General features: G+C 71.2%; 94 protein-coding genes and 2 pseudogenes (2 of these 96 running past the window's edge). 47 read left to right on the top strand and 49 right to left on the bottom strand.

Annotated features, from left to right (window positions below):
• The 5 genes in view from murJ to ACIOHP_RS24195 are tightly spaced (at most 1 nt apart) and all read left to right on the top strand, a layout consistent with a single transcriptional unit that may run on beyond the window.
• A protein-coding gene (murJ, locus tag ACIOHP_RS24215) for a murein biosynthesis integral membrane protein MurJ (protein WP_401890664.1) crosses the window boundary here: on the top strand, positions 1-435 show its 3' portion. Its footprint begins 1,536 nt before the window's first position; 435 of the gene's 1,971 nt are visible here — the last part of the coding sequence; its start codon lies off the left edge, out of view; the stop codon is at positions 433-435.
• Positions 419-1,141 carry a polysaccharide deacetylase family protein gene (locus ACIOHP_RS24210; protein WP_361539051.1) on the top strand — a complete coding sequence of 241 codons (723 nt, stop codon included), beginning with the start codon at positions 419-421 and terminating at the stop codon, positions 1,139-1,141. The genes murJ and ACIOHP_RS24210 overlap by 17 nt, the downstream gene beginning before the upstream one ends.
• Position 1,142: 1 nt before the next feature.
• Positions 1,143-2,288: a glycosyltransferase gene (locus tag ACIOHP_RS24205; protein WP_361539054.1), complete on the top strand. Its 1,146-nt coding sequence runs from the start codon at positions 1,143-1,145 to the stop codon at positions 2,286-2,288.
• Positions 2,285-2,941, top strand: coding sequence for a lipopolysaccharide biosynthesis protein (locus tag ACIOHP_RS24200; RefSeq protein ID WP_401890661.1), 657 nt, complete (start codon positions 2,285-2,287; stop codon positions 2,939-2,941). Before ACIOHP_RS24205 ends, ACIOHP_RS24200 begins: the two co-directional genes overlap by 4 nt.
• Complete coding sequence (locus tag ACIOHP_RS24195) at positions 2,938-4,026, top strand: GNAT family N-acetyltransferase (protein ID WP_401890659.1); 1,089 nt, start codon at positions 2,938-2,940, stop codon at positions 4,024-4,026. The genes ACIOHP_RS24200 and ACIOHP_RS24195 overlap by 4 nt, the downstream gene beginning before the upstream one ends.
• Positions 4,027-4,048: 22 nt before the next feature.
• On the opposite strand, the gene ACIOHP_RS24190 is transcribed toward ACIOHP_RS24195, so the two are convergent.
• The gene (locus ACIOHP_RS24190; protein ID WP_401890656.1) at positions 4,049-5,347 is read right to left on the bottom strand and encodes a glycoside hydrolase family 26 protein; all 1,299 of its coding nucleotides are present in this window, start codon (positions 5,345-5,347) and stop codon (positions 4,049-4,051) included.
• Positions 5,348-5,483: 136 nt separating this feature from the next.
• Here ACIOHP_RS24190 and ACIOHP_RS24185 point away from each other — a divergent pair, with 136 nt between their 5' ends.
• Together ACIOHP_RS24185 and ACIOHP_RS24180 are read left to right on the top strand one after the other, a co-directional pair.
• Complete coding sequence (locus ACIOHP_RS24185) at positions 5,484-6,761, top strand: ATP-grasp domain-containing protein (RefSeq protein ID WP_401890653.1); 1,278 nt, start codon at positions 5,484-5,486, stop codon at positions 6,759-6,761.
• The gene (locus ACIOHP_RS24180; RefSeq protein ID WP_401890650.1) at positions 6,761-8,032 is read left to right on the top strand and encodes an NAD(P)-binding domain-containing protein; all 1,272 of its coding nucleotides are present in this window, start codon (positions 6,761-6,763) and stop codon (positions 8,030-8,032) included. Before ACIOHP_RS24185 ends, ACIOHP_RS24180 begins: the two co-directional genes overlap by 1 nt.
• 42 nt (positions 8,033-8,074) lie before the next feature.
• On the opposite strand, the gene ACIOHP_RS24175 is transcribed toward ACIOHP_RS24180, so the two are convergent.
• The 3 genes from ACIOHP_RS24175 to ACIOHP_RS24165 form a co-directional block, all read right to left on the bottom strand.
• Positions 8,075-8,902, bottom strand: a complete 828-nt coding sequence (locus ACIOHP_RS24175) for a chaplin (RefSeq protein WP_401890647.1) — start codon at positions 8,900-8,902, stop codon at positions 8,075-8,077.
• Between the two features lie 133 nt (positions 8,903-9,035).
• The gene (gene chpD, locus ACIOHP_RS24170; RefSeq protein WP_361479138.1) at positions 9,036-9,263 is read right to left on the bottom strand and encodes a chaplin ChpD; all 228 of its coding nucleotides are present in this window, start codon (positions 9,261-9,263) and stop codon (positions 9,036-9,038) included.
• Between the two features lie 235 nt (positions 9,264-9,498).
• Complete coding sequence (locus tag ACIOHP_RS24165) at positions 9,499-9,903, bottom strand: rodlin (RefSeq protein WP_361539075.1); 405 nt, start codon at positions 9,901-9,903, stop codon at positions 9,499-9,501.
• 256 nt (positions 9,904-10,159) lie between these two features.
• On the opposite strand from ACIOHP_RS24165, the gene ACIOHP_RS24160 reads away from it, so the two are divergent.
• The 3 genes from ACIOHP_RS24160 to ACIOHP_RS24150 all read left to right on the top strand — a co-directional run bounded on the left by ACIOHP_RS24160 (position 10,160) and on the right by ACIOHP_RS24150 (position 12,239).
• The gene (locus ACIOHP_RS24160; RefSeq protein ID WP_361539078.1) at positions 10,160-10,561 is read left to right on the top strand and encodes a rodlin; all 402 of its coding nucleotides are present in this window, start codon (positions 10,160-10,162) and stop codon (positions 10,559-10,561) included.
• 109 nt (positions 10,562-10,670) lie between these two features.
• Positions 10,671-11,690, top strand: coding sequence for an LCP family protein (locus ACIOHP_RS24155; protein WP_401890838.1), 1,020 nt, complete (start codon positions 10,671-10,673; stop codon positions 11,688-11,690).
• A 138-nt stretch (positions 11,691-11,828) separates the two neighbouring features.
• Entirely contained in the window at positions 11,829-12,239 is a 411-nt protein-coding gene (locus ACIOHP_RS24150; protein WP_361539081.1) for a rodlin, read from the top strand.
• A gap of 59 nt (positions 12,240-12,298) precedes the next feature.
• Here ACIOHP_RS24150 and ACIOHP_RS24145 read toward each other — a convergent pair whose 3' ends face one another.
• The 5 genes from ACIOHP_RS24145 to ACIOHP_RS24125 form a co-directional block, all read right to left on the bottom strand.
• Positions 12,299-14,218, bottom strand: a complete 1,920-nt coding sequence (locus ACIOHP_RS24145) for an AMP-dependent synthetase/ligase (RefSeq protein ID WP_401890642.1) — start codon at positions 14,216-14,218, stop codon at positions 12,299-12,301.
• Positions 14,219-14,273: 55 nt separating this feature from the next.
• Positions 14,274-15,815: a von Willebrand factor type A domain-containing protein gene (locus ACIOHP_RS24140; RefSeq protein WP_401890639.1), complete on the bottom strand. Its 1,542-nt coding sequence runs from the start codon at positions 15,813-15,815 to the stop codon at positions 14,274-14,276.
• A gap of 147 nt (positions 15,816-15,962) precedes the next feature.
• On the bottom strand, positions 15,963-16,817 hold the full coding sequence (locus ACIOHP_RS24135) for an ABC transporter permease (protein WP_361539090.1): 855 nt from the start codon (positions 16,815-16,817) through the stop codon (positions 15,963-15,965).
• The gene (locus tag ACIOHP_RS24130; RefSeq protein ID WP_401890636.1) at positions 16,814-19,456 is read right to left on the bottom strand and encodes an alpha/beta fold hydrolase; all 2,643 of its coding nucleotides are present in this window, start codon (positions 19,454-19,456) and stop codon (positions 16,814-16,816) included. Before ACIOHP_RS24130 ends, ACIOHP_RS24135 begins: the two co-directional genes overlap by 4 nt.
• A gap of 211 nt (positions 19,457-19,667) precedes the next feature.
• Positions 19,668-21,059: an APC family permease gene (locus ACIOHP_RS24125; RefSeq protein ID WP_401890632.1), complete on the bottom strand. Its 1,392-nt coding sequence runs from the start codon at positions 21,057-21,059 to the stop codon at positions 19,668-19,670.
• Between the two features lie 272 nt (positions 21,060-21,331).
• Between ACIOHP_RS24125 and ACIOHP_RS24120 the strand changes: the two genes are divergently transcribed.
• Positions 21,332-22,165: a hypothetical protein gene (locus ACIOHP_RS24120; RefSeq protein ID WP_361539099.1), complete on the top strand. Its 834-nt coding sequence runs from the start codon at positions 21,332-21,334 to the stop codon at positions 22,163-22,165.
• 59 nt (positions 22,166-22,224) lie between these two features.
• On the opposite strand, the gene mmsA is transcribed toward ACIOHP_RS24120, so the two are convergent.
• The 5 genes from mmsA to iolC are packed head-to-tail and all read right to left on the bottom strand — an operon-like array spanning position 22,225 to position 28,270.
• Positions 22,225-23,727 (bottom strand): CoA-acylating methylmalonate-semialdehyde dehydrogenase, encoded by a 1,503-nt coding sequence (gene mmsA, locus ACIOHP_RS24115; RefSeq protein WP_361539102.1) that lies wholly within the window; start codon positions 23,725-23,727, stop codon positions 22,225-22,227.
• A gap of 14 nt (positions 23,728-23,741) precedes the next feature.
• The gene (iolD, locus tag ACIOHP_RS24110; protein WP_361539105.1) at positions 23,742-25,625 is read right to left on the bottom strand and encodes a 3D-(3,5/4)-trihydroxycyclohexane-1,2-dione acylhydrolase (decyclizing); all 1,884 of its coding nucleotides are present in this window, start codon (positions 25,623-25,625) and stop codon (positions 23,742-23,744) included.
• Positions 25,622-26,434: a 5-deoxy-glucuronate isomerase gene (gene iolB / locus ACIOHP_RS24105; protein WP_361478718.1), complete on the bottom strand. Its 813-nt coding sequence runs from the start codon at positions 26,432-26,434 to the stop codon at positions 25,622-25,624. Before iolB ends, iolD begins: the two co-directional genes overlap by 4 nt.
• A 7-nt stretch (positions 26,435-26,441) precedes the next feature.
• Positions 26,442-27,323: a deoxyribose-phosphate aldolase gene (locus ACIOHP_RS24100; protein ID WP_307030418.1), complete on the bottom strand. Its 882-nt coding sequence runs from the start codon at positions 27,321-27,323 to the stop codon at positions 26,442-26,444.
• Positions 27,320-28,270, bottom strand: a complete 951-nt coding sequence (iolC, locus tag ACIOHP_RS24095; protein WP_401890627.1) for a 5-dehydro-2-deoxygluconokinase — start codon at positions 28,268-28,270, stop codon at positions 27,320-27,322. The genes ACIOHP_RS24100 and iolC overlap by 4 nt, the downstream gene beginning before the upstream one ends.
• Before the next feature lie 126 nt (positions 28,271-28,396).
• Here iolC and ACIOHP_RS24090 point away from each other — a divergent pair, with 126 nt between their 5' ends.
• From ACIOHP_RS24090 to ACIOHP_RS24075, 4 genes are all read left to right on the top strand, one after another.
• Positions 28,397-29,314 carry a sugar phosphate isomerase/epimerase gene (locus tag ACIOHP_RS24090; protein WP_307030414.1) on the top strand — a complete coding sequence of 306 codons (918 nt, stop codon included), beginning with the start codon at positions 28,397-28,399 and terminating at the stop codon, positions 29,312-29,314.
• Positions 29,315-29,418: 104 nt separating this feature from the next.
• On the top strand, positions 29,419-30,354 hold the full coding sequence (locus tag ACIOHP_RS24085) for a helix-turn-helix domain-containing protein (protein ID WP_401890624.1): 936 nt from the start codon (positions 29,419-29,421) through the stop codon (positions 30,352-30,354).
• A 386-nt stretch (positions 30,355-30,740) separates the two neighbouring features.
• Positions 30,741-30,941 carry an AlpA family transcriptional regulator gene (locus tag ACIOHP_RS24080; RefSeq protein WP_046262470.1) on the top strand — a complete coding sequence of 67 codons (201 nt, stop codon included), beginning with the start codon at positions 30,741-30,743 and terminating at the stop codon, positions 30,939-30,941.
• A 117-nt stretch (positions 30,942-31,058) separates the two neighbouring features.
• On the top strand, positions 31,059-31,625 hold the full coding sequence (locus tag ACIOHP_RS24075) for a GNAT family N-acetyltransferase (RefSeq protein ID WP_401890620.1): 567 nt from the start codon (positions 31,059-31,061) through the stop codon (positions 31,623-31,625).
• Here ACIOHP_RS24075 and ACIOHP_RS24070 read toward each other — a convergent pair.
• Both ACIOHP_RS24070 and ACIOHP_RS24065 read right to left on the bottom strand, forming a co-directional pair.
• The gene (locus tag ACIOHP_RS24070; protein ID WP_401890617.1) at positions 31,606-32,649 is read right to left on the bottom strand and encodes a zinc-dependent alcohol dehydrogenase family protein; all 1,044 of its coding nucleotides are present in this window, start codon (positions 32,647-32,649) and stop codon (positions 31,606-31,608) included. The two genes, ACIOHP_RS24075 and ACIOHP_RS24070, sit on opposite strands and share 20 nt — an antisense overlap.
• Entirely contained in the window at positions 32,618-34,867 is a 2,250-nt protein-coding gene (locus tag ACIOHP_RS24065; protein WP_401890614.1) for an MMPL family transporter, read from the bottom strand. Before ACIOHP_RS24065 ends, ACIOHP_RS24070 begins: the two co-directional genes overlap by 32 nt.
• A gap of 143 nt (positions 34,868-35,010) precedes the next feature.
• On the opposite strand from ACIOHP_RS24065, the gene ACIOHP_RS24060 reads away from it, so the two are divergent.
• Positions 35,011-35,676 carry a TetR/AcrR family transcriptional regulator gene (locus tag ACIOHP_RS24060; RefSeq protein ID WP_401890612.1) on the top strand — a complete coding sequence of 222 codons (666 nt, stop codon included), beginning with the start codon at positions 35,011-35,013 and terminating at the stop codon, positions 35,674-35,676.
• A 75-nt stretch (positions 35,677-35,751) separates the two neighbouring features.
• Here ACIOHP_RS24060 and ACIOHP_RS24055 read toward each other — a convergent pair.
• Positions 35,752-36,243, bottom strand: a pseudogene (locus ACIOHP_RS24055) (cation:proton antiporter); the annotation flags it as partial.
• Between the two features lie 255 nt (positions 36,244-36,498).
• Between ACIOHP_RS24055 and ACIOHP_RS24050 the strand changes: the two are divergent.
• Positions 36,499-36,738 (top strand): heavy-metal-associated domain-containing protein, encoded by a 240-nt coding sequence (locus ACIOHP_RS24050; RefSeq protein WP_361539131.1) that lies wholly within the window; start codon positions 36,499-36,501, stop codon positions 36,736-36,738.
• Positions 36,739-36,818: 80 nt separating this feature from the next.
• Positions 36,819-39,041: a heavy metal translocating P-type ATPase gene (locus tag ACIOHP_RS24045; protein ID WP_401890608.1), complete on the top strand. Its 2,223-nt coding sequence runs from the start codon at positions 36,819-36,821 to the stop codon at positions 39,039-39,041.
• Positions 39,042-39,914: 873 nt separating this feature from the next.
• Here ACIOHP_RS24045 and ACIOHP_RS24040 read toward each other — a convergent pair.
• The 3 genes from ACIOHP_RS24040 to ACIOHP_RS24030 form a co-directional block, all read right to left on the bottom strand.
• The gene (locus ACIOHP_RS24040; protein WP_266826777.1) at positions 39,915-41,204 is read right to left on the bottom strand and encodes a citrate synthase; all 1,290 of its coding nucleotides are present in this window, start codon (positions 41,202-41,204) and stop codon (positions 39,915-39,917) included.
• 233 nt (positions 41,205-41,437) lie between these two features.
• Complete coding sequence (locus tag ACIOHP_RS24035; RefSeq protein ID WP_401890605.1) at positions 41,438-43,672, bottom strand: ATP-dependent RecD-like DNA helicase; 2,235 nt, start codon at positions 43,670-43,672, stop codon at positions 41,438-41,440.
• A gap of 44 nt (positions 43,673-43,716) precedes the next feature.
• The gene (locus tag ACIOHP_RS24030) at positions 43,717-44,082 is read right to left on the bottom strand and encodes a hypothetical protein (RefSeq protein WP_361539141.1); all 366 of its coding nucleotides are present in this window, start codon (positions 44,080-44,082) and stop codon (positions 43,717-43,719) included.
• A 210-nt stretch (positions 44,083-44,292) separates the two neighbouring features.
• On the opposite strand from ACIOHP_RS24030, the gene ACIOHP_RS24025 reads away from it, so the two are divergent.
• The 5 genes from ACIOHP_RS24025 (at position 44,293) to rbsD (ending at position 50,158) form a co-directional block, all read left to right on the top strand.
• The gene (locus ACIOHP_RS24025) at positions 44,293-45,330 is read left to right on the top strand and encodes a LacI family DNA-binding transcriptional regulator (protein WP_361539144.1); all 1,038 of its coding nucleotides are present in this window, start codon (positions 44,293-44,295) and stop codon (positions 45,328-45,330) included.
• Positions 45,327-46,856 carry a sugar ABC transporter ATP-binding protein gene (locus ACIOHP_RS24020; RefSeq protein ID WP_361478759.1) on the top strand — a complete coding sequence of 510 codons (1,530 nt, stop codon included), beginning with the start codon at positions 45,327-45,329 and terminating at the stop codon, positions 46,854-46,856. The genes ACIOHP_RS24025 and ACIOHP_RS24020 overlap by 4 nt, the downstream gene beginning before the upstream one ends.
• Entirely contained in the window at positions 46,846-48,795 is a 1,950-nt protein-coding gene (locus ACIOHP_RS24015) for a substrate-binding domain-containing protein (RefSeq protein ID WP_401890600.1), read from the top strand. The genes ACIOHP_RS24020 and ACIOHP_RS24015 overlap by 11 nt, the downstream gene beginning before the upstream one ends.
• Positions 48,796-48,863: 68 nt before the next feature.
• Positions 48,864-49,766, top strand: coding sequence for a ribokinase (locus tag ACIOHP_RS24010; RefSeq protein WP_361539153.1), 903 nt, complete (start codon positions 48,864-48,866; stop codon positions 49,764-49,766).
• Positions 49,763-50,158: a D-ribose pyranase gene (gene rbsD / locus ACIOHP_RS24005; RefSeq protein ID WP_361539156.1), complete on the top strand. Its 396-nt coding sequence runs from the start codon at positions 49,763-49,765 to the stop codon at positions 50,156-50,158. The genes ACIOHP_RS24010 and rbsD overlap by 4 nt, the downstream gene beginning before the upstream one ends.
• Positions 50,159-50,334: 176 nt before the next feature.
• Here the strand turns inward: rbsD and ACIOHP_RS24000 are convergent, their stop codons facing one another.
• From ACIOHP_RS24000 to ACIOHP_RS23975, 6 genes and pseudogenes are all read right to left on the bottom strand, one after another.
• The gene (locus ACIOHP_RS24000) at positions 50,335-50,784 is read right to left on the bottom strand and encodes a hypothetical protein (protein WP_401890596.1); all 450 of its coding nucleotides are present in this window, start codon (positions 50,782-50,784) and stop codon (positions 50,335-50,337) included.
• 2 nt (positions 50,785-50,786) lie between these two features.
• On the bottom strand, positions 50,787-52,703 hold the full coding sequence (locus tag ACIOHP_RS23995) for an amidase domain-containing protein (RefSeq protein WP_401890836.1): 1,917 nt from the start codon (positions 52,701-52,703) through the stop codon (positions 50,787-50,789).
• A 258-nt stretch (positions 52,704-52,961) separates the two neighbouring features.
• Positions 52,962-54,740: pseudogene (locus ACIOHP_RS23990) on the bottom strand (DNRLRE domain-containing protein); the annotation flags it as partial.
• Between the two features lie 186 nt (positions 54,741-54,926).
• Positions 54,927-55,724: a sugar phosphate isomerase/epimerase family protein gene (locus ACIOHP_RS23985; RefSeq protein ID WP_401890834.1), complete on the bottom strand. Its 798-nt coding sequence runs from the start codon at positions 55,722-55,724 to the stop codon at positions 54,927-54,929.
• A 32-nt stretch (positions 55,725-55,756) separates the two neighbouring features.
• On the bottom strand, positions 55,757-56,908 hold the full coding sequence (locus tag ACIOHP_RS23980; protein ID WP_361539162.1) for a dihydrodipicolinate synthase family protein: 1,152 nt from the start codon (positions 56,906-56,908) through the stop codon (positions 55,757-55,759).
• Positions 56,905-58,056, bottom strand: coding sequence for a Gfo/Idh/MocA family protein (locus ACIOHP_RS23975; protein ID WP_401890593.1), 1,152 nt, complete (start codon positions 58,054-58,056; stop codon positions 56,905-56,907). Before ACIOHP_RS23975 ends, ACIOHP_RS23980 begins: the two co-directional genes overlap by 4 nt.
• Positions 58,057-58,391: 335 nt before the next feature.
• On the opposite strand from ACIOHP_RS23975, the gene ACIOHP_RS23970 reads away from it, so the two are divergent.
• The 3 genes from ACIOHP_RS23970 (at position 58,392) to ACIOHP_RS23960 (ending at position 60,697) form a co-directional block, all read left to right on the top strand.
• Complete coding sequence (locus tag ACIOHP_RS23970) at positions 58,392-59,438, top strand: LacI family DNA-binding transcriptional regulator (RefSeq protein ID WP_401890590.1); 1,047 nt, start codon at positions 58,392-58,394, stop codon at positions 59,436-59,438.
• 329 nt (positions 59,439-59,767) lie between these two features.
• Entirely contained in the window at positions 59,768-60,268 is a 501-nt protein-coding gene (locus tag ACIOHP_RS23965) for a hypothetical protein (RefSeq protein ID WP_401890587.1), read from the top strand.
• 15 nt (positions 60,269-60,283) lie between these two features.
• On the top strand, positions 60,284-60,697 hold the full coding sequence (locus tag ACIOHP_RS23960) for a hypothetical protein (protein WP_401890585.1): 414 nt from the start codon (positions 60,284-60,286) through the stop codon (positions 60,695-60,697).
• Between the two features lie 12 nt (positions 60,698-60,709).
• Here ACIOHP_RS23960 and ACIOHP_RS23955 read toward each other — a convergent pair whose 3' ends face one another.
• The 3 genes from ACIOHP_RS23955 to ACIOHP_RS23945 all read right to left on the bottom strand — a co-directional run bounded on the left by ACIOHP_RS23955 (position 60,710) and on the right by ACIOHP_RS23945 (position 63,514).
• The gene (locus tag ACIOHP_RS23955) at positions 60,710-61,297 is read right to left on the bottom strand and encodes a hypothetical protein (protein ID WP_401890582.1); all 588 of its coding nucleotides are present in this window, start codon (positions 61,295-61,297) and stop codon (positions 60,710-60,712) included.
• A gap of 31 nt (positions 61,298-61,328) precedes the next feature.
• Positions 61,329-62,726 (bottom strand): hypothetical protein, encoded by a 1,398-nt coding sequence (locus ACIOHP_RS23950; protein ID WP_401890580.1) that lies wholly within the window; start codon positions 62,724-62,726, stop codon positions 61,329-61,331.
• Positions 62,727-62,845: 119 nt separating this feature from the next.
• Positions 62,846-63,514, bottom strand: coding sequence for a methyltransferase domain-containing protein (locus ACIOHP_RS23945; RefSeq protein ID WP_361539183.1), 669 nt, complete (start codon positions 63,512-63,514; stop codon positions 62,846-62,848).
• A gap of 180 nt (positions 63,515-63,694) precedes the next feature.
• Here ACIOHP_RS23945 and ACIOHP_RS23940 point away from each other — a divergent pair, with 180 nt between their 5' ends.
• The 5 genes from ACIOHP_RS23940 to ACIOHP_RS23920 all read left to right on the top strand — a co-directional run bounded on the left by ACIOHP_RS23940 (position 63,695) and on the right by ACIOHP_RS23920 (position 68,666).
• Positions 63,695-64,291, top strand: a complete 597-nt coding sequence (locus ACIOHP_RS23940) for a dihydrofolate reductase family protein (RefSeq protein ID WP_361539186.1) — start codon at positions 63,695-63,697, stop codon at positions 64,289-64,291.
• A gap of 85 nt (positions 64,292-64,376) precedes the next feature.
• Entirely contained in the window at positions 64,377-65,474 is a 1,098-nt protein-coding gene (locus ACIOHP_RS23935) for an AAA family ATPase (protein WP_401890577.1), read from the top strand.
• A 108-nt stretch (positions 65,475-65,582) separates the two neighbouring features.
• On the top strand, positions 65,583-66,515 hold the full coding sequence (locus ACIOHP_RS23930) for a GNAT family N-acetyltransferase (protein ID WP_401890574.1): 933 nt from the start codon (positions 65,583-65,585) through the stop codon (positions 66,513-66,515).
• A gap of 17 nt (positions 66,516-66,532) precedes the next feature.
• Complete coding sequence (locus ACIOHP_RS23925; RefSeq protein WP_401890572.1) at positions 66,533-67,333, top strand: sugar phosphate isomerase/epimerase family protein; 801 nt, start codon at positions 66,533-66,535, stop codon at positions 67,331-67,333.
• 79 nt (positions 67,334-67,412) lie between these two features.
• Positions 67,413-68,666 carry an MFS transporter gene (locus ACIOHP_RS23920; protein ID WP_361539198.1) on the top strand — a complete coding sequence of 418 codons (1,254 nt, stop codon included), beginning with the start codon at positions 67,413-67,415 and terminating at the stop codon, positions 68,664-68,666.
• Here the strand turns inward: ACIOHP_RS23920 and ACIOHP_RS23915 are convergent.
• The gene (locus ACIOHP_RS23915) at positions 68,644-69,219 is read right to left on the bottom strand and encodes an alpha/beta hydrolase (protein WP_401890569.1); all 576 of its coding nucleotides are present in this window, start codon (positions 69,217-69,219) and stop codon (positions 68,644-68,646) included. The two genes, ACIOHP_RS23920 and ACIOHP_RS23915, sit on opposite strands and share 23 nt — an antisense overlap.
• A 50-nt stretch (positions 69,220-69,269) precedes the next feature.
• On the opposite strand from ACIOHP_RS23915, the gene ACIOHP_RS23910 reads away from it, so the two are divergent.
• Positions 69,270-70,217: a LysR family transcriptional regulator gene (locus ACIOHP_RS23910; protein ID WP_361539204.1), complete on the top strand. Its 948-nt coding sequence runs from the start codon at positions 69,270-69,272 to the stop codon at positions 70,215-70,217.
• A gap of 48 nt (positions 70,218-70,265) precedes the next feature.
• Here the strand turns inward: ACIOHP_RS23910 and ACIOHP_RS23905 are convergent, their stop codons facing one another.
• From ACIOHP_RS23905 to ACIOHP_RS23895, 3 genes are all read right to left on the bottom strand, one after another.
• Entirely contained in the window at positions 70,266-70,898 is a 633-nt protein-coding gene (locus ACIOHP_RS23905; protein WP_401890565.1) for a GNAT family N-acetyltransferase, read from the bottom strand.
• On the bottom strand, positions 70,882-72,135 hold the full coding sequence (aroA, locus tag ACIOHP_RS23900) for a 3-phosphoshikimate 1-carboxyvinyltransferase (RefSeq protein ID WP_401890563.1): 1,254 nt from the start codon (positions 72,133-72,135) through the stop codon (positions 70,882-70,884). Before aroA ends, ACIOHP_RS23905 begins: the two co-directional genes overlap by 17 nt.
• Positions 72,136-72,745: 610 nt before the next feature.
• The gene (locus tag ACIOHP_RS23895) at positions 72,746-73,684 is read right to left on the bottom strand and encodes an EamA family transporter (RefSeq protein ID WP_401890560.1); all 939 of its coding nucleotides are present in this window, start codon (positions 73,682-73,684) and stop codon (positions 72,746-72,748) included.
• Between the two features lie 152 nt (positions 73,685-73,836).
• On the opposite strand from ACIOHP_RS23895, the gene ACIOHP_RS23890 reads away from it, so the two are divergent.
• The 3 genes from ACIOHP_RS23890 (at position 73,837) to ACIOHP_RS23880 (ending at position 77,621) form a co-directional block, all read left to right on the top strand.
• A complete protein-coding gene (locus ACIOHP_RS23890) occupies positions 73,837-74,886 on the top strand; it encodes a LysR family transcriptional regulator (RefSeq protein WP_401890557.1) in 1,050 nt (349 codons plus the stop codon).
• Positions 74,887-75,087: 201 nt separating this feature from the next.
• Entirely contained in the window at positions 75,088-76,872 is a 1,785-nt protein-coding gene (locus tag ACIOHP_RS23885) for a glycoside hydrolase family 3 protein (protein ID WP_401890555.1), read from the top strand.
• Positions 76,873-76,985: 113 nt separating this feature from the next.
• Entirely contained in the window at positions 76,986-77,621 is a 636-nt protein-coding gene (locus tag ACIOHP_RS23880) for a hypothetical protein (protein WP_361539219.1), read from the top strand.
• Positions 77,622-77,647: 26 nt separating this feature from the next.
• Here the strand turns inward: ACIOHP_RS23880 and ACIOHP_RS23875 are convergent, their stop codons facing one another.
• From ACIOHP_RS23875 to ACIOHP_RS23865, 3 genes are all read right to left on the bottom strand, one after another.
• Positions 77,648-79,075, bottom strand: a complete 1,428-nt coding sequence (locus ACIOHP_RS23875) for a S28 family serine protease (RefSeq protein WP_401890553.1) — start codon at positions 79,073-79,075, stop codon at positions 77,648-77,650.
• A gap of 121 nt (positions 79,076-79,196) precedes the next feature.
• The gene (locus ACIOHP_RS23870; RefSeq protein ID WP_401890551.1) at positions 79,197-79,580 is read right to left on the bottom strand and encodes a hypothetical protein; all 384 of its coding nucleotides are present in this window, start codon (positions 79,578-79,580) and stop codon (positions 79,197-79,199) included.
• Between the two features lie 362 nt (positions 79,581-79,942).
• On the bottom strand, positions 79,943-83,656 hold the full coding sequence (locus ACIOHP_RS23865; RefSeq protein ID WP_401890549.1) for an ABC transporter ATP-binding protein: 3,714 nt from the start codon (positions 83,654-83,656) through the stop codon (positions 79,943-79,945).
• Between the two features lie 176 nt (positions 83,657-83,832).
• On the opposite strand from ACIOHP_RS23865, the gene ACIOHP_RS23860 reads away from it, so the two are divergent.
• Positions 83,833-84,402, top strand: a complete 570-nt coding sequence (locus tag ACIOHP_RS23860; RefSeq protein ID WP_401890546.1) for a hypothetical protein — start codon at positions 83,833-83,835, stop codon at positions 84,400-84,402.
• A gap of 7 nt (positions 84,403-84,409) precedes the next feature.
• Here the strand turns inward: ACIOHP_RS23860 and ACIOHP_RS23855 are convergent, their stop codons facing one another.
• Together ACIOHP_RS23855 and ACIOHP_RS23850 are read right to left on the bottom strand one after the other, a co-directional pair.
• Entirely contained in the window at positions 84,410-85,060 is a 651-nt protein-coding gene (locus tag ACIOHP_RS23855) for a response regulator (RefSeq protein WP_401890544.1), read from the bottom strand.
• Positions 85,057-86,271 carry a sensor histidine kinase gene (locus tag ACIOHP_RS23850; RefSeq protein WP_401890542.1) on the bottom strand — a complete coding sequence of 405 codons (1,215 nt, stop codon included), beginning with the start codon at positions 86,269-86,271 and terminating at the stop codon, positions 85,057-85,059. Before ACIOHP_RS23850 ends, ACIOHP_RS23855 begins: the two co-directional genes overlap by 4 nt.
• Before the next feature lie 247 nt (positions 86,272-86,518).
• Between ACIOHP_RS23850 and ACIOHP_RS23845 the strand changes: the two genes are divergently transcribed.
• The gene (locus ACIOHP_RS23845; RefSeq protein ID WP_401890540.1) at positions 86,519-87,073 is read left to right on the top strand and encodes a heme-binding protein; all 555 of its coding nucleotides are present in this window, start codon (positions 86,519-86,521) and stop codon (positions 87,071-87,073) included.
• On the opposite strand, the gene ACIOHP_RS23840 is transcribed toward ACIOHP_RS23845, so the two are convergent.
• Positions 87,070-88,092, bottom strand: a complete 1,023-nt coding sequence (locus tag ACIOHP_RS23840) for an esterase-like activity of phytase family protein (RefSeq protein WP_401890538.1) — start codon at positions 88,090-88,092, stop codon at positions 87,070-87,072. The two genes, ACIOHP_RS23845 and ACIOHP_RS23840, sit on opposite strands and share 4 nt — an antisense overlap.
• Positions 88,093-88,140: 48 nt before the next feature.
• Positions 88,141-88,980: a serine hydrolase gene (locus ACIOHP_RS23835; RefSeq protein WP_361539244.1), complete on the bottom strand. Its 840-nt coding sequence runs from the start codon at positions 88,978-88,980 to the stop codon at positions 88,141-88,143.
• Positions 88,981-89,124: 144 nt separating this feature from the next.
• On the opposite strand from ACIOHP_RS23835, the gene ACIOHP_RS23830 reads away from it, so the two are divergent.
• Positions 89,125-91,338, top strand: coding sequence for an ArnT family glycosyltransferase (locus ACIOHP_RS23830; protein ID WP_401890534.1), 2,214 nt, complete (start codon positions 89,125-89,127; stop codon positions 91,336-91,338).
• A gap of 192 nt (positions 91,339-91,530) precedes the next feature.
• Positions 91,531-92,340 carry an endonuclease gene (locus ACIOHP_RS23825; RefSeq protein ID WP_361539250.1) on the top strand — a complete coding sequence of 270 codons (810 nt, stop codon included), beginning with the start codon at positions 91,531-91,533 and terminating at the stop codon, positions 92,338-92,340.
• A gap of 147 nt (positions 92,341-92,487) precedes the next feature.
• Here the strand turns inward: ACIOHP_RS23825 and ACIOHP_RS23820 are convergent, their stop codons facing one another.
• The 3 genes from ACIOHP_RS23820 to ACIOHP_RS23810 form a co-directional block, all read right to left on the bottom strand.
• On the bottom strand, positions 92,488-94,176 hold the full coding sequence (locus ACIOHP_RS23820; RefSeq protein WP_401890531.1) for a thiamine pyrophosphate-binding protein: 1,689 nt from the start codon (positions 94,174-94,176) through the stop codon (positions 92,488-92,490).
• A complete protein-coding gene (gene speB, locus ACIOHP_RS23815; RefSeq protein WP_266826705.1) occupies positions 94,173-95,153 on the bottom strand; it encodes an agmatinase in 981 nt (326 codons plus the stop codon). Before speB ends, ACIOHP_RS23820 begins: the two co-directional genes overlap by 4 nt.
• Positions 95,154-95,219: 66 nt before the next feature.
• Positions 95,220-96,683, bottom strand: a complete 1,464-nt coding sequence (locus tag ACIOHP_RS23810; RefSeq protein ID WP_401890527.1) for a sodium:solute symporter — start codon at positions 96,681-96,683, stop codon at positions 95,220-95,222.
• Between the two features lie 124 nt (positions 96,684-96,807).
• On the opposite strand from ACIOHP_RS23810, the gene ACIOHP_RS23805 reads away from it, so the two are divergent.
• The gene (locus tag ACIOHP_RS23805; RefSeq protein WP_401890525.1) at positions 96,808-98,499 is read left to right on the top strand and encodes a PucR family transcriptional regulator ligand-binding domain-containing protein; all 1,692 of its coding nucleotides are present in this window, start codon (positions 96,808-96,810) and stop codon (positions 98,497-98,499) included.
• A 62-nt stretch (positions 98,500-98,561) separates the two neighbouring features.
• Positions 98,562-99,350: a phosphatase gene (locus ACIOHP_RS23800; RefSeq protein WP_361539265.1), complete on the top strand. Its 789-nt coding sequence runs from the start codon at positions 98,562-98,564 to the stop codon at positions 99,348-99,350.
• Here ACIOHP_RS23800 and ACIOHP_RS23795 read toward each other — a convergent pair.
• The 5 genes from ACIOHP_RS23795 to ACIOHP_RS23775 form a co-directional block, all read right to left on the bottom strand.
• Positions 99,313-100,293 carry a cation diffusion facilitator family transporter gene (locus ACIOHP_RS23795; RefSeq protein WP_401890522.1) on the bottom strand — a complete coding sequence of 327 codons (981 nt, stop codon included), beginning with the start codon at positions 100,291-100,293 and terminating at the stop codon, positions 99,313-99,315. The two genes, ACIOHP_RS23800 and ACIOHP_RS23795, sit on opposite strands and share 38 nt — an antisense overlap.
• A gap of 31 nt (positions 100,294-100,324) precedes the next feature.
• Positions 100,325-101,197, bottom strand: coding sequence for an acyl-CoA thioesterase II (locus tag ACIOHP_RS23790; RefSeq protein WP_351680673.1), 873 nt, complete (start codon positions 101,195-101,197; stop codon positions 100,325-100,327).
• A gap of 35 nt (positions 101,198-101,232) precedes the next feature.
• Complete coding sequence (locus ACIOHP_RS23785) at positions 101,233-102,390, bottom strand: acyl-CoA dehydrogenase family protein (protein WP_327717254.1); 1,158 nt, start codon at positions 102,388-102,390, stop codon at positions 101,233-101,235.
• Positions 102,391-102,570: 180 nt separating this feature from the next.
• On the bottom strand, positions 102,571-104,028 hold the full coding sequence (locus ACIOHP_RS23780; protein ID WP_401890519.1) for a helix-turn-helix domain-containing protein: 1,458 nt from the start codon (positions 104,026-104,028) through the stop codon (positions 102,571-102,573).
• A gap of 270 nt (positions 104,029-104,298) precedes the next feature.
• Positions 104,299-104,895 carry a TetR/AcrR family transcriptional regulator gene (locus tag ACIOHP_RS23775; protein WP_401890517.1) on the bottom strand — a complete coding sequence of 199 codons (597 nt, stop codon included), beginning with the start codon at positions 104,893-104,895 and terminating at the stop codon, positions 104,299-104,301.
• Between the two features lie 86 nt (positions 104,896-104,981).
• On the opposite strand from ACIOHP_RS23775, the gene ACIOHP_RS23770 reads away from it, so the two are divergent.
• Genes ACIOHP_RS23770 through ACIOHP_RS23755 form a run of 4 tightly spaced genes read left to right on the top strand, consistent with a single transcriptional unit; the run spans position 104,982 to position 110,636 of the window.
• Positions 104,982-106,598, top strand: coding sequence for a carboxyl transferase domain-containing protein (locus tag ACIOHP_RS23770; protein ID WP_401890515.1), 1,617 nt, complete (start codon positions 104,982-104,984; stop codon positions 106,596-106,598).
• Positions 106,599-106,612: 14 nt separating this feature from the next.
• Entirely contained in the window at positions 106,613-108,529 is a 1,917-nt protein-coding gene (locus ACIOHP_RS23765) for an acetyl/propionyl/methylcrotonyl-CoA carboxylase subunit alpha (protein ID WP_401890512.1), read from the top strand.
• Positions 108,526-109,470 (top strand): hydroxymethylglutaryl-CoA lyase, encoded by a 945-nt coding sequence (locus ACIOHP_RS23760; protein ID WP_401890510.1) that lies wholly within the window; start codon positions 108,526-108,528, stop codon positions 109,468-109,470. Before ACIOHP_RS23765 ends, ACIOHP_RS23760 begins: the two co-directional genes overlap by 4 nt.
• 5 nt (positions 109,471-109,475) lie before the next feature.
• A complete protein-coding gene (locus ACIOHP_RS23755) occupies positions 109,476-110,636 on the top strand; it encodes an acyl-CoA dehydrogenase family protein (RefSeq protein ID WP_351680690.1) in 1,161 nt (386 codons plus the stop codon).
• A 38-nt stretch (positions 110,637-110,674) separates the two neighbouring features.
• Here the strand turns inward: ACIOHP_RS23755 and ACIOHP_RS23750 are convergent, their stop codons facing one another.
• Positions 110,675-112,603 (bottom strand): glycosyltransferase family 2 protein, encoded by a 1,929-nt coding sequence (locus ACIOHP_RS23750; RefSeq protein WP_401890507.1) that lies wholly within the window; start codon positions 112,601-112,603, stop codon positions 110,675-110,677.
• 276 nt (positions 112,604-112,879) lie between these two features.
• On the opposite strand from ACIOHP_RS23750, the gene ACIOHP_RS23745 reads away from it, so the two are divergent.
• Together ACIOHP_RS23745 and ACIOHP_RS23740 are read left to right on the top strand one after the other, a co-directional pair.
• Positions 112,880-113,929 carry an ABC transporter substrate-binding protein gene (locus tag ACIOHP_RS23745; protein ID WP_401890505.1) on the top strand — a complete coding sequence of 350 codons (1,050 nt, stop codon included), beginning with the start codon at positions 112,880-112,882 and terminating at the stop codon, positions 113,927-113,929.
• A 111-nt stretch (positions 113,930-114,040) separates the two neighbouring features.
• Positions 114,041-114,114 carry the start of a siderophore-interacting protein gene (locus tag ACIOHP_RS23740; protein ID WP_401890502.1) on the top strand. The gene runs 799 nt beyond the window's last position, so only the first 74 of its 873 coding nucleotides appear in the window; the start codon lies at positions 114,041-114,043; its stop codon lies beyond the right edge, outside the window.

The raw sequence follows: 114,114 nt of genomic DNA, 5'->3' as shown, positions 1-114,114 counted from the left end.
TACTTCTCCGCCGCCCGCCCCAGCTGGTACCCGGTCGCCGCGATGGCTGCGGGCATCGTCGCCACCTCCTGGATCGGCGCCTGGACGGTCGGCCCCTGGGGCGTCTGCGGCATCGCCGCCGCCAACGCCGTCGGCATCACGGTGACCGCCGTACTGCTGCTGGCCGGCATGGGTCCCAGAAGCGTCCCGATCCGCAAGCGGGGCGCGCTGCGCGAGCTGAGCAGGCCCGTCCGTGCCGCGGTGGTCGCGACGATCGCCGGGACCTTCGTCGCCGGGCAGGTGCCGTCCGCCGTGCCGGGGCTCGCCGCGGGCGGGGCGACCGTCGCCGCCGTCTTCGTCCTGCTCGCCTGGGCGCTGGACGCCCAGGGCGTCGTACCCGCACTGAGATCCCTACGCTCCGTCACACGAAGGCTGACGCATGGCCGCTGCCGTTGAATCCGCCCCCGTCCCGTGGATCGCGATGTACCACTCGGTCGGCGACTGCTCCGAGGACCCGTACCGCATCACGGTCACACCCGAACGACTCGACCGCCAGCTGACCTGGCTCCGCCGCCGTGGTCTGCGGGGCGTGTCCATGGCCGCGCTGCTGGCCGCCCCCACCCGCAGGGACCTCGTCGGCCTCACCTTCGACGACGGGTACGCCGACTTCCTCGACCACGCCCTGCCCGTGCTGCGCGAGCACGACTTCGGGGCCACCCTCTTCGTCCTGCCCGGCCGTCTCGGCGGCGACAACGCCTGGGACCCGCTCGGCCCGCGCAAGCCGCTGCTCAGCGCCGACGGCCTGCGCCGGGCCTGCGAGGCGGGCGTGGAGATCGGCTCGCACGGTCTCACCCACGTCGACCTGACCAAGGCCGACGACCCGCGGCTCAAGTCCGAGGTCGTCGAGAGCCGGACCGCGCTGGAGGAGCTGACCGGCGCGCCCGTGAAGGGCTTCTGCTACCCGTACGGAACGCTCGACCAGCGCGCCGTCGACGCCGTACGAGAAGCCGGATACACGTACGCCTGCGCCATCGACCCCGGCCCGCTCACCGGCCCGTACGCCCTGCCCCGTCTGCACATCGGCCAGAACGACACCGCCGTACGCCTCTTCCTCAAGCACCGGCTGCACCGGCTGCGCCGCCGTCCCGTCGAGGGGATCTGAGATGAAGGCCCTCCACGTCATCACCGGCCTCGGGGTCGGCGGCGCCGAGCAGCAACTGCGGCTGCTGTTGCGGCATCTGCCCGTCGACTGCGACGTCGTGACGCTCACCAACCCGGGCGCGGTCGCCGACGGGCTGATCGCCGACGGGGTCCGCGTCACCCATCTCGGGATGGCCGGCAACCGCGACCTGGCCGCCCTGCCCCGCCTGGTCCGCCACATCCGGGCCGGCGGCTACGACCTCGTGCACACACACCTGTACCGCGCCTGTGTCTACGGCCGGCTCGCCGCGCGGCTCGCGGGCGTCCGCGCGGTCGTCGCCACCGAACACTCCCTCGGCGACTCGCAGATGGAGGGCCGCAGGCTCACCGCCGGGGTCCGCGGCCTCTACCTGGCCAGCGAACGCCTGGGCCGCGCGACGGTCGCCGTCTCCCCCACCGTCGCCGCCCGCCTCAAGCGCTGGGGCGTGCCCGCCCCCCGTATCGAGGTCGTCCCGAACGGCATCGACCTGCCCCGCTTCCGCTTCGACGCCCTCCAGCGTCTGCACACCCGCCGCCGCCTCGGCCTGCCCGAGGAGGCGTACGTCATCGGCGCCATCGGCCGGCTCACGGCGGGCAAACGCTTCGGCACCGTCATCCGGGCGCTGGCCCAGCTGCCGGACAACTGCTGGCTGCTGCTGGTCGGCGGCGGCCCGGACGAGCACCAGCTGCGCCAGGTCGCCCGTGCGGCCGGGGTCGCCGACCGGGTGCTGTTCACCGGCGAACGCCCCTGCGTCCCCGACGGCTCCCCCGGTCCCGATCTGCCGTCCCTCGCCTCCGCGATGGACCTGCTCGTCTCCCCGTCGCCCGAGGAGGCCTTCGGGCTGGCGGTCGTCGAGGCGCTGGCGTCCGGGCTGCCCGTGCTCTACAGCTCCTGCCCGGCCATCGAGGACCTGCCCTCGCAGGCGGCCCCCGGCAGCCGACAGGTCCTGGGCGGCCCCGACGAGTTCGCCCGCGCGATCGCGGCGGCCCGCGCCGAGGGCCCGCGCCCGCGCACCGCGCCGGACGCCGCCCACCACTACTGCATCACCCGCAGCGCCGCACAGCTGATGGATGTCTACGCGGCCGCGGCCTCGTCGCCCACGTCACCTCAGGGAGTCAGTTCCTCATGACCGAGAACCCCACCGGACCGCGCCGCCCCGCCACGGTCCTCACCCGCGCCAGGACGCTCCCGGCCTGGTCCCTGCTCGCGGCCGGTGCCGTCGCCGGGGGAATGCTGGGCGGGGCGTACAGCCTGGCCCAGACGCCGACGTACACGGCGACCAGCTATGTCGTCGCCGTCCCCACCGAGAAGTCCGACCCCGCCTCCGCACTCGGCTTCGCGCAGGCCTACGGCCGGGTCGCGACGCAGCTGGCGGTGCTCGGGGACGCGCAGGTGTGGGCGGGCGTCCCGGTCAGGACGCTGAAGTCGAGCGTGCAGACCGCGACCTCGCCGGACGCCCCGATGGTCGCGATCACGGCGACCTCCTCGCGCCCCGACCTCGCCGCCGACATGGCCAACGCGGTCGCCCGCGCCCTGACCCGGCACGCGGACACCGCCCAGAGCGCCACCAACGTGGAGCTCCAGCAGTTCGCCCGCGCCACCAAGCCCACCGAGCCGTCCTCGGCCCCGCCCGCGGTGACCGGGCTGGTCGGGGCGAGCGCGGGCGGCCTGCTCGGTGGCCTGGTGCTGCTGGTGCGGCCGCGACGGACCGCCGGCGAGCCGGGGCGCCCGGCCCAGGTGCCCGGCCCGGCCGTCGCCGCCGACGCCCACGGCCAGCTGTGACGTACACGACGGAACTCGTCACCGACGACACCGTCTTCGCCGCACTCGCCCCCGACTGGGCACGCCTGTACGGCCGTTCCCCCACCGCGACCCCGTTCCAGAGCCACGCCTGGCTGCACTCGTGGTGGCTGTCGTACGGCCATAGCGGGCGGCTCCGAGTCCTGGTGGTCCGGGACGGGGACGACCTGGTCGCCGCCGCGCCCCTGATGCGCGTACCGCGTCCCGTGCCCTCGCTCGTGCCGCTCGGCGGGGCGATCTCCGACTACGGGGACGTCCTCCTCGACGAGGAACGGGGCGAGGAGCCGGTCGCCGCGCTCACGGAGGCGCTGGCCGCGGCGGCCCGCACCGCGCTGGTCGACCTGCGTGAGGTGCGGCCGGGCGGCGCGGCGCAGCGGATCTACGACCACTGGCCCGGGCCGCGGCGCCGGGTCGGCGATTCGCTGTGCCTGGAGCTGCCCGCCGTGCCGATGGACGAGCTGGTGGCCCGGCTGCCGTCGGCCAAGGCCCAGCAGCGGGTGCGCGCCAAGCTGCGCAAGCTGTCCTCGCTCGGCGTCGAACGGCATGTCGTGGAGCCCGGCGAGGTCGACAAGGCGCTGCGGCGGCTGCTGGAGCTGCACCAGCTCCAGTGGCAGGGGCGGAAGGTGACGAGCGAGCATCTGCGGCCGCGGTTCCGCGACCACCTGGTGCGCTCGGTCGCTCCGATGGTGCGGTCCGGGGACGCGGTCGTCACCGAGTTCCGGCTGGACGACGACGTAGTGGCCGTCGATCTGACGCTGCTGTCGCGGCGGCTCGCGGGCGGCTATCTGTACGGCGCCCACCCGTGTCTGCGTGAGCGCAAGGCGGATGTGGCGGTGATGCTGCTCGACGCGGCCGGCGACCACGCGCGGGGCACGCTGAGTCTGCTGCGCGGCAACGAGCCGTACAAGCACCACTGGAAGCCCGAACCGGTCGTCAACCAGCGGCTGCTGCTGGCCCGGCGACGCACCGCCCCGCTGCTGGCGGCGGCGCTGTGCGACGTCGCCGCCCGCAGCCGGGGCAAGGAGCTGGTGCGCACGTGGAGGGAGCGCGGTGGCGGCGGGCCCTGACCGGCCCGCCGCCACCCGGTCCTCACCTGCTGCGCGACCACCAGTCGAAGCGCATGCACAGCTTCCCGCCGATCCAGTACTCCACCCACTCGCCCAGGTCCATCGGCGAACAGTTGGGCGGGTTCGTCGGAGTGGGCTCGGGCGTCGGGTCGGGCGTCGGCTCGGGCGTGGGGTCGGGCGTGGGCTCGGTCGGTGCCGGTGTCGGTTCGTCGGTGCGTCCGAAGAGCACGGACCGGTAGATCTCCGACGCCTTGGGGTTGTCGTCGCACTGCCAGACGCCGTGCGGACAGTAGTCCGTGAGCGTGTTGTACAGCGGCTTGTGCTCGTCCATCCACGCGAGCATGCGCCGCATGTACTCGGCGTTGTCTCCGTTGCGGAAGAGTCCCCATTCAGGATAGGAAATTGCCTTGCCGTGGGATTTGGCGAATTCCACGTGCTCCTGAAGTCCGTACGGCTCTTTCACCTGCTGGTCGAATGACATGCCTTCCGGCTGGTCGTACGAGTCCATGCCGATGATGTCGACGGTGTCGTCACCGGGATAGCACTTCGTCCAGCCGATGGCGTCCTGACCGCGGCTCGGCGTGAAATCGAAGCGGAATTTCTGGCCCGGCACCGAACGCATGGTGGTGACGATCCTGTTCCAGTACGTCTTCCAGGCCTCCGGGTCCGGCCCGCAGCGATGGGTGTACGTGATGCCGTTCATCTCCCAGCCGAGCACGATCACCGTGTCCGGCACCTTCAGCTCGACCAGCCGTTCGGCGAGGCGGAGGAAGTGGTGATCGAAGTCGCCCCGCGCGCCCTGCCGGAGCAGCCGCCGGACCTGGTAGTCGGGGACCCGGCCCTCGTTGCGCTCCTGCATGGGGACGTTGAGGACGAACATCCGGTCGTCGCGCTCGTTGCGCCAGTCGGCCCAGGAGTCGAGGAAGTCGGGGGCGCCCTCGATGTTGCTCCAGCGGTCGCCGGGCAGATAGGTGTGGCCGACGCGCAGTTCGGCGCCGCCCAGCCAGCGGCTGAGCTCGGAGATACGGTTCACTCCGCTCGGGCCGTAGTCGAGGTAGGCGCCGAAGGCGGGCAGCTCCGGTACGGGCTTCGGCTCGGGCACGATCACCGGGTCGACGGACGGGGTGGCCGCCGGCGGCTGAGCGGACGCGGACGGAACGGCCGGTACCGCGGGCACCGCCGGCGTGGGAGCGGGAGGATCGCCGGCCTGTACCACCCCCGCTGCGAATCCGGGCCCCGAGGCCAGGGCGGCGGACGCGGCGACCGATGCCGCAATGAACGCCAGCCGTCTGGTCCGGGTCCGTCGCTGCTGTGAGTCCATGCCTGCTCCTTTCTCACTCTCGCGCTAATCCGATAACTGACACTGAGTCATGCGAAGACGAACTCCGCCACCGTGCTTGCGGCTTTCGAGTGGCCCTGTCGCCCGCACGGGTGAAACGACCGAAGGAATTGAGTACGTGTCGCTGTTCGACACCCGCGTCCCCGCCGTACTGCTGCGGATCGACCGAAATCCCTTTCACCACGGAACGCTGGGCGCCGTGCGCTCGCTCGGCAGGGCCGGGGTGGAGGTGCATGTGATCGCGGATTCCGCCGGAAGTCCGGTGGCCCGGTCGCGTTTTGTACGCCGGATCCACCCCCCGCCGCCACCGCAGGCCTCCGCCCCCGACATCGCCGTGGCCCTGCGCCGTATCGCCGCCGGTGTCGCGCGCCCGGCGGTGCTGATCCCGATGGACGACGCGAGCGCGGTCGCCGTGGACCGGCTGCGCGAGGAGCTGGCGCCCTCCTATCTGCTGCCCGCGGCGACGGGCCCGCTGGCCGAACGCGTCGCCGACAAGGCGGAACTGGCCGCCCTGTGCGCCGCCGTGGACGTACCGCATCCGCTCACGCTGATCCCGCGGAGCGCGGCCGAGGCCGCGGGTGCCGCCTGGCGGCTGGGCCTGCCGGTGATCGCGAAGTGGAGCCGGCCCTGGCTGCTGCCGACGGAGAGCGGGCTGCGCAGCACGGTGGTGGTGCGGTCCCCGCAGGAGGCGCGGGAGCTGTATCTGCGCTCGGAGGAGGCGGGCAGCCGGCTGCTGCTCCAGGCGTGGCTGCCGCCCGGCCCCGACCGTGACTGGTTCTTCCACGGGTACGTCGACCGCTCGGGTGCCGTGCGCGGCGGAGGCGTCGGGGTCAAGCTGCGGGCCTGGCCGCGCGGGGCGGGCCTGACGGCGGTGGGCCGCTGGACACCGGATCCGCGGGTGCAGGCGCTGGCCGAGCGGATCATCGGCGAGCTGGGCTACCGCGGCATCTTCGACCTCGACTTCCGCTGCGACGCCGAGGGCCGCCACCACCTCCTCGACTTCAACCCGCGCCCCGGCGCCCAGTTCCGGCTCTTCAGCGACAGCGCGGACCTGGACGTCGTACGCGCGCTGCACCTGGACCTGACGCACCGCCCGCTGCCGGACGGGGTGCCGCGGGCCGGGCGGGCGTTCGTGGTGGAGAACTACGCCCCGCTGACCGCACTGCGGCCGACGCGCGCCGGGCGCGAACGGGCCTGGGGTGCCCGGGACGACCGGGCGCCCGGCTGGGCGATGTGGTGGCTGTGGAGCCGGCATGTGTCCCGCCGCCTGCTGGAGCGGTTGCGCAGGCTGTGCACCCCGGCCGGCGACGGGACCCGCGTGCGCCTGGTGCGCCAGGCGACCGCCTCTCCGCTGACGACCGGCCTGACCGACGACGAGAAGGCGAGCAGCCGCTGATGTACGACCTGCTGGTGGTGGGCGCGGGCCCGTACGGCCTGTCCATCACGTCCCACGCCGCGGCCGCCGGGCTGAACGTGCGCGTCTTCGGCCGGCCCATGGCGTCCTGGCGCGATCACATGCCGCGCGGGATGTTCCTCAAGTCGGAGCCGCGGGCCTCCAGCCTCTCCGACCCGGAGCGCCGCTGGCGCCTCGACGTCTACTGCGAGGGGCAGGGTGTGACGGCCCGTCATGGAGAGCCGGTCCCGGTGGAGATGTTCGCCGAGTACGGTCTGTGGTTCGCCCGCAACGCCGTGCCGAAGGTCGACGAGCGCACGGTGTCCCGGGTGGTGGCCCTGCGCCCCGGCGGCTTCGAGACGGTCACCGAGGACGGCGAGGTGCTGCCCTCCCGTACGGTCGCGCTGGCCGTGGGCGTGATGCCGTTCGTGGAGATCCCGTCGGCCTTCGACGGCCTCTCCCCCTCCCTCGTCTCGCACAGCAGCCACCACGGCGAACTCGACCGCTTCCGCGGCAAGGACGTCACGGTGATCGGCGGCGGCCAGGCGGCCCTGGAGACGGCGGCCCTCCTCGCGGAACAGGGCACCCGGGTCCGGGTCCTGGCGCGCGCCGGCGAGCTGCGCTGGAACGATGTGCCGCCGCCGTGGCAGCGCCCCTGGTGGCAGTCGGCCCGCTCCCCGCACAGCGGCCTGGGCTGCGGCTGGCGCAACTGGTTCTACGCCGAGCGCGCCGGTCTCTTCCGCCGGCTCCCGGAGCCGACGCGGACCCGGATCGCGGCGACGGCACTGGGTCCGGCGGGCGCCTGGTGGGTGCGCGACCGGGTGGAGCCGGCCGTGGAGGTGCTCCTCGCCCACGAGGTGGCGGCGGCCCGGGCGGTGCCGGGCGGGGTGCGGCTCGACGTGCTGGACCGGACGGACGGGGCAGGGGTCCTGCGCACCCTGGAGACCGAACATGTCATCGCGGCCACGGGGTTCAGGGCGGCCGGCGACCGTCTCGGCCTGCTCTCCGAGGACCTGCGCTCGGCCCTGGCCACGGGCGCGGACGGCGCCCCGGCGGCCGGCCGGGACTTCGAGTCACCGTCGCATCCCGGCCTGTTCCTGGCGGGCCTGGTGACGGCCTCCGCCTTCGGCCCGGCGATGCGCTTCGTGCACGGCGCGACCTACACGGCGGGCGCGCTGGTACGAGGGGTGCGGCGCCGTCTGCGCACCGGTCCGCGCGAGGGGGTCGTCCCGGCTCCGGGGCGGCACGGCGCGCCGGAGCGGGTCGGGCGTTGAGGGGCGCGGGTGCCGGACGGAGGTGTCCGGCACCCGGCGCGCCTACTGGTGGGCCCCGGCCTGCCTACGGCCGCGCCGGTACAGCACGGCACCGGCCGTGATCATCGCCGCACTGCCGACGGAAGCGGCCAGCATGGCCTCGTTGCTTCCGGTGTCGGGCAGTTGGGGCGGTGGACCGTGGGGGCCGGGGGGCGTGCTGTCCGTGTTGGTCGGCGGGGTGGGGGTGGGGGTTTCGTCACCGTGGCCGGGCGGCGTCGGCGTCGGGGTGGGCGTCTCGTCACCGTGACCGGGTGGCGACGGGGTCGGAGTGGGCGTCTCGTCACCGTGACCGGGCGGCGTCGGCGTCGGGGTGGGCGTCTCGTCACCGTGGCCCGGTGGCGTCGGCGTCGGCGTGTCGCCGTACCCCGGGGTGTCCCCGGGGCCGCCGGAGCCGCAGTCGTCGCCGTAAGCGGGGTTGAGTCCGCTGATGACGTCCGCCGTGTTCCCGCACGCGTTCACCGGCACCTCGACCGGCGCCTGCGTGTTGTTGCCGGACAGCACCCCGGGCGAGCCCTCGGTGCGGCCGTGCGTCGCGTGCCCGGAGGGGCCGTGGCTGCCCCCGCCGTAGCCGGACTCGCCGCCGTACGAGGCGCCGCCCCCGGGCGAACCGGGTTCGTTCGCACAGGAGTTGCCGAACGCCGGGTTCAACAGGGCGATGACATCGACGGAGTTGCCGCAGGCGTTGACCGGTACGTCGACCGGGGCCTGGAGGTCGTTGCCGGACAGGACGCCGGGCGAACCCTTGGCGGCGCCGTTCGCGTCCGAGTCGGCGAGGGCTGGGCTGCTGCCGCACAGGGACAGGATGCTCGTCGCGGCGGCGGCCGCGACCATTCCCCTACTCAGGGTCTGTCGCAATCTCGTTGTCTTCCTGCTTGAAGAAGTGGGAAAAGCCGGCCTTGGAAGGCAACAGAAGCTGTCTCCAAGGCCGGCTCACACAGCCGGAGTGGCTGGGGACGTTACGGCGTCAGTCGTTGACGCAGGTGTTGCCGAACGCCGGGTTCAGCAGGGCGATGACGTTGACGGTGTTGCCGCACACGTTGACCGGGATGTGGACGGGAACCTGGACCACGTTGCCGGAGAGGACGCCCGGCGAGTGGACAGCGGCAGCCTCGGCGCCCGCGTCGGCAAAAGCGGGGGCGGCCATGCCCAGGGCCATGATCGCGCCCGCGACGACAGCAGCGGTCTTCTTCATGAGCTTTCCCTTCTCTGCGGTCATGCCCCTATGACGTGACCTGCAGGCTGTAAACGAGGGATAGACAGACGAAGAAACTACGGAACGTGAGTCGCCGGGTAATTCACTCGAACGCCTTCACAGAATTGACACGAGAAGCCCAACCGAGGAGAAACGCTTCTCCTGAGTGGCACAAAACGCTCGGACGGCCCGCGCACATTTCGCGAGCCGCCCGAGCGGATTCACAGCCTGCGGATCAGCGGTTGCCCGCGCCGTTGCCCGCGAGGGCGGAGACGTCGCTGAGGATGTGCGACAGCGGCTCGTCACCCTTGGCCTGCGTCGAGTTCTCGGCGCACTGCTGGTTCTGCGGGGCCGACAGGACCGGGACGTCCTGGGCCACGCCGACGGCGGCGAGGATACCGACGATACCCTGGGCGTTGCCCTTCACCGGCAGGCCGATGCACAGCTTGTTGGCCGTGCTCTGCACCAGGGTCGCCTGCGGGCTCAAGTCGCCCTTGGTGATCGAGTTGCCGAACCCCGAGTGGGCACCATTGCCGCTGGCGGACTTGGTGCCGTCCTCGTTCCCGATGGCCATGGCCGGCGACGCCGCACCAACGACGGAAGCGGCTACCGCCGCGGCAGCCATTGCCTTCTTCAGCATTTCTGTTCCTTTCCTGGGTGCATCACCAAGACGCACGCTCCTGCCCTCGCATCAACCAGCTCCACGGGGTTTGGTTTCGGCACTTCACCCGATCGGGCCGCGACTCCCCCGGAATTCACGGAATCACCGGACTCCGGTATGCACGGCGGCCGCCCCATTCAATGGGCCATCGGAGTGAAGAGGAGCAACCAAGCGGCCGCCGGGCAGTTGACCAGAACGCTCCGGTGGACGGGGTTTCTCCAGAAGGGACTAGCAAGTGATCAAGAAGGTTCTGGCTTCCGCCGCGGTCGCCGCCTCCATCGTGGGTGCCGCCTCCCCCGCCATGGCGATCGGCAACGACGACGGCACCAAGTCCGCCAGCGGCAACGGTGCGCACCAGTCGTTCGGCAACTCGGCCACCTACGGCAACATGAGCCCGCAGATGGCGCTCATCCAGGGCTCGCTCAACAAGCCCTGCATCGGCCTGCCCGCGAAGGCGAACCTGCAGGGCATCCTCGGCGTCGCCGCCGTCGGCGTCCTCCAGGACGTCCCGGTCCTGTCGGCCCCGCAGAACCAGCAGTGTGTCGAGAACTCCACCCAGGCCAAGGGCGACGAGCCCCTGTCGCACATCCTGGACGACATCTCGGTCCTGGCCGGCAACGGCACGGGCAACCGCTGAACCACCCTCGGGGACTGACGTTCCTGAGCCTTGGGGCTGCAATCTGAAACCCCGTCAGCGGGCCGCCGGTTTCTCGGCGGCCCGCTGTTTTAGCGTTCGGCCCGTGACGATGAAGAGAACTCTTTCTTCCCTCGCAGTCCCCGGACTCGTCCTCGCGACGACCGCGACACTCCTCGCCAGTGCCGCACCCCCCGAACGCCAGGCGCCCAAAGCCCTGAACATCCTGCTCATGGGTACGGACGGCCGGGACACCATCACCGCCGCCGAGAAGCGCACGTTCCACGCCGGCGGCCACGCCTGCAACTGCACCGACGTCCTGATGCTCGTCCACGTCTCCGCGCGCCGGGACCGCGTCAGCGTGGTGAGCATGCCCCGGGACTCCTACGCGGACATCCCCCCGTACCGCGACGCGGCGAGCGGCGAGGAACGCGCACCGCATCCCCTGAAGATCAACGGCGCCTACAACGAAGGCGGCCCCGAGCTCACCATCAGCACGGTCGAGTCGATGAGCGGAGTGCGGATCGACCGGTATCTCCAGGTGGACTTCCGGCGCTTCATCGACGCCGTGAACGACGTCGGCGGCGTCGAGGTGTGCACCTCGCGGACCCTGAAGGACTCGGCCACCAAGCTGCAGCTCAAGCCCGGCAGGCACCGGCTGGAGGGCGGTCCGTCGCTGCAGTACGTCCGCTCCCGGCATGTCGACACCAGCGCCGATCTCGGGCGGATCCAGCGCCAGCACCGGTTCCTGGTGAACGCGCTGCGCGGGCTGCGGGCGGAGAAGGCGCTCACCGATCCGGTGGGCATGGCGCGCGTGGTGGACACGCTGCTCGGCAAGGGGCAGGTCGAGCAGGGCTTCGACGCCAAGGAAATGGTGCAGCTGGCGGCGGCGCTGCAGAACGTGCCGGCCAAGGCGATCGAGTTCACGACGGTGCCGATCGCCGGCTTCAACGAGACCCGGCCCGACATCGGTTCGACACTGGCCTGGGACATGAAGCGGGCGGACGCGATGTTCGCCAAGCTGCGCGCGGACCGGCCGCTGCTCAAGGCCGACGCGAATCCCAGGCCAAAGGACCCGCCGGGCCTGAAGGGCTACGGCCCGGTGCGGGGCAGCTCGCTGACCTGCAAATGAGCTCGTACGACCGGGGCGCCCGCACGGTTCGCGAGTGCGCTGCGCCAATCGGGGCAAAGAACGCAACCCCGGACGGGGTGCGGCCGTTGACGATCATGCAGCTCCTCACCGGAGTCCGCATTTCGAAAGGGAATGAACATGAAGAAGCTGTGGGCTACCGCGGCTATCGCCGCTTCCGTCGCCGGTGTCTCGGCTGCGGCCGCCCCCCAGGCTCTTGCCATCGGTGACGGCGACGGCACCCACTCCGCCAGCGGCAACCACGCCTCGCAGGAGTTCGGCAACTCTGCCACGTTCGGCGACATGAGCCCGCAGCTCTCGCTGGTCCAGGGCTCGCTGAACAAGCCCTGTGTCGGCCTGCCGGCGAAGCTGAACCTCCAGGGCCTTGTCGGCGTCGCCGCCGTCGGTGTCCTGCAGGACGTGCCGATCCTGTCGGCCCCGCAGAACCAGCAGTGTGTCGAGAACTCCACCCAGGCCAAGGGCGACGAGCCGCTGTCGCACATCCTGGACGACATCTCCGCCCTCTCCGGCAACGGCCAGGGCAACGGCTGATCCTCGGATCTCCGCCACGGCGGGTCACCGGTTCCCCCGGTGGCCCGCCGTTCGGCGTTTCATTTGCGGTAGATCGCCTCGATGTCCTGCGCGTACGCCGACAGCACGGCGTGCCGTTTGACCTTCAGGGACGGCGTGAGCATGCCGTTGTCCTCGGTGAACTCGCCCTCGACCAGGGTGAAGGCACGGATCGACTCGGCGCGGGAGACGGCCTCGTTGGCGTAGTCCACGGCCTTCTGGACGTCGGCGCGCAGCCTCGGGTCCCGGACGAGCTCGGACAGCGGGGTGTCGGCCGGCATCTTGCGGACCGAGAGCCAGTGGGTGATCGCCTCGGGTTCGAGGGTGATGAGGGCGGCGACGAAGGGGCGGTTGTCGCCCACCACGAGGCACTGGCCGACCGGGGGGCGGCTGCGCAGCCGGTCCTCCAGGACGGCCGGGGAGACGTTCTTGCCGCCTGAGGTGACGATGATGTCCTTCTTGCGGCCGGTGATGGTGAGATAGCCGTCCTCGTCCAGGGAGCCGAGGTCGCCGGTGGCGAACCAGTCGTCGGTGAGTACGGCGTCGGTGGCGGCCGGGTTGTTCCAGTAGGCGCCGAAGACGATGCCGCCCTTGATGAGGACCTCCCCGTCGTCGGCGATGCGGACGGCGGTGCCGGGGACGGGCGGGCCGACCGTGCCGGGGCGGGGTTTCAGGGGCGGGACGATGGTGGCGGCGGCCGTGGTCTCGGTCAGTCCGTAGCCCTCGTAGACGATGATCCCGGCCGCATAGAAGAACAGGTTGAGGTTGCGGTCGAGCGGGGAGCCGCCGCTGATGGCGTAGCGCATCCGGCCGCCGAGCTCCTTGCGGACCCGGCGGTAGACCAGCAGGTCGTACAGGGCCCAGGCGGCGTAGAGGCCGAGGCCCGGGCCCTTGCCGCGGTCGAGGAACTTGTCCAGGTACTGCTCGCCGAAGCGGACGGCGATGCGGTCGGCGCGGTCGAAGGAGGCGCCGCGGCCGATCTTCTCGGCGGTGGCACGGCCGGTGTCGTGGATCTTCTCGAAGAGGTACGGCACCCCGACGAGGAAGGTCGGGCGGAACTCCTTGAGCGCCGGGCGGAGTTCGTCGGGCTTGATGCTCGGGCAGTGGCCGATCTCGATGCGGGCCATCAGACAGGCGATCTGGAGGGTGCGGCCGAGGATGTGGGCGAGGGGGAGGAAGAGGAGGGTGGAGGCGACCTGGCGGGTGACCTCCTTGAAGATCGGGTGGAGCAGCTCGACCGTGTTGGCGGCCTCGGCGTGGAGGTTGGCGTGGGTGAGGACGCAGCCCTTGGGTTGCCCGGTGGTGCCGGAGGTGTAGCAGATCGTCGCGACGGTGTCGGGAGTCAGGCTCGCGCGCCGCTTGGTGACTTCCTCGTCGGCGATGTCGGCGCCCAGGGTCTTGAGTTCGGCCAGTGCCTCAGCGTCCAACTGCCAGACGCGCGGCTGCTCTTGGTGGCGGGCCGTGCCCGTCGTCACCGTGGCGGCGTTCTCCGCGGTCTCGGTGACGACGAAGCGGACGCCGGAGTCCCGGACGATCCACTCCACCTGCTCGGCGGAGGAGGTGGCGTAGATCGGGACGGTCTGGCCGCCCGCCGCCCAGATGGCGAAGTCCAGGACCGTCCACTCGTAGCGGGTGCGGGACATCACCGCGACGCGGCCGCCCGGTTCGAGACCGGCGGCGATCAACCCCTTGGCGACGGCGGTGACTTCGCGGGCGAAGGCGGCCGCGGTGACCGGGTGCCAGGTGTCCCCTTGTTTTCGGCGCAGGACCACCGCGTCCGGGGCCTCGGTGGCGTTGGTGAACGGCAGGTCGGCGGTGCTGCCGGTCGGTGCGGGCGGGGCGAGGGGCGAGGTGCGGGCCTCTCGCACCACGCCCCGCTCGTCCCGGGTGATCTCGACCTTGGTGCGGATTGCCAGGTCGGTGCGTTGTTTCGCCCTCTTCAGATCCTTGCGTACGCCCATGACGGCCCCCAGTCGGCTCTGACTGGGGGGTAACTTACTCGTGCGTAAGGAAAGGTCAATCCCCGTGGCGTTTCGCCTGGTCGATGGCCTCGGCGAGCCGCGTCACGTCCTTGTCCTCGGTGCTCCTCGCCAAGTCGTGGGCGTGTTCGCTCAGTTCGCCGAGGGACGGGGTGCCGGGCAGGGGGCTGAACTCGGCGCCGTAGGAGCGCAGGGTGTCGGCGAAGTAGGCGGCGACGGCGGTGACTTGGAGGCGGGGTCCCGAATCCCAGAGGTCGCCTTCGAGGTCCTCGCTCTCCAGCCGGCCGGACTCCTCGTGCGGGGTGCGGGAGTCGGGGTCGAGCCAGCGGACACTCGCGGTGGCGAGGTGGCCGTCGGTGCCGGGCTTGTGGCGGACGGCGTAGAGGGCGGTGACGGTGTGGCCGGGGCCGATCTCGCCGCCGTCGACGCTGTCGTCGCGGAAGTCCTCGTCGTCGACGCGGCGGTTGTCGTAACCGACGAGGCGGAACTCCAGGACCGTCTCGGGGTCGAAGGCGACCTGCGCCTTGGCGTCGCGGGCGGTCAGGTCGATGTTCCGCGGAAGTTGGTCGACGAAGACCTTGCGGGCGTCGTCCTCGTCGGAGACGTAGGCGGTGTGGCCGTCGCCCTTGTCGGCGAGCTGCTCCATGAGCTGGTCGCCGTAGTCGCTGCCGACTCCGACGCCGAAGAGGGTGATGCCGTGCTCGCGGCGCTCGCTCGCGATGCGTTCGAGGATGGTGTCCGCGTCGGTGTCGCCGGTGTTGGCGAGGGCATCCGAGATGAGGACGACACGGTTGGTGGCGCCCTCGCGCAGGCCGTCCTCGGCGGTCTCGTAGCCGGTGTCGACGCCGGCGCCGAGGTTGGTGGAGTCGGTGGGTTCCAGGCCGTCGATCGCGTCGTGGACCTCGTCGCGGTTGCCGTCCAGGCGGGTCATCGGCAGGACCCGCTCGGCCTCGTCGCTGAAGGTGACGATGGCGACCGAGTCGTCGTCGCGGAGCTGGTCCGTCATCGTGCCCAGGGAGTCCTTGGCGAGGTCGAGGCGGCCCGGCTCGGCCATGGAGCCGGAGATGTCGATGACGAAGGTCAGGGCGGCCGGCGGGCGTGCCTCGCCGTCCTCGGCGGCGCGGGTGGCGAGGCCGACGCGGACCAGGGACCAGTCGTCCTTGTCGGTGCGGGCGCCGTCGACGGTGACCGAGAAGCCGTTGCCGTCGGGACGGTCGTAGTCCTGGCGGAAGCTGTTGACGAACTCCTCCGGGCGGACCGTCGCGGGGTCGGGCATGCTGCCCTCGGCGAGGGTGCGGCGGGCGTAGCCGTAGGAGGCGGTGTCGACGTCGAGGGCGAAGGTGGAGAGGTAGTCGGGCTCGGGGGTGACGTCCCGGGAGTCGCTGTCCGAGCTGTCCGGGCTGCTTCCCTGTTGCTCCCCCTCCGGCGCGGGTGCGTAGCCGCCTCCCTTGTTGCCGCCGTCGTACGACGATCCGTTCGCGCCGTCGCCGCTCGCGCTGCACCCTGTCAGCAGCAGGCCGCCCGCCGCGGTGAGCGCGAGCAGCGCGGCGCGCACGCGTCGTATTCGATACTGCTCCATCTTCCGTGCCCCCTTGGTCCGTTGACGTCGACCTTTGTGACTGTGACGGGCCAGGGGGCCGGAACGTGCGCTACGGAGCGTTGCGGAAGTGTCTCGAAGAGGCCACGGAGCAGGGCCGTTGAGACCGGTAGGTGATCCTCCGGTGACCTAGGACACCACGTCCTTGCGGGCGAAACCGCGGAAGGCCAGCGCGAACAGCACGAGGGCGTACGTTATCGAGACCGCGGTGCCCTGGATCATGCCGGACCACTCGGGAGTGGGCTGGACGGCGTCCGCCCAGGCGAACTGCCAGTGCGCGGGCAGGAAGTGGCGCCAGTCGCCGAGGGCGGTCACCGCGTCCAGGACGTTGCCGACGATGGTCAGGCCGACGGCGCCGCCGACCGCGCCGAGGGGGGCGTCGGTCTTGGTCGAGAGCCAGAACGCGAGCCCCGCGGTGACCAGTTGGGAGACGAAGATGAATCCCACGACGACGACGAGCCGCTGTGCCGCCGTTCCCGGGTCGAGTGAACCTCCCGTGGGCAGTTCCAGCGAGCCCCAGCCGTAGGCCGCCGTGCCGACGGCCAGGGCGACGACGGGCAGCAGGATCATCGCGGCCAGGCTGAGGCCGAGGCCGACGACGAGCTTGGACCACAGGAGGCGGGCCCGGGGCACGGGGGCCGCGAGGAGGTAGCGCAGGGAGGACCAGCCGGCCTCCGAGGCGACCGTGTCCCCGCAGAACAGGGCGACCGGGATGACCAGCAGGAAGCCCGCCGAGACGAACAGGTTGACCGCGGCGAAGTTGGCGCCGGACGCGGTCGCCGTGTCCATCAGGGAGACCGTGTTGTTGCGGCCGCCCGGCTCGCCGCCGATGGCGAAGGCGATGAGCAGGACGAAGGGCAGGGCGGCGAGGATGCCGCCCATGACGATCGTGCGGCGGCGCTTGAGCTGGCGGATCAGCTCCACGCGCAGGGGGAGCGTACGGCCCGCTTGGTAGCCGGGGGCCGTCTCGGTCAGCGTGCTCACGCGGCACCTCCGATCAGAGTGAGGAAGGCGTCCTCCAGGCGGCGGTGCGGGCCCACCGACCGGACGGGTACCTCGAGCCGGACGAGTTCGGCGACCAGCCGCTCGGCGCTGCCGTCGGTGTCGAGGCGGATCAGGATGCCCTCGTCGGTGCGGAGCGCCGAGACGATGCCGGGCAGGGCCGCCACCTTCTCGACGATCGGCTCCTCGACGGGCGAGGCCGTGCCGACCAGCAGGGTGTCGCCGGAGCCGATGATCTCGGCGACCGGGCCTGCCTGGACGAGGCGGCCGCGGTCCATGACCACGAGGTGGGTGCAGGTCTGCTCGACCTCCGCCAGCAGATGGCTGGAGACGATGACCGTGCGGCCGGCCGCCGCGTAGCGGATCATCACCTCGCGCATCTCGCGGATCTGCGGCGGGTCGAGGCCGTTGGTCGGCTCGTCGAGGATGAGCAGGTCCGGCAGGCCCAGCATGGCCTGGGCGATGGCCAGGCGCTGGCGCATGCCCTGGGAGTACGTGCGGACGGCGCGGGCCAGTGCGTCGCCGAGGCCGGCGATCTCCAACGCCTCGTCCAGGTGGGAGTCCTCGGCCGGGCGACCCGTCGCCTGCCAGTACAGCTCCAGGTTCTCGCGGCCCGAGAGGTGCGGCAGGAAGCCCGCGCCCTCGACGAACGAGCCGACCCGGGACAGGACCGGGGCGCCGGGGCGGATCGCGTGGCCGAAGACCCGGATCTCGCCGCCGTCCGGCTTGATCAGGCCCATCAGCATGCGCAGGCTGGTCGTCTTGCCGGCTCCGTTGGGGCCGAGGAGGCCCAGCACTTGGCCCTTCTCGACGCGGAAGGAGAGGTCGCGGACGCTGTAACGGTCGCCGCCCGCGTACTTCTTGCTCAAGTCGGTGATCTGGAGCGGGACTTCGGCCAGCTCCGGGTCCGGGGCGGGCATGGCGGTGCGGCGGCGGCCCGTCAGGAGCAGGAGCAGCGCGAGCACGGCGCCCGCGAGGGGCAGCCACCAGACCCAGGAGGGCAGCGGGGCGGCCGCGGTGGAGACACCGGGGGCCGTCGGGACCTCGAGGTCGCCCTTCAGGGAGACGGTGTATGTCGCCGGGGCGGCCGGGGAGGCGTAGCCGAGGTCCGTGGAGGCGAGGACCAGACGGAGGCGGTGGCCCGTGTCGATCTTGTGGTCGATCGCCGGGAGGGTGAGCGTCACGTCCTTGCCGGACTTGGCGCCCTCGACGCGGACGGGTGAGACCAGCTGGGACGGCAGTACCTGCCGGGTGCCGTTCGGGCTCACGTCGTAGACCTTGGCGAACAGGACGGCGTCGTCGGTCGTGGACTTCACGTGGACGGTGGCCGTCGGGGCGCCGGTGATGCGGAGGTCGTCGGTGACCGGCTTCGAGTCGAACCGGGCGAACTGGCCCGGGAAGTCCAGGGAGACGCCGACGCCCAGCGAGGAGAGCTGGGAGAGGCCGGAGCCGCCGAGGCCCGGGAGGGCGGAGACGGCGGGCGGGTTGGCGCCGGCCGGGTTGGCGAAGTCCTGCTCGCGGCCGGTCAGGGCGATGGACTTCCGGCCGCTCTCCAGGCCGGGGTAGGTGTCGTCGCTCGCGCCCCTCAGCTGCGCCGCGCCGTCGGTGGAGTCGACGCCGCCGGTGCGGGTGACGCGGAAGGCCGGGCCGGTGTCGGTGGTCTTCTCGTCCTTGAGATAGCGGTCGAACCAGGACCGCACACGGGACTGGACGCGGCTCGTCTCCATGTCGCCGCCGTCATGGCCGCCCGCGATCCAGTCGACGTCCACGGGGGCGCCGTTGGCCTTGATCGCCTTCTCGGCGGCGTCGGCCTGGTCCAGCGGGAAGAGGGAGTCGCTCTGGCCCTGGATGAGCAGGGTCGGGACCTTGATCCGGTCGCCGACCGCGGAGGGCGAGCGTTCCTCCAGCATCTTCTCGGCCGCGGCGTCCGGGGTGCCGGACTCGGCGACGCGCTGGTACATCTCGCAGATCTGCGGTTCGAACTTGTCGCAGCCGCCCCCGGTGTTGACGAAGATGCCGGCCCAGAGCTTCTTGAAGACGCCGTTCGGGAAGAGGGCGTCCGAGAGGTTCCAGTAGGTGATCGCCGGGGCGATGGCGTCGACGCGGGCGTCGTGCCCTGCGGTGAGGAGGGCGATCGCGCCGCCGTACGAGCCGCCCGCCATGCCCACGCGGGGGTCGCCCTTCTTGTCGAGCTGGACCGTCGGCTGCTCGGCGAGCCAGTCGATCAGCTTCTCGACGTCGGCGACCTCGGCCTTCGGGCCGTTGAGGCCGACCTTGCCGGTCGATCTGCCGAAGCCGCGGGCGGACCAGGTGAGGACCGCGTAGCCGTCCCGGGCGAGGGCTTCGGCCTGTTCGCGTACGTCGTTCTTGCTGCCGCCGAAGCCGTGGCCGAGGAGGACGGCGGGGTGCCTGCCGGCGGTGTCGGGAGTGAAGTACGAGGTGTCTATGCGGACGCCGTTGAGCGCCATGACCCGGTCGGTCTGGTGCACCGGGGGCGCGTCGTCGTCCGCGACGGCGGTCCACGTACCGGCGCCGGCGAGTACTACGACGGAGGCCGCGGCGGCGATCCACCGTCGCGGCCTCCGGAGGCGTCCTCGCAGTCCGGGGGGTCGAAGATCCATGGTTCAACGGTACGGGGTGAAACTGTCGGGGAGTTATCGACCGAGGGCTGAACCTTCGACATCCCGTGGGGGTACGGGAGCGTTGCCGTGTACCGCGTTCGCTGTACGGCTGAGAGCTCGGTCCAGTCTCGAATGTGCCGGGTGCGGGTTGTTTGTGGCTGGTCGCGCGGTTCCCCGCGCCCCTGTTCGCCCCTGCGGGGCGATCGGGGCGTCAGTCCTCCGTCGGGATCGAGACCAGCCACCTCGTGTCCCTGCGCGGGCGGAGGTACAGGGCCCAGTAGAGGGTTGCCGCCGCCGTGATGCCGCCCGTCCAGAGCAGGTACGCCGTCTCCTGTTGGCTCAGGATGTACGTCAGTACGGCTATGAGCAGCACCGGCACCGCCGGCCACAGGGGCATGCGCCAGGCCGGGGTGTGCTGGTGGGGGCCCTTGCGGGACAGGAGTGCCGCCACCGCCACCAGCAGGTACATGGCGGTCACCGAGACGCCGGTGATGCCGTAGAGGGTGTCCAGGTTCACGAAGCAGAGGATCGCGCCGGGGACGCCGACCGCGAGGGTGGCGACCCACGGGGAGCCGAAGCGGCCCAGTCTGGCGAAGACGTTGTTGACGGGGGCGGGCCAGGCCTTGTCGCGGGCCGAGGCGAACAGGACGCGGGAGTTCTGGATGACCATGACGATGCCCGCGTTGATGATCGCGAGGGCCACGCAGAGGCTGACGAAGGTGCCGACGGCGGAGTTGGACCAGTCGGTGACCATCGTGCCGATGTCGCCGCCCGTGAGTGCGGAGAGGTCCTTGGCGCCCATCGTGATCGCGATCACCGGGACCAGGATGATCACGGAGGAGATCGCGAGGGTGGCGAGGACCGTGCGGGCCACGTTGCGGCGCGGGTTCTCCATCTCCTCGGAGAGGTAGACGGCGGTGGAGAAGCCCTGGGTGATGAAGAGGGCGATGGCCAGGCCGGACACGATCAGCATCGCCGTCACCGTGTCCGCGTGGCCGTCCGCGCCTGCCACCTGGAGCGACACCAGGCTGTCCGCGCCCCGCTCGCTGTGCGCGAAGCCCAGGACCGCGACCACGGCCGCCGCGATCACCTCGAGGACCAGGAAGACACCGGTGATCCACGCGTTGGCGCGCAGGTCGAGCAGACCGGCGAGGGTCGCCAGGAGCATGACGCCGGCGCCCGCCGTCGACGGGTCGAGGTGGACGATCGGGGCCAGGTAGTCCGCGGTGCCCATCGCGATCACCGGCGGGACGATCATCACGACCAGGAGGGACAGCACGAAGACGAGCCAGCCCGCCAGACGGCCCGCCATCGTCGAGACCATCGCGTACTCGCCGCCCGCGCTGGGGATGAGGGTGCCCAGCTCGGAGTAGCAGAACGCCACGGCGATACAGAGGAGGGAGCCGATGGCGATCGTCAGGGCGGTCGCGGTGCCGAGCGAGCCGAACAGGTCCGGGACCACCACGAAGAGCGTGGACGCGGGGGTCACACAGGAGAGGGTCAGAAGGGTGCCGCCGACGACTCCGATGGAGCGCTTGAGCTTCTGGGGACTGTCGGGCGCCTCGGGGAGAGCGGCCTCGGCAGGGCGGAGCGTGTCGGTCATACGGCGGTTCCGATCGACTCGTGCAGCAGATGGCGCTGATGGAACCCCGACGAAAACCATTGCGTCAATGGCTTGCCTGCTACGGAATCAGTAGGTCAACTGCCCTTTCGAATTCATATACGGCAGTCAATTGCTGTCTCCTCCCCGCCCTTGAGATGTACGGGAACCGCAGCGTCCGCGGTGAAAAAATCCCGTCGCGGGGGTGTCGGTGTGGCCCGCTACAGTCATTTCTCACAGAACTCACATACGAATCACAGCAACGGGTGGGGAACATGAAGCTGAGGCACACCGCTGCCTGGGTGGGGTTCACGGCGGCAGCGCTCTTCGCGACGTCGGCGTGCGGCGCGGAGTCCGTCAAGCAGACGGCCGACGCGGTCGACAAGACCGACGCGATCATGGCGGCGCTCACGCGGGCCACCGACCGCACCGAACAGACCGGCTCGGCCGAGATCAGGATGACGACCGACCTGGGCACCGGCACGCCGATAGCCATGGACGGCACGTACTCGTGGGGCGACGGCATCGCCTACGACGTCCAGATGGACACCGCGGCCGCGCAGATGCAGACCGTGCAGGACGACCCGACGATCCACTGTCTGCTCGTCGACGGCGTGTACTACTACGACGTCGACCCGCAGGCCTCCGGCCCGCTCAAGGGCAAGGAGTGGATGAAGGTCGACGCCTCCGCCGTGTTCGGCGAGAACGGCGCCTCGGCGATGAACGGGGGCGGCGGTGGCAACCCGACGGCCTCGATGAAGGGCCTCAAGTACGCCGATGACGTCAAGGACCTCGGCTCGGAGACCGTCGACGGCCAGAAGACGACCCACTACCGGGCCGTCATCGACCAGTCGAAGATGGGCAAGTTCAAGGACGCCTACACCGACAAGGACAGCCTGCTGGGCTCGATGACCGGCGGCGCGGACTCCATCACCATGGAGATCTGGGTGAACGACAAGGACCTGCCCGTCCGTCTGAAGCAGGTGATGGGCAAGATCACGGCCACCATGGACTTCTCCGAGTTCGGTGCCACGGCCGAGGTCAAGGCTCCGCCGGCCGCGGAGACCGCCGACATGACCCAGGCGCTGAAGGACGCGCAGGGGCAGTAGGCCTCCCGTGGACACGACCGAGCCCGGGCACCTGGCAGGTGCCCGGGCTCAGTGGTCGCTCAGTGGTTGCGCGGGAAGCCCAGGTCCACGCCCGAAGGGCCGTCGGCCGGGTCGGGCCAGCGGGTGGTGACGACCTTGCCGCGGGTGTAGAAGTGCGTGCCGTCGTTGCCGTAGATGTGGTGGTCGCCGAAGAGCGAGTCCTTCCAGCCACCGAAGCTGTGGTAGCCGACGGGGACCGGGATCGGGACGTTCACGCCGACCATGCCGGCCTCGACCTCCAGCTGGAAGCGGCGGGCGGCGCCGCCGTCCCGGGTGAAGATCGCGGTGCCGTTGCCGAACGGCGAGGCGTTGATGAGGGCGATGCCCTCGTCGTAGGTGTCGACGCGCAGCACGGTCAGCACCGGGCCGAAGATCTCGTCCTGGTACGCCTTCGCCGTGGTGGGCACCTTGTCGAGGAGCGAGATGCCGATCCAGTGACCGTCCTCGAAGCCCTCGACCGTGTAACCGGTGCCGTCCAGGATCACCTCGGCGCCCTCGGCCGCGGCGCCGGTGACGTAGGACGCCACCTTGTCGCGGTGGACCTTGGTGATGAGCGGGCCCATCTCGGAGGCCGGGTCGTTGCCGGGCCCGATCTTGATCTTCTCGGCGCGCTCGCGGATCTTCTCCACCAGCTCGTCGCCGATCGCGCCGACCGCGACCACGGCCGAGATGGCCATGCAGCGCTCGCCCGCCGAACCGTAGGCCGCGCTCACCGCGGCGTCCGCCGCCGCGTCGAGGTCGGCGTCCGGGAGGACCAGCATGTGGTTCTTGGCGCCGCCCAGGGCCTGGACGCGCTTGCCGTTCGCGGAGGCCGTGGTGTGGATGTAGCGGGCGATCGGGGTCGAGCCGACGAAGGAGACGGCCTTGACGTCCGGGTGCTCCAGGAGACGGTCCACGGCCACCTTGTCGCCGTGCACGACGTTGAAGACACCGTCGGGCAGACCGGCCTCGGCCAGCAGCTCGGCGATCTTCAGGGAGGCCGACGGGTCCTTCTCCGACGGCTTCAGCACGAAGGTGTTGCCGGTCGCGATGGCGATCGGGAACATCCACATCGGGACCATCGCCGGGAAGTTGAACGGCGTGATGCCGGCCACGACACCGAGCGGCTGGCGGATCGAGGCCACGTCCACGCGGCTGGCGACCTCGGTCGACAGCTCGCCCTTCAGCTGCACGGTGATCCCGCACGCCAGGTCCACGATCTCCAGGCCGCGCGCGACCTCGCCCAGCGCGTCGCTGTGCACCTTGCCGTGCTCGGCGGTGATCAGCTCCGCGATCGCGTCCCGGTTCGCCTCGAGGAGCGCCCGGAACCTGAACAGGATGGTCGTCCGCTTGGCCAGCGAGGAGGTGCCCCAGGTCTGGAACGCGTCCTTGGCGGCGGCGACGGCGGAGTCCACCTCCTCCACGGAGGCGAACGCGACCTTGGTGGTGACCGCGCCGGTCGCCGGGTCGGTGACCGGCCCGTAGTTGCCCGACGCGCCTTCGACGGTCTTGCCGCCGATCCAGTGGTTGACGATCTTCGTCATGCCCAGTTGCTCCTTCACAGATGGCGGCGTCGGGTAGAGACGTGCCGGTCGTACAGCTCTCGTGCCTTGACCGCCGACGGTCGGGTCGCGGTCTCGGCCACAGGTACATCCCACCAGGCTTGCGCCGGAGGCGCGCCCGACACTGTGTCTGCCGTTTCGGTCTCGACGTAGACACATGTGGGTGTGTCCGCCGCACGTGCCTGAGCGAGGGCCTCGCGCAGGTCACTCACGGTCTTCGCGCGCAGCACGCGCATGCCCAGGCTGGCCGCGTTGGCGGCCAGATCCACCGGGAGCGGCGCCCCGGTGTAGGTACCGTCCTCGGAGCGGTACCGGTACGCGGTGCCGAACCGCTCGCCGCCCACCGACTCGGAGAGCCCGCCGATCGAGGCGTACCCGTGGTTCTGGATGAGCAGCATCTTGATCGCGACGCCCTCCTGGACGGCGGTCACGATCTCGGTCGGCATCATCAGGTACGTGCCGTCGCCGACCAGCGCCCAGACGTTGCGCTCGGGGGCGGCCATCTTCACGCCGATCGCGGCCGGGATCTCGTAGCCCATGCAGGAGTAGCCGTACTCCAGGTGGTACTGGTCCCGGGAGCGTGCCCGCCACAGCTTGTGGAGGTCGCCGGGGAGCGAGCCGGCCGCGTTGATGATCACGTCGGACTCGTCGACCAGGGCGTCCAGGGCGCCGAGGACCTGCGGCTGGGTCGGGCGTACATCGGGTTCGTCGGCCTCGTAGGCGGCGTCGACGCGGTACTCCCAGCGGTCCTTGTCGAGCCTGTACTCATCGACGTACGACTCCGTGACCCGGTGGTCGTGCATGCGCAGGGCCGCGGTCAGCTCGGCCAGGCCGCTGCTCGCGTCCGCGACGAGCGGCTGCCCGGCGAGCTTGTGGCCGTCGAACGGGGCGATGTTGAGGTTGAGGAAGCGCACGCCGTCACCCGAGAACAGGGTGTGGGAGGCCGTGGTGAAGTCGGTGTAGCGGGTGCCGACGCCTATCACCAGGTCGGCCTGGCGGGCGAGTTCGTTGGCGGTCGCGGTGCCGGTGTGGCCGATGCCGCCGACGTCCTGGGGGTGGTCCCAGCGCAGGGAGCCCTTGCCGGCCTGGGTGGAGGCGACGGGGATGCCCGTGGTCTCCGCGAACTCGGCGAGGGCCTCCTCCGCACGGCTGTGGTGGACGCCGCCGCCCGCGACGATCAGCGGCCGCCGGGCCGCGCGGATCGCCCGTACCGCCTCGGCGAGTTCGGTCGGGTCCGCGCCCGGGCGGCGTACGACCCAGGTGCGCTCGGCGAAGAACTCGTCGGGCCAGTCGTAGGCCTCGGCCTGGACGTCCTGCGGGAGCGCGAGGGTCACCGCGCCCGTCTCCACCGGGTCGGTGAGGACGCGCATCGCCTGGAGGGCCGCCGGGATCAGGGCCTCCGGGCGTGTGACGCGGTCGAAGTACCTCGACACCGGGCGCAGGCTGTCGTTGACGCTGATGTCTCCCGCGTACGGGACCTCGAGCTGCTGGAGGACCGGGTCGGCGACGCGGGTGGCGAAGGTGTCGCCGGGCAGGAGCAGGACCGGGAGGTGGTTGATCGTGGCGAGCGCGGCGCCGGTGACCAGGTTGGTGGCGCCGGGGCCGATGGAGGTGGTGACGGCGTGGGTGGACAGACGGTTCGACTGCCTGGCGTACCCGATGGCCGCGTGGACCATCGACTGCTCGTTGCGGCCCTGGTGGTACGGCATGTCGTCGCCGTACTCGATGAGCGCCTGACCGAGTCCGGCCACGTTGCCGTGGCCGAAGATGCCCCAGGTGGCGCCGATCAGCCGCTGCCGTACGCCGTCGCGCTCCGAGTACTGGGCGGCGAGGAAGCGTACGAGTGCCTGCGCGACCGTGAGCCTCGTCGTTGAGGTCATCGGTAACCCTCCGTGTGGTCCGGGTGGAAGCAGATCCGCCACTCCCGCGTCTGACCCGGTCCCGCCATGACGTTCAGGTAGTACATGTCGTGGTCGGGCTGGGCGATGGACGGGCCGTGCCATCCGTCGGGGACGAGGACGGCGTCGCCGGAGCGGACCTCCGTGAGGACGTCCGATCCGCCCTCACGGGAGGGAGATACGCGCTGATAGCCGAAACCGTTCGGGCCGTCGATCTCGAAGTAGTAGATCTCCTCCAGCTCCGCTTCCTCGCCGGGCCGGTTCTCGTCGTGCTTGTGGGGCGGGTACGAGGACCAGTTGCCGCCGGGGGTGATGACCTCGACGGCGATGAGCTTGTCGCAGTCGAAGGCGTCGGCGGAGGCGAAGTTGCGGACGTGGCGCAGCCGGTTGCCGCTGCCGCGCTCTTCGGTGGGGACCTCCGGCGCGGGGCCGTAGCGGGCGGGGAGTCGTCGCTCGCACTTCGCTCCTGCCAGGGCGAAGCGGCCTCCCGCGCCGGAGGCGATCGTTGCCCGGGCGTCGCGGGGAACGTACGCGAAGTCGGAGACCGACGCGAACACGCTTTCCCTGCCCAGGAGTTGGAACTCGTTTTCTTCTGTTTGTACGGTACATCCGCCTTCCAGCGGAAGAACGATCCACTCGCTGTCGCCGGTGGTGAAGGTATGCGTGCCACCCGGCTCCAGCGTGACGATCCGCAGACTGCAGTAGGTCCAGCCGGCCCGCTTGGGGTCGATGTCCACGGTGTACAGGGCGTTGGTCGAGGATCCCTCGGGAACGTACAACTCGATGCTCATGCGGCCCTCACAGCAGTCCTACGGCGGTGTCCACGGCGGCGGCCACGTCCCCGTCCGCCGGGTAGAGCAGCGAACGGCCGACCACCAGACCCCTGACGGTGGGGAGTTGCAGCGCCCCGCGCCACTTCTCGTACGCGCCGTCCTGGTCGTCTCCCACCTCGCCGCCCAGGAGGACGGCGGGCAGCGTGGAGGTGGCCATGACCTCGGCCATGTCGTCGGGGTTGTCGGTGACGGGGACCTTCAGCCAGGTGTAGGCCGAACTGCCGCCCAGGCCCGAGGCGATGGCGATGGACTTGGTGACGGCTTCGGCGGAGAGGTCGTTGCGCACCTTGCCCTCGTCCGTGCGGCTGCTGATGAACGGCTCGACGAAGACCGGGAGTCGCCGTGCGGCCATGTCGTCGATCGCGCGGGCGGTGGACTCCATGGTGGTGAGGGAGCCCGCGTCGGCGTAGTCGATCCGCAGCAGCAGCTTGCCGGCGTCGAAGCCGAGCCGCTGTATGTCCTCGGCGCGATGGCCGGTGAAGCGGTCGTCGAGTTCGAAGCTGGCGCCCTGGAGGCCGCCGCGGTTCATCGAGCCCATGACGACCTTGCCGTCGAGGGCGCCGAGCAGCAGCAGGTCGTCGAGGATGTCGGCGGTGGCGAGGACGCCGTCGACGCCGGGCCGGGACAGCGCCAGGACCAGGCGTTCGAGCAGGTCGGCGCGGTTGGCCATGGCGAACTTGCGGTCGCCGACGCCGAGGGCGCCGCGGGCCGGGTGGTCGGCGGCGACGATCATCAGGCGGTCGTTCGCGCCGAGCAGCGGCCGGCGGACCCGGCGGGCGGCGGCCTCCGCGATCGCCTCGGGGTGGCGGGTGCGCAGACGGACGAGTTCGGAGACGTCGACGGTCACTTGACGGCCCCCGCGCTGATCGCGGCCTCGACCTCGTCGGGTGTGGGCATCGCCGAACTGCACTCCAGGCGGGAGGCGACAATGGCCCCGGCCGCGTTGGCGTGCCGCATGATCTTCTCCAGGTCCCAGCCTTCGAGGAGGCCGTGGCAGAGCGAGCCGCCGAAGGCGTCGCCGGCGCCGAGACCGTTGAGGACGGTGACGGGCAGGGGCGGGACCTCGGCTTCCTCGCCCTTGCTGTTGACGGCGAGGACACCCTTGGGGCCCTGCTTGACCACGGCGAGCTCGACACCGGCGTCCAGCAGCTCCTGGGCCGCCGCGCGGGGTTCGCGGACGCCTGTCGCGACCTCCACCTCGTCGAGGTTGCCGACCGCGACGGTGGTGTGGCGCAGGGCCTCCTCGTAGAAGGGGCGGGCCTGCGCGGGGTCCTTCCAGAACATGGGGCGCCAGTCGAGGTCGAAGACCGTGAGGCCCGTCCTGGCACGGTGGGCGAGGGCCGCCAGCGTCGCCGTACGGCTGGGCTCCTCGCTCAGGCCGGTGCCGGTGACCCAGAAGACACGGGCGTCCCGGATGGCGTCGAGGTCGAGCTCGTGGGCGTCGATCTCCAGGTCCGGGGCCTTGGGCTCCCGGTAGAAGTACAGCGGGAAGTCGTCCGGCGGGAAGATCTCGCAGAAGACGACCGGGGTGGGCAGGCCCGGGACCGGGGTGACCCAACGGTCGTCGACGCCGAAGTCCTTCAGCGCCTGGTGGAGATAGGTACCGAAGGGGTCGTCGCCGGTGCGTGTGATCACCGCGGTGCGGCGTCCCAGGCGGGCGGCGGCGACCGCGACATTCGTGGCCGAGCCGCCGAGGAACTTGCCGAAGGACTCCACCTCCGGCAGCGGGACGCCCGTCTGCAGCGGATAGATGTCTACTCCGATCCGCCCCATGGTGATCAGGTCGTACGCCATCGAGTTCCCTTCGTATCGGCTCTCCCCCGGATTTCTAGCCCCGGATCCCGCGCCCTGTCAATGTTTTGTCCAGACATTCGGACGAGACCTTGACAGCGCTTACTGCTCGAACCGAAGCTGACCGGCATGACGTCGTTGTCACCTCAGCCCTCACTGTCGCGCATCCGGATCGGGTCGGCTCCCGACTCCTGGGGTGTGTGGTTCCCCGACGACCCCCAGCAGGTCCCCTGGCAGCGCTTCCTCGACGAGGTCGCCGGCTCCGGTTACGAGTGGATCGAGCTGGGCCCGTACGGGTATCTGCCGACCGATCCCGCGGTCCTCACCGAGGAGGTGAACCGTCGGGGCCTGAAAGTGTCCGCCGGCACCGTCTTCACCGGCCTGCATCACGGCGAGGCCGTGTGGGAGAAGACCTGGGCGCATGTCGCGGACAACGCGGTGCTGGCGCAGGCGATGGGAGCGAAGCACCTCGTGGTCATTCCGTCCTTCTGGCGGGACGACAAGACCGGTGAGGTGCTGGAGTCCGACACCCTGACGCCGGAGCAGTGGCGCAATCTCACCTCGTTGACCGAGCGTCTTGGGCAGCGGGTGCGGGAGGAGTACGGGCTCCGGATCGTCGTCCATCCGCACGCCGACACACACATCGACAGTGAGTCGAATGTCGTCCGCTTCCTGGACGGGACCGACTCCTCGCTCGTGTCGCTGTGCCTGGACACGGGGCACTACGCGTACTGCGGCGGGGACAGTGTCAAGCTGATCGAGACGTACGGGTCACGGATCGGGTATCTGCATCTCAAGCAGGTGGATCCGGAGATCCTCGCGGACGTGCGGGCCAAGGGGACGCCGTTCGGGCCCGCGGTGGCGCAGGGTGTGATGTGCGAGCCGCCGACCGGTGTGCCTGCGCTGGGGCCGGTCCTGGAGGCTGCGGGAAAGCTGGATGTGGATCTGTTCGCGATCGTCGAGCAGGACATGTACCCCTGCGAGCCGGACAAGCCGTTGCCCATCGCTCAGCGGACTCGTGCGTTTCTTCGGAGTTGCGGGGCGTGACGGGCGCCTGAGGGGGTGCCGGGTGCCGTGCGTGGGCGAGTGCGGGTGATTCGCGGCCTGTCGCGCAGTTCCCCGCGCCCCCGGGAGTGTTGCAGCATGGGGCGATGAGTCGTGCCGCGCGTGTCCTGAACGGATATGGACCCTCTGGGACCTGGGAGTTCGCCGTTGCCGCGCCTCATCCTCGGGTGCGGCCCGCGATCATCAGCTATCGCGGGGTCCGGGTCGCCATGAAGGGGCCCCGGCGGCGGCTGGAGGCGCCCATCGGGGCGGCCACGCTGCTGCTCGGGTTCGAGGAGCCCGTACGGATCTCCCGGGCGGGACGTGCCCCTGACACCCTCGTGTCCGTGTTCTGCGGGCCCACGACGACCCCTGCCGTCGGAGAGCACGACGGACGGCTCTCCGGCATCGAGGTGCTGTTGGCGCCCTGGGCGGCCTTCACTCTCTTCGGGACGCCGCAGCACGAACTCGCCAATCGGACCGTCGATCCGGACGAGTTGCCGCATGCCTTGCCCGACCGGGTCGGTGAACTCGCTTCCGCGTTGGCCGCGTTGCCGACGTGGGAGTCGCGGTTCGGGCTGCTGGACGAGGTGTTCGCGCGGTGGTTCGCGGCAGGTACGCCCTGCTCGGACCGAGTCGTGCGGGCGTGGGCGGAGTTGGTGCGGAGCGGGGGTGCGATGCCGGTGCCGCGGCTTGCCGAGGAGGTCGGGTGGAGCGTGCGGCAGCTGGAGAGCCGGTTCCGGGAGCAGATCGGGCTCGGGCCCAAGGCGGCGGCCCGGGTGCTGCGGTTGCAGCGGGCTCGGCGGCTGCTGGCGGCGGGGCGGGGGCAGGCGGAGACCGCGGCGGTGTGCGGGTACTACGACCAGGCCCATCTCAGCGGTGAGTTCAAGGCGATGACCGGGTGCACACCGCGGGAGTTCACGCTGGCGCGACGCGGGCCGGGCGGGGTGCCCGACGGTGACCGGATGACGGGCGAGGCGACGAGTCTGGTGCTCACGCCGGGTGGCGGTGCGGATTTTTCCAAGACCGGCGGTGTTGGCTGAATGCAGTCTGTGACCTCCGGTGCTGAGCCGCTCCGGCCACGGGGGGACGGGGGAGCCGGCGGGCCGGGCCCGGCGCAGCGGGTCCGGCCCGTCCTGGGCATCCGCCTCCGACCGCACGCCGTGAGGAGCGGTCCGCGTGCCGATGTCAACGCGCCCCGCCCATAGGCCCGCGTACGCCTTTGCTGCACTCACGTCACAAACGCCCCCTTCGTGTCACACATGTCGCGTGTACGCGGGTCTTGCGTCACACGCGGTACACAGGCCCTGACTTGCGGTCACTCAACGTCGTTCACCGGGCACAGGCTTTGTGATCGCCAGCGCAGCGCCCGGTACCCCCGACGGCCGTTCCCGGCCGGCGCCGCGGTGCGCGCGAGGAGGTGCCACTCATGACCGACCGAAGGCTCTGGTCGTACAAGGAGATCGCGGCGCACATCCGGGTGCAGCCGGACACCGTGCGGTCGTACCGCAAGCACGGGCTGCTCCCGCCGCCCGACCATGTCGAGGGCGGCAAGCCGTTCTGGTACGCGGACACCGTCCGGAAATGGGTCGCCGCGCGCCCGGGCAACCGTGGGCGCAGAGAGGACTGAGACACCTCCCGTCGTGTCGAAGGGTGCCTGCGTACGGCTCGCGGGCACCCCTTTTCGTGTGCCGGTGGCCACGAAAACCGCGGGCCTCGAGAAGGTCGTCTCTGACACAGTCGCCCCATGAGCGACTTCTCTGTCAAACCTGTCCTCACCGGCGGGAAGACCGTGCTGCGTCCGTTCACGGAGGCGGACGCGGAGGGCATGTGGGAGATCATCGGCGACGCGGAGGTCACCCACTTCACGGGCGACCCGCCCGCCGAGATCACCCCGGAGCGGCTGCGGGACTGGTACGGCTCCCGCAGCGCTCAGCCGGACCGCCTCGACCTCGCCGTCACCGACCACGCCACCGGTGAACTCGTCGGCGAGGTCGTGCTCTACGAGTGGGACCCCGAGGCCCGCAGCTGCACCTTCCGCACGCTCATCGGCCCGCGGGGACGCGGCCGGGGCATCGGCACGGAGGCGACGCGGCTCATCGTCGGGTACGGCTTCGAGCGACTCGGCCTGCACCGGATCCAATTGGAGGCATACGCCTTCAACCACCGGGCCCTGCGCGTGTACGAGAAGGCCGGGTTCGTACGGGAGGGCCTCCGGCGGGAGACCGAGTTCAAGCACGGCGCATGGGTCGACGAAGTCGTCATGGGCATCCTCGACCGCGACTGGGTCGCCCTCACCGCCACGGCTCGATGACCGTCACCCCCGCCCCCGGTGCCGTGCCCATCGCGGCCAGCGCGGCGGGGGTCGCGTCCAGGTCGATCGAGGACGTCACCAGCAGATCGGGCCGCAGCACGCCCGCCCGGACGAGCTCCAGCATCGGCGGGTAGGTGTGCGCGGCCATGCCGTGGCTGCCCAGGAGTTCGAGCTCCAGGGCGATCACGCGGGCCATCGGAACCGGGGTCGTGCCGGTGGGTGAGGGGAGCAGGCCGACCTGGACGTGCCGGCCCCGGCGGCGCAGCGAGTCGACCGAGGCCGCGCAGGTGACGGGCGAGCCCAGGGCGTCCAGCGACAGATGGGCGCCGCCGCCGGTCAGCTCGCGGACCGCCGCCCCCGTGTCCCCGGCCTTCGACGCGTCCACGCACTCCGCCGCGCCGAACTTCCGTGCCAGGTCGAGCGCCTGCGGGGACACGTCCACCGCCACCACCCTCGCCCCCGACGCCGCCGCGATCATCACCGCCGACAGGCCCACCCCGCCACAGCCGTGCACCGCGACCCACTCCCCCGCGGCGACCCGTCCCTGTTGCACGACCGCGCGGAACGCCGTGGCGAAACGGCAGCCGAGCCCTGCGGCGGTGGCGTAGGAGAGGTCGTCGGGGACCGCCACGAGGTTCACGTCGGCGTGGTCCAGGGCCACGTACTGGGCGAACGAACCCCAGTGGGTGAAGCCCGGCTGGGTCTGGTGCGGGCAGATCTGGTGGTCGCCGGCGGCGCAGGTCGCGCAGGTGCCGCAGGCGCAGACGAAGGGGACGGTCACTCTCTCGCCGGGGCGCCAGGCGGTGACGGCGGTGCCGACTGCTTCCACGACACCGGCGAGTTCGTGGCCGGGTACGTGGGGGAGGGTGATGTCCGGGTCGTGGCCCTGCCAGCCGTGCCAGTCGCTTCGGCAGAGGCCGGTGGCTTCTACGCGTACGACGACTCCGTGCGTGGGAGGTGCGGGGTCGGGGACCTCGCGTACCTCTGCCGGGTCACCGTATTGCTCGAATACCACCGCTCGCATCTGCCATCCCCTCGCCGTTTTCGTCTGCGGGTACATCGTGGCTGGTCGCGCCGTTCCCCGCGCCCCTGGGTGGGTTCTCGCCCCCTTCGCTCAAGCCGAACCGTTCGTGGAACCTCCGCAGCGGTCCCGGCGCCCACCATGTCGCCCGTCCCGTCAGTCTCATCACCGCCGGGACCAGCAGGCTCCGTACGATCATCGCGTCCATCACGACCGCCAGGGCGATGCCCAGGCCCAGCATCTTGGTGTTCGTCACCCGCGACGTGCCGATCGCGACCATGACCACCGCCAGGATCACCGCCGCCGCCGTGATCAGGCCGCCCGTGCGCTGGAGGCCGTGGCGGACCGCCTCGGTGTGGTCGCCTGTCGTGTCGTACTCCTCCTTGATGCGGGACAGGAGGAAGACGCCGTAGTCCATGGAGAGGCCGAAGGCCACGCAGAACATCAGGACCGGGAGGGTCGTCTCGATCGAGCCGGGGCTGGTGAAGCCCAGCGGGCCGGAGAGGTGACCGTCCTGGAAGACCCAGACCACCGCGCCGAACATGGCCGTCAGACTGAGCGCGTTGAGCACCACCGCCTGGATCGGTATCAGCACGCTGCCGGTGAGGAGGAAGACCAGGAGCAGGGTGACGATCACTATGAAGGCGAGCGCCCAGGGCAGTTGCTCGGCGATCGCGTCCTTGGAGTCGACCAGGACGGCCGCGGTCCCGGTCACGCTGGTGTCGAAGGGGGCGTCCGTGGAGCGCAGTTCGCCCACGAGACGCTGAGCCGCGTCGTCGACCGCCTCACCCTTCGGCTGGACCGTGAAGTACGCCGACTCGCCGTGCACCAGGGGGCCGTCGACCCTCAGCACCTCGGGGAGTTCGGCGATCCGCTCCTTGTACGCGGCGTACTGGGCTTCGCTCGCCCGGCCCTCCGCCAGGACTTCCAGACCGCCGCCGGGGCTGCCCGGGAAGCCGTCCCTGATGTGCTGCTGCACGACATGGGACTCGGCGGTCGAGGGCAGCTGGCGGTCGTCGGCAGTGCCGAACCGCACCCCCAGGAAGGGGAGTCCGAGCAGGACGAGGACCGCGGTGGTGCCGAGCGCGAAGAAGGGGGCCCGGCGCATCACGAGCGTCGCCGTGCGCGCCCAGGCCGCGCCTTCCCGGGCGGGCCGCTCGCGGCGGAACAGGCGCCGCAGGTCCCAGGAGTCGACCCGCTCTCCCAGCAGGACCAGCGCCGCCGGAAGCAGGATCAGTGCGGCCGCCGCGGCCAGCAGGACGACCGCGATGCCGGCATAGGCGAAGGAGCGCAGGAAGTACTGCGGGAAGAGCAGCATCGCCGCCAGGGAGACCGCGACCGTGAGGGCCGAGAAGAGGACCGTGCGGCCGGCCGTGCGCAGGGTGGTGCCGACCGCGGTCGACGGGTCGGCGCCGGCGGACAGTTCCTCGCGGAAGCGGCGGACGATGAACAGGGCGTAGTCGATGGCCAGGCCGAGGCCGAGGGCCGTGGTGAGGTTCATCGCGAAGACCGAGACGTCGGTGAACTCGGTCAGGCCGCGCAGCACGGCGTTGGTGCCCAGGATCGCCACGATGCCGATGCCGAGGGGCAGCAGGGCGGCGACCGCGCTGCCGAAGACCATCACCAGCAGGACGAGCGTCACCGGCAGGGCGATCAGCTCGGCCCGGGTGAGGTCCTCCTGGATGATCGTCTGCATCTCGTGCCGCACGGCGACCGGGCCGCCGATCGTCACCTCCACGGGGCCGTGCGCACCGCGGAAGGAGGGCGCGAGGCGGTCCAGGGTCTTGCCCATCTCCTTCTCGTCGCCCGTGATGCGGGCGGCGATCAGTGCCTCGTGTCCGTCCTCCGCGCGCAGGGCCGGGGCGCCGGTGGCCCAGTAGGAGCCGACGCCTGTCACGCCCTGCTCGCCCGACAGGCGCTCCGTCAGGCGCTCGGCCTCGGCCGTGACCGCCGGGTCGTCCACCGAGGCGCTCCCCGCGTCGACCAGGAGCAGGAGATTGGGCTGGGAGTCCGGGAACTCGCGCTCGAGCGCCTTGGTCGCGTACGTGGACTCGGCGTCCGGGTCCTCCCAGCCGCCCGCGCCCATACGGTCGGCGACCCCGCTTCCGGCCAGCACGGCGAGCACGGTGAGCACCAGGGCCGCGAGCAGCGACAACCGCGGTCGGGCGGTCACGAGTTTGGTCCAGCCCCCGGTGCGCGGCGGCTTGTCGGCTTCGGTCATCGTGCGGTGTCCCCTTCACCAGGCAGCATGGATCTGCCGTTGCCTTGCCATAGACTGGCAAACACGAGAGCTCGCTCGCGTTTCTCCAGAATGCGAGCGACCGCTCGTGTTGTCAATCCTGTTCGGAGAGTTGGGGATAACGCGTGCCCGCGAACGAGGAGAAGGACCAGCCGCGCCGCCGCCAGGCCCGCGGCGAACGCCGTATCGCACAGCTGCTCGAAGCCGCGGCCTCCGTCTTCTGCACGACCGGCTACACGGCCGCGAGCACCAACGCCATCGCCCGGGAGGCGGGCGTCTCACCGGGGACGCTCTACCAGTTCTTCCCGAACAAGGAAGCGATCGCCGTCGAGCTCGGCGGCCGGCTCATGCACGAGATGCGGGAGACCTACGGCGAGGCGCTCGCGCCCGTCGACCCGACGACCCCGCTGGAGCAGGCGGTGGGCACCATCGTCGACCGGTTCATCGACTTCAACTGCCAGCACCCGGTGTTCTTCGCGCTGATGCACGGCCCCGACATCCCCGGCCGAATCGCCGAGCAGCACGACGCCCTGCACACGACCCTCGTCGCCCGCATCGAGAACCTGCTCCGCTCGTTCATGCCCGAGGCGCCCCAGGCCGCGATCGCCCGTGTCGCGCACATGGGGCTGGGGATGTACATGGCCGGCCTGGAGCTCGTCCTGGCCCACGAGGGCGCCGAACGCGACGCGTACGTCCAGGAGTTGAAGAACGCCCTGGTCCGCTATCTCGACCCGCTCGTGGGAGCCGGGCTCGGCCTGCCGGACGGACTCACCACGACTCCGACCCCCTGACCGCCTCCTTCGACCCCACCCGCTCCCCCCGCAGCCGCAGCCCCATCAGCGCGGTGGAGGCGAAAAGGGTCAGGCGCGTCGGCCGCGTTGCGGAAGATCGCGTGGCGCCAGGACGTACACCGGAAGACCGCGGACGGCGACGAACAGCAGCAGGAAGACCGGCAGGAGCAGCAGCCCGCGGCCGCCGGACAGCAGGGCGGCCAGGTCGAACTCGATGCCGGTGACCACGAAGAACACCGGCGCCAGGAAGCCGAACCCCATCGCCTCGACCTTCTCGAGCACGGGCCCGGCACTCTCGGCGCCGCCCCGTGCAGCACCAGGCATACGGCGAACCGGGCCGCTGCTGTGCAGGGTTTTGGCGACGACCCGGGAGAACCAGGGCGGACGCGGCCGCAGCGCCCACCACACCGCGCCGGCCGTCAGCGGCGCGAACACCGCGAGCACTGCCGCCGACTGCCCCGGCGACCGCCCGCTCAGCAGCAGCGCCATGGCGATGACCGGCCCGCACTCCCCCACAGCGCCGACCGCCAGCATCACCGAACCGAACCGCGAGTGCAGATCGCCGGCGGCGTGTTGCTGTCGTACCGCCGGCCGGACGGGCGTTCCCCCTTCACCGGGCCCGTGATCGGCACGTTCGTCGGCGTCTCGCTGCTGCACGCCCTGTGGGACTCGACACACGGCGTCGCACTGTGGTTGGTGACGCGGCCGACGAGCACCCGTCCGGACAGGGAGGTGTTCGCCCAGGTGCCGTGCTTCTTTGAGAAATACCCCCTAGGGGTATAGTGTGGGTATCGGCCCACATCCCTCGACGAGGAGAACGACATGAGCGCCCAGACCGACACCCAGGGTTCCGTCACCACCGTCTACAAGGTGAGCGGGATGAGCTGTGGACACTGCGAGGGTTCCGTGTCCGGCGAGCTCTCCGAGATCGCGGGGGTGACCTCGGTGAAGGCCGTCGCGTCGACCGGCGAGGTCACGGTCGTGTCGCAGGCCCCGCTCGACGAGGAGGCGGTGCGCGCGGCTGTGGACGAGGCAGGGTTCGAGCTCGTCGGCAAGGTCTGACCCCACCCCCCCTCACCACGGGCCGTGCCGACCGGTTGAGACTGGTCCCGCACGGCCCGGCCCGTTTCCTGGAGTACGCCATGACCGCCACCGAGACCCCGATAACGCCGACCACCTCCGAAGTCGAGCTCCTCATCGGCGGGATGACCTGTGCCTCCTGCGCGGCTCGTGTGGAGAAGAAGCTCAACCGGATGGACGGGGTCACCGCCACGGTGAACTACGCCACCGAGAAGGCGAAGGTCACCTTCGCCCAGGGCGTCGGAGTCGCCGATCTGATCGCCACGGTGGTGAAGACCGGGTACACGGCACAGGAGCCGACGCCGCCCCGGGAGGAAACGGCGGCGGACGAGGACCCGGAATTGACGTCGCTACGACAGCGTCTCGCCGTCGCCGCCGTGCTCGCCGTCCCCGTGGTGCTGCTCTCGATGGTCCCGGCTCTCCAGTTCGACAATTGGCAGTGGCTCGCGCTCACCCTCGCCTCCCCCGTCGTCGTCTGGGGCGGGCTGCCCTTCCACAAGGCCGCCTGGACGAACGCGCGGCACGCCGCGGCCACCATGGACACGCTGGTCTCACTGGGCACGCTGGCCGCGTTCGGCTGGTCGCTGTGGGCGCTGTTCCTCGGGGACGCGGGCATGGCGGGCATGAAGGACGAGTTCGCGTTCACCGTCTCCCGCGCGCAGGGCGCCTCGACCATCTATCTCGAAGTGGCCGCCGGGGTCACCGTGTTCATTCTGCTCGGGCGCTATCTGGAGGCCCGTTCCAAGCGGCGCGCGGGGGCGGCGCTGCGGGCGCTGATGGAGCTGGGCGCCAAGGACGTGGCCGTGCTGCGGGACGGGCGCGAGGTGCGGATCCCGGTGGGCCGGCTGGCGGTCGGGGACCGGTTCGTCGTACGGCCCGGGGAGAAGGTCGCCACCGACGGCACCGTCGTCGAGGGCGCCTCCGCGGTGGACGCGTCGATGCTGACCGGGGAGTCGGTGCCGGTGGACGTGGCGGTGGGGTCCGCCGTCGCGGGCGCGACCGTGAACGTCGGCGGGCGGCTCGTCGTGGCCGCCACGCGCGTGGGCGCCGACACCCGGCTCGCGCGGATGGCGAAGCTCGTCGAGGAGGCGCAGAACGGCAAGGCCGAGGTGCAGCGGCTCGCCGACCGGATCTCCGCCGTGTTCGTGCCGGCCGTCATCCTGATCGCCGTCGCCACCTTCGGGGTCTGGCTGGGCCTCACCGGGGACACGGTCGCCGCGTTCACCGCGGCCGTCGCCGTGCTGATCATCGCCTGTCCGTGCGCGCTGGGACTGGCCACGCCGACCGCGCTGATGGTCGGGACGGGGCGCGGGGCGCAGCTGGGCATCCTCATCAAGGGGCCCGAGGTGCTGGAGTCCACGCGCCGGGTCGACACCGTCGTACTCGACAAGACCGGCACGGTGACCACCGGACGCATGACCCTCCAGGAGGTCCACGCCGTCGAGGGCACCGACGAGAAGCAGGTGCTGCGGCTCGCGGGCGCCCTGGAGCACGCCTCCGAGCACCCCGTCGCCCGGGCGGTCGCGGCCGGTGCCGAGGAGCGGGTCGGGCCGCTTCCGGAGGTCGAGGGGTTCGAGAACGTGCTCGGGCGGGGCGTGCGTGGGCGCGTGGAGGGCCGTGACGTGGCCGTGGGGCGCCTCTACGACGTCCTGCCGCAGGAGTTGGCCCGGATCAAGAAAGAGGCCGAGAGCGGCGGACGTACGGCCGTGGTGGTCGGCTGGGACGGGGTGGCACGGGGTGTCGTGGCCGTCGCGGACGCGGTGAAGGAGACCAGTGCCGAGGCGGTGCGGGAGCTGCGGGCGCTGGGGCTGACGCCGGTGCTGCTGACCGGGGACAACCGGGCGGTGGCGGAGGCGGTGGCCGCGCAGGTCGGGATCGAGCGGGTCGTCGCCGAGGTGCTGCCCGAGGACAAGGTCGACGTCGTACGGCGGTTGCGGGCCGAGGGGCGGGTCGTGGCCATGGTCGGGGACGGGGTCAACGACGCGGCCGCGCTCGCCACCGCGGACCTGGGGCTCGCCATGGGGACGGGGACGGACGCGGCGATCGAGGCGAGTGATCTGACGCTGGTGCGCGGGGATCTTCGGGTGGCCGTCGACGCGATCAGGCTGTCGCGGCGGACGCTGGCCACGATCAAGGGCAATCTCGTGTGGGCGTTCGGTTACAACGTGGCGGCGCTGCCGCTGGCCGCCGCGGGGCTTCTGAACCCGATGATCGCGGGGGCCGCCATGGCCTTCTCCTCGGTCTTCGTGGTGACGAACAGCCTGCGTCTGCGCGCATTCCGTTGAGGGGTCCCTCTGGAGTCCGGCGCGACACTCACATAAGCTCTTCACAAGGCTCGCGCATCATCCTTACGCTGGGGCCTCGATCGACGTATCGGCCCTCTTGCGCACCTAACGGACAAATGCAAGAGACGCAGATCACAGTGATGTGAAGGTAACCATCGAAGGGGTTCGAAGGTCTAAGTTGACGATGTCAGGCCGCGTCTTGGGGGGCGCGTTCTGGCATCTGGGGATGTCTTGGGGGACTTCCTCAGAGATGCGTTGCCGGGGCACGCACTTCGGGAAGCTTTGAGCGGCCCTCCCGACCGTGCGCTGTCCCGGCAGATCGCACACAGGAGTAGTACGGCGAGTTTTGCTCGTTCTGCTCAACGGCAGTACCAGGCAATACCGAAAGACAGCGAATTCAGGCGCTGGTCTCTCAGACGCCCGGCCGGATCCCGTGGGGGGAATCCGCACCGGGACATGGGAAGGCGCCCTGGTCGTCGGCCCGTGGGGGGACTGGCGCTGGGGCGCCTTCTCCTATGTGCGCCCACCCCCGGCCACCGGACACACGAAGGCCCCGCACACCCTCAGGTGTACGGGGCCCTGCGACATCACGCCTCAACACAGCGGGGCACCACCCCTATCGGGGATGCGCCTCCACCGACGGGGGCGCTCACCGAAGCGGCGCCCCCACCGGCAGGTGTCAGCGCTCCTCGACAGGGACGAAGCCACGCCCGACGACGCCCGCGGCAGCGTCTACCCGGGGGCACCCCCCGGACCCCCGGCCGCAGCCATCCGGCCCTGCATGCCAACGGGCCCAGGACCGCGACTGCAAGCCGACGGATACGCCTCCAGCGACGGGGCGCCCACCGAAGCAGCGCCCCCCACCGGCAGGTGTCAGCGCTCCTCGACCGGGACGAAGTCGCGCTCGACGACGCCGGTGTAGATCTGGCGGGGGCGGCCGATGCGGGAGCCGGGCTCCTTGATCATTTCGTGCCACTGGGCGATCCAGCCCGGGAGGCGGCCGAGGGCGAAGAGGACCGTGAACATCTCGGTCGGGAAGCCCATGGCGCGGTAGATGAGGCCGGTGTAGAAGTCGACGTTCGGGTAGAGGCTGCGCGAGACGAAGTAGTCGTCGGAGAGCGCGTGCTCCTCCAGCTTCAGGGCGATGTCCAGCAGCTCGTCGGACTTGCCCAGCGCCGAGAGAACGTCGTGGGCCGCGGCCTTGATGATCTTGGCGCGCGGGTCGAAGTTCTTGTACACCCGGTGGCCGAAGCCCATCAGGCGGACGCCGTCCTCCTTGTTCTTCACCTTGCGGATGAAGGAGTCGACATCGCCGCCGGACGCCTGGATGCCCTCGAGCATCTCCAGGACGGACTGGTTGGCGCCACCGTGCAGCGGGCCCCACAGGGCGGAGATGCCGGCGGAGATCGACGCGAACATGTTCGCCTGCGAGGAACCGACCAGGCGGACCGTCGACGTCGAACAGTTCTGCTCGTGGTCGGCGTGCAGGATGAGGAGCTTGTCCAGGGCCGAGACGACGACCGGGTCGAGCTCGTACTCCTGCGCCGGGACCGAGAAGGTCATCCGCAGGAAGTTCTCGACGTAACCGAGGTCGTTGCGCGGGTAGACGAACGGGTGACCGATCGACTTCTTGTACGCGTACGCCGCGATCGTCGGAAGCTTGGCGAGAAGGCGGATCGTCGAGAGGTTGCGCTGGTTCTCGTCGAAGGGGTTGTGGCTGTCCTGGTAAAAGGTGGACAGCGCGGAGACGACCGAGGACAGCATCGCCATCGGGTGGGCGTCGCGCGGGAAGCCACGGTAGAAGTTCTTGACGTCCTCGTGCAGCAGGGTGTGCTGCGTGATCTCGTTCTTGAACGAGGTGAGCTCGTCGACGGTCGGCAGCTCGCCGTTGATCAGCAGGTAGGCGACCTCCAGGAAGGTGGAGCGCTCGGCCAGCTGCTCGATCGGGTAGCCGCGGTAGCGGAGGATGCCCGCCTCGCCGTCGAGGTAGGTGACGGCGGATTTATAGGCCGCGGTGTTCCCGTAGCCACTGTCCAGTGTCACCAGACCGGTCTGGGCGCGGAGCTTGCCGATGTCGAAGCCCTTGTCGCCGACGGTGCTGTCGATCACCGGGTAGGTGTACTCGCCGTCGCCGTACCGCAGTACTACAGAGTTGTCGCTCACGTCTTCCCTCACCCGACGTTGTGCCTCATCTTCGAGGTTGCCCTGACTGTCTCTACCATCCCCCATTTGGCGCAGGAGAGTGCACTCGGGGTCGGCCATTGGGCTAATTGGCGGCACTCAGTGCCGCCAGCTTGCCCATCCTGCCCCTCCTCGCCCGGTTCCGGAAGAGCTCTGTGACCTTCATGACTCATTTGATCGATCATTTTTCGCGATGCATGACCCGGCGTCCCACCTCACTCCCGGAGGGGGCCCGGTGAGAGGCGGAAGTCGAGGGCCGTACAGCGCCGTCCCGCCGACACCGTGCGTACCGCCTGACCGATCGCCTTGCGCGAACCGACGAGGACGACCAGCTTCTTGGCCCGGGTGACCGCCGTGTAGAGCAGATTCCGTTGAAGCATCATCCATGCTCCCGTGGTGACGGGGATCACCACGGCGGGATATTCACTGCCCTGGGAACGGTGAATGGTCACCGCGTACGCATGGGCCAGTTCGTCCAGTTCATCGAACTCGTACGGAACCTCCTCGTCCTCGTCCGTCAGCACCGTGAGGCGCTGGTCGACCGGGTCGAGTGAGGTGACGACGCCCACGGTGCCGTTGAAGACACCGTTCTTGCCCTTCTCGTAATTGTTGCGAATCTGGGTGACCTTGTCGCCGACGCGGAACACCCTTCCGCCGAACCGCTTCTCCGGGACGTCGGGGCGTCCGGGCGTGATGGCCTGCTGCAACAGGCCGTTGAGGTTTCCGGCGCCGGCGGGGCCCCGGTGCATGGGGGCGAGGACCTGGACGTCGCGGCGCGGGTCGAGTCCGAACTTGGCCGGAATTCGCCGGGCCGCCACGTCGACCGTGAGCCGGCCCGCCTCCTCCGTGTCGTCCTCGACGAAGAGGAAGAAGTCCTTCATGCCGTCGGTGACGGGGTGCTGCCCGGAGTTGATCCGGTGGGCGTTGGTGACCACACCGGACTGCTGGGCCTGACGGAACACGCGCGTGAGACGGACGGCGGGGATGGGGCTGCCGTCGGCGAGCAGGTCGCGCAGGACCTCCCCCGCTCCGACGCTGGGGAGTTGGTCGACGTCCCCGACGAAGAGAAGGTGCGCGCCCGGGGGCACCGCCTTCACGAGCTTGTTGGCGAGCAGCAGGTCCAGCATCGAGGCCTCGTCCACCACCACCAGGTCCGCCGGGAGGGGACGGTCCTTGTCGAACGCCGCGTCCCCGCCCGGCTTCAGCTCCAGGAGGCGGTGGACGGTGGAGGCCTCGGCGCCGGTGAGTTCGGCGAGGCGCTTGGCGGCACGCCCCGTGGGGGCGGCGAGGACGACCCTGGCCTTCCTGGCGCGGGCCAGCTCCACGATCGAGCGGACCGTGAAGGACTTGCCGCAGCCGGGGCCGCCGGTGAGGACGGCGACCTTCTTGGTGAGCGCGAGCTTGACGGCGGCCTCCTGCTCGGCGGCGAGATCGGCGCCCGTACGGCCCTTCAGCCAGCCGAGCGCCTTGTCCCAGGCCACGTCGTGGAAGCCCGGCATGCGGTCCTCGTCGGTGCGCAGGAGGCGCAGCAGCTGGGCGGAGAGGGAGAGTTCGGCCCGGTGGAAGGGGACAAGGTAGATCGCGGTGACGGGTTCCCCGTGCTCGCCGGGCACCTTCTCCCGTACGACACCGGGTTCGCCGGAGTCCTCGTCCGGCTGGGCCAGTTCGGCGAGGCACTCGATGACGAGACCGGTGTCGACCTGGAGGAGCTTGACCGCGTCGGCGATCAGCCTCTCCTCGGGGAGGTAGCAGTTGCCCTGGTCGGTGGCTTGCGAAAGGGCGTACTGCAGGCCCGCCTTGACGCGCTCCGGGCTGTCGTGCGGGATGCCGACGGACTGGGCGATCTTGTCGGCGGTGAGGAAGCCGATGCCCCAGACGTCGGAGGCGAGGCGGTAGGGCTGGTTCTTGACGACGGAGATGGAGGCGTCGCCGTACTTCTTGTAGATCCGCACGGCGATGGACGTGGAGACCTCCACGGTCTGGAGGAAGAGCATCACTTCCTTGATCGCCTTCTGTTCCTCCCAGGCGTCGGCGATCTTCTTGGTCCGCTTCGGGCCGAGCCCGGGGACCTCGATGAGCCGCTTGGGCTCCTCCTCGATGATCTGGAGGGTGTCCAGGCCGAAGTGCTGGGTGATGCGGTCGGCGAAGACGGGCCCGATGCCCTTGACGAGACCCGAGCCGAGGTAGCGCCGGATGCCCTGGACGGTGGCCGGCAGGACGGTCGTGTAGTTTTCCACGGTGAACTGCTTGCCGTACTGCGGATGCGAGCCCCAACGCCCCTCCATCCGCAGGGACTCACCGACCTGGGCGCCGAGCAGCGCGCCGACGACGGTGAGGAGGTCGCCGCCGCCCCTGCCCGTGTCGACACGGGCGACCGTGTAGCCGTTCTCCTCGTTGGCGTACGTGATCCGTTCCAGTACGCCTTCGAGTACGGCGAGCCCCTGAGCCATGATCCGACGGTACCGGGGGCCTGTGACAGTGGGGGCGTCAGCGGTCAGGCCGACTGGGACTGCACGTGGGTGATCACCGGTTCGAAGTCCTCCGTCGGGGAGAACTCCACGAAGTCGCAGTCCTCCAGCGCCTCCGGGACGTGGCCGGGGGCCCAGTAGTACGCCTGGCCCGCCTCGTAGGTCTCCGAGCCCGTGGCCGTGCGCATCCGGAGCTTTCCCTTGAGGAGGTAGCCCCAGTGGGGGCACTGGCAGGCGTCGTCGGTCAGGCCCTTGAAGGCGGGGCCCATGTCCGCGCCCTGGGGGAGGTGGATGTAGCCGACGGACATGCCGCCGCCGATGGGCATCGTGCGCAGTTCGACCCCGTTGCCTTCGATGGCCACGGGGACGTCGTTCCGTGTCGCCGACGTCATGACTCCTCCGTCTCCGGCCCTCGCGAGGGCCTCGGTGAGATCAGTCCGTACCTCCAGGGTGGGGCACCCCCGCGGCCGCCGCACATCTGAGCGCCGTTCATCACGATCGGATCTCGGGATGCCGGTAGGGGCTTGATTAACCCGTGTGTAATCGATTCCAATCCTCTGCGTACGTCGATGTAATCGATTCCACGAGGAGGTGGAGCGGCGATGGCGAGCATCAAGGACGTCGCTGCCGAGGCGGGGGTCTCCGTCGCCACGGTGTCACGCGTCCTGAACGACCATCCGTCGGTCAGCGAGGACGCACGCACCCGTGTGCTGGCCGCCGTCGAGGCGCTGGGCTACCGCCCGAACGCCGTCGCCCGTTCGCTGCGCACCGACCAGACCCGCACCCTCGGCCTGGTCATCAGCGACGTGATGAACCCGTACTTCACCGAGCTGGCCCGCTCCGTCGAGGAGGAGGCCCGCGCGCTGGGGTACAGCGTCATCATCGGCAACGCCGACGAGCGGCCCGACCTCCAGGACCACCACGTACGGACCCTGCTGGACCGCCGTATCGACGGCCTCCTCGTCTCCCCCACCGACGGCGGCTCCCCGCTGATGCTGGACGCCGCGCGCGGGGGGACACCGATGGTCTTCGTGGACCGGTGGATCCCCGGCGTCGAGGTGCCCGTCGTACGGTCCGACGGGCGGGACGCCGTGCGTGATCTCGTCGCGCATCTGCACGCGCTCGGACACCGGCGGCTCGCCATCATCGCGGGGCCCGCCGCCACCACCACCGGTCGCGAGCGGGTGCAGGCCTTCCGGGAGGCACTCCAGGCCCACGGTCTCGAACTCCCCGACGCCTACATAGGGCAGGGCGACTTCCAGGCCGAGAGCGGGCGCCGGGTCACCGAGGGCTTCCTCGATCTGCCCGAGCCGCCCGAGGTCGTGTTCGCGGCCGACAACCTGATGGCGCTCGGCGCCCTGGACGCCGTACGCGCGCGTGGGCTGCGGGTTCCGCAGGACATCGCGCTCGCCGCGTTCGACGACATCCCGTGGTTCGTACACACCGATCCCCCGATCACCGCGGTCGCCCAGCCCACGGGCGAGCTGGGCCGCGCCGCCGTGCGCGCGCTCGTCGACCGCATCGAGGGACGGCCCCCGCAGTCCGTCACCCTCCCCGCCCGTCTCGTCGTACGCCGCTCGTGCGGCGAGCAGCCGGCTTCCCCCGAGTCGGCACCCGCACAGAACAGGAGCCAGTCGTGAGCAACCAGGACGAGTTGCTGCGCATCGAGGGCATCAGGAAGACCTTCCCCGGCGTGGTCGCGCTGGACGGCGTCGACTTCGATCTGCGCCGCGGCGAGGTGCACGTGCTCCTCGGTGAGAACGGCGCGGGCAAGAGCACCCTCATCAAGATGCTCTCCGGCGCCTACACCCCGGACGGCGGGCGGATCCTGGCCGGTGGCAAGGAGGTGCGCATCCATGGCGCGCAGGACTCCGAGCGCCTCGGGATCGCCACCATCTACCAGGAGTTCAACCTCGTGCCCGACCTCACGGTCGCCGAGAACATCTTCCTGGGCCGCCAGCCGCGCCGCTTCGGCATGATCGACCGGAAGAGGATGGAGGCCGACGCCGAGGTCCTCCTCGCGCGCGTGGGCGTCAACGTCTCGCCCCGCGCACGCGTGCGTGAACTCGGCATCGCCCGCCTCCAGATGGTCGAGATCGCCAAGGCGCTGAGTCTGGACACGCGCGTGCTGATCATGGACGAGCCGACCGCCGTGCTCACCTCCGAGGAGGTCGAGAAGCTCTTCGCCATCGTGCGGAAGCTGCGCGAGGACGGCGTGGGCATCGTGTTCATCACCCACCACCTCGACGAGATCGCCGCCCTCGGCGACCGTGTCACCGTCATCCGCGACGGCAGGTCCGTCGGGCAGGTCCCCGCCGCCACCCCCGAGGACGAGCTCGTACGCCTCATGGTGGGCCGCTCGATCGAGCAGCAGTACCCGCGCGAACAGCCCGAGAAGGGCGCCGCGTTGCTCACCGTCGAGGGGCTCACCCGCGACGGGGTCTTCCGCGACGTCACCTTCGAGGTGCACGCCGGTGAGGTCGTCGGCATCGCCGGGCTCGTCGGGGCCGGCCGTACCGAGGTCGCGCGGGCCGTGTTCGGCGCGGACCCGTACGACAAGGGCACCGTGAAGGTCTCCGGAGCGCCCCTGAAGGGGCACGACGTCAACTCCGCCATGGCGGCCGGCATCGGGCTGATCCCCGAGGACCGCAAGGGCCAGGGGCTCGTCCTGGACGCGTCCGTGGAGGAGAACCTCGGACTGGTGACGCTGCGTTCGGCCACGCGCGCGGGGCTCGTCGATCTCAGGGGCCAGCGGGAGGCCGCCGCCCGGATCGCCGAGCAGCTGGGCGTCCGGATGGCCGGGCTCCAGCAGCATGTGCGCACGCTCTCCGGCGGCAACCAGCAGAAGGTCGTCATCGGCAAGTGGCTGCTCGCCGACACCAAGGTGCTGATCCTCGACGAGCCGACGCGCGGGATCGACGTCGGCGCCAAGGTCGAGATCTACCAGCTCATCAACGAACTGACGGCCGCGGGTGCCGCCGTCCTCATGATCTCCAGCGATCTGCCCGAGGTGCTCGGCATGAGCGACCGGGTCCTGGTCATGGCCCAGGGCCGGATCGCGGGCGAACTCTCCGCCGCCGAGGCCTCGCAGGACGCCGTGATGGCCCTCGCCGTCAGCAACCCCACGAACGAGAAGACCGAAACGGAGGCCACCCGTGGCCACTGACACGCTCAAGAGCACGACGGGCGCGAGTGGCGCCTCGGGGCTTCGCCGCCTGCTCCTCGACAACGGCGCGCTCACCGCGCTGATCGTCCTCGTCATCGCGATGTCGGCACTGTCCGGCGACTTCCTGACGACGGACAACCTGCTCAACGTCGGCGTCCAGGCGGCCGTGACCGCCATCCTCGCCTTCGGTGTGACCTTCGTGATCGTCTCGGCGGGCATCGACCTGTCCGTCGGCTCGGTCGCCGCCCTCTCCGCCACCGTCCTCGCCTGGAGCGCGACGTCGGAGGGCGTGCCGGTGTTCCTGGCGGTGCTGCTCGCCGTGGCGACCGGCATAGCCTGCGGCCTGGTCAACGGCTTCCTCATCTCGTACGGGAAGCTGCCGCCGTTCATCGCGACGCTCGCCATGCTGTCGGTGGCCCGCGGTCTGTCCCTGGTGATCTCGCAGGGCTCCCCCATCGCCTTCCCCGACTCGGTCTCGCACCTCGGTGACACGCTCGGCGGCTGGCTGCCGGTGCCGGTGCTCGTGATGGTCCTGATGGGGCTCATCACCGCGTTCGTTCTCGGCCGGACCTACATCGGCCGCTCGATGTACGCGATCGGCGGCAACGAGGAGGCGGCCCGGCTCTCCGGTCTGCGGGTGAAGAGGCAGAAGCTCGCGATCTACGCCTTCTCCGGACTGTTCGCCGCCGCCGCGGGCATCGTGCTCGCCTCCCGGCTCTCCTCCGCGCAGCCGCAGGCCGCGCAGGGCTACGAGCTCGACGCGATCGCCGCGGTCGTCATCGGCGGTGCCTCGCTGGCCGGTGGCACGGGCAAGGCGTCCGGCACGCTGATCGGCGCGCTGATCCTGGCGGTGCTGCGCAACGGGCTCAACCTGCTGTCCGTCTCGGCGTTCTGGCAGCAGGTCGTCATCGGTGTCGTGATCGCGCTCGCCGTGCTCCTCGACACCGTGCGCCGCAAGGCCGGGGCGACCCCGGTGACGGCGAGCGGGACCGGCAACAAGGGCAAGCAGGCGGCGACCTATCTCCTCGCGGCCGTGGTCGCGGCGGCGATCGTCGGTGCCACGTCCTTCCTGCACAGCGGTTCCTCGGACGCGGGGAAGTCGCAGCGGATCGGGCTCTCCCTCTCGACGCTCAACAACCCGTTCTTCGTGTCGATCCGCTCCGGCGCGCAGGCCGAGGCGAAGAAGCTGGGCGTGGACCTGACCGTCACGGACGCGCAGAACGACGCCTCGCAGCAGGCCAACCAGCTGGAGAACTTCACCAGTTCGGGGCTCGGCACGATCATCGTCAACCCGGTGGACTCCGACGCGGTGACCCCGGCGGCGAAGGCCGTGAACAAGGCGGACATCCCGCTGGTCGCCGTCGACCGCGCCGTCAACAACGCGGCCACCGCCGCGCTCGTCGCCTCCGACAACACCACCGGCGGCAAGCTCGCCGCCAAGTCGCTCGCCGAGAAGCTGGGCGGCAAGGGAAAGATCGTGATCCTCCAGGGCCAGGCCGGCACCTCCGCCAGCCGGGAGCGCGGCGCCGGTTTCGCCGAGGGGCTGAAGGCCTACCCGGGTATCGAGGTCGTCGCCAAGCAGCCGGCCGACTGGGACCGCACCAAGGGCCTGGACGTCATGACCAACCTGCTGCAGGCCAACCCGGACGTCTCCGGTGTCTTCGCGGAGAACGACGAGATGGCGCTCGGCGCGATCAAGGCGCTCGGTTCCAAGGCAGGAAAGTCCGTCCAGGTCATCGGCTTCGACGGAACCGACGACGGTCTCAAGGCCGTCAAGGCAGGCACGCTGTACGCATCCGTGGCACAGCAGCCGTCCGAACTCGGCAGGATCGCCGTGCAGAACGCGGTGAAGACCGCCGAGGGTGAGAAGGTCGCGAAGTCGGTGATGGTGCCGGTGAAGGTGGTCACGAAGCAGAACGTGGCCGGGTTCACGGGCTGAGACCACGAGGCGGGCGGTTCTCCCAGGGGGACCGCCCGCCTGAAATCACTTACCAGGGGAGCAATTTCATGTACGACTACGACCTCCTGGTCGTAGGGTCGGCCAACGCCGACCTGGTGATCGGGGTCGAGCGCCGGCCGGGCGCCGGTGAGACCGTGCTCGGCTCCGACCTGGCCGTCCACCCGGGCGGCAAGGGAGCGAACCAGGCGGTCGCGGCCGCCCGACTCGGCGCCCGTACGGCCCTGCTGGCCCGGGTCGGCGACGACGCGTACGGCCGGCTGCTGCTGGACTCGCAGCGCTCGTCCGGGGTCGACACGGTGGGCGTTCTCGTCGGCGGCGCGCCGACGGGGATCGCGCTGATCACGGTGGACCCGTCGGGGGACAACAGCATCGTGGTCTCGCCGGGTGCCAACGGGCGGCTGACACCTCAGGACGTACGGTCCGCGGTCAGCCTCTTCCACGCCTCGCGGGTGGTCTCCGTGCAACTGGAGATCCCGCTGGAGACGGTCGTGGAGGTCGTACGGAACCTGGCGCCGGGCAGCCGTTTCGTGCTGAACCCGTCGCCGCCGCGGCCCCTGCCGACGGAGGTGCTGGCCGCCTGCGATCCGCTGATCGTCAACGAGCACGAGGCGAAGGTCATCCTCGGTGACTCCCGGGTCGGGGACGAGCCGGAGGACTGGGCGCGGATCCTGCTGGCGAAGGGGCCGCGGTCGGTGGTGGTGACGCTGGGATCGCAAGGTGCGCTGGTGGCCTCCAGGGAGGGCGTGGCCCGGGTGGCGCCGGTCAAGGTGGACGCGGTGGACACGACCGGCGCGGGCGACGCGTTCACGGCGGCGCTGGCGTACCGGCTCGGTGCCGGTGCCTCCCTGGCCGAGGCCGCGGCGTACGCGGCGCGGGTGGGAGCGGCCGCCGTCACGAAGGAGGGCGCCCAGGCGTCCTTCCCGACCGCCGCGGAGGTCGAAGCGCTGTGAAGAAGGCGGGAATCCTGAACCGTCATCTCTCCGGCGCGCTCGCCGAGCTGGGGCACGGTGACGGGGTGCTGGTCTGCGATGCCGGCATGCCGATACCGGACGGCCCCCGGGTCGTCGACCTCGCCTTCCGGGCCGGGGTGCCGTCCTTCGCCGAGGTGGTGGACGGGCTGCTGGCCGAGCTGGTCGTGGAGGGGGCCACGGCGGCGACGGAGGTACGGGACGCGAATCCGGCGGCGGCGAAGCTGTTGCGCGAGTACTTCGGCGAGGGCGGCCTGGACTTCGTCTCGCACGAGCGGCTCAAGGAGCTGTCGGCGGGTGCCCGGCTGGTCGTGAGGACGGGCGAGGCACGGCCGTACGCGAACGTACTCCTGCGCTGCGGGGTGTTCTTCTAGCCGGACAAACTTCGAGGGGGCCTGGTCCGTCGACCAGGCCCCCTCGGGTTTTCCCCTCCGTATCAGAACCCCCGCGATCCCCCCAGATCCCCTCCCCAGAAGTCCTGATGCCAAGTACGACCCGCGAGGTGCGGGGAGGGTTGCACGGTTTCTCGAGAAATTTTTACCGGGCCGCTCTACCGAGCCTCAGGCTCCGGTTCCGGCCGGTCCAGGACCACTCCCCATGTGTCGTCGTCCCCGATGCGGACGGTGAGTTCCTGGGTGCGGCGGGACTTGGTGAAGTGCAGGACCACGTCCTGGCGTACGGACCCCTCGTCGAGGAAGTCCGCGGTCACCTCGCCCTGTGCGTCGGCGCCGTAGGCCTTGATCCAGGCACGTGCCTCGGAGCCGGCGTCACCGCCCTCCGTGTTCAGGGCGGCCAAGGCGTCGGCGTCCTTGTCCGCGAGGTGCCAGACGATCCGCTGGACCGTGCCGAGGCTGCCCGTGGAGGGGTGCCCGGTGACGGCGAGGGGCTGGTGGTTGGTGTACGCGGTCTGGTACTCGGCCGGCCCCTCGTCGTCGCCGCACGCCGTCAGCAGGGCGCCGAGGGCGAGCGCCAGGGCGGGTACACGCAGATTCCGGATCATCGTCAGCTCCTCGACTTGGGGCGCAGGATGATCACGCGCTCGATGTAGTTGGACTTGTTCTTGTAGCGGGCGATGGCCGCGCTCAGGGTGGTCTTGCTGACGCCTCCGTGCTGTCTGAGCCGGAGGTCCCGGCCGGTGTTCCCCACCACCACCGCGGCGTGGTTGTACACCTTCTCCTTCTTCCACTTGAACATGACGATGTCGCCGGGCCGGGCGTTCTTCTTCGACACCGAAGGTGCCTTGCGGTACTTGGTCATGTGGCGGCGGAAGTTCTCCGCGCCCGACCAGGTGTAGCTCTTGTTCTTGATCGTTCCGAACAGGTAGTACTGCTGCCACCAGGCGCGGTCGTGCTTGCGCCCGCCGGCGCGGGTCTTCATCTTTCCGCCGTAGTAGAGGGCCTTGGACACGAAGTTGGTGCAGTCCTGGCCGTACTCCCACTCGGTGCCGATGTTCTTCGACGCCCACTTGGCGGTGCCTGATCCGGAGACCGCCGCGGCGCGCAGGGCGACCGGGGTCGTCCCGGCGGGCTCGTCGACCGGGAAGCCGTCGGCGCCGAGGTCGATCGGCTCGTCCGGCACCTCGTCGGCGTCCTGGCCCTCGGGCGGGGCCACGTCGAGGCCGGTCCACGCGGACGGCGCCTCGGTCAGGACCGTCTCGGCGGCGGGTGCGTCGGCCTCCAGGTGGAGGATCGGGGCACCGTCGTTGGTGCTGAAGGTGAACCGCTGCTCCTGCTCCCCCTCGTCCGGCTCGCTCGTGCCCTCCAGGGTCAGCAGGGCCGACTCGGCGACCGAGGCGCGCAGGAAGACGGTTCCGCCGGCGTCGACGCCGACCAGGACGTCGGAGAGCTTCGCGGTCGCCTCGCTGTAGGTGCGGCCGTGGTCGGCGAGCAGGGCGCGGGACTCCAGCAGACCCGGGGCCTGCGCGTTCAGCAGGTCCGCGAAGGACGCGCCCCGGGAGCTCGCGGCCAGCGCGGCGGCGGCCGTGGTGTGGCGGCCGGTCAGCAGGCCCGCCCTCGCGTCCAGGTACTGCTGGACGATCTCCCGGTACGCGGCGGCCCCGCCGGGGACGCTCGCGGTGGTCACCGGCCCGGAGACGGCGGCCGGGCTCGTGCCCTGAACGGTCCTGGCCTGGACGGAGACCCGGTAGGCGGTCCTGTCGGCGAGGCCGGGGACGACGGCGCGCGGGGCGGTGGTGGTCAGCCGGGCCGCCTCACCGCCGCTCTCCTTCTGTACGACGACGGTGTACTCCAGGCCGTCGCCGGCCGTCCCGTCGTCCTGCGGCGGGTTCCAGGTGGCCAGCAACCCGCCGTCGCCGGAGGTGGCGCGGACGTCCTGGGGACGGCCCGGGGCGGCCGCGGCCACGTAGTCGATCACCAGGCGCGGTCGCTGGGCGGCGTCCTTGGCGCGAGCGGAGTGGTAGGCCACGGTCTCCCGGACCCCTTCCGGCAGCCGCAGCGCCAGACCTTCGCCGCTCTCCTGCTCCAGCCAGGACTGCACGATCGGCGCGAGGTCCTGGTCGGCCGGGCGGGCGGCGTCGGCGAAGGGTGCCTCGTCGAGGAGACCCGGGAGGTCGGCGCCGTTCTGCGGGGCGGCCCAGGGCTCCAGCAACTCGACGATCTCCACGGGCCGTTCGCTGCCCTGGGCGGGCGTGAGCTCCAGCCGGGCCTTCACGATCCGGGCCCCCGAGGGCACCTTGGTGAGGTCGGGCTTGAGCCATACGGCGTGGTCGGCGTCGAGGGTGAGCCGGGCGTCCCGTACGGCGGGGGTGGCCTGGCGGATCGCCGCGGTGGCGTCGGCGAGGGTGTCACCGGTGAGGGTGAGGGTCTTGGTCTCCGGGGCCTTCTGGCCGGGTCCGTCGTGCGCGGTCAGCTCCTGCTCGTACGACCAGGCCGAGCAGCCGGCGTCGGTGCAGGCGCGCATCGCCCACAGGTAGGTCGTACCGGAGCGCAGGGCACCCGCGGGCACCTGGGCCGCGGCACGCAGACCGCTGTCCACCCACGCGTCGGGGACCCGTACGCCGGTGAGGTCCTTGCCGTGCTCGTCGCGCAGGACGAACTCGGCCCGTACGCGGCCCTGTTCGGGGCTGGTGACGACACCGGAGAGCAGCGGGGTCAGGGTGTCCGTGGCGCCCTGCTCCAGGGCCTGGGGCATGTCCGGCAGTCCGCCGGGCCTGCGGCCGGTGGTGACGGTGAAGGTGCTCCACTCCGACCAGGCGAGGTTGAAGTGGGTGCCGTCGTAGGGGCTGGTGCGGAAGCGGTAGGTCGTGCCGTCCTTCAGCAGGCCGTCGGGAAGCGTGACGGCCGCGGCGCGGCCCGACTCGACGTACGGGGAGACGAGATAGTCGCCGACGCGCTTGCCGGTGGTCGCGTCGACCACTTCGAAGGTGCCGTTGATCCTGTCGCCGTCCTTGTCGGAGAACGTGTCCCGCAGGGTCGGCGTCGTGGTGTTGACCTGCCAGGTGCCCGAGGCGTCCTTGGCGTACGGCGGTCCGGCCTGCCGGTTGTTCCCGGAGCGCGGACGGAAGTTGTACGTCACGGTGAGCTTGGGCGGGTTGGCGGTCGCGTTGGCCGAGTTGACCCGCTTCCACTGGGCGACGGCCGCGTCGTCGGCGGCGCGCAGGGCCATGGTGGACTGCGGCGCCTTGGCCGAGGCCCAGCTCTGCACGAGCGAGGTGACGTCGGCATTGATCCAGCCGTCGTCACCGCAGGCGGGGTTGCCCTTGGTCTCGGTGGAGGTGGCGTACCTGGTGTGCGTCTTCGGCCGGCTGGTCCATCGGCTGGCGGTGGTGGCCGGGTCCGCCGACCACACCTCCCAGGGCTGCGGCTTGCAGTCGGTGTTGGCCGAGTGGAAGTTCCACAGGCTCAGCTCGGCGCTGCTGACCAGGGCGTCCGCGACCGGGGCGGTGCCCCAGGTGAGGTAGGACTGCGCGGTGCGCGGGGTGCCGTCGGCGTTCTTGGTGCCGGGGTTGCCGAGGTCCAGTTCGGTGTCGGTGGACCAGTCGCGGGTCTCGCCCTGCTGGACGTAGGTGTCGAAGACGTTGCTCAGCGCCGAGGTGGACGGGTCGACCGTCACCGGATACCTGGTCAGCGGGTCGGCGAGGAAGGCGGCGTCCGGCGTCACGACGAGGTCGAAGGAGTCGTCGCCCCTCGCCACGACGTCCATGTCCACCGGGACCCGCCGGGTGTGCTCGCCGGACCGCTCGTCGACGGTGGCGTCCCACATCACGGGCGCCGGCATCACGGCACGCTCCTGGCCGGTGCGTGTGTCGGTGAACAGCACGCTGCCGTCGGCCTGTTGCTTCGCCTCGAGTCCCTCGGCGCGCAGCGGGAGGGTGTACCGGTAGTCGCCCTTCCCCGGGCGCCTCTTGATCTCGACGTACTGCTCGAAGCCGGTACGGGTCGCCTCCACGATCACGTCGGCGCCGGGTACGGCCTCGGCGTACTCGGCGCGGTTGCCGTCGAGCCGGGGCCGGGGCAGGCCGCCCTTCCACCGGAGGGTGACCTGTCGGTCGCCCTCGCCGAGGGTGGCCAGGTCGCGGGGCTCCGCGGTACGGGCCTCGGCGAGCGAGTCGGCGATGTCGCCGCCCTCGCCTGCCAGGGTGAGGCTGGCGGGGTGGGCCTTGGGTGCGACGGTGCCGTCCGCGCGGGTGGCGAGGTCGGTGTCGACGGGGACCCAGCGGCCGTCCCGCTCGAAGCGGATCGGGCCCGCGGTCAGCTCGGTCGTCAGGGAGCCGTCCCCGTGCACCCAGGTGGTCGAGGTCTCGGTGCGCTCGGACAGCGCCTCCACGCGGGCACCGGTACGCCGGGCCGCGGAGAGGGCGGACGGTACGTCAGGAGCCGTCTGCACCTTGGGGGTTGTGGTGTCCCGCACTGCGGGCGGCTCGGCGTGCACCGGGCCCGCCGGCAGGAGGACGGAGAGAAGAACCAGGCCGGTGATACCGGCCCCAGGTATGCGCATGTCTGCTTGTGGCCTTTGGTCAATTGGCGGTAATGCGACCGCAAAGACTATGAGGACCTTGTGAAGCACACATGCCGACGATGACCGTATTGCACTGATACATACGGATATTGCGCGAGTGACAATGACCATCGACGGTTTCGGAACGCCGACGGCGGTAATCCCGTCGGCGTTCCGGTCCGCAGGTCAGTCCGTGTGCTCCACGAACCGTGCCGCCGTCTCCGCCAGCACCTCGCGCCCGTCCCGGGCCCACAGCTCGTCGTTGAAGAGCTCCACCTCGATGGCGCCGGTGTAGCCGGCCGCCTCGACGTAGCCCTGCCACTCGCGCATGTCGATCGCGCCGTCGCCGATCTGGCCGCGGCCGTTGAGGACGCCCTCGGGCAGCGGAGTGGTCCAGTCGGCGAGCTGGAAGGTGTGGATACGGCCGGTGGCGCCCGCGCGGGCGATCTGCGCGGGAGCGTTGTCGTCCCACCAGATGTGGTACGTGTCGACCGTGACGCCGACCTGGTGCGCGGGGAAGCGTTCCGCGAGGTCCAGCGCCTGTGTGAGCGTGGAGACCACGCAGCGGTCGGAGGCGTACATCGGGTGGAGCGGCTCGATGGCCAGCTTCACGCCGCGTTCCTCCGCGTACGGGCCGAGAATCGACAGCGCGTCCGCGATGCGTTCCCGGGCGCCGTGCAGGTCCTTCGAGCCGGCGGGCAGACCGCCGGAGACCAGGACCAGCGTGTCCGTGCCCAGCGTCGCCGCCTCGTCGACGGCACGGCGGTTGTCGTCCAGGGCCGCGGCGCGCTCCCCCGCGTCGATGGCCGTGAAGAAGCCGCCGCGGCACAGCGTGGTGACGGTCAGACCCGCGTCGCGGACCAGCTTGGCCGTCGCCTCCAGGCCGTACGTCTGGACGGGCTCCCGCCACAGACCGACGTTGACGATGCCCAACCGGCCGCAGGCGTCGGCCAGTTCCGGCATCGACAGCTGCTTGACCGTCATCTGGTTGATGGAGAAGCGGGAGAGGTCGCCGGTCACTGGTTCACTCCGTACAGGGACAGCAGGTTCTTCATCCGTTCCTCCGCCAGCTTCGGGTCCGGGAACAGGCCCAGTCCGTCGGCGAGTTCGTAGGCGCGGGCGAAGTGCGGCAGCGAGCGGGCCGACTGGAGGCCGCCGACCATGGTGAAGTGGCTCTGGTGGCCCGCGAGCCAGGCCAGGAACACCACGCCCGTCTTGTAGAAGCGGGTCGGCGTCTGGAAGAGGTGGCGGGACAACTCGACGGTGGGGTCGAGCAGTTCACGGAAGCCCGCCGTGTCGCCGGTGTCCAGGACGCGCACCGCCTCGGCCGCCAGCGGGCCCAGCGGGTCGAAGATGCCGAGCAGGGCGTGGCTGAAGCCCTGCTCGTCGCCCGCGATCAGCTCGGGGTAGTTGAAGTCGTCGCCGGTGTAGCAGCGGACGCCCTGCGGCAGGCGCCGGCGGATGTCGATCTCGCGCTGGGCGTCCAGCAGCGAGACCTTGATGCCGTCGACCTTGTCCGGGTGGGCCGCGATGACCTCCAGGAAGGTGTCGGTGGCCGCGTCCAGGTCGGACGAGCCCCAGTAGCCCTCCAGCGCCGGGTCGAACATCGGGCCCAGCCAGTGCAGGACGACCGGCTCGGAGGCCTGGCGGAGCAGATGGCCGTAGACCTCGAGGTAGTCCTCGGGACTCCGGGCCGCGGCGGCGAGGGCGCGGGAGGCCATCAGGATCGACTGCGCGCCGGACTCCTCGACGAGGGCGAGCTGCTCCTCGTAGGCCGCGCGGACCTCGGCCAGGGAACCGGCCGCGATCTGGTCGGTGCCGACTCCGCACGCGATCCGGCCGCCGACCGCCTTGGCCTCGGCGGCACTGCGGCGGATCAGCTCCGCCGCGCCCGCCCAGTCCAGGCCCATTCCGCGCTGGGCGGTGTCCATCGCCTCGGCGACGCCGAGCCCGTGGGACCACAGATGGCGGCGGAAGGCGAGGGTGGCGTCCCAGTCGACCGCGGCGGGCGAGTCGGGGGTGGTGTCGGCGAAGGGGTCGGCGACGACATGGGCCGCCGAGAACACCGTACGAGAGGTGAGGGGGGAACCGGTGGTGAGGGCGAGCGGCTCCTGGCGGGGCTCGTACGCCCTCAGGTTCCCACTGGTGTCGGGGAGTTGGATGGTCACAGCGCGATCTCCGGGACATCGAGACGACGGCCCTCGGCCGAGGACTTCAGACCCAGCTCGGCGAGCTGGACGCCGCGGGCACCGGCGAGGAGGTCCCAGTGGTAGGGGGCGTCGGCGTAGACGTGCCGGAGGAACAGCTCCCACTGGGCCTTGAAGCCGTTGTCGAACTCGGCGTTGTCCGGGACCTCCTGCCACTGGTCGCGGAAGACCTCGGTGGCGGGGATGTCCGGGTTCCAGACCGGCTTCGGGGTGGCCGAGCGGTGCTGGGCGCGGCAGTTGCGCAGACCGGCGACGGCCGAGCCCTCGGTGCCGTCCACCTGGAACTCGACGAGCTCGTCGCGGTTGACGCGGACGGTCCAGGAGGAGTTGATCTGGGCGATCGCGCCGCCGTCGAGCTCGAAGATGCCGTAGGCGGCGTCGTCGGCCGTCGCGTCGTACGGCTTGTCGTTCTCGTCCCAGCGCTGCGGGATGTGGGTGGCGGTGAGGGCCTGGACGGACTTCACCCGGCCGAACAGCTCGTGCAGGACGTACTCCCAGTGCGGGAACATGTCGACAACGATGCCACCGCCGTCCTCGGCCCGGTAGTTCCACGAGGGGCGCTGGGCGGTCTGCCAGTCGCCCTCGAAGACCCAGTAGCCGAACTCGCCGCGGATCGAGAGGATCCGGCCGAAGAAGCCGCCGTCGATGAGGCGCTTCAGCTTCAGCAGGCCCGGGAGGAAGAGCTTGTCCTGGACGACGCCGTGCTTGATGCCGGCGGCGTTGGCGAGCCTGGCCAGCTCCAGGGCGCCGTCCAGGCCGGTGGCGGTCGGCTTCTCGGTGTAGATGTGCTTGCCCGCCGCGATCGCCTTCTTGAGCGCCTCCTCGCGGGCCGAGGTCACCTGGGCGTCGAAGTAGATGTCCACGCTCTCGTCGGCGAGGACCTCGTCCACGTCCGTGGCCCAGTGCTCCAGGCCGTGCCGTTCGGCCATCGCCTTCAGCGCGTGCTCGCGGCGGCCGACCAGGATCGGCTCCGGCCACAGCACGGTGCCGTCGCCGAGGTCGAGGCCGCCCTGCTCGCGGAGCGCGAGGATGGAGCGGACCAGGTGCTGGCGGTAGCCCATGCGCCCGGTCACACCGTTCATGGCGATACGCACCGTCTTGCGTGTCACGTCGATCCTTTCGTAGGCGTCGTGCGCAGCATTCCCTGCGCATTCCGTACGCGGTTGTGCGCGCCGCGTACGCCTCCACTGATGAGCGTCACAGCAAGCGCTTTCTATCTGATGAGAAGCTAGCCTCTGAGCAGCGGTTCGGACAAGACCGTGACCGCTTCGAGTTGTTCGAGGGGACGAACAACGGGGTGTCGGGGCCTTAGGGTCTGCTCGGAACCATGACTGACTGTGCGGCGTCTGTGCAGCCGCACAGTCCTGCGTGGCTGACTGTGCGGGGACGGGCGCGGAGCCCGAGTACGACGAGGTACGACGATGCGCGACCGGAGGACGACGAGATGACGGTGACCCTGGCGGACGTGGCGGCGCGCGCGCAGGTCTCGCCCGCGACGGTGTCGCGCGTGCTGAACGGGAACTATCCCGTGGCCGCAACCACCCGTGAGCGGGTGCTGCGGGCCGTGGACGAACTGGACTACGTACTGAACGGACCGGCGAGTGCGCTGGCCGCGGCGACGTCCGACCTGGTCGGGATCCTCGTCAACGACATCGCGGACCCCTTCTTCGGGATCATGGCGAGCGCGATCCAGTCCGAGATCGGCGGTCCGGGCGGACGCGCGGGCGGCGAACGGCTGGCGGTGACCTGCAACACCGGGGGTTCTCCCGAGCGTGAACTGACCTACCTGACCCTGCTGCAGAGACAGCGGGCGGCGGCCGTGGTGCTGACGGGCGGTGCGGTGGAGGACGCGCCGCACGCGGCGGCGGTCGCGGCGAAGCTGCGCAGGCTGGAGGATGCCGGGACGCGGGTGGTGCTGTGCGGGCGGCCGCCGGCGCCGGAGACCGGGGCGATCGCGCTGACCTTCGACAACCGTGGGGGCGGGCGGGAGCTGACGGAGCATCTGCTCGGGCTCGGGCATCGGCGGCTCGGGTACATCGCGGGGCCGGAGGAGCGGACGACCACCCGGGACCGGCTGGAGGGGCATCGGGTCGCGCTCGCGGACGCGGGGATCGCGGAGGATCCGCGGTGGACCGTGCACGGGCGGTACGACCGGCGGTCGGGGTACGAGGCGACGCTGGAGCTGTTGCGGCGGGATCCGTCTCTTACGGCGGTGGTGGCGGCGAACGACTCCGTCGCGCTGGGGGCGTGTGCTGCGCTGCGGGACTCCGGGCTGCGGATTCCGGATGACGTGTCCGTCGCCGGGTTCGATGATCTGCCGTTCAGTATTGATGCGGTGCCTGCGTTGACGACGGTGCGGTTGCCGTTGGCGGAGGCGGGGGCTCGGGCGGGGCGGATCGCCATGGGGCGGGAGGAGGGGCCGCCCGGGGGGATCGCTGTGATCCGGGGGGAGTTGATGGTGCGGGGGTCTACCGGAGGGCCGCGGGGCTGAGGTCCTTTGGGGGTACGACGTTGGAGGCTACGGCGTTGGGGGTGTCCTCGGCTGTTTTTCGCCCCCGCTGCCCCTACCCGTCCCATCCTCCAGGGGCTGCCGCCCCTTCGACCCCGCCCCCAGGGGGCTCCGCCCCCTGGACCCCCATCGGCCCTGAAGGGGCCTCGTCCTCAAACGCCGGACGGGCTGAGATATCTGGACCGGCGTCGAGAGGCGCAGCCACCTGCCTGCGGGCGGGTTGACATATCTGGACCGGGACGGTGCGTCCTTGTCCGCCGGCTCCCGGCCTACCCTCAACCCGTTTCGGCGCCCTGCGGTATGACTTGGGGGTGGACGACGATCAGCGGGTTCTCGACTTGTTGGATGCTCTGGACCGTTTGCCGGGACCGGCGCACCTCGAGTTTCCCGAGGGGTACGACCATGAGCGGGCCGAGTTCATGAGGAGCGTGCTGCTTGAGCGGCTGAGCCGGGAGTTCGGTCAGCCGTGCAGTGGGGTGTCGCGGCAGGATGCCAGTGCGTACTTCGGCGTCCACGTTCCCTCCGCTGCGACCGAGGCCGGTGTGGCCCTCAATATCGATCTCAGCAACTTCGGGGACCTGGCCCTCGTCACCGCCGCCGACGGCGTGACGGAGTGTGCGCTCACCGAGGCCGAGCGGCGGATCATCGAGTCGGCGCTGTCCGACCTGGGGTATGTGCGGGTTCCCCATCGGCTGTTGCTGCGGCCGTACGACGGGGTGAGTGACCTGGCCGACTGGTATCCCGAGGTCGACTGGGACGGAAGCCCGAACGATCCGGTCACATGGGAGACCCGGTTCTTCTCCTACCTGTGAGGGGTGAGGCATCCCGTGTCCGTGTACGCGTCCCTCCGCCGCACCACACCCTGCCCCGAATGCCGCGCTCCCGCCGACTGGGTCGGAGTGCAGGCTCTCGTCGGTGACTCCTTGCGGTGGGATGTCGAAGTGACCTGCCGCGCCTGCCGGTTCGCCGTCGCCGACTGCGGGGGTGAGCTGTCGGAGGACGTACGGGAACAGTCGCTCGCCGAGCACGGGGCCGCCGTACTGCGGCTGCGGGCGCCCGCGCACCGGGTCGCCGTGCTGCGCGTACTGCGTGCCGCGCTACGGCTCGAACTCGGTGCCGCCAAGGATGTGTTGGAGCAGGTCTGGGGCGGGACGTACACGGGGACACCGCCCGAGATGGAGCTTCTCGCGCGCCGGCTGCGGGAGGCCGGGGTCGATGCGGTTGCCTCCGTGGGCGCGTAGGGACGGCGAGGGTCACGCGGCCAGGCGCGGCACCGGACGGCGGGTCGCCAGCCATACCCCGGCGCCCTCGGCGATCGGGACCTGGTGCGGGGTGCGGAAGCCGAGCGGGCGCAGTGGGTCCATGTGGCGGGGCGAGAGGGTGACCGCGACCGCGTCGGCGGCCTCCTCGTCGACGGTGTGCAGGCCCGGTGACAGCAGGTCGGACACCACTCCGCGGTCCCAGGCCTCCGAGTCGTCCGGTGTGCAGACGGTGACCACGGTCCAGTGCGGTGCGTCGGGCTTGGCCCGCTTCAGTGCGGTCGGCAGGGCCGGCTCCTGCGGCAGCGGGGCGGTGAGCTCGCGGGCGAAGAGGCCGCTGAAGCGGGTGTGGGGGGACTCGGTGCCGGGCGGCAGCCACACCGCGGCCGCGAGAAGGGTGCCGTCCGCACGCTCGGCCACCCAGACCTGGCCTTCCTCGAGCGCGTAGTGGGCCAGCATCAGCCGCATGGCGCGCTGTGCCTGGTCCCGGTCCACGCCGGAGTCTCCGGGCACCGCGAACAGGCGCACCACGGCGGGTACGTCCACCAGTCCCGCCCTGCGTACGGCGGTCCGAGGGGGCATCTGCAGGATCGTCATCTTCGGGTTCTGCCTCTCACATGGCCCGGCTCGCGCCGGTCAGTCCGACGGAGACGGGGAGGGGGTGCGGGGGTTCGGTGCGTACCGGCGGGGCGGGGACGGGGAGCGTCGGCCGCGCCCGGCCGGAGTTCTGTTCGAGGTGCGGGCTGCCGAGCAGGACCGGGCGGGGCGGGCCTGTCCGGTCGACTTCCTGCCCGGCGGCCTCGGACCCACCGACCAGGACGGGACCAGCCCGCCCCACCCGGCCGACGTCCCGACCGGCGGCCTCAGACGCACCGACCAGGACGGGGCCCACCGGACCCAACCGGCCGACTCCCTGCCCGGCCACAGACCGGCCAACCAGGACAGGACCAGCCCGCCCCACCCGGCCCACGTCCCGACCGGCGGCCTCAGACCCCCAGATCGAGACGGGACCAGCCGGCCCCACCCGGCCGACTTCCTGCCCTGCGGCCCCAGGCCCGCCGACCAGGGCGAGGCGTGCCGGCCGCACGCGACCCATGTCCTGCCCGGCCAGGGACCGACCGAGCAAGGCGAAGCGGGCCGGCCGCACCCGGTAGGTGCCCTGCCCTGCCTCGGGCCTGTCGGCCGGGGCGGGGCGTGTCGGGGTTACCCGCTCGGGGTTCGGGGTGGGCTCCGGGTGGCTGAGCAGGGTCACGCCGTGGATGGCGGCCGCGGCGGCGGTGAGGGCGAGGAGGGTGCCTGTGGTGCCGTAGCGGAAGCCCTCGCCGAGGAGGGTGATGCCGATGGCGGCCGCGGTGACGGGGTTGACGAGGGTGAGGAGGGCGAGGGGGCCGCCGAGGCCGTGGCGGTAGGCCTTCTGGGAGAGCAGCAGGCCGCCCACCGCGAAGGCGACCGTCAGGAGCGCCACCAGCGCCGTGCTCCAGGAGAGCGTCGGGCCGACCGCGAGCTTCTGCGCCAGCGTGGAGCCGACCCCGGAGGCGATGCCGGACGCGGCGGCGATCGCGAGGCCGCCGCGGGCCGAGAGCACCGTGACGGCCGCGGCGGCGACGAGTGCCACCAGCAGGACCCCGGTGGTGTTCAGGGTGTCGCCGCGCCCCGAGGCCGTGACGGCCAGCAGGGTCGTCAGTCCCAGGAGAGTGAACGCCATGCCGCTCCACTGCGTGCCCGAGGTCCGGCGGCCCGAGACCAGCGAGCCCAGCGGTACCGCCAGCACGAGGCTCAGCGCGCCGAGCGGCTGCACCAGGGTCAGCGGTCCGTAGCGCAGGGCGACCACGTGCAGCAGCGCACCGGAGGCGTTGAGGAGTACGGACCCCCACCACGCGCCTCGGGCCAGCGCCCCGCGCACGCTCGTGGTGTCGGCGGCGGTCCGCTCCTGGACGACCGCGGCCGCCGCGTAGCAGATCGCCGAGACCAGGGAGAGGGCCACGGCCAGGAACACCGGAGAACCTGTCATCGCGGTCCACCTCCCCATCTGTCGATGTCGATACGAAACGGTTTCGTACCGACAGACTACGAGGGGGGTTAACGAAACGCAAGCGTTTCTCTAGCTGGGTCGGATTTCCGACACGAACCTCATCGCATCGCGACGAATCCGAACAGCTCCGGCACCCCGCCCGGCCCGATCTCGACGGTCCTCTCCAGCCGCAGCCCCGCCGACACCACGGCGTTCAGAAGATCGGCCAGCGGGATGTGCCAGGCCCCCACCCGGGCCCGTACACCGGCGGGGTTCCAGGAGTCGAGGGTGCGGGCGCGGTCGGCGTACCGCTCGTCCAGCACCACCCGCCCCCGCTCCCGCCAGTCGGCGAACGCGCCGACGAAGCAGGGGTGGACGCCCAGGTGCACGAACCGTCCGCCGGGCGCCAGCACCCGGGCGATCTCCCGCAGGACGGCCGCGTAGTCGGGGACGTCCGTGCTCGCCAGCACACACATCGCGGCCGGCACCGAGGCGTCGGCCAGCGGCAGTGCCGTCGCGTCGGCGACCGCGACCGGCAGCCGGCCGGCCGCGTGGCGGAGCTGACCGCCGGAGAGGTCGACCCCGAACGGGGTCCGGCCGAGTTCCGCCGCCACGGACGCATGGGCGCCGGTCCCGCAGCAGACGTCCAGACAGATCCCCTCGCCGGGGCCCAGCAGATCCCTCAGCGCCGCGTGCACCCGGGCGAAGTACTCGCCGCCCGAGGTCGGCGACATGTAGTGGTTGTACCAGTCCGCGTGGGCGTCGTACGCCGGTGTGGTCGTCGTCATGCCCTAGAGACTGGGAACAACTCCCCTGCCACAAACGCCCGTTCGCTCATGGCGTCAACCGCGAGCCCGGGTCGACCGCGGGCTTCGCCGAGAATCTCCCGGGGGCGCACCGATGAGTTCCGCACCCCGCCCCGGTCTCCCTTGCCGTAACCGACCACGCACGCAACAGGAGCGACTCCCATGCCGATCGTCATCACCTCCTTCATCAGCATCGACGGTGTCGTCCAGGCCCCCGGCGGCCCCGAGGAGGACACCGACGGCGGCTTCGCGCACGGTGGCTGGACGCACGACTACTTCGACCCGGACGTCGTCGGCGGCGCCTTCGACTCGGCGATGCGGACGGCGGACGCGCTGCTGTTCGGGCGGCGTACCTGGCAGGCGATGGCGGGGGCGTGGCCGGAGCGGGCCGGGGACCCCTTCGCGGACCGGATGAACTCCATCAAGAAGTACGTCGTGACCGACACCCTCGCCGACTCCGACCTGACCTGGGACAACACCACCAGCGTCCCCGGCACCGAGGCCGTCGCCCACCTCCGCAAGCTGAGCGAGAGCGAGGGCGGCAACCTGCTGGTCATGGGCAGCCCCTCGCTCGCCCGCACCCTGCTGCACGAGGGTCTCGTCGACGAGCTGCGGCTCATCGTGATGCCGGTGCTCCTCGGCGGCGGCAAGTCGGTCTTCCCGACCGAGGGAGCCAAGCACGCCTTCGAACTGGTCTCGACGGCCACCGCGCCGACGGGGGCGCAGGTCAGCGTGTACCGGAAGGCGACCGCCGAGTAGGTTCCCCGGGGCCCGCCGCCCTCCGACAGCTAGGATCAGCCCCGCAGTTCCAGCTGTCGGAGCCTTCTGCTGAGAGGGGCGGGAGTTGAGCGGGCTGACCGCGCTGCTGCTGCGCAGAGAGGGCATCCTCTCCGTGCTGGCACGCCTGTACCCGGACGAGGTGTCGGCCCGTCCCCTGCTGGAGCCGCTCGGCGCGGACCTGGCCCGGCTGCCCGTCCCCCGGAGCGGCGGAACCCGGCTGACCTGGTGGTACGACATCTGCCGTGCCGTCGAGGACGGAGCCTTCACGTTCCAGCTCGACGCGCTCCTGGCGGCCGTACTGGAGGACTATCCGGGGCAGCCCGCGCTGCGCCGCTTCCTCGCCGCACAGGAGACGTCCGCCGCACAGGAAGAATCCGTCGCATTCGCGATCCCCGGCGTCACCTTCGACGACATCGCGGGCTACGAGCCCGTGAAGGCCCTTCTGCGGCGGGCTCTGGGCCTGCTCAGCGGCGCCGATCCGCTGCCCGCCTCGATGGCGGCGGTCCGGCAGGAGCTGCTGCCTCGCGGATTCCTCCTGCACGGGCCGGGCGGCACCGGTAAAGCGCTGTTCGCCAGGGCCGTCGCGCATGAGATCGGCGCCACCGTCCATGCGCTCTCCGCCGGTGAGGTGCTGGACAAGTACGTCGGGGAGAGCGAGCGGAGGATGCGCGAGGCCTTCGCCGTCGCACGCGCCAACGCCCCGGCCGTCATCGTCTTCGACGAGTTCGACTCCATCGCCGGACGACATCCGGACCCCCGTTCCGTGGGGCTGAACAACGGCGTCGTGGCCCAGATCCTCCACGAACTGAGCGACTGGCACCCCGGCGGGCCCGTGCTCTTCGTCGGCATCACCAACCGGATCGACGTCATCAGCACGTCCCTGCTGCGCCCCGGCCGCCTCCACCCCGTCCACGTGGCACTGCCCACCCATGCGGACCGCCGACAGATCCTGCGCCACTTCGCACGACGTTACGAGGTGGATCTCGACGAGTCCCTGATCGACCTCATGGGGGCCGCGACGGAAGGCTGCAGCGGCGACGACGTGCGCGCGGTGATGCGGGAGGCGTGTCTGGACCGGCTGTCCGGTACCGAGATCACCCCCACGCACCTGGGAATCCTGGTCGGCCGGCACCTGACCCGGCGGCGGGAGCTGCACCGGTAGGCAGCCCAGCCGGACACTGGACGCACGCCGCCGTCCGTCCTACGCTCGACCCGACGGTATCTCTGACTGAGTCAACAATCTACTTCAGCCATCCAGGGGTCGACGATCATGACCGTCCAGGACATCCGCGCCTTCAACCGCTTCTACACCAACGTCATCGGCGCCCTCGACTACAGCCGTCAGCTGTACGCCCCGTACACCCTCACCGAGTCCCGCGTCCTGTACGAGCTCGCGCATTCCCCGCGTACGGACGCGGCGGACCTGCGGGGTGAACTCTCCCTGGACGCGGGCTACCTGAGCCGCATCCTCAACAAGTTCGAGCAGGACGGGCTGATCGAACGCACCCCGTCGCGCCGCGACCCGCGCCGTCGCAACGTCACCCTCACGGCACGAGGACGGGAGACCGCCGCCCTGCTCGCCGAGCGCGCGGACGAATCGGTGGGCGCGCTGCTCGCCACGGTTCCGTCCGCCGAGCGCCCCCGGCTCGCCGAGGCCATGCGGACCGTCCGCGAGCTCCTCTCCGACGGCCGGCCGCCCCGCCGCGAGGACGTCCTGCTGCGCGATCCGGGCCCGGGCGACCTGGGCTGGATCGTGCAGCGCAACGCCGCCCTCTACACCGCGGAGCACGGCTTCAACGCCGACTACGAGGGGCTGGTGGCCCGGATCGTCGCCGACTTCGCGGAGGACCACGACCCGCACCTGGAGCGGGTGTGGATCGCGGAGCTCGACGGCCGGCCGGTGGGGTGCGTGATGGTCGTACGGGACGAGGCCCCGGCGACGGCCCGCCTGCGGCTGCTCCTGGTGGAACCGGACGCTCGCGGCCTCGGCATCGGCGACCGGCTGGTCTCGGCCGTCGTCGGCTTCGCGCGCGGCGTCGGCTACCGCGACCTGGTCTTGTGGACCAACGACATCCTCGCCTCCGCCCGCCGCGTCTACCAGCGCCACGGCTTCGTCCTCGTCGCCGAGAAACCGCACCGCTCCTTCGGCAAGGACCTGGTCGGCCAGGACTGGCGCCTGGATCTGCACGCCACCCAGGAGTGACGCGTAGAGTCCGGAGCATGAAGCTGGCGTTCTCCACTCTCGGCGTCCCCGGTCTCCCCGTCCCCGAGGTGCTCCGCCTCGCGCACACGCACGGCTATCACGGCGTAGAGCTGCGCGCGCACCCGGAGGAGCCGGTGCATCCCGGCATCGACGCCGCCCAACGGGCCGACGTGGCGGCCGAGTTCAAGGCCGCCGGGGTGGAGGTCCTCGGTCTCGCCGGGTATGCGCGCGTGGCCGCGCCGGGCGACGACGAGCCGGTGCTGGCGGAGATCCGCGCCCTCCTGGACCTCGCCCGCGACCTGGGCGCCCCGTACATCCGCGTCTTCCCCGGCGCGAGCCCCGAGCAGTCGGCCGCCGAGGCCGACGCGACGGCGGCACGCCGCCTGGGCACGGCGGCGGAGTACGCGGCGGACGCTGGCGTACGCATCCTCCTGGAGACCCACGACTCGCACCGCACCGGAGCCGACGCGATCCGCATCCTCGGCCCGGTCGGCCACCGCAACGTCGGCTCGCTGTGGGACGTCATGCACACCTGGCTGGGCGGCGAGCAGCCCTCGGAGACCTACGCCGCGCTCTCCCCGTTCCTCGGATACGTCCAGGTCAAGGACATCGCCTCGCCCGACGACACCACTCCGCTCGCGCTCGGCGCGGGCGTACTGCCGCTCGCCGACTGCGTCGAGGTCCTCTCCCGCCACGGCTGGGACGGCTGGCTGTGCTGGGAGTACGAGAAGCGCTGGTACGAGGCGGCCGCACCGCTTCCCGAGCTGCTGGGCGCGGGCCGCGAGCACCTGGCCCGGCTCCTGAACGAGAGCGCGTAGGTAATTCGGTGGCTCAGGGGCCGGGGGCCGGTTAGCGTCCCGGGGTGCATCAGCCCGCCCCGCTCCCGGTCCCCCTCTCATGAGCCTGTCCGACGTGTTCCTCGACGTCCGGCCCCTGCGTACCTCCCCCGTCTTCCGGCGGCTGCTGTTCGGGCGCACGGTGTCCACGCTCGGCACCTTCATGACCATGGTCACCGTCATGTACCAGGTCTGGGACATGACGCACAGCGCGTTCTGGAGCGGCGCCGTCGGCATCGCGCAGGCCGTGCCGATGGTCGCCGTCAGTCTGTTCGCGGGTGCCTGGGCCGACCGCGTCGACCGCCGCCGTATGTATCTCACCGGCACCGTCGGCTCGGCGGTCTGCTCCCTGCTGCTGACCGTGCAGGGCTTCGCCGGCCACGCGCCGGTGCCCGTGGTCCTCGTACTGGTGGCGGCCCAGACGTCCTTCGCCGCGCTCGGCGCCCCCGCGGCGGGGGTCTTCGTCCCCCGGCTGCTGCCCAAGGAGCAGGTGGCCGCCGGTCTCGCCCTCCAGCAGGTCACCGGCCAGGCGATGATGCTGGTCGGCCCCGCCGTCGCCGGTGTCGTCCTCGGCTGGTGGGGCATCGGCGTCTGCTATCTGCTGGACACCCTCAGCTTCGCCCTGTCCTTCTACGGCGCCTACGGCCTGCCCGCGCTGCCACCCGAGGGTGACAGGTCCCGGCCCGGCGTCCACGGCGTCCTGGACGGTCTGCGCTTTCTGACCGGCCACCGCGCGGTGCGCGGCGCGCTGCTGACGGACCTCGCGGCCTGTCTCCTGGCGATGCCCACGTCGTTGTTCCCCCTGGTCAACGAGGAACGCTTCGGCGGCGACCCCCGCACCCTCGGCCTGTTCCTGTCGGCGCTGGCGGTGGGCGGGGTCACCGCGACGGCCTTCTCCGGCCCGGTGACCCGGCTGGCCCGCCCCGGCCCGGTGATGCTGTGCGCGTCCGCGGGGTGGGGCGCGGCCCTCTTCCTCTTCGGCCTGACGACGAGCGCCTGGGTGGGCCTGGGGCTGCTGGCCCTGGCCGGCGCGGCGGACGCCCTCGCCGTTCTCTCCCGTACGACCATCGTCCAGACCCTCACCCCCGACGCCCTCCTCGGCCGTGTCACCGCCGCCGAGACGATCGTCGGCCAGGCGGGCCCCCACCTCGGCAATCTGCGCGGCGGCCTGGTCGCGGGCTGGTCCTCGGGCGCGACGGCGCTGATCTCCGGTGGGCTGATGTGTCTGGCGGCGGTGACGGCGGTGGGCGTCACGACGCCGGAACTGCGGCGGACGGGCGCGGCCGGTACGGCTACCGCTCCGGCCGGACCGTGAACTCCGCTGCCGGGTCCAGGCACCACTCCAGTACGGAGGGCCAGGAGCCGTAACCGGCGTCCAGGTCGAGGTGGCCCGCGCCGGGGAGGAGGGTGGAGGGGATGCCGAGAGGGTCGCCGTAGACGGCCCGCGCGCCCCCCTCGCAGTACGGGTCGTCGTCGCCGGCGACGAGGACGGTCGGGCCGGGGAGGCTGAGGTCCAGCGAGGGCGGGGCGAACCCGGCGACCTCGGGGTACCGCGCGAGGACGGAGGGGGAGGGCGGGCCGACGAGCAGAACACGGTCCACGTCACCGGGCCCGACCATCCCGCGGGAGACGGCGTGCAGCCACAGCAGGACGGAGGCGCTGTGGGCGACGACGACGTCCGGTGCGTCCTGCGCACGATGGCGGGCGAGTTCACCGAGCCACACCTCCAGGTCCGGGTCGTCCGGGTCGGGCAGCTGCGGATACGTCACCTGGTGGCCGAGCTCGCCGAGACGGTCGGCGAGCCAGTGCTGCCAGTGGTCCTTGGGCCGGTGGTTCTGCCAGCCGTGGAGGATGAGGTAGGCGGTCATGGCCTCGATGGTTTCCGAACCCGCCCCAGGGGTCCAGTTAACCTTTCTCGATGGAACAGGTAAGCGAGACCTTCACAGTCGACCTGCGCCGGCTGACCGTCCTGCGCGAACTCCAGCGCCGGGGCAGTCTGGCGAGAACGGCGGAGGCCCTGCACCTGACCCCGTCGGCGGTCTCGCAGCAGCTCTCGGCACTGGCCCGCGAGATCGGCGCACCACTGACGGAACGGGACGGCCGAGGCGTACGGCTCACCGGACAGGCCCGCGTGCTGCTGGCCCACGCCGACGAGATCGCCGCCCAACTGGAGCGGGCCCGGGCCGACCTGGCGGCGTACGGGAGCGGCGGCCGGGGCTCGGTGACCATCGGCTGCTTCTCCAGCGGCATCCTGGGCCTGCTGCCGGGAGTGCTCCGAGAACTGGCCGAACACCTCCCCCACGTCCGCGTCGACGTCGTGGAGGCGGAACCGCCGGACCTGTTCACGGCCCTGGACGCCGGCCAGGTGGACGTGGCCGTGGCGGTGGACTTCGCGGCGACACCGCCCCACACGGACCGCCGCTACAGCCGGTCCGACCTGCTGACGGACGTGATGGACATCGTGGTCCCGGCGGATCACCGGCTGGCGGGACGCGGGCGGATCCCGCTGCGGGAGCTGGCCGGCGAGACCTGGATCGCGGGGGACGCCCGCAGCTGTGTGGGCGCGATCGCCCGCGCCGTCTGCGCGACGTCCGGCTTCACCCCGGACATCCGGCACGCCGTGAACGACTGGGGCGCGCTGGCGGCCCTGGTGGAGGCGGGAGCGGGCGTGGCCCTGATCCCCCGCCTGGTCCACCCCCTCTACGCGAACCGGGCACTGGCGGTACTGACCCCGGAGGGCGCCCCTCCCTCGCGGAACATCTTCGCGGCGGTCCGCACGGGCGCGGACACGGACCCGGTCCTGGAGACGGTCAGGCGGCACCTGGTCCGGGAGGCACGACGACTGGCGGACGTGTCCCAGACCTAGCCGAAAAACCGCAGGTGGCCGGAGCCCGCCGTAGAGCAGATCGGCCCATCACCCCACCCCGGGGCCGAACCTTGCCACCCGCTGCTCCAGACGCTTCCGCCGCTCCGGCCATTCGTCCGCCGTGATCGAGAAGATCGCCGAGTCCCGCAGCCGGTTGTCCTCACCCGGGGCCCAGGAGCGGGACCAGTTGCGCAGGACGCCCTCGAAGTGGGCGCCGACGCTTTCGATCGCCGCTCGGGAGCGGGCGTTGCGGGCGTCCGTCTTCAGGTCCACCCTCGAGACGTTCCACACCTCGAAGGCGTGGCGGAGAAGGAGGAGCTTGGCCTCGGCGTTGACGCCGGTGCCCTGGGCGGAGCGGGCCAGCCAGGTGAAGCCGATCTCGATGGCGTCCAGGGTGTCGTCCGAGAGCCAGCTGCGGGGCTCCCAGTAGGACGTCGCGCCCACCACTCGCCCCGTCGCCCTGGAGATCTGGGCGTACGGCGCCAGCCTGCCGGTCGCGGCCCGGGCGAGTTGCGCGTCGACGTAGTCCGCCACTTCGTCGGCCCTGGGCACCCAGGTGAACTCGTACGTTCCCCGGTCCTCCTCCGCCGCCACCGCCAACTCGGTCACATGCGTGTGCGAGAGCGGCTCCAGGCGCACCAACTCACCCTCCAGCACCGGACCTTCAAGCTTGAACGCCATTCCCCGGCCGACCCCTCAACTCCGCGAACGCCTCATGGAAACCGGGGAAAGTCTTGCGTACGCACCCCGGGTCGTCGAACGAAATACCCGGCACGCGCAACCCCGTGACCGCGAAGGACATGACGATGCGGTGGTCGCCGTACGAGGCGATCTCCGCGCCCTCACCGCGCGCACCCGGCTGGATCTCGATCCAGTCCGGACCCGTCGCCACGTCCACCCCGAGCCTTCGCAGGTTCTGCGCGCACGCCTCCAGACGGTCGCACTCCTTGACCCGGGTGTTCGCCACGTCCTCGATACGGACCGGGCCGTCCGCGAAGGGCGCGATCGCCGCCAGCGTCGGCATCGTGTCCGAGATGTCCCGCATATTGACGGTCAGGCCGCGCAGCACGCCCGTCCCCCGCACGGTCGTGCCCGACGCGCCGACCGACACCTGCGCGCCCATCCGCCGCAGTACGTCGACGAAGCCCAGGTCGCCCTGGAGCGCGCCGGTCCCCAGCCCCGGGACCGTCACCTCGGCACCGGGGGTCACCGCCGCCGCGGCGAAGAAGTAGCTGGCCGTGGAGGCGTCCGGTTCGATCGCGTACGTCGTCGCGCGGTAGCCGCCCGGCGGGACCACGAAGACGTCCCCCTCCCGGTCCACCCGCACCCCGAAGGCCCGCATCATCGCGATCGTGATCTCCACGTACGGCACCGAGACCAGGTCCGTCACCCGGATCCGCAGACCTTTGCGGGTCAGCGGGCCCAGAAGCAGCAGCGCGGTCAGGTACTGCGAGGACTGCCCCGCGTCCAGCACCACCTCGCCGCCCTCGACCCCGGCCGCCCGCACCGTCAGCGGGTGGTGCCCCTCGGCCTGCTCGTGCCGCAGGTCCACGCCCAGGTCGCGCAGGGCTCGGGTCAGGGGCAGCAGTGGCCTGCGCCGCATCTGCTCCGAGGCGTCGAAGCGGTACGTCCCGTGCCCCGCCGCCGCCAGGGTCGGCAGGAAGCGTGCCGTCGTCGCACCGTCCCGGCAGTACACGTCCGCCTCCGCCACCGCGGGGCCCTGCGGACGCCCGTCGACCTGCCAGACATCCGGCGTCCGCCCCACCCGGTACCCGAGCCGCGTCAGCCCCTCCGCGAAGCCCTCCGTGTCATCCGACCTCAGGGGCCGCACGAGCGTGGTGACTCCGTCGGCCGCCGCCGCCAGAAAGAGCGCGCGGGCGGTGATGGACTTGGACCCGGGAACGTCAACAACGGACATACCCACATGATCGACCGCCACCCCCCTCCAACGCCGACCCGTCCACGGAATGGACCCCGCGAGCCCCCAGACAGCCCGCACCCACCCCGCCGCACCGCCCCAGTCGGGACACCACCCACGCATGCGCACCGCCCCCAGGCGGAACGCACCCCCACCACCGCGCCATCCCCGGACGGGACACCCCCCACGCATGCGCACCGCCCTCTAACGGAACGCACCCCCAACCACCACACCGCCCCCAGGCAGGACGGGCCCGCCCGCGCACTGCCCCCAGGCGGGGCACCACCCACACTCGCGCACCGCCCCCAGACGGGACGCCACCCACACTCGCGCGCCGCCCCCAGACGGGACGCACCCGTATCGACGCGCCGCCCTCAGACGGGACGGGCCCCGCGCTTGCGCAACGGCGAGCAGGGGACGTACCGGGGGGTGTCCGCCCGCAGCGTCGGGCGACCAACCAAGAGCACATCCCCAGCACACCGCACCGCCCGACCGAGGACGGACACCCCCCGGTGCGGCACCGACCCCCAACGACGAGTAGTGCGCAACGCAAACCCCCACCGAACCGCAACAGGCCGCCGCAGGCATCCCCCCACTCACCGTCAGACGCTCACGATTCCCCGCCCACCCGCACCCGCACCACCTCGCCCGCCTGCGGCCCGCCAGCCACCCCCGACCCCGCAACCACCCGCGCCCCCCGCACCGTCACCGACGCCAGCGCCACCCCACCCACCAGCAGCGCCGCCGCACACCAGCGCAGCCCGCTCACCCCCTCCCCCAGGAACAGCGCCGCCGACGACATGCCGAACACCGGGACCAGCAGCGAGAAGGGCGCGACCGTGGACGCCGGATGGCGGCGGAGCAGCCACCCCCATGCCCCGAACCCGAAGACCGTCGTGATCCACGCGACGTAGACGACCGTGCCGGCACCCTGCCAGTCCAGCGCGCGCAGTGCGTCGTAGTCCGCCCGAGGCCCCTCCAGCAGCAGCGACAGGAACAGCAGCGGCAGCACCGGCACCGTGCTCACCCACACCATGAAGTTCAGCGCGTCCGGCGGCGCCGCCTTACGGGTCAGGACGTTCGAGACGCCCCAGCACGCCGCCGCCGCGATACAGAGCGCGAACGCGCCGAGCGGACCGGAGGTGCCCTCGTCCACGGCTGCCACTCCGATGCCGGCCAGCGCCACCAGCATGCCCGACAGCCGCAGCCGGGTGGGCCGTTCGCCCAGCACCGCGAAGGCGATGGCCGCCGTGAACACCGCCTGGATCTGGAGCACCAGCGACGAAAGACCCGCCGGCATCCCCGCGTCCATCCCGACGAACAGCAGCCCGAACTTCGCCACCCCCAACACCAGCCCCACCGCCACGATCCACTTCCACGCCACCTTCGGCGGCCCCACGAGGAACACCGCAGGCAGCGCCGCCACCAGGAAGCGCAGCGCCGAGAAGAGCAGCGGCGGGAAGTGGTCGAGGCCGATCTCGATGACGGTGAAGTTGACGCCCCATACGGCGGCGACGAGGACGGCGAGGGCGATGTGTGCGGGACGCATGCGTCGAGCATCACTTCCCGGGACCGTGAAGCACCAGCGATGATTACTGCACGGTCGGATGTAGCAACCCTAACCAATCGCAACGCCGACCAACCGCAACGCCGACCAACCGCAACGCTGACCAACCGCAACCCTGATCAATGGAGGGCCCCGTGCTCGATCTCCAGCGCCTGCGCGCCCTGCACGCCGTCTCCGTCCACGGCACGGTCGGCGCGGCCGCCGCCGCGCTCGGGTACACCTCCTCCGCCGTGTCCCAGCAGATCGCCAAGCTGGAGCGGGAGACGAGGACGGTACTGCTCGAACGGGAGGGGCGGGGGGTGCGGCTCACCGCCGAGGCGCTGCAACTCGTCGACACGGCACAGGAGTTGCTCGCGATCGTGGAGCGGGCCGAGACGGGCATCGAACAGCGCCGGAGCATCCCGGCGGGGCGGCTGACCGTGGCCGCCTTCGCCTCCGCGGCCCGTGGCCTGATGCCCGCCGTGCTCGCCGACCTCGCCACCCGGCACCCCGCCCTGGACCTCCGGCTCTCCGAGATCGACCCGCATCTGTCCGTCGGTCTGGTCGCGAAGGGGGCGCTGGACATGGCCGTCGTGCACGACTGGGACATCTCCCCGCTGCCCGTGCCGCCGGGGGTCGAGCAGGCGGCCATCGGGGAGGACCGGTGCACCCTGCTGGTCCCCGAGGGGCACCCCTTCGCCGGCCGGAGGGTCGTCCGGCGGGAGGATCTCGGCGGGGAGCGGTGGGTGTGCCAGCCGCCGGGGCGGGTCTGTCACGAGTGGCTCGTACGGACGCTGCGTGCCGCCGGGCACGAGCCGGAGATCATCCACCAGGCCGACGAGAACCCGACCCTGGTCGCCCTCGTCGCCGCCGGTCTCGGCATCTGCCTCATCCCCCGGCTCGGGCGGGGCCCGCTGCCGGGCGGGGTGGTGGAGGTGGAGCTCGATCCGACGCCGGTGCGGCGGCTGTACGCGCTGTGGCGGTCCGGTGCCGCGGGGCGGCCGTCGATCACCGAGACCGTACGCACTCTGCAGGACCACTGGCCCAAGGTGGCGGCTCATCCGTCCCGTTGCCCCCGGGCCCACCAACTTCCGGGATTCGGGGCCGAGCCGGGAACCCCGTCCCACCCCCGCTCGTCCAACCCGCAAGCTGTCGGAGAGTCACCGCGGTGCGGTGTCGGCCTCGCTGCTGGCTGCGAACGCTGACTTACCCTCTCCGCCGTACTGCGGCCGGCAGCACGCCGCCATCGGCGCGCCCCCCTCCAACAGCGCCGATGGCGGCCCCTCATTGCCGGGCCGCGGGCCCACCGCGGGTTAGTGTGCACTCCCTTGACTGGCAGAAACTTCCCGGATATTGGTGACTCCTCGGAAGTTTCCTTCAGCGGATCACCTCCGGAAGGAGCGCACGTGCCCTCCAGACGCACCGTCCTCGCCGCCACCGCGGGAGTCGCCGCCACCCTCGCCGTCGGCGGGACCGCATACGCGGACGACAAGAAGCTCCGCTCCCTCGTCTCCCGTATGACCCTGGAAGAGAAGGTCGGCCAGCTCTTCGTGATGCGGGTCTACGGCCACTCCGCCACCGCCCCCGACCAGGCCGACATCGACGCCAACCTCAAGGAGATCGGCGTCCGCACGGCCGCCGAACTGATCGCCAAGTACCGCGTCGGCGGCATCATCTACTTCACCTGGGCGCACAACACCCGCGATCCGCACCAGATCGCCGACCTGTCCAACGGCATCCAGAAGGCGTCCCTCACCCTCCCCCGCGGCCTGCCCGTCCTCGTCTCCACCGACCAGGAGCACGGCATCGTCTGCCGGGTGGGCGAGCCAGCCACCCTCTTCCCTGGCGCGATGGCCATCGGTGCCGGCCGCTCCCGCAAGGACGCCCGTACCCTCGGCCGTATCGCGGGGCAGGAGCTCAGGGCCCTCGGCATCCGGCAGAACTACTCCCCCGTCGCCGACGTCAACGTCAATCCGGCCAACCCCGTCATCGGCGTGCGCTCCTTCGGCGCCGACCCGGGCGCGGTGGCCGGGATAGTGGCCGCCGAGGTCGCCGGGTACCAGCACGCGCGGCAGGTCGCCGCCACCGCCAAGCACTTCCCCGGGCACGGGGACACCGCGGTCGACAGCCACTACGGCTTCCCGGTCATCACCCACACCCGCGCCCAGTGGGACCAGCTCGACGCTCCCCCGTTCCGCGCCGCGATCGCCGCCGGCATCGACTCGATCATGACCGCGCACATCATGGTCCCGGCCCTCGACGACTCCGGCGATCCGGCCACGCTCTCCCACCCGATCCTGAACGGCATCCTGCGCGGGGAGCTCGGCTACGACGGCGTGATCGTCACCGACTCCCTCGGCATGGAGGGCGTCCGCACGAAGTACGGCGACGACCGCGTGCCCGTGCTGGCGCTGAAGGCGGGGGTGGACCAGCTCCTGAACCCGCCGAACCTGGACGTCGCCTGGAACGCCGTCCTGAAGGCGGTACGGGACGGGGAGCTGACCGAGGCGCGGCTCGACGAGTCGATCCTGCGGGTGCTGCGGCTGAAGGCGAAGCTGCGGCTGTTCGAGGCGCCGTACGTCAGCCAGGCCGGGGTGACCCGCGCGGTCGGGATCCCCTCCCACCTCGCGGCGGCCGACCGGATCGCCGAGCGGACGACGACCCTGCTGGTCAACGTGAACCACACGCTCCCTCTGTCGCCCCGCAAGCTCCTCGTCGTCGGCGCCGACCCGGCCTCCCCGTCCGGTACGACGGGCCCGCCGACCGGGGTGCTCGCGGCCGCGTTCACCGAGCTCGGCTTCACGGCCACGGCCCTGTCGACCGGCACGGCACCCTCCGCCGCCACCATCGCCAAGGCGGTCGCGGCGGCGCGGGACGTGGAAGCGGTGGTCGTGGGGACGTACAACGTCTCGGCGACCAGCAGCCAGAAGACGCTCGTCGAACAGCTCGTCGCGACGGGCAGACCGGTGATCGCGATCGCGGTCCGCAACCCCTACGACGTGGCGCACCTGCCCTCCGTACCGGCCGTCGTGGCCTCGTACTCCTGGACCGATGTCGAACTGCGGGCCGCAGCGCGGGTGATCGCGGGGCGGGCGGCGCCGCGCGGGAGGCTGCCGGTGCCGGTGCAGCGGGCCGACGATCCGGCCGTGGTGCTGTATCCGATCGGGTACGGCTTGTCGTATCAGACGTAGTACGCGTACGCCACGCACCCGGCGTACGCCCACCAAAGGGCGCAAAGCGCCCCGCACGTCTGGCGTGTGCCCGCCGCGGCGGGTCACGCTGGACGGGTATCCGGGGGGCTGCGATGCGTGAGAGATGTTCCGTGGGGGTGGTGTGCGCACTGCTGGCACTGCTCGCCGCCCTGCTGGCGGGATGCCAGAACTCGTCGGACGGCACCGCCACCGACGGTGAGAGCCGGCTCAGCAACGAGGTCGCGCCCACCCGGCCCTCGGGGTACGGGGCGGTCTTCCTCTCGGTCGACGAGTGCAGTTCCTTCGGCAAGACCAGCTTCACCGAGGTCCCGTGCACCAGCGAGCGGGCGGCGGCACGGGTCGTGGCGCGCTTCGACGGCACCGTGGGCGACGGCCCGCTGTGCCCGGGGACCACGGACTTCGTGCTGCACATCAGCGAACAGAGCCCGTCCTCCGACGAGGACGGCGACGGCGCGGTCCCGCGGGGCTACGCCTGTATGCGCAACCTCACCCCGCCGCATCCCGGCGACCCGGGCGGCGGAGGCGGTCCGCGCACCATCGTCGGCGACTGCGTCTACAGCTCCGGCGACGGCCAGGTCCGCGAGACGACGTGCGACGGCGAGGGCGGGAAGAAGCCGGAGTACGAGGTGACGAAGGCGGTCACCAGCCGCGCGAAGTGCCCGGTGTCGACGGCGTTGTACGTACAGCTCCGGGGCGAGAAGCCGGTGGGCTGCGCCCGGCCGGTGTGATCGGGGGCCGGGCGCAGCACCCTGCCTTACGGCCGCAGCGTGGGCTCGCGCTCCACGTCGCGGACGTCCAGCTTCTTGTCGAACGTCGCCAGTGGCTTCGCCTGCGCGACGGCCGAGGCGGGGACGCCGGCCCAGTCGAGGATGCGGGCGGTGGCGAAGGCCTTCTGGTCGGCGACCAGGCCCGCCACGTTGGCGCCGTGGTTCATGCCGGGGGCGGTGAGGACGTACGCGTCCTTCGCGCCCTTGTCGACCCGGAAGCGCTCCGAGCCCCACGGGTCGTTCTGGCCGTAGACGTAGAGCATGTGGCGGGCGTTGTGGCGCACCCAGTTGTCCACGTCACGCATCGCGTACGGCTGGAACTTCGTCGGGATCTCGCGCGGGACGAAGTTGCGCGGCGGCTGGTAGCCGTAGCGGATGTACTTCTTCTCGATGTGCGGGAAGTGGATGTTCGGCGCACCGAGCTGCGTGGCCGCCTGGTAGAAGTACGGCGTGTACGGCTCCAGACCCTGGTCCGTGTAGAACGAGAACCCGGAGATCGTGTCGATCGAGTTCCAGATCTGGTCGTCGGTCGCGGTCTTCGCGTCCGGCGGGATCAGCTCGTCCTCGCCGCAGTCGGCCGCCTGGGCGTACTGCCAGAAGCCCCACACGTAGTCGAGGACGACCGCCTCGTACGCCTTGTCGAGGCTGCCGACGGTGTTGAAGGTGAAGCCCTCGGCGGCGGCGTACTCCGCGTACTTCTTCTCCAGCGGTTCGCGGCGCACGAGCGCCTCGCGCTGCACCGCGTTCAGACGGTCGCGGCACTGCTTGGTGTCGACGTTGGCGAAGAAGCGGTCGTAGGCCGAGTCCTCGTTGTTCACCACGTCGTTGGGGGCGACGTAGGCGACGACGCCGTCCATGTCCTTGGGGTAGAAGCGCTCGTAGTACGTGGCGGTCATGCCGCCCTTCGAGCCGCCCGTGGAGATCCACTTCTTGTCGTAGATCTTCTTGAGTGCCTTGAAGACGCGGTGCTGGTCGCTGGCGGCCTGCCAGATGTCCAGCTTGGTCCAGTCGGCCGGGTTCGGCCGGGACGGGGTGAAGAAGCGGTACTCGAGGGAGACCTGGTTGCCGTCCACGATCTGGGTCGGCTCGCGGCGGCTGGGCGTCGTGGAGACGTTGTAGCCGCCGGTGTAGAAGACCGTCGGGCGGGAGACGTCCTTGTGCAGCACGGTGATGCGCTGCTGGAACGTGCCCTTGGACGGGTGCCGGTGGTCGACCGGCTGCGTGAAGTTGAGGACGAAGAAGCGGTACCCGGTGTACGGCTTCTCCTCGATCAGGCTCACGCCCGGTATGGAGAGCAGTCTCTCCTTGATGTCGGTGGTGCCGGTGGCCGGCTCGGCGGCGGTGGCCGCCCCTGCCGTGCTCAACGTGCCTATGAGCACTGTGAGCGCCAGCAGCCATCTGAGCGCCTTGCGCATGCACCCTCCCCTGTGAGACAGATGTGCGAGCGGAAGCTATCGGAGCAACTCGCTTGCGCACCAGGGGAGATAGGGAAAACCCTCGGATATTGGCGGGTTCGGAGGGGGATTTGTCGGACGTCTACAGACGGATCCAGCCGCCGGTCGAGTACGACCCGCTGCCGACCCGCCCCTTGATCCACACCTTGCGGCCCCCGACGTACGACTTCACCGGCCCGGCGCGCTTGGTGTAGACGCCCTCGTCGACGACGGCCTCGAAGCCGCGCGTCTGAAGGCTGACCATCATCGTGCGCGGGGAGCCGACCCGCTTGGGGACGGTGATGGCGCAGAGCGAGGTGCCTTTCCTGTAGACCTTCACATGGCCCGTGGAGAAGGTGTACGTGCGGATCTTGCGGCCCTCGCAGTGTGTGGCCGCGACGGCCTCCGCCGGGACCGCGACAGCGAGCAGCCCCGAAGCGGTCAGTACGGCCAGACCGACGGCGACCCGCCGCCGTATCGCACCCATGGCCACTCTCGTCCCTCCCGTACCCGGCAATGAGCGTACTGGTGTACGGACGCAGGACGTATGTCGGATGGTTGCACGACCGTCACGAGTTCAGGCCACACCACCGCCGTGGGCTCAGGCCACCACGGGCGCGTCCTCCCCCACGAACGTCCGCCACAACTCCGCGTACCGCCCGCCCCGGGCCAGCAGTTCCTCGTGCGTGCCGTCCTCGGCGACCCGGCCGTGGGCTGAACCTCCCGATGTCGCCCTCGCACCGCTCGGCCCTGGCAGGCCTCCCGGGCCTCGGGACGACTGGCCGGACTCCGTCCGGCACCTGATGTGACCGCCGCCAGACAGACCGGCCACCGCACGCCGCCGCCCCCTCACGCCACCACAGGCGCGTCCTCCCCCACGAACGTCCGCCACAACTCCGCGTACCGCCCGCCCCGGGCCAGCAGTTCCTCGTGCGTGCCGTCCTCGGCGACCCGGCCGTGATCCATCAGCACGACCCGGTCCGCGCGGGCCGCCGTGGTGAGACGGTGGGCCACCACAAGGGTCGTACGGCGTCCGGCGATGCGGTCCGTGGCCTGGTTGACCTGGGCCTCCGTGGCCAGGTCCAGGGCGGCCGTGGCCTCGTCGAGGAGGAGGATGTCGGGGTCGACCAGTTCGGCGCGGGCCAGGGCGATCAGCTGGCGCTGCCCGGCGGAGAGGTTGCGGCCGCGTTCGGCGACCTCGTGGAGGTAGCCGCCCTCCAGGGTGGCGATCATCTCGTGGGCACCGACCGCACGGGCCGCCGCCTCCACCTCGGCGTCGGTGGCGTCCGGGCGACCGTAGGCGATGGCGTCCCGCACGGTGCCCTGGAAGAGGTACGCCTCCTGCGGGACGACACCGAGGCGGTGACGGTACGACGTGAGGTCCAGCGTCCGCAGATCCGAGCCGTCGACCGTCACCCGGCCGCCCGTCGGGTCGTAGAACCGCGCCACCAGCTTGACGAGGGTCGACTTGCCCGCGCCGGTCTCGCCGACGAAGGCGACGGTCTGTCCGGCGGGGATAGTCAGATCGATGCCGGTGAGGGCCTCTTCGGGTGCGTCGGAGGACCCGTAGGCGAACCGCACGTCCTCGAAGGCGATCTCGCCCCGCAGGGACAGGACTTCGAGGGGGTCGTCGGCCGCCTTCGTGGAGGTCGGCTCCTGGAGCAGCTCCTGGATACGGCCCAGCGAGACGGTCGCCTGCTGGTAGCCGTCGAAGACCTGCGAGAGCTGCTGCACCGGCGCGAAGAAGAGGTCGATGTAGAGCAGATACGCCACCAGCGCACCGGTCGTCAGCGTCGCGTCGTCGATCCGTCCCGCGCCCGCGACCAGCACGGCCGCCGCGGCCACCGACGCCAGCAGCTGCACGAAGGGGAAATAGACCGAGATCAGCCACTGACCCCGGATGCGCGCCTGCCGGTAGCTGTCGCTGCGCTCCGCGAACCGCGCCCCGCCGTCCCGCTCGCGCCGGAAGGCCTGCACGATCCGCAGCCCGGCCACCGACTCCTGGAGGTCGGCGTTGACCACCGACACCCGCTCCCGGGCCAGTTCGTACGCCTTCACGCTCGCCCGCCGGAAGAAGTACGTCGCGACGATGAGCGGCGGCAGCGTCGCGAACACGACCAGCGCGAGCTCCACGTCGAGGACCAGCAGGGTGCCCATGATGCCGAAGAACGTGACGACCGAGACGAACGCCGTGACCAGGCCGGTCTGCAGGAAGGTCGAGAGCGCGTCGACGTCGGTGGTCATGCGGGTCATGATCCGGCCGGTCAACTCCCGCTCGTAGTAGTCGAGTCCGAGCCGCTGGAGCTGCGCGAAGATCTTCAGACGCAGGGAGTACAGGACCCGCTCACCGGTACGTCCCGTCATCCGCGTCTCACCGACCTGCGCGATCCACTGCACGCCCACGGTGAGCAGCCCGAGCAGCGCCGCCACCCACACCGCGCCGAGGGCGAGCTCGCCGACGCCCGAGTCGATGCCGTGCCGGATCAGGATCGGGAGCGTGAGCCCCATCCCGGCGTCCACGGCGACCAGTCCGAGGCTGATGAGCAGCGGCAGCCCGAAGCCGCCCAGCAGTCGACGCAGACCGTAGGACTCCTCCGGCGTGACCGCGCGGGCCTCGTCGATGCCGGGGGTGTCGTGGGCCGGGGGCAGCGCCTCGACCTGGGCGAGGAGTTCCGGGGTGGCGGGCATGCCGTCGAGGGCGGTGTCCCGGGGGCCGCGCTCCCCCGCCCACAGCCGGGGCGTGATGCCGCGCTCGGCGTCGAACTCGGCGTCCAGCTCCTCCCGCAGGGAGGTGTCCTCGCGGGGCGCGGCGGACTGGGCGTGACCGGGCGAGACGCCGCCCAGCTCGTCGGGGTCGGTGAGGAGGCGCCGGTAGAGCTCCGACCGCTTCTGGAGTTCCTCGTGGGTGCCGATGTCGGCGAGGCGGCCGTCGTCGAGGACGGCGATGCGGTCGGCGAGGTTCAGGGTGGAGCGGCGGTGCGCGATGAGGAGGGTGGTGCGGCCCTCCATGACCTGCTTCAGCGCCTCGTGGATCTCGTGCTCGACGCGGGCGTCCACGGCCGAGGTGGCGTCGTCCAGGACGAGGAGCCTCGGGTCGGTGAGGATCGCCCGGGCGAGCGCGACGCGCTGGCGCTGGCCGCCGGAGAGGGTGAGGCCGTGCTCGCCGACCGTGGTGTCGTAGCCCTCGGGCAGCTCGGCGATGAAACGGTCCGCCTGGGCGGCGCGCGCGGCCTGCTCGATCTCCTCCTGGGTCGCCTCGGGACGGCCGTACGCGATGTTGTTGCGGACCGTGTCCGAGAAGAGGAACGAGTCCTCGGGGACCAGACCGATCGCGGCCCGCAGGGATTCCAGGCTCAGCTCGCGGACGTCGTGGCCGCCGACGAGGACGGCGCCGTGGGTGACGTCGTAGAAGCGCGGCAGGAGGAGGGAGACCGTCGACTTGCCGGAGCCGGAGGAGCCGACGACGGCGAGGGTCTCGCCGGGGCGGATCTCGAAGGAGAGTCCTTGGAGCACCGGCCGCTCGTCGTCGTACCCGAAGGAGACGTCGTCGAACTCGACCGTGGCGGGCGCGTCGGCGGGCAGCTCCTTCTTTCCGTCCCGCATCGACGGCTCGGTGTCGATCAGCTCCAGCACCCGTTCGGTGCCCGCGCGGGCCTGCTGGGCGACCGTGAGGACCATGGCGAGCATGCGGACGGGGCCGACCAGCTGGGCGAGGTAGGTGGAGAAGGCGACGAAGGTGCCGAGGGTGATGTGTCCGCGCACGGCCAGCCAGCCGCCGAGGGCGAGCATCGCGACCTGGCCGAGGGCGGGCACGGCCTGGAGGGCCGGGGTGTAGCGGGAGTTGAAGCGGATGGTGCGCAGCCGTCCCGCGAAGAGCCGGCGGCTGACCTCCCGGAGCTTCCCGGTCTCCTGCTCCTCCTGCCCGAAGCCCTTGACCACGCGCACGCCGCCCACGGCCCCGTCGACCACGCCCGCGACGGCGGCGGCCTGGGCCTGGGCGTACCAGGTGGCGGGGTGCAGCTTGCTGCGGGAACGCCGCGCGATCCAGGCGAGCGCGGGGGCCACGGCGAGGGCGACCAGGGTGAGCGGCAGGGACAGCCAGGCCATGACGACCAGGGAGACCAGGAAGAGGGCGAAGTTCCCGATGGTCATCGGGAGCATGAAGAGCAGGCCCTGGATCAGCTGGAGGTCGCTGGTCGCCCGGCCGACGACCTGCCCGGTGGACAGCTCGTCCTGGCGGCGGCCGTCGAGGCGGGTGATCGTGCCGTACATCTCGGTCCGCAGGTCGTGCTGGACGTCGAGGGCGAGGCGGCCGCCGTAGTAGCGGCGGACGAAGGTGAGGACGTAGACGACGACGGCGGAGCCGATGAGGAGGCCCGCCCAGGGGGCCATGTCGCGGCTGTGGTCACCGATGACGTCGTCGATGATCACCTTGGTGATCAGCGGGACCAGCGCCATGACGGCCATGCCGACGAGCGAGGAGCCGAGGGCGAGGACGACGTCCTTCGGATACCGCCAGGCGTATCCGGCCAGTCGTCGTGCCCATCCCCGTTGCGCGCTCACGCGGGTGCCCTCCGTCGGTCTGCGGTCCTGATCTTCCGGAAGGCACCAACGCGAAAGGAACCGGATTTCATCCCTCCGCAACAAACCGGGGGCGGCCGGCCTGGGTGCTGGTGCTCAGGCCGGCTGAGTAGCACAGCGCTGCCGTACGCCCCGCCGGAGCCGCTTTGATCGACGGCATGAAGTCGAAGATCGTGGTCCCCGCCCTCTCCGTCGCCCTCGTGGCGCTGTTCGGGCTGGTGGCCAAGGGGTGCGAGACGATGCAGGGCGGCCCCGTCCACAGCACCGACGAGTTCCGCGACCACGTCCGGGCCACGACCCGGGCCGGCGAGGACGTCTTCCACGCGCTGTCCCCGGCACCGTCCGGCGAGCCGTGGGCCTCCCAGGAGGGCAGCTCGTCCTGTGTGGACGACTTCGGCTTCGACGAGACGGGCGTCGCCCGGGACGAGCCGATCTACACCTGGGACCTGGACTTCGCGAGCGACGCCGACTACTGGAAGGCGGTGGCGTCCCTCAGGTCCGCCTGGCGCGAGGACGGCCGCACGGTCGAGGAGATCGAGAACGGCATCGCGACGACCGTCGACGACGGCATCCGGGTCTCGCTCCACCTGGGGTACTACGACGGGGAGCCGGTGCTGCGCACGGAGGGCTCGTGCATGCGCTACCGGGACGAGTACGGCGACGAGTACGACTACATGTTCGACGACAACGGGGACGGAACCGTCGACCGGAGCGAGCGGCCGAGCTGAGCCGAGCTCACGACAGGAGCCGCTGCTCCTTCGCCACCGCCACCGCGCCCGCCCGGGTGTCCACGCCGAGCTTGTCGTAGATCCGGCCCAGGTGGGTCTTGACCGTGGCCTCGCTGATGAACAGGGCCTTGGCGATCTCCCGGTTGCCGAGCCCCTGCGCGAGCTGGGCGAGGATGTCCCGCTCGCGGGCGGTGAGGGTGGGGCGCGGACTGCGCAGATTGGCCATGACCCGTCCGGCGACCGGCGCCGACAGGGTGGTCCGTCCGTCGGCCGCGGCGTGGATCGCGGCGAACAGCTCCTCGGGGCGCTCCGCCTTCAGCAGATAGCCCGTCGCCCCGGCCTCGATGGCGCGGGTGATGTCGGCGTCGGTGTCGTACGTGGTGAGCACCAGGACGTGCGGGCGGCCGCCGGGGGCCGCGGTGAGACGCCGGGTGGCCGTCACTCCGTCGATGCCGGGCCCGAGCTGGAGGTCCATCAGCACGACGTCCGGCAGCAGCTTCGCGGCGAGCGCCAGCGCCTCCTCACCGGTGCCCGCCTCGCCGACCACCTCGATGTCCGGGGCGCTGTCGAGGAGGGCGAGGAGTCCGGCGCGTACCACGGCGTGGTCGTCGCAGAGGAGGATGCGGACGGGGCGGACGGGGACTGTGGTCTCGGTCATGGGCGGGGCTCCAACGGGACGGCTGCGGTCAGGACGGTGCCCTCGTCGGGGGCCGACTCGATGGTCAGGGTGCCGCCGAGCTGGTGGACCCGGGCGCGGATCGCGGGCAGTCCGTGGCCACGGGAGCCGGAGGGCGTGCCGGGGAGGGCCGTCGGGTCGAAGCCGTGGCCGTCGTCGGCGATGTCCAGGACGGCCCGGTCGTCGAGGAGGGTGAGGGTGAGCGCGGCGGTGGCGGCACCGGAGTGCTCCCGTACGTTGGCCAGGGCACCCTGCGCGATCCGCAGCAGCGCCGACCGGACCCGGTCGGGCAGCAGGGACGTACGGCCGCCGTCGTCGATGTGGACGTGGACGGTGAGGTGCTCGCCGGACTCGCGGGCGGCGAGCGTGCGCAGGGCCTCGTCGAGGCTGCCCCCGCGGGCCAGGTCGGCGGGGGCCAGGTCGTGCACGAAGCGGCGGGCCTCGGTGAGGTTGTGCTCGGCGACGGACTCGGCGGTGCGGACGTGGGCGCGGGCCTTCACCGGGTCGCACTCCCAGACCCGATCGGCGGCCTGGAGCAGCATCTGCTGGCTGGACAGGCCCTGCGCGAGGGTGTCGTGGATCTCCATGGCGAGGCGCTGGCGCTCGGCGAGGGTGCCCTCGCGGCGTTCGGTGGCGGCCAGTTCGCGGCGGGTGCGGACGAGGTCGTCGATCAGGGTGCGCTGGCGGGCGCTCTGGCGCTGGAGGTGCGTGAAGATCGCGGTGGCGAAGCCCGCGACGGCCGCCGGGCCCACCACCAGGTCGAGGTCGAAGCGGCGGGCGAGCTGGAGCTGGGCGACGATCACGAAGACGGTGAGCACGGCGACGAGGACGTACGCGGCGACGGGCGGCAGCCGGCGCAGGGCCACGTAGAAGAGCGGGACGGCCACCCAGGAGAAGCTGGGGGCCAGGGCGACGAGGACGCCCCAGACGGCGACGACCCCACCGAGCCAGGTGAGGCGCGGTGCCGCCGTCCGTGAGCGCTCGCAGAGCGGCCCCACGACATACAGCGCCGCGAGGACCACGGCCAGCGCGATCACCCAGGGGGCACGGGCCTCGTCCTCGTGGCGATGGACGTAGCGGGCCATCGAGGACGCCAGCAGCACGAGGAAGGTGACGTGCATGACGACGGCGAGCCAGCGGGCGTCCGGGTCGGCCGGGGGCGGTGCCGTGCCGTCGAGCCGTCGTGTCCGCATCGCGCCGGACCGCCTTCCCACTTCCCACCGAGCCCGTCCCAGGGCCGTGAACAGGTCGAACACCCTCAGTGTCCCCCGGCCCGCACGAGCCGGGGGTCAACCGATCGGATGACCCGGGCATCGGCCGTCCTGCCCGCCGTGAGCAGCCGGAACGCCGACGGGGAGCGGCCGGGTCCGGCACCACGCTGGAAGCACACCGGACGTCGGAGCACCGACGCCGCCGCAGACCTCCAGGAGTTGCCGAGCCATGAAGAAGTTCTCCCGTCGTGTCCGTGTCGCCACCGGCGGCGTCGTCCTGGCGGCCGTGGCCGCCGGAACGTTCGGCACCGTCTCGGCGAACGCGGACACCTCCGCGCCGGCCGCCGACCGGGCCCGCCCCGCCACCGTGCAGTCCGCGGACACCGTCACCTCCACCCACCTGTCGGTCGCCGCGGCCACCGAGGCGGCCGAGGCCGTCCTGGACGCGGCGAAGAAGGAGAACCAGCGGGTGTCCGTTGCGGTCGTCGACCGCAACGGCACCACCCTGGTGACCCTCCGCGGCGACGGCGCGGGCCCGCAGTCCTACGACTCCGCGGTCCGCAAGGCCTTCACCGCGGTGTCGTGGAACGCGCCGACGTCCGAGCTGGCCAAGCGCCTGGAGACGGCGCCGAACCTGAAGGACATCCCCGGCACGCTGTTCCTGGCCGGAGCCGTCCCGGTGACCGCGAACAACGCCCCGATCGCCGGGATCGGGGTCGCGGGGGCGCCGTCCGGCGACCTGGACGAGAAGTTCGCCCGGGCGGGCGCGGCGGCCCTTCGCTAGGGAGTCGTCCGCACGCGCAGGAAATAGAACCGCGTCGTCTGGACCGCGTTCTGGTTGTCGTCGCTCACCAGCAGCACCTTCCAGGCCCCCTGGCTCCGGCCCGTCACCACCATGCCCTCGATGTTGTCGAGGAGCGGGTTGGGCTGGGGCTGCCTGGCGGTGGCGCCCAGGGTCGGGCAGTTCACGATGTCGGCGAGCAGGGTCTTCCCGATCAGGCGTACGCCGGGCTGCCCCGTGAGGTTCTCGACACCGCTCGTGTCGGTGGCGTGCCGGGGGTCGGCCAGGTAGAGGCGGACCGTGTTGCCGACGCCGGAGGTGAAGCCGCGCTCCAGGACGAGCAGCCGGCCGTCGGGGAGGGCCTGGACCTCGGGGACGCCGAGGCCGGTGTCGGGCCGGTAGGCGTACTGCTCCGCGGGCTGCCAGCTCTTCGCGTGCCGCTCCCACGTCTGGAAGCGCACCGCGCCCGACGTGTCACCGGAGAGCGCGTACTCCATCGACGCGAGCAGTGTGCGGCCACCCGCCAGCAGGGTCAGCCCCTCGAAGGTGCCGTTGGTGACGGCCCGCCCGGCGGGGGCCACCCGAAGTGCGGCCGGCACCGGGAGGCGGTCGAGTATCGCGCCGTCGCGGGAGTAGCGGCGTATGGACGGCTCGGTCTCCGAGGTGATCAGGCGGGTGCCGTCGCGGTCGATCACCAGGCCCTCGGAGTCGAGCGCCGCGCCGCTCTCGTCGGCGAGCGGGACGACGGACTCCGGCGCGAGGGTCCTCGCGTCCAGGTCGAACAGCGCCGACCGGTCCGAGAGCGCGGCCAGGGAGCCGTCGCGGTCCACCGCGAGCGCGGAGAGGTTGCCGACGTAGCTGCCCTGGTACGTCGTCTTGTCGAGCGCGTCGGAGAAGCGGTCGAGGGAGACGGAGGGCGAACAGGCTTGGTCCGGCCGGGCGTTGGCGGGCCCGGCGGCGGACAGACAGGTGGCCGCCGCCAGGCCGGCGGTGAGGGTCGCGAGTACGGTTCTCATGCGCATGCGCGTCACCGTAGGGCCGCCCGGTGAAGGGCGGGAGTCCGGAAGGCGTCAGGACGCGGCGAGGTCCTTGTGGATGACCTTCGCGACACCCTGGATGGTCGTGATGCCGTAGTTCATGGTGCTGTTGCCGTGTGTGAGCACCGTCATCACGTAGTCGTGGCCGCCGCCCTTGAAGGTGCCGACGCTGTGCACCCGCCAGCCGTGCGTGGAGCGCTGCAGCCAGCCGTTCTTGACGTGCACGAGGACGTCGGAGGGGGCGCCGTACGGGGTGCCCCAGCGCTGGGAGGAGATCACGTCGCCCATCAGCTTGCGGACGTACCAGCGCGAGTCGTCGGTGAGGACGGCGTTCTTGGCCGTGAGCAGCTTCATCAGCTTCTGCTCGTCGGTGACGGTGATCTGGGTCAGACCCCAGTAACCGTCGGCGCCGGGCTTGGTCTGGGTCATGCCCGCCTTGGCGAGGAAACCCTTCACCTTGGTCAGGCCGAGCTGCTTCCACAGGGTGGACGTGGCCGTGTTGTCCGACTTGGTGATCATGGCCGTGGCGAGGGACTTCTCCCGGCTGGTGAGGGAGCGGCCGGTCTTCTGCGCGTCCCACAGCAGGGTGGCGAGGACGGTGACCTTGACGACGCTCGCGGAGTCGTAGGCCGTCGACGAGCGGAGCGTGCAGGTGGTGTTCGTGGTGCGGTCGTAGAGGCCCACCGCGATCGTGCCCTTGCGGTTGGCGAGCGCCGAAGTGATGTCCTTCTTCAGCTTGGCGGCGAGGCCGGCCTTGGCGGACGTACAGCTGACGGTCGGCGTGGCCGCCGCGGCCGGTGTGGCGGCGGCGACGCAGGCGAGGAGTGCGCCCCCCGCCACCCATCTCGCACGTCTGGATATCCCCTGAGTCATGCCCTGTTGACTCATGAGTTCGAGGGAAAGGTTGTACGACTTGAGGAACGGATGTACCAGTCGTTACTTCCTCCTTTGCGAATTCACAGGAGAGCGCCAGCTACGGCACAGCGCGCACCCACCCGGGGTTCGCACCATGCCCGGGTGACATCTGCCACCGACCCACACCCCCACACCGACACCGCCGTACCCGCCGACCGGCCACCGCCGGCCCCACCCGCGGCGGCACCGGACAAGGCACCGCGCTGGTCGCTCCCCGCGCTGCTCGCGATCCTGGCCCTGGCGGCGGTCCTGTACTCCTGGAACCTGTCCGGATCCAGCCTCAACAGCTTCTACAGCGCGGCCGTGCTGAGCGGTACGCAGAGCTGGAAGGCGTGGTTCTTCGGTTCGCTGGACGCGGGCAACTTCCTCACCGTCGACAAGCCGCCGTTCGCGCTGATGGTCATGGGACTGTCGTGCCGCCTCCTCGGCTTCGGCACCTGGCAGATGATGCTGCCGATGATCCTCACCGCCCTCGGGACGATCTGGATCGTGCACGCGTCCGTGCAGCGCGTGTGGGGCCATGTCGCGGCGACGGTCGCTGCGCTGGTGCTCGCCCTCACCCCGATCACGGTCGCCATCAACCGGGACAACAACCCCGACACGCTGCTGGTGTTCCTGATGGCGGCGGGCGCGGCCCTCGCGCTGCGCGCCACACGTGACGGCAGGCTGTTGCCACTGCTCGGCTCGGCGGCCTGCTTCGGCCTCGCCTTCAACACCAAGATGCTCCAGGGATACATCCCGCTGCCGATCGTCTTCGCGGTCTATCTCTACGCCGCCAGGCCGAAGCTGGTGAAGCGGATCGTCAACCTGCTGCTCGCGGGCGTGGTCCTCGCCGTCTCCAGCTTCTGGTGGGCGGCCGCGGTCTCCCTGGTCCCGGCCGACGACCGCCCCTACATCGGCGGTTCGACGGACGGCAGCGCCTGGAACCTGATCATGGGCTACAACGGCCTGGGCCGGATCTTCGGCGGCGAGGGCAACGGCGGCGGAGGCGGCGGTGGAGGGGGCGGCTTCTCCGGTACGGCGGGACTCGGCCGGCTCTTCAACGACGTCCTCGGCGGCCAGATCTCCTGGCTGATCCCCTTCGCGGCGATCGCCCTGACCGGCGGCCTGGTCCTGTGCGGCCGCGCACCGCGCACCGACATGACCCGTGCCGCACTGGTGATGTGGGGCGGCTGGACCGGCCTGCACTACCTGACCTTCGCCATGGCCGAGGGCACCATGCACCCGTACTACACGACCGCGCTCGCCCCGGGCATCGCGGCCCTGTGCGGAGGCGGCGGCGTGATGCTGCTGCGCGCCTTCCGCACCGACCGGCGGTGGGCATGGGTGCTGCCGCTCGGCCTCGCGGTCACGGCGGTCTGGGCGGCGGTACTGCTGCGCCGCGCCGCCGGCTGGAACACCTGGCTGTGGCCGGCGATCCTCGTCGTCATGGCGCTGGCGATCACGGGCCTGCTGGCCCTCCGGTCCGCCCGTGACGGCAACAGGGCGCGTCTGCTGGCGGCTTCCCTCGCCGCGGCGGTCGTCGCCTCGGTGGCCGGTCCGGCCGCGTACGCCTGGTCGGTGCCGTCCGGTTCGGGCGGCGGCATGGGCGGCACGAACCCGACGGCCGGGCCCTCCACGGGCGGCGGCTTCGGCGGGGGCGGCGGCCGGGGCGGGATGCCCGGCGGCGGCACCGGTGGCGGTCCTGGGGGCACCCAGCAGGGCGGCCAGAACGGCGGTCAGGCCGAGGGCGGCTTCCCGGGCGGTGGCCAGAACGGCGAGGCGCCCGGCGGCGGCCAGATGATGCCCGGCGGCGGCGACGGCGAACTCCCGAGCGGCGGCCAGAACAGCCAGAGCGGCCCCGGCGGCATGACCGGCGGTGGTGGCGGCATGAGCGGTGGCGCGAGCAGCGAGCTCATCTCGTACCTGAAGAAGCACCAGGACGGCGCGACCTGGCTGCTGGCGGTGTCCAGTTCGCAGAGTGCCGCGCAGCTCATCATGAGCAGCGGTGAGCCGGTCATCTCGATGTGGGGCTGGTCCGGTTCCGACCGGGCGATGACCCTGGCCAGGCTGAAGGAGCTGGTCAAGGCGGGCAAGCTGCACTACATCCAGGTCGGCGGCGGTGGCATGGGCGGCGGCCCCGGCGGGGGGTCCGGTCTCAGCACCGAGGTCACCGAGTGGGTGCAGAAGAACGGCACGGCCGTGAAGGAGAGCGAATACAGCTCGAATTCGACGTCGAGCACGTCCGGTTCATCCGGATCATCGGATTCGTCCGGCTCGTCGAACTCGTCGAACACCTCGACCGTCTACCGCCTGGACGCGTCTGACGTCGACTGACGCCCCGACCGCCCAACGACCCCCGACTGAAAGGCCGGGGGTCGTTTTGGTATGTCAACTCGCGTAGATGCGGGGCGATATGCCGCTTCCAGTCACCTGATCGACATCTACAAGCCATTTACAGGGTCTCATGTCCATGTCACGCTCCCGATTGCCCGCTCCATTCAACACGCGTAGAACGGACAGCCCCCGATGCCCGTGAACCCCATACGCACGCGCCGCTGGAAATCCGTGGCGCTCACCGTCTCAGCCGTGCTCGTCGGCTTCACCGCTCCCGTGGTGGCCTCGTCCCCGGCGGCAGCCACCACGACGGCGTACGACACGACGTACTACAAGAACGCGATCGGCAAGACCGGCACGAGCCTGAAGTCCTCGCTGCACACGATCATCAGCAGCCAGTCGAAGATCTCGTACTCCGCCGTCTGGGACGCGCTCAAGGTCACCGACCAGGACCCGAACAACAGCAGCAACGTGCTCCTGCTCTACAGCGGCGTCTCGCGCAGCAAGTCCCTCAACGGCGGTGACGTCGGCGACTGGAACCGCGAGCACACCTGGGCCAAGTCCCACGGCGACTTCGGCGAGGCCATCGGCCCCGGCACCGACCTGCACCACCTGCGCGCCTGCGACGTCCAGGTCAACAGCATCCGCGGCAACCTGGACTTCGACAACGGCGGCAGCTCCGTCACCAACGGCGGCGGCAGCACCGTCGACTCCGACTCCTTCGCGCCGCGCGCCGCGGACCGGGGCGACGTGGCCCGCATCATCCTCTACATGGCCGTCCGCTACGAGGGCGACGACGGCTGGCCCGACCTGGAGCCCAACGAGAAGGTCGGCAACGGCTCCAACCCCTACATGGGCAAGCTCGCCGTCCTGAAGGCCTGGAACGAGGCGGACCCGCCGAGCGCCTTCGAGGAACGGCGCAACCAGGTCATCTACGACACGTACCAGCACAACCGCAACCCGTTCATCGACCACCCGGAGTGGGTCGAGGCGATCTGGTAGCAGCGCGGTCGCCGACCGTACGCCCGTACCGCCGGGGCCCCACACCCGCGGTACGGGGCGCCGCCTCCGTGGCCCACCTGGTCCGCCAGGCGGTCGCGGGGGCGGCGGTGGTACGTCGACTCCCCAGCGCGTCGGCTCTCCGGCGCGTCAGCTCTCCAGGTGCGTCGGCGCGAACATCCGCAGCACCGCAGGGAGCACGACCACCGAAGGCCCCGGCTCCCCCAGCGCCTTCGCCAGGTCCGCCTCCAGCGTCTGAGGCGAGGTGCGCACCCCCGGCACCCCGAACGACTCGGCCAGCGCCACATAGTCCGGCCGCGTCAGCTCGGTCGCCGTCGCCTCACCGAACGCGTCGGTCATGTACTCGCGCAGGATGCCGTAGCCGCCGTCGTCGACGATCAGCCACGTCACGTTGAGGTCGTACTGCCGTGCCGTCGCCAGTTCGGCGATCGAGTACAGCGCCCCTCCGTCGCCGGACACCGCCAGCACCGGCCGTGTCGGGTCCGCGACCGCCCCGCCCAGCGCCGCCGGGAAGCCGTAGCCGAGACCGCCGGAGCCCTGGGCGGAGTGCATGTGGTTGGGACCCTTGGCGTCGAAGGCCGACCAGGCCCAGTACGCGAGGATGGTCATGTCCCAGAAGGACGGGGAGTCGGCGGGCAGCGCCCTGCGGACGGCGGCCAACACGTCCTGTTCCAGGGTGAGTTCCTGGACCCCGAGCCGCTCGGCGACCTTCGCGAGCACCTCGCGCACCCGCTCCGGGGCCTTCGCGTCCTCCCTCGCGGACACCGTCTCCAGCAACGCCTGCAACGCGAGCCGCGCGTCCGCGTGGATGCCCAGCGCCGGGTGGTTGGACTCCAGCTTGCCGAGGTCCGCCTCGATCTGGACGACCCGGCCGCGGGGCTTGAACGTGTGGTAGTTCGAGGAGAGTTCACCGAGCCCGGAACCGACGACCAGGAGGACGTCCGCGTCCTCGAGGAAGTCGGTCGTGTGGCGGTCCTCGATCCAGGACTGGAGCGACAGCGGGTGCTTCCACGGGAACGCGCCCTTGCCGCCGGGAGTGGTCACCACGGGCGCCCGCAACATCTCGGCCAGCTGCTTCAGCTTGCCGGACGCGTCCGCCCGTACGACTCCCCCGCCCGCGATGATCGCCGGGCGCTCGGCGCGGGACAGCAGGTCGGCCGCCACCGCCGTCAGTTCGGGGCGCGGCGGCAGTTCCTCGGGGAAGGCGTCGCCGCCCGTCACCACCGGGATCGACGTCTCGGCGAGCAGCACGTCCTGCGGGATCTCCACCCACACCGGGCCGTGCGGGGCGGTCAGCGCCGACTTCCAGGCCGCCTCGATCGCGGAGGGGATCTGGGACTGGGTGCGCACGGTGTGGACCGACTTCACCACACCGCGGAACGAGGCGGACTGGTCGGGGAGTTCGTGGAGGTAGCCGTGGCGGCCGCCGCCCAGCCCCGCGGAGGGGATCTGGCTGCTGATCGCCAGCACGGGCGCGGAGGCGGCCGCCGCCTCCTGGAGCGCGGCCAGGGACGTCAGCGCCCCCGGTCCCGTCGACAGCAGAAGCGGCGCGGCCTCACCGGTGATCCGGCCGTACGCGTCCGCCGCGAACCCGGCGTTGTTCTCCACCCGCAGACCGATGTACCGCAGGTCGGAGCGGCGCAGGGCGTCGAACACGCCCAGCGCGTGCTGGCCGGGCAGTCCGAACACGGTCGTCGTGCCGAGCGCGGCGAGCGTCTCCACGACCAGGTCTCCGCCGTTGCGGCCGGGCGGAGGGTTGAGAGCAGCGGAAGTCTGCGCCTCCGTCGGGCGGAGCACCAGGTCGTGGTCGTGAGTCACTTCGCTTCCGAGTCCTTCCGGGACGCTGCGATCTGCCGGGACATGATCGTGGTCAGTTCGTACGCCGTGTGGGACGCGGCCACCGACGTGATCTCCGCGTGATCGTACGCGGGGGCCACCTCGACGACGTCCGCCGAGACCAGGTTGCAGGACGCGAGTCCGCGCAGGATCTCCAGGAGCTCGCGGGAGGTCATGCCGCCGGCCTCGGGCGTGCCGGTGCCGGGCGCGTGGGCCGGGTCCAGGCAGTCGATGTCGATGGAGATGTAGAGGGGACGGTCGCCGATGCGCTGACGCAGCTGGTCGGCGATCTCGTCCACCCCGCGCCTCATGACGTCCGCGGACGTCACGATGCCGAAGCCGAGCTTCTCGTCGTCGGTGAGGTCCTGCTTGCCGTACAGCGGACCGCGGGTACCGACGTGGGAGAGGGCCTCGGTGTCGAGGATCCCCTCCTCGACGGCCCGGCGGAACGGCGTCCCGTGCGTGTACTCGGCGCCGAAGTAGGTGTCCCAGGTGTCGAGGTGCGCGTCGAAGTGCAGCAGGGCCACCGGACCGTGCTTCCTGGCGACCGAGCGCAGCAGGGGCAGCGCGATGGTGTGGTCGCCGCCCAGGGTCATGAGCCGCGCGCCGGTGCCGAGGAGATCGTCGGCGGCGGCCTCGATCGTCTCGACGGCCTCGTGGATGTTGAACGGGTTCACCGCGATGTCGCCGCCGTCCGCCACCTGTGCCAGCGCGAAGGGGGACGCGTCCTGCGCGGGGTTGTAGGGGCGCAGCAGCCGGGACGCCTCGCGGATCGCGTTGCCGCCGAAGCGGGCGCCCGGCCGGTAGGAGACGCCCGAGTCGAACGGCACGCCCACGACGGCGACATCGGCGCGGCCGACCTCGTCGAGGCGGGGCAGCCGGGCGAAGGTCGCGGGTCCGGCGTACCGCGGGATGCGGGAGGAGTCGACGGGGCCGCGGGGCGTCTCGTTGCTGCTCATGGGGTGATGCCTTCTTCCTTACGCTTCATCGCGTATGCCTGCATTTGCCTTCACTTGTCCACGACTCTACTGGGGAGCCGGGACTGGTTCGGACACGAGTTCGGGGGCGCCGCGGCCGGCGAGACGCTCGCGCCAGGCTTCGAGTACGGCGGCGTCGGTCGCCGGAGTGGCCAGGGAGACGACGACGTACGCGGCCAGGGAGGAGAGCAGGCCGTAGTAGACGGGCTCGTTGGCGAGGATGCCGTAGCCCGCCATCAGACCGATGACCGCGAGCCCGCCGACGACGACCGAGGCGAGGGCGCCGTGCACCGTGCCGCGCTTCCACAGCAGCCCGCCGAGGATCGGGACGAGGAGTCCGCCGACGAGCAGGTTGTACGCCACCGTCAGCGCCTCGACCACGTTGTCGATCGCGATGGCCGTGCCGATGACGGCGAGGCCCATGATCAGGATGAAGGCGCGGTTGCCCCTGACCTCGTCGTGGTCGCTTCCGGACGTCCGGACGGCCCCTCGCAGCCGGGACCAGATGTCGTTGTTGGCCACGGTCGCGCAGGCGATCAGCGCGCCGGAGGACGTCGACATGACGGCCGCGAGCGCGGCGGCGAGCACCAGCCCCCGCACGCCGACCGGGAGTTCGTCCTTGACGATGGTCGCGAAGGCGTCGTCCGCGTTCGCCAGGTTCGGGTAGAGCACCTTGGCCGCGGTGCCGATGACGGCGCCGGCGAGGGCGTAGACGAGACAGTAGGTGCCCGCGACCGTGCCGCCCCACTTGGCCGTCCGATCGCTGCGGGCGGTGAAGACGCGCTGCCAGATGTCCTGCCCGATGAGCATGCCGAAGGTGTAGATCAGCACGTAGGTGAAGATCGTCTCGCCGCCGATGCCCAGCGGGTCGAAGTACTCGGTGGGCAGCTCGGCCCTCATCTCGCTGAAGCCACCGGCCTTGACGACGGCGATGGGCAGCAGCAGGAGCAGCACGCCGATGGTCTTCACCACGAACTGCACCATGTCGGTGAGGGTGATCGACCACATGCCGCCGAGCGTGGAGTAGGCGACGACGATCGAGCCGCCGAGGACGATCGCGACGGTCCGGTTCACGTCGAAGAGGACGTCGAAGATCGTGGCGTACGCGATGGTCGAGGTGACCGCGAGCATGAGGGTGTACGCCCACATGACCACGCCGGAGATGACGCCGGCCCGGCCGCCGTAGCGCAGGTCGAGCATCTCGGAGACGGTGTAGACCTTGAGGCGGGCGATGCGCGCGGAGAAGAAGACGGAGAGGGCGAGGAGCCCGAGGCCGATGGTGAAGACCATCCAGGCGCCGGACAGTCCGTACTGGTAGCCCAGTCCCACGCCGCCGATGGTGGAGGCGCCGCCGAGGACGATGGCGGCCATGGTCCCGGAGTACATGGCGGGACCGAGCCGCCGCCCGGCGACGAGGAACTCGCTCTTGGACTTGGCGCGGCGCATGCCCCACCAGCCCATGGCCAGCATGCCGGCCAGGTAGATGACGATCACTGTGTAGTCGACGGCCACTGGGCCCTCCTTCGCGCGTTCTCGCCGCGGCGGGTGTCGAGCATTGACACTAGGTGGCCGGAAAGCGGCCGCGAAGTGTAGGTTTCATCCATTCCAGCCGCGCCGCATGGAGGAAATGCACACCATGCCGGACCCCTCCGTTCCGCCCACTCCCCCCGTGCCCCTCGCGGCCCTCCTGGCCCGTGAGGACCTCGCCCTGCGGCAGATCGCGGGCCCCTCCGATCCCGCCACGGTGATCCACTGGGCGCACACCTCGGAGATGGCGGACCCGTATCCCTATCTGCTGGGCGGCGAGCTGCTGCTGACGGCCGGCGTCCACGTCCCGGAGGCGGCGGGCTCGGGGGCGTATTTCGACGACTACGTCTCCCGGATCGTGGCGGCGGGCGGCGCGGCCCTCGGTTTCGGTGTGGCCCCGGTCCACGACACGGTGCCGCGGGCACTGGTGGAGGCCTGCGACGCCTACGAGCTCCCGCTCATCGAGGTCCCGCCCCGGACCACGTTCTCCGGCGTGGCCCGCGCGGTCTGGCAGCTCATGGCCCAGGCCCGCCTCGCCGAACTGCGCCGCGTGACGGAGGCCCAGCAGAGCCTGGCCGCCGCCGCCTCACGCCCGGACCCGGTGCCTTCGGTGCTGCGGCAACTGGCACAGCGGGTGAGCGGCTGGGCGGTGCTGTACGGACCGGAGGGAACCGAACTGGCGGCGTCGGGACGGCGGCCGGGGGGCTCGGTGCCCGGGGGGCTGGCAGAGCTGGCGGGGGTCGTACGTCCGGTGGCGGCGCCCGGGGCAGGCTTCTCGCCCTCGCAGGCGGACGGCCCGGCGGCATCGGGGAGCCCGGCCACGGAACGGCCGGGTGGCCTCGCCGGCGCGCCGAAGTCCCGGCCGGCCGGCGGGCCTGCTCGCGGCGCCGAGCGGACCGGCTCCGGCTCGGCCGCGACCACCGGCCGCCTCACCCGCAGCTCCGTCCCGCCTGCCGTCGACGCCCCACCCTCCCCGTCGCCCACCAGCCGCCCCGCCCCCACCTCCGCCACCGACACCGTCGCCGGCACCCACCTCGCCGCCTACGCCCTCGGTGCCGGGCAGGGGTTCGTGCTCGGGGTCGCCTCGCCGCAGGGGGTTCCCGGCGACCACACCATCGCCTCCGTCGCCGCCGTCCTGCTCTCCCTGCTCACCGGCGAGCAGCAGAGCGGTTCGGGCGCGGCACGGTCGTCCGCGCTGGTACGGCTGCTGCTGGGCGCCCAGCCGGAGGACGTGGCCGTGCTGCTGGGGGCCGAGCGGTGGGTCGTCGTGCACGCCCGTCCCGACGCGCACGCGCCCGACGCCGTCGCCGCCTCCGCACTGGGCACCGCGCTCGGCTCGCCGCTCGTCGACCTCGCGCAGGACGTCGTACGCGTCCTCGTCCCGGCCGACCGGGAGGCCCAGCCGCAGCCCGGCTGGACCCTGGGCGTCAGCGCGCCGGTGAGCCCGTCCGAGTGGCCGGCCGCGGACACCCAGGCCGCCCGTGCCCTCGCCCGCGCCCGGGCGACCCGCGGCGGACTGGTCCGCCACGGTGCCCGCCCCGGTCTGAGCGCCCTCGTCCCGCACGACGAGGCCGAGGCCCACGCGCGTGCCCTCCTCGCGCCCATCGCGGACACCCCGGCCCTCACCGACACCCTGCGCACCTGGCTGTCCCTGCACGGCAGTTGGGACCGCACCGCCGTGGCGCTGGCCGTGCACCGCAACACCGTCCGCCAACGCGTCGCCCGCTGCGCGTCGCTGCTGGACACGGACCTGGACGACCCGGACGTACGCATGGAGTTGTGGTTCGCCCTGCGACAGTGACCCGCGTCCCAGCGTCCGGTACACCGGGCACGCCCACGGCCGCCTGCCTCACAATGGACACCATGCCGATACCCGGGACCCCCAGCCGCGCCGAGCTCGTCGACCACCTCGTACGGACCCGCATCGCGGGCGATGTCGCGACGCCCCGCGAGAACAACCTCTCCCACTACCGCCAGCTGGCGAACGGCGTCCGCAACTTCTGGCTCGGCCTGGAGCTCGGCGACCGCTGGACCGACGAGCAGGACGTGCTCGCGGTGATGGCGGAGCGGGTGGGTGTCAACGACGACCCGGAGTACCGGTACGGCCAGGACACCATCGACCCCGAGCTGACCGTGGACGGCCTCGACCGCATGGCGGCACGGCTGCGCAAGGCCGCCGACGGGCAGCAGCGCGTCCTGTTCGCCACCGGCCACCCGGGCGGCCTCCTCGAGGTGCACCACTCCACCGCCGCCGCGCTGCGGGCCGCCGGCTGCGAGATCGTCGTCATCCCTGAGGGGCTCCAGACGGACGAGGGCTATGTCGTGCAGTTCGCGGACGTGGCGGTCCTGGAGCACGGCGCCACGCTGTGGCACACCCACTCCGGCGAGCCGATGAAGGCGATCCTCACGGGACTGGTGCGCGAGGGCCGTCCGCTGCCGGACCTGGTCGTCGCGGACCACGGGTGGGCGGGCTACGCCGGTCAGCACGGTGTCGACTCCGTCGGTTACGCCGACTGCAACGACCCGGCGCTCTTCCTCGCCGAGGCCGAGGGCACCGTCCAGGTGACGGTCCCTCTCGACGACCACGTCATCAGCCCCCGCCACTACGACCCGCTCACGGCGTACCTTCTGGCGGAGGCAGGCCTGGTGTAGGCGTCGGGTCCAGATACACCCGGCTCACTCCCGGGAACACCGCCCGCAGCCGCTGCTCGGCCCGCTCGCAGGCCCACTCGATCTCGGCCGCCGTGGAGACGTCCCGGAAGTCCACCTTGGCGGCGACGAGGGCCTCGCGCGGGCCCTGCACCAGGGTCGTCAGTTCGAGTACGGCCTCGATCTCCGCCACGGCCAGCAGCTCGGCCCGGATCCGCTCCCGCATCGGCGCGGGCAGCGGCCGGCCGATCAGCAGCTCGGCGTTGGAGCGGCCGAGGACCCACGCCACGTAGAGCAGCAGCAGACCGATGAGCAGCGAGGCGATGCCGTCCCAGACCCCGGACCCGGTGAGCTGGCCGCCGAGCAGTCCCCCGGCGGCGAGCACGAGTCCGATGAGCGCGGCGGAGTCCTCGAGGACCACGGCCTTCACCGCGGTGTCGGGGGTGTGCCGCAGATAGGTCTTCATGGGCGCCCGGAAGCGGGCCGCCTCGCCGCGCGCCTGCTTCAGCCCGGTGCGCAGCGAGTAGCCCTCCAGCAGGAAGGCGACGCCCAGCACGACGTACGACACGAGCGGGTCGCCGAGTTCCTCGCCCGCGACGAGGGTGTGGATCCCGTCGTAGAGCGAGAAGACCGCGCCGCCGACGAAGGTGGCGACGGCGGCGAGCATCGCCCAGATGTACCGCTCGGGCCCGTAGCCCAGCGGATGGTCCTCGTCGGCGGGTTTCTCGCTCCGCTTGAGGGCGGTGAGGAGCAGTACCTCGGTGACGGTGTCGGCGACCGAGTGGGCCGCTTCCGACAGCATCGCGCTCGATCCGCTGATGACACCGGCCACGGCCTTGGCGACCGCGATCCCGAGATTGGCGACGGCGGCGACGACGACCGTGAAGGTCGACTCGCCGCCGCCGTGCTGATCCGCTGAGTCCACTGAGTCCGCTGCTTGCGCCATGCCCCTCAGTGTCGCCGACCAATGTGGCCGATCAGTGTTGCCGGGGTGCGCGGACGACACCTTCCTGGATCACCGAGATGGCGAGCCGTCCGTCCTGTGTGTAGATGCGGGCCTGGCCGAGACCGCGGCCGCCGTACGCGGACGGCGACTCCTGGTCGTACAGGAGCCACTCGTCGGCGCGGAAGGGCCGGTGGAACCACATCGCGTGGTCGAGGGAGGCGCCCACGACGTCGTTGACCGCCCAGCCGCCGCGGCCGTGCGCGAGCAGGACCGAGTCGAGGAGGGTCATGTCGGAGACGTAGGTCGCGAGGACGACGTGCAGCAGCGGGTCGTCAGCGAGCTTGCCGTTGGTGCGGAACCAGACCTGGGAGTGCGGCTCGCGGGGCTCGCCGAAGCGGCCGTACGGCGGCTCGTCGACGTAGCGCAGGTCGATCGCCTCGCGGGCCTCGAGGAACCTCTCGATGACGTCCGGGGCGATGTGGTCGTAGCCGCGCAACCGCTCCTGCGAGGTGGGCAGGGTGGCCGGGTCGGGGGCGGCCGGGGTCGGGGTCTGGTGGTCGAAGCCTTCCTCGTACTTCTGGAAGGACGCCGACAGGGCGAATATGGGCTGCCCGTGCTGCACCGCGACCACGCGGCGGGTGGTGAAGGAGCGGCCGTCGTTCATGCGGTCGACCGTGTACACGATGGGGGCGCCCGGGTCCCCCATGCGCAGGAAGTACGCGTGGAGGGAGTGGGCGAGGCGGTCCTCGGGGACCGTCCGCCCCGCGGCGACGAGCGCCTGCGCCGCGACCTGCCCGCCGAAGACACGGGGGACGATGGCGGGCCGGGACCGGCCGCGGAAGATGTTCTCCTCGATCTGCTCCAGGTCGAGCAGATCGAGGAGATCCTGTAGTGCCTGACTCATGCAGTCATTTCTACTGGTCAGTAGTTGCGGGAGTCTTACAGGCCCATGTCCTTGGCGATGATCGTCTTCATGATCTCGCTGGTGCCGCCGTAGATGCGGTTGACGCGGTTGTCCGCGTACAGGCGCGCGATCGGGTACTCGTTCATGAAGCCGTAGCCGCCGTGCAGCTGGAGGCAGCGGTCGATCACACGGTGGGCGACCTCGGTGGCGAACAGCTTGGCGCTGGCGGCCTCGGCGGGGGTCAGCTCGCCCGCGTCCAGGGCCTCCAGGGCGCGGTCCACGACGGCCTCGGCCGCGTCCACCTCGGACTGGCAGGCGGCCAGCTCGAACTTGGTGTTCTGGAACGAGGCGACCGGCTTGCCGAAGACGGTGCGCTCCTGGACGTACTCCTTGGCGAACCGGACGGCGGCCTTGGCCTGCGCGTAGGCACCGAAGGCGATGCCCCAGCGCTCGGAGGCCAGGTTGTGGCCGAGGTAGTAGAAGCCCTTGTTCTCCTCGCCGAGGAGGTCCTCGACGGGAACCTTCACGTCGACGAACGCCAGCTCGGCGGTGTCGGAGGTCTTCAGGCCGAGCTTGTCGAGCTTGCGGCCGATGGAGTAGCCCTCGGACTTGGTGTCCACGGCGAACAGGGAGATGCCGTGACGGCGGTCCTCGGCGGTGGGCGCGGAGGTACGGGCGCAGACGATCACGCGGTCGGCGTGGACGCCGCCGGTGATGAAGGTCTTCGAGCCGTTGAGGACGTAGTGCGTGCCGTCCTCGCTGAGCTTGGCGGTGGTCTTCATGCCCGCGAGGTCGGAGCCGGTGCCCGGCTCGGTCATCGCGAGGGCCCACATCTCCTCGGCGGAGACGAACTTCGGCAGGAAGCGCTTCTTCTGCTCGTCGGTGGCGAGCATCTTGATGTACGGCAGCCCGAGCAGGACGTGCACACCGGAGCCGCCGAACTGCACACCCGCGCGCGCGGTCTCCTCGTACATCACCGCCTCGAACTTGTACGAGTCGATGCCGGCGCCACCGAACTCCTCGTCGACGCGGATACCGAAGACGCCGAGCTCGGCGAGCTTGTAGTAGAAGTCGCGCGGCGCCTGGCCGGCTGCGAACCACTCGTCGTAGACGGGGACGACCTCGGCCTCGATGAAGGCCCGCAGGGTCTCCCGGAACGCCTCGTGATCCTCGTTGAACACCGTACGGCGCACCGCCGCCACCCTCTCTGCGCCTAAACCGGCGCCGCTCTCGCGTACGTGGTTGCTCGCCGTCGGGGTTCCTCAATTGATGGTTGCGGTCCGCCCGTGGCTAAGCGCTTGCTCATGCCCAACCGTACCGGCCGGTAGCGAGAGGCGCCAGAGGCGCATCCCCGTAACGCTCGTCACGCCGTCTCAGCGGTACCGGACGAGCAGCGGCTCCTCGGTGATGCGTACGGCGTCCTCGGGGCAGGTCTCGCGGGCGGTGCCGTCGAGGTGTTCGACGCGGTACGCGCCCGCGCCCGCCGGGACGTCCGCCGTGCCGGACAGGGTCCAGCGGATGCGGACGAGCTCCGGGGTCAGGGCCTCGCACTGCCAGACGTTCCCGGGCAGCCCGATCTCCGCGCCACGGCCGCAGGAGCGGATCTCGGCGTGGGCGAGCCACCGCTGGAGCCGCTCGACATGGCGGCCGGCCTTGGTGGGGGCCTGGCCCTCGGCCTGGACGACCAGGGGGATCTTGCTGTTTCCCCAGGCGTAGAAGTACATCCGCTCCACGATCCTGGAGTACAGCCCCGTCAGATAGAAGCGGACCGCGTGGTTGGCCGCGGTGTCCGGGTCCAGCGCGTCGTTCAGCTGGATCATCTGTGTGGTCCCCGTGCTCCACAGCGGCAGGTGGTACCCCGCGAGCTGGAAGGTCCGCTCGACCTTCCGGACGATCTCCAGCATGGTCTCCGGCGGATCGGTGGCCCGGCGCTGGAACAGGTTGACGGCGGCCGCGTCGCAGTACTGGTAGGCGCCCGCCTCGGCGAAACGGAGCAGGTACGCGTGCGACGCGTCGTCCCACAGGTCGGTGACCGAGGGACAGACCACGGTCGCGTCCGGGCGGTACTGCCGGATGATGCCGCTCGCGCGCCGCGTCATCTCGACGAGCGTCTCCACGCCGCCGTTGTAGTGGTGCCCGTGGTTGGCCGTGATCCACGGCTCGTACGCGTCGATACGGTGGCCCGCGTGCCGCACCACGGCGTGGACGAAGGCGTCCCAGTCGGCCAGGTCGTCCGGCGGGGCGGCCCGGCAGTCCTCCCGGTACGCGGCCTTGCGGCCGTTCGGGGCGGCCCAGCCGGGCGTACCGCCGAAGACGAAGGTCACCGGCAGGCCCTGCCGTTCGGCGCCGTCGAGCAGCCGGTCGAGGGTGGAGAAGTCGAACACGCCCCGCGCGGGCTCCAGTTGGGACCAGCGTGTCTCGCTGTCCCACAACCGCACCGCGCCCACCCGGAACGCCGGCATGACCCCGCTGAAACTGTTCATCGTCACGCCGAACATCTCGCGGGCGACCGGTAACGGCGCCTGGGCCCAGCTCTCCGCCCCCATCGGCACGGCGGACACGGCGGACACGGCCGCGGGGAGACCGGAATCCGCCCCCTGCTCCGTCGCCGCCTCCCAGTACCGCAGCAGGTCGTTGAGCTCGGCCGGCTCCGCCCCGCACTCCTTGGCGAAGCGCAGGACGATGTCGTAGTCCCCCGGCACTCCCCGGCCGGTGCAGTACCGGTGCAGGGTGGAGCCGCTGATGAAGATCCGCTGCCCCAGTACCCGGTAGCCGAGCCCGCTGCGGTCCTTCAGAGCCCGCAGCGCGGTGGCCAACTCCCGTCCGCTCATGGCATCCACCCCCGTGACGGCCTGCTCCACCCTCCCAGGCTTGTCCCGACCCGTCTGCGTCATTCCTGGTCATCCGTGTGACGGATGTCCCACGCCGAGACGGGACGCGCTCCCCCTGGCCGGCGGGGCCCCCGGGTCGGCACCATGATCACACCGGGCCGACAGGGAGGGGATGCCGGTCCGGCCTGCTTCACCGACCGGGTCGTGGCCGTTCCCGCGACGACCTGAGCCGCCGGCGGGGGGCGAGCCACCCATCGCTCCCCGTCGCGGTCACTCCGTCCCCGCCGCCGCGAACGCCCCCCGGGCCATGCGGTGCAGCAGCTCGGCCGTGGCACCGCGGCCCGGCAGGGATCCCGGGCGGCCGAGATGCGGAGTCGAGTTCAGCAGGCCGAACACCGAGTGCACCGCCGAGCGGGCCGTGGGTTCCGTCAGGGCCGGGTACACCTCGCGCACCACCTCCACCCACAGCTCGACGTACTGCCGCTGAAGCTGGCGCACGAGCTTGCGGTCGCTGTCCCTCAGCCGGTCCAGCTCCCGGTCGTGGAGCGTGATCAGGGGCCGGTCGTCCAGGGCGAAGTCGATGTGGCCCTCGACCAGCGAGTCGAGGACGTCCTCCGCCGAGCCCCCGTCCACCTCCGCCAGCCGGTGCCTCGCACCCCTGAGCAGCTGCTCGCTGATCCCCACCAGCAGCTCGGCGAGCATCGCGTCCTTGCCCGCGAAGTGGCGGTACAGCCCGGGTCCGCTGATGCCGACGGCGGCGCCTATCTCGTCCACGCCGACCCCGTGGAAGCCACGCTCGGCGAAGAGTCGAGCGGCTTCCTTGAGGATCTGCTCACGGCGGGTGGGGGCGTCGGTTCTGGTGGCCATGAAGGCAATTCTAGACAGGGAGGTTAGCGCTCGTTAACCTGAAGGAAATGCGTTAACGCTCATTAACAAGGTGAGGGGATCGCGGGATGCATCAGGCACCGGAGCTTCACAGCGCGGCGGACCCCGCGTCGGAGGCCTGGCGGGCCAATGAGCGGGGCCACCGAAAGCTCGTCGAGGAGCTGCACGACAAGCTCGCCGCAGCCCGGCTCGGCGGCGGCGAGAAGGCGCGTGCCCGGCACACCGCGCGCGGCAAGCTGCTGCCGCGGGACCGGGTCGACCACCTCCTCGACCCCGGTTCCCCCTTCCTGGAGCTCGCCCCCCTCGCCGCCGACGGGATGTACGAGGGCCAGGCCCCGGCCGCCGGTGTCATCGCCGGGATCGGGCGGGTCAGCGGGCGCGAGTGCGTGATCGTCGCCAATGACGCGACCGTCAAGGGCGGCACGTACTACCCGATGACCGTGAAGAAGCATCTGCGGGCCCAGGAGGTGGCCCTGGAGAACCGGCTCCCCTGTCTCTACCTCGTGGACTCCGGGGGTGCCTTCCTGCCGATGCAGGACGAGGTCTTCCCGGACCGTGAGCACTTCGGGCGGATCTTCTTCAACCAGGCCCGGATGTCCGGCGCGGGCATCCCGCAGATCGCCGCCGTCCTCGGCTCCTGCACCGCCGGCGGGGCGTACGTGCCCGCCATGAGCGACGAGGCGGTCATCGTCCGGAACCAGGGGACGATCTTCCTCGGCGGGCCCCCGCTGGTGAAGGCCGCCACCGGTGAGGTCGTGACCGCCGAGGAGCTGGGCGGCGGCGAGGTGCACTCCCGGATCTCCGGTGTCACCGACCACCTCGCCGAGGACGACGCTCACGCCCTGCGCATCGTGCGGAACATCGCCGCCACGCTGCCCCCGCGCGGGCCGATGCCCTGGTCCGTGGAGCCGGCGGAGGAACCCAAGGTCGACCCCTACGGCCTGTACGGCGCCGTCCCCGTCGACTCCCGCACCCCGTACGACGTACGCGAGATCATCGCCCGGATCACCGACGGCTCGCGTTTCGCGGAGTTCAAGGCCGAGTTCGGGCAGACCCTGATCACCGGCTTCGCCCGGCTCCACGGCCACCCGGTCGGCATCGTCGCCAACAACGGCATCCTCTTCTCCGAGTCCGCCCAGAAGGGCGCCCACTTCATCGAGCTGTGCGACCAGCGCGGCATCCCGCTGCTCTTCCTCCAGAACATCTCCGGCTTCATGGTCGGCAGGGACTACGAGGCGGGCGGCATCGCCAAGCACGGCGCCAAGATGGTCACGGCCGTCGCCTGCACGCGCGTGCCCAAGCTGACCGTCGTCGTCGGCGGGTCGTACGGCGCCGGGAACTACTCCATGTGCGGCCGGGCCTACTCCCCCCGCTTCCTGTGGATGTGGCCCAACGCCAAGATCTCGGTCATGGGCGGCGAGCAGGCCGCCTCGGTCCTCGCGACCGTCAAGCGGGACCAGCTGGAGGCGCGCGGCGAGGAATGGGCCGCCGCGGAGGAAGAGACCTTCAAGGACCCGATCCGTGCGCAGTACGAGCGTCAGGGGAACGCTTACTACGCGACGGCCCGCCTGTGGGACGACGGGGTCATCGATCCCCTGGAGACCCGTCAGGTGCTGGGACTGGCCCTGACCGCCTGCGCCAACGCGCCGCTGGGTGACCCCCAGTTCGGCGTCTTCCGGATGTGAGGGACTTCCAGACGATGTTCGACACAGTGCTTGTCGCCAACCGGGGCGAGATCGCCGTCCGCGTCATCCGCACCCTGCGCTCGATGGGGGTGCGGAGCGTCGCCGTCTTCTCCGACGCGGACGCCGACGCCCGGCACGTCCGGGAGGCCGACACCGCCGTACGGATCGGTCCCGCCCCGGCGTCCGAGAGCTATCTCTCCGCCGAGCGGCTGCTGGAGGCGGCCGCCCGGACCGGCGCCCAGGCCGTGCACCCCGGGTACGGCTTCCTCGCGGAGAACGCCGCCTTCGCACGCGCCTGCGCCGACGCGGGGCTGGTCTTCATCGGGCCGCCCGCCGACGCCATCGCCCTCATGGGCGACAAGATCCGCGCCAAGGAGACCGTCGAGGCGGCGGGCGTCCCCGTGGTCCCCGGCGGCCGCGACCCCGAACTGGCCGAAGCCGCCCGCGCCCTGGGCGCCCCGGTCCTGCTGAAGCCCTCCGCCGGCGGCGGCGGCAAGGGCATGCGCCTGGTCCGGGACCTCGACCTCCTGGACGACGAGATCGCCGCCGCCCGCCGCGAGGCCCGCACCTCCTTCGGCGACGACACCCTCCTGGTCGAGCGGTGGGTGGACCGGCCCCGGCACATCGAGATCCAGGTCCTGGCCGACGGCCACGGCAACGTCGTCCACCTCGGCGAACGCGAGTGCTCCCTCCAGCGCCGCCACCAGAAGATCATCGAGGAGGCGCCCTCCGTCCTCCTGGACGACAAGACCCGCGCCGCGATGGGCGAGGCGGCGGTCCAGGCGGCCCGCTCCTGCGGCTACCGGGGCGCGGGCACGGTGGAGTTCATCGTGCCGGGCGGCGATCCCTCGTCGTACTACTTCATGGAGATGAACACCCGTCTCCAGGTGGAGCACCCGGTGACGGAGCTCATCACCGGCCTCGACCTGGTGGAGTGGCAGCTGCGGGTCGCGGCGGGCGAACCACTCCCCTACGAACAGGACGACATCACGCTCACCGGGCACGCCATCGAGGCGCGTATCTGCGCGGAGGACCCCTCCCGCGGGTTCCTCCCCTCCGGCGGCACGGTCCTCATGCTGTCCGAGCCCCAGGGCGACGGCGTCCGCACCGACTCCGGGCTCAGCGAGGGCACCGAGGTCGGCAGCCTGTACGACCCGATGCTGAGCAAGGTGATCGCGTACGGCCCCGACCGCGCGACCGCGATCCGCAAGCTCCGGGCCGCCCTCGCCGGGACGGTCACGCTGGGCGTGCAGACCAACGCCGGGTTCCTGCGGCGGCTGCTGGCCCACCCGGCGGTCGTGGCGGGCGAACTGGACACCGGGCTGGTGGAACGCGAGGTGGCGGAGCTCGTCCCGGTCGACGTGCCGGAGGAGGTGTACGAGGCGGCGGCGGCGGTACGGCTGGACGCGCTGCGCCCGCACGGCGACGGCTGGACGGACCCGTTCTCGGTGCCGAGCGGCTGGCGCCTGGGCGGGACCCCGAAGCCCGTCGGTTTCCACCTGCGGGTGCAGGACCCGGTGGAGTACGTCCCGCGCGGCACCGCCACCGTCACGGAGGACCGGGTCCGCGTCACCCTCGACGGCGTACGCCACACCTTCCACCGGGCCGCCGACTGGGTGGGCCGCGACGGCGACGCCTGGCAGGTGCGCGACCACGACCCGGTGGCCGCCTCCCTCACCGGGGCCGCGCACGCGGGCGCCGACTCGCTCACCGCGCCCATGCCGGGGACGGTGACGGTGGTGAAGGTCGCCGTGGGGGACGAAGTGAGCGCGGGCCAGAGCCTGTTGGTGGTGGAGGCGATGAAGATGGAGCACGTCGTCTCCGCCCCGCACGCCGGCACGGTCGCCGAACTGGACGTGGCACCGGGCTCGACGGTCGCCATGGACCAGGTGCTCGCGGTGATCGCACCTCACGAGGAGGCGACGGAATGACACACCCCCTGGCACTGCCCATGGCCGTACCGGAGAAGGGCCTGCCCGCCCGGGTCCGCATCCACGAGGTCGGCGCGCGCGACGGCCTGCAGAACGAGAAGGGCACCGTCCCGACGCAGATCAAGGCGGAGTTCATCCGCCGCCTCGCCGACGCGGGCCTGACAACGATCGAGGCCACCAGCTTCGTCCACCCGAAGTGGGTGCCCCAGCTCGCCGACGCGGAGGAGCTGTTCCCGCAGCTCGCCGACCTCCCGGTGGACCTCCCGGTGCTGGTGCCGAACGAACGCGGCCTGGACCGCGCCCTGGCGCTGAAGGCGACCCGCGTCGCCGTCTTCGCGAGCGCCAGCGAGTCCTTCGCCAAGGCCAACCTCAACCGCACGATGGACGCGGCGCTGGCGATGTTCGCACCGGTGGTGACGCGGGCGAAGGAGGCCGGCGTCCATGTCCGCGGCTATCTGTCGATGTGCTTCGGCGATCCGTGGGAGGGCCCGGTGCCCGTCCCGCAGGTGGTGGACGTCTGCCGGACGCTGCTCGACATGGGCTGCGACGAGCTGAGCCTGGGTGACACGATCGGTGTGGCGACGCCGGGCCACGTGCGGGCCCTGCTCACCGAACTGACCGGCCACGGCGTCCCCGTGGAGCTCCTGGGCGTGCACTTCCACGACACCTACGGGCAGGCCCTCGCCAACACCTACGCCGCCCTCCAGCACGGCGTCACCACCGTCGACGCGTCCGCGGGCGGCCTCGGCGGCTGCCCGTACGCCAAGTCCGCCACCGGCAACCTCGCCACCGAAGACCTCGTGTGGATGCTGCGGGGGCTCGGCATCGACACCGGAGTCGACCTCGACCGTCTCGTCGCCACCAGCGTCTGGATGGCCGAACAACTGGGCCGACCCAGCCCGTCCCGCACCGTACGAGCCCTGTCCCACAAGGAGCAGTGACCGCGATGGACCACCGACTCTCCCCCGAACTCGACGAACTGCGCCGTACGGTCGAGGCGTTCGCGCACGACGTCGTGGCGCCGAAGATCGGCGAGTACTACGAGCACCACGAGTTCCCGTACGAGATCGTCCGCGAGATGGGCCGCATGGGCCTGTTCGGCCTGCCCTTCCCGGAGGAGTACGGCGGCATGGGCGGCGACTACCTCGCGCTGGGCGTGGCCCTGGAGGAGCTGGCCCGGGTCGACTCCTCGGTCGCCATCACCCTGGAGGCGGGGGTGTCGCTGGGCGCCATGCCGCTCCACCTCTACGGAACCGAGGCGCAGAAGCGGGAGTGGCTCCCCCGGCTCTGCTCGGGCGAGATCCTGGGCGCGTTCGGCCTGACGGAGCCGGACGGCGGCAGTGACGCGGGGGCGACCCGTACGACGGCTCGGCTGGACCCGGAGACGGACGAGTGGGTGATCAACGGCACGAAGTGCTTCATCACCAACTCGGGCACGGACATCACCGGCCTGGTGACCGTGACGGCGGTGACGGGCCGCAAGCCGGACGGCAAGCCGCTGATCTCCTCGATCATCGTCCCGTCGGGGACCCCCGGCTTCACGGTGGCGGCCCCCTACTCCAAGGTCGGCTGGAACGCCTCGGACACCCGCGAGCTGTCCTTCGCGGACGTCCGGGTCCCCGCGGCGAACCTCCTGGGCGAACAGGGCCGCGGGTACGCCCAGTTCCTGCGCATCCTCGACGAGGGCCGCATCGCGATCGCGGCACTGGCGACGGGGCTGGCGCAGGGCTGTGTGGACGAGTCGGTGAAGTACGCCAAGGAGCGGCACGCCTTCGGCCGGCCGATCGGTGCGAACCAGGCCATCCAGTTCAAGATCGCCGACATGGAGATGAAGGCCCACACGGCCCGCCTCGCCTGGCGCGACGCGGCTTCCCGCCTGGTCTCGGGCGAGCCCTTCAAGAAGGAGGCGGCCCTCGCGAAGCTCTACTCGTCGACGATCGCGGTGGACAACGCCCGGGACGCCACGCAGGTCCACGGCGGCTATGGCTTCATGAACGAGTACCCGGTGGCCCGCATGTGGCGGGACTCCAAGATCCTGGAGATCGGTGAGGGCACGAGCGAGGTGCAGCGCATGCTGATCGCCCGGGAGTTGGGGCTGGTCGGCTGAGCGGGGTGCCGACCCGCTGAGCGCGGGCCGGCACCGCCCTACCTGCCCGGGCGCCGCCGCATCCGCCGGACCTGACGGTTGTCGCCGACCGCGTCCAGGAACCGGCGGCCCCTGCCGCCCTCGTAGGCCGGGCCCTCCAGCCGCAGCAGGGTGCCGTCGCGGACCTCGGCGTACGCGACCGGGGTGTCCGCCTTCGGGAGGGTGACCGGGTGGCGTCCGTCCGGGAGCTTCCCGAGGCGTGCGGGCAGGCGCAGCCGTGCCGTGCCGTCGGCGCCCGGGAGCAGCTCCGCCGCGATCGACAGGGCGGACACGGTGACCTCGACGGGCAGCGGGTCGCCCGGGGCCGCCGCCAGGTACGGCAGTCCGAGCGACCGCCGGGCGCGCGCGGGGTTCGCGGCGACGAGGTCCGCCGTGTCGGGTCCGAGCCGGCGCTGGCGCTGGTCCACGTCGAGGGCGAGCTGGCCCTTGACCGTCCAGTACGGGAGCGACAGGCGTCCGCCGGTCAACGCAGGGCCCACGGCCGGGGCGCCCGGCTCGCCGTCCCCGGTGACGCGCAGTATCCGCTCGACGCCCAGCAACTGGATGTACGCCCAGACGTCGTGGACCCCGCGCTGCAGTGGCCGGCCGCCGGCCAGCCGCTCCGGGTCGAGGCGCAGCCGCCCGGACGCGACAAGCCGGGACCTCCCCTCTCCGAGAGGCTTCAGCCGTACCTCCAGTTCGCCCTCCGGGTACCACCAGTCCTCACGGTCCCGGTCCTTGACGACCAGCTCCGCGTACGCCAGCCGGAAGGGGTCACGGACCTCCCGGCCGTCCTGCGTTCCCGGGACGCCGTCCAGCAGCGCGGGGTCCAGCCACCGCTTCCCGTCCCGCTCGACGAGGACGAGCGGCTCGCCGTCGCCGCGCAGCAGGTCGAGCGTGACGTCTCCGACGAGGCGGCCGTCCTCCCACCGCAGTCCGCCGACGCGGCTGCGGGCCTTGATGTCGCGGATCCGCTCGGCGAGGGCCCGCGCCCCGGCGAAGTCACCGCCCTCGAGCAGCTCGGCCCGCAGCCGGGACACGGCGGGCAGGCCTTCCCGCACGGCCGCCGGGAACTCCTCCAGCGCCAGCTCCCGGGCCGCCTCGAACCGCTGCCGCTGCTCGGCCGGGTCCTCGCGCAGGATCTCGGGCTCACGGGCCCGGGAGAGGATCTCGATGTGGTAGAGGCGGTGCAGCAGCCGGTTCTGGAGCGCGTCGATGTCGTCGGAGGGAGTGGTCCCGTCCTTGATCTGGCGGACGACGGTACGGCAGTTGGGCCAGAATCCGTGCCGCGGGTTGAACCGGTGCCGGGTGTTGTTGCCGCCGTCGTCCCGCTTCATCCAGTAGTAGGAGGGGTAGTCGGCGAGGACCGAGATCCGCTCCGCTTTGAGATAGGCGGCGCTGACGAAGAGAAGGTCCTCCAGGATCCAGGGTCCCTCGGGGAACCGCAGTCCGTGCTTCTCGGCGAAGGCCCGCCGGAACATCTTGTGCGGCGACATGCTCTGCATGAGCTCGTCGTTCTCGATCGTGCAGGAGTCCACCGTGTGCCGGAACAGCCGCCGGGGCCGCACTATCGTGCTGGACATCTTGCCGATCACCACGTCGGCGTCGTTCCGCTTCGCGTGCTCGTACAGCCGCTCCAGGGCCTCGGGCCCGAGCGTGTCGTCGTGGTCGACGAACTGGATGTACTCACCCTTGGCATGCCGTATGCCGTGGTTGCGCGGAGCCCCCGGCCATCCCGAGTTCGGCCGGGTGTGCACCTGGACGTTCGGATGCGCGGCCGCGATCTTCTCCAGTCGGCCCGGGGTGTCGTCCGTCGAACCGTCGTCGACGTAGATGACCTCGTACTCGTCGGCGGGCAGGCTCTGGCCCAGCAGCGAGGGCGCGCACTCGTCGAGGTACTTCCCGGTGTTGTAGACGGGAACGATGACGCTGACCTTGGTTCTCAGCATTTGCCGGACTTTACTGCGCATCGAGGTCCGGTCCGTGGACGGTGGAGACCGGGGAGCGGCGCGCGCTCCGGCATCGTTCTGACCAGAAGTCAGAGTCATCCAACAGGTATGGATTTCCAGGGAGTTGGGTCGCGCGAACCTCGACAGCCCACACCACAGAGCTCTCACAGCTTCCGATCGAAGGGGTCCGGCCCCTGGACAAGATCTGAGGTTAGGCTAACCTACATTCGAACTTGTCCGGCGGGCGCTCCGCCCCGTTCGAAAGCAGCCACACACATGTCCAACGCCCGAGCCACCCACCTCTCCCGCCGCGGCATCCTCGCCGCGGGCGGCGCCCTCGGCCTCGGTGCCGTGCTCGCAGCCTGCGGCGACGACGACGCGAAAAGCGGTGGCTCTGACACGGAGACGACCGCCGCGAAGAAGTCCGGTCCCTGGACGTTCAAGGACGACCGCGGCACCGAGGTGAAGCTCGGCAAGATCCCCGCGAACATCGTCGCGTTCACCGGTGTCGCCGCCGCGCTGTACGACTACGGCATCTCGGTCAAGGGCGTCTTCGGCCCGACCAAGACCACCGACGGCAAGGCCGACGTGCAGGCCGGCGACATGGACATCTCCAAGGTCGAGATCCTCGGCAATGTGTGGGACCAGTTCAACGTCGAGAAGTACGCCGCGCTCGCCCCGGACGTCCTCATCACCACGATGTTCGACGACGCCGGCACCCTCTGGTACGTCCCCGCGGCCTCCGCGGACAAGATCGCCAAGCTCGCCCCGAGTGTCGGCATCTCCGTCTACGACCGCCAGATCACCGAGCCGCTGCAGCGCGTATGGGAGCTCGCGGAGTCGCTGGGCGCCGACATGACGGCCGCCTCCGTCACCGACGCCAAGAAGAAGTTCGAGGCCGCGGCCACCCGGCTGCGCGCCGCCGCGAAGGCGAAGCCCGAGATCAAGGTGCTGGCCGGTTCCGCCAGCCAGGACATCTTCTACGTCTCCGGCACCAACCTCTCCATCGACCTGGAGTACTTCAAGGCCCTCGGCGTCAACTTCGTCGAGCCCTCGGAGAAGGCCAAGGCGAAGGGCGGCGGCTGGTACGAGAGCCTGAGCTGGGAGAACGTCGACAAGTACAAGGCCGACATCATCATGATGGACGACCGGTCCGCGACGATCCAGCCGGCCGACATCACCGAGGCCACGTGGAAGAAGCTGCCTGCCGTGAAGGCGGGGCAGGTCATCTCCCGTTCGCCCGAGCCGATCCTGTCGTACGACAAGGTCACGCCGCTGCTCGAGACCCTCGCCGAGGCTCTTGAGAACGCGAAGAAGGTCAGCTGAAGAACGGGGCTCGATGCAGTGGGTGAACTGCGGGCCCGTCGTGGCTGGTCGCGCAGTTCCCCGCGCCCCTAAAGAAACGTCACTTCGCCCCCTGATCAGGAGCGCACCCCCATGACCACCGCCGTCGCCGCCCCGTTCCGTTTCTTCTCCCTCCAGGTCGTACGGACGCGGTCGCTCGGGCCGTC

It is taken from the genome of Streptomyces sp. NPDC087859 (assembly GCF_044742595.1).
In the GTDB taxonomy this organism is placed as follows: domain Bacteria; phylum Actinomycetota; class Actinomycetes; order Streptomycetales; family Streptomycetaceae; genus Streptomyces; species Streptomyces canus_F.
Note: the sequence above shows the minus strand (reverse complement) of the source record. Positions and strands in the feature narration are given on the sequence as shown.

Excerpts from the sequence above, each read along its gene's own strand:
- ACIOHP_RS23755 (WP_351680690.1), top strand. The coding sequence starts at position 109,476 with ATGGACCACCGACTCTCCCCCGAACTCGACGAACTGCGCCGTACGGTC.
- ACIOHP_RS23940 (WP_361539186.1), top strand. The coding sequence starts at position 63,695 with ATGCCGATCGTCATCACCTCCTTCATCAGCATCGACGGTGTCGTCCAG.
- mmsA (WP_361539102.1), bottom strand. The coding sequence starts at position 23,727 with ATGACGAAGATCGTCAACCACTGGATCGGCGGCAAGACCGTCGAAGGC.
- ACIOHP_RS24065 (WP_401890614.1), bottom strand. The coding sequence starts at position 34,867 with ATGACCGAAGCCGACAAGCCGCCGCGCACCGGGGGCTGGACCAAACTC.
- ACIOHP_RS23945 (WP_361539183.1), bottom strand. The coding sequence starts at position 63,514 with ATGACGACGACCACACCGGCGTACGACGCCCACGCGGACTGGTACAAC.
- ACIOHP_RS23825 (WP_361539250.1), top strand. The coding sequence starts at position 91,531 with ATGCCCGTGAACCCCATACGCACGCGCCGCTGGAAATCCGTGGCGCTC.
- ACIOHP_RS23790 (WP_351680673.1), bottom strand. The coding sequence starts at position 101,197 with ATGAGTCAGGCACTACAGGATCTCCTCGATCTGCTCGACCTGGAGCAG.
- ACIOHP_RS23800 (WP_361539265.1), top strand. The coding sequence starts at position 98,562 with ATGCCGATACCCGGGACCCCCAGCCGCGCCGAGCTCGTCGACCACCTC.
- ACIOHP_RS23930 (WP_401890574.1), top strand. The coding sequence starts at position 65,583 with ATGACCGTCCAGGACATCCGCGCCTTCAACCGCTTCTACACCAACGTC.
- ACIOHP_RS23995 (WP_401890836.1), bottom strand. The coding sequence starts at position 52,703 with ATGCGCGCCTGCACCGACGCCGGCTGCTCGGCCTGGTCGTACGAGCAG.
- ACIOHP_RS23850 (WP_401890542.1), bottom strand. The coding sequence starts at position 86,271 with ATGCGGACACGACGGCTCGACGGCACGGCACCGCCCCCGGCCGACCCG.
- ACIOHP_RS24190 (WP_401890656.1), bottom strand. The coding sequence starts at position 5,347 with ATGGACTCACAGCAGCGACGGACCCGGACCAGACGGCTGGCGTTCATT.
- ACIOHP_RS23805 (WP_401890525.1), top strand. The coding sequence starts at position 96,808 with ATGCCGGACCCCTCCGTTCCGCCCACTCCCCCCGTGCCCCTCGCGGCC.
- ACIOHP_RS24090 (WP_307030414.1), top strand. The coding sequence starts at position 28,397 with ATGACGTCGTTGTCACCTCAGCCCTCACTGTCGCGCATCCGGATCGGG.
- ACIOHP_RS23765 (WP_401890512.1), top strand. The coding sequence starts at position 106,613 with ATGTTCGACACAGTGCTTGTCGCCAACCGGGGCGAGATCGCCGTCCGC.
- iolC (WP_401890627.1), bottom strand. The coding sequence starts at position 28,270 with ATGGCGTACGACCTGATCACCATGGGGCGGATCGGAGTAGACATCTAT.
- ACIOHP_RS23745 (WP_401890505.1), top strand. The coding sequence starts at position 112,880 with ATGTCCAACGCCCGAGCCACCCACCTCTCCCGCCGCGGCATCCTCGCC.
- ACIOHP_RS24075 (WP_401890620.1), top strand. The coding sequence starts at position 31,059 with ATGAGCGACTTCTCTGTCAAACCTGTCCTCACCGGCGGGAAGACCGTG.
- ACIOHP_RS24010 (WP_361539153.1), top strand. The coding sequence starts at position 48,864 with ATGTACGACTACGACCTCCTGGTCGTAGGGTCGGCCAACGCCGACCTG.
- ACIOHP_RS23845 (WP_401890540.1), top strand. The coding sequence starts at position 86,519 with ATGAAGAAGTTCTCCCGTCGTGTCCGTGTCGCCACCGGCGGCGTCGTC.
- ACIOHP_RS23835 (WP_361539244.1), bottom strand. The coding sequence starts at position 88,980 with ATGACTCAGGGGATATCCAGACGTGCGAGATGGGTGGCGGGGGGCGCA.
- ACIOHP_RS24200 (WP_401890661.1), top strand. The coding sequence starts at position 2,285 with ATGACCGAGAACCCCACCGGACCGCGCCGCCCCGCCACGGTCCTCACC.
- ACIOHP_RS24025 (WP_361539144.1), top strand. The coding sequence starts at position 44,293 with ATGGCGAGCATCAAGGACGTCGCTGCCGAGGCGGGGGTCTCCGTCGCC.
- ACIOHP_RS23770 (WP_401890515.1), top strand. The coding sequence starts at position 104,982 with ATGCATCAGGCACCGGAGCTTCACAGCGCGGCGGACCCCGCGTCGGAG.
- ACIOHP_RS24080 (WP_046262470.1), top strand. The coding sequence starts at position 30,741 with ATGACCGACCGAAGGCTCTGGTCGTACAAGGAGATCGCGGCGCACATC.
- ACIOHP_RS23840 (WP_401890538.1), bottom strand. The coding sequence starts at position 88,092 with ATGCGCATGAGAACCGTACTCGCGACCCTCACCGCCGGCCTGGCGGCG.
- aroA (WP_401890563.1), bottom strand. The coding sequence starts at position 72,135 with ATGTCCGTTGTTGACGTTCCCGGGTCCAAGTCCATCACCGCCCGCGCG.
- ACIOHP_RS23985 (WP_401890834.1), bottom strand. The coding sequence starts at position 55,724 with ATGACGGTCAAGCAGCTGTCGATGCCGGAACTGGCCGACGCCTGCGGC.
- ACIOHP_RS23950 (WP_401890580.1), bottom strand. The coding sequence starts at position 62,726 with ATGACAGGTTCTCCGGTGTTCCTGGCCGTGGCCCTCTCCCTGGTCTCG.
- ACIOHP_RS24210 (WP_361539051.1), top strand. The coding sequence starts at position 419 with ATGGCCGCTGCCGTTGAATCCGCCCCCGTCCCGTGGATCGCGATGTAC.
- ACIOHP_RS23970 (WP_401890590.1), top strand. The coding sequence starts at position 58,392 with ATGACGGTGACCCTGGCGGACGTGGCGGCGCGCGCGCAGGTCTCGCCC.
- ACIOHP_RS24205 (WP_361539054.1), top strand. The coding sequence starts at position 1,143 with ATGAAGGCCCTCCACGTCATCACCGGCCTCGGGGTCGGCGGCGCCGAG.
- ACIOHP_RS23795 (WP_401890522.1), bottom strand. The coding sequence starts at position 100,293 with ATGGCGCAAGCAGCGGACTCAGTGGACTCAGCGGATCAGCACGGCGGC.
- ACIOHP_RS24085 (WP_401890624.1), top strand. The coding sequence starts at position 29,419 with ATGAGTCGTGCCGCGCGTGTCCTGAACGGATATGGACCCTCTGGGACC.
- ACIOHP_RS23910 (WP_361539204.1), top strand. The coding sequence starts at position 69,270 with ATGGAACAGGTAAGCGAGACCTTCACAGTCGACCTGCGCCGGCTGACC.
- ACIOHP_RS24050 (WP_361539131.1), top strand. The coding sequence starts at position 36,499 with ATGAGCGCCCAGACCGACACCCAGGGTTCCGTCACCACCGTCTACAAG.
- chpD (WP_361479138.1), bottom strand. The coding sequence starts at position 9,263 with ATGAAGAAGACCGCTGCTGTCGTCGCGGGCGCGATCATGGCCCTGGGC.
- speB (WP_266826705.1), bottom strand. The coding sequence starts at position 95,153 with ATGAGCAGCAACGAGACGCCCCGCGGCCCCGTCGACTCCTCCCGCATC.
- ACIOHP_RS23915 (WP_401890569.1), bottom strand. The coding sequence starts at position 69,219 with ATGACCGCCTACCTCATCCTCCACGGCTGGCAGAACCACCGGCCCAAG.
- ACIOHP_RS23895 (WP_401890560.1), bottom strand. The coding sequence starts at position 73,684 with ATGCGTCCCGCACACATCGCCCTCGCCGTCCTCGTCGCCGCCGTATGG.
- ACIOHP_RS24125 (WP_401890632.1), bottom strand. The coding sequence starts at position 21,059 with ATGACCGACACGCTCCGCCCTGCCGAGGCCGCTCTCCCCGAGGCGCCC.
- ACIOHP_RS23860 (WP_401890546.1), top strand. The coding sequence starts at position 83,833 with ATGAAGTCGAAGATCGTGGTCCCCGCCCTCTCCGTCGCCCTCGTGGCG.
- ACIOHP_RS24145 (WP_401890642.1), bottom strand. The coding sequence starts at position 14,218 with ATGGGCGTACGCAAGGATCTGAAGAGGGCGAAACAACGCACCGACCTG.
- ACIOHP_RS23760 (WP_401890510.1), top strand. The coding sequence starts at position 108,526 with ATGACACACCCCCTGGCACTGCCCATGGCCGTACCGGAGAAGGGCCTG.
- ACIOHP_RS23780 (WP_401890519.1), bottom strand. The coding sequence starts at position 104,028 with ATGAGCGGACGGGAGTTGGCCACCGCGCTGCGGGCTCTGAAGGACCGC.
- iolD (WP_361539105.1), bottom strand. The coding sequence starts at position 25,625 with ATGACCTCAACGACGAGGCTCACGGTCGCGCAGGCACTCGTACGCTTC.
- ACIOHP_RS23855 (WP_401890544.1), bottom strand. The coding sequence starts at position 85,060 with ATGACCGAGACCACAGTCCCCGTCCGCCCCGTCCGCATCCTCCTCTGC.
- ACIOHP_RS24045 (WP_401890608.1), top strand. The coding sequence starts at position 36,819 with ATGACCGCCACCGAGACCCCGATAACGCCGACCACCTCCGAAGTCGAG.
- ACIOHP_RS24180 (WP_401890650.1), top strand. The coding sequence starts at position 6,761 with ATGTACGACCTGCTGGTGGTGGGCGCGGGCCCGTACGGCCTGTCCATC.
- ACIOHP_RS24000 (WP_401890596.1), bottom strand. The coding sequence starts at position 50,784 with ATGATCCGGAATCTGCGTGTACCCGCCCTGGCGCTCGCCCTCGGCGCC.
- iolB (WP_361478718.1), bottom strand. The coding sequence starts at position 26,434 with ATGAGCATCGAGTTGTACGTTCCCGAGGGATCCTCGACCAACGCCCTG.
- ACIOHP_RS23870 (WP_401890551.1), bottom strand. The coding sequence starts at position 79,580 with ATGGGTGCGATACGGCGGCGGGTCGCCGTCGGTCTGGCCGTACTGACC.
- ACIOHP_RS24165 (WP_361539075.1), bottom strand. The coding sequence starts at position 9,903 with ATGCTGAAGAAGGCAATGGCTGCCGCGGCGGTAGCCGCTTCCGTCGTT.
- ACIOHP_RS24140 (WP_401890639.1), bottom strand. The coding sequence starts at position 15,815 with ATGGAGCAGTATCGAATACGACGCGTGCGCGCCGCGCTGCTCGCGCTC.
- ACIOHP_RS24035 (WP_401890605.1), bottom strand. The coding sequence starts at position 43,672 with ATGGCTCAGGGGCTCGCCGTACTCGAAGGCGTACTGGAACGGATCACG.
- ACIOHP_RS24120 (WP_361539099.1), top strand. The coding sequence starts at position 21,332 with ATGAAGCTGAGGCACACCGCTGCCTGGGTGGGGTTCACGGCGGCAGCG.
- ACIOHP_RS24070 (WP_401890617.1), bottom strand. The coding sequence starts at position 32,649 with ATGCGAGCGGTGGTATTCGAGCAATACGGTGACCCGGCAGAGGTACGC.
- ACIOHP_RS23875 (WP_401890553.1), bottom strand. The coding sequence starts at position 79,075 with ATGCGCAAGGCGCTCAGATGGCTGCTGGCGCTCACAGTGCTCATAGGC.
- ACIOHP_RS23925 (WP_401890572.1), top strand. The coding sequence starts at position 66,533 with ATGAAGCTGGCGTTCTCCACTCTCGGCGTCCCCGGTCTCCCCGTCCCC.
- ACIOHP_RS24150 (WP_361539081.1), top strand. The coding sequence starts at position 11,829 with ATGAAGAAGCTGTGGGCTACCGCGGCTATCGCCGCTTCCGTCGCCGGT.
- ACIOHP_RS24175 (WP_401890647.1), bottom strand. The coding sequence starts at position 8,902 with ATGGTCGCGGCCGCCGCCGCGACGAGCATCCTGTCCCTGTGCGGCAGC.
- ACIOHP_RS23920 (WP_361539198.1), top strand. The coding sequence starts at position 67,413 with ATGAGCCTGTCCGACGTGTTCCTCGACGTCCGGCCCCTGCGTACCTCC.
- ACIOHP_RS23880 (WP_361539219.1), top strand. The coding sequence starts at position 76,986 with ATGCGTGAGAGATGTTCCGTGGGGGTGGTGTGCGCACTGCTGGCACTG.
- ACIOHP_RS23955 (WP_401890582.1), bottom strand. The coding sequence starts at position 61,297 with ATGCCCCCTCGGACCGCCGTACGCAGGGCGGGACTGGTGGACGTACCC.
- ACIOHP_RS23905 (WP_401890565.1), bottom strand. The coding sequence starts at position 70,898 with ATGGCGTTCAAGCTTGAAGGTCCGGTGCTGGAGGGTGAGTTGGTGCGC.
- ACIOHP_RS24155 (WP_401890838.1), top strand. The coding sequence starts at position 10,671 with ATGAAGAGAACTCTTTCTTCCCTCGCAGTCCCCGGACTCGTCCTCGCG.
- ACIOHP_RS24130 (WP_401890636.1), bottom strand. The coding sequence starts at position 19,456 with ATGGATCTTCGACCCCCCGGACTGCGAGGACGCCTCCGGAGGCCGCGA.
- ACIOHP_RS24030 (WP_361539141.1), bottom strand. The coding sequence starts at position 44,082 with ATGACGTCGGCGACACGGAACGACGTCCCCGTGGCCATCGAAGGCAAC.
- ACIOHP_RS23775 (WP_401890517.1), bottom strand. The coding sequence starts at position 104,895 with ATGGCCACCAGAACCGACGCCCCCACCCGCCGTGAGCAGATCCTCAAG.
- ACIOHP_RS23750 (WP_401890507.1), bottom strand. The coding sequence starts at position 112,603 with ATGCTGAGAACCAAGGTCAGCGTCATCGTTCCCGTCTACAACACCGGG.